Origin of the sequence: Corynebacterium ihumii, from assembly GCF_028609825.1 — a bacterium.
GTDB lineage: Bacteria > Actinomycetota > Actinomycetes > Mycobacteriales > Mycobacteriaceae > Corynebacterium > Corynebacterium afermentans.
In genome coordinates, this window is sequence record NZ_CP063190.1 from 1,352,359 (window position 1) to 1,464,732 (window position 112,374).

Annotated in this window: 107 protein-coding genes and 2 pseudogenes (2 of these 109 cut by a window edge); 28 read left to right on the top strand and 81 right to left on the bottom strand. The window is 65.1% G+C overall.

Translation table 11 applies throughout. The features are described 5' to 3' along the window. The 4 genes from CIHUM_RS06675 to CIHUM_RS06690 all read right to left on the bottom strand — a co-directional run. A protein-coding gene (locus tag CIHUM_RS06675) for a hypothetical protein (protein WP_034998751.1) crosses the window boundary here: on the bottom strand, window positions 1-717 show its 5' portion. Its footprint begins 195 nt before the window's first position; the window shows 717 of its 912 coding nt (coding positions 1-717); the start codon lies at window positions 715-717; its stop codon lies beyond the left edge, outside the window. 128 nt (window positions 718-845) lie between these two features. Continuing rightward, window positions 846-1,655, bottom strand: a complete 810-nt coding sequence (gene dapF, locus CIHUM_RS06680) for a diaminopimelate epimerase (RefSeq protein WP_034998750.1) — start codon at window positions 1,653-1,655, stop codon at window positions 846-848. Beyond that, the gene (miaA, locus tag CIHUM_RS06685; protein WP_051106371.1) at window positions 1,652-2,551 is read right to left on the bottom strand and encodes a tRNA (adenosine(37)-N6)-dimethylallyltransferase MiaA; all 900 of its coding nucleotides are present in this window, start codon (window positions 2,549-2,551) and stop codon (window positions 1,652-1,654) included. Before miaA ends, dapF begins: the two co-directional genes overlap by 4 nt. Further along, a complete protein-coding gene (locus CIHUM_RS06690) occupies window positions 2,548-3,114 on the bottom strand; it encodes a hypothetical protein (RefSeq protein WP_034999283.1) in 567 nt (188 codons plus the stop codon). The genes miaA and CIHUM_RS06690 overlap by 4 nt, the downstream gene beginning before the upstream one ends. 127 nt (window positions 3,115-3,241) lie before the next feature. On the opposite strand from CIHUM_RS06690, the gene CIHUM_RS06695 reads away from it, so the two are divergent. Together CIHUM_RS06695 and CIHUM_RS06700 are read left to right on the top strand one after the other, a co-directional pair. Further along, a complete protein-coding gene (locus tag CIHUM_RS06695) occupies window positions 3,242-4,603 on the top strand; it encodes a DUF349 domain-containing protein (protein ID WP_081634415.1) in 1,362 nt (453 codons plus the stop codon). 13 nt (window positions 4,604-4,616) lie between these two features. After that, window positions 4,617-5,696, top strand: coding sequence for a GNAT family N-acetyltransferase (locus CIHUM_RS06700; RefSeq protein WP_034998745.1), 1,080 nt, complete (start codon window positions 4,617-4,619; stop codon window positions 5,694-5,696). Window positions 5,697-5,764: 68 nt separating this feature from the next. Here the strand turns inward: CIHUM_RS06700 and CIHUM_RS06705 are convergent, their stop codons facing one another. The 7 genes from CIHUM_RS06705 to CIHUM_RS06735 form a co-directional block, all read right to left on the bottom strand. Continuing rightward, on the bottom strand, window positions 5,765-6,379 hold the full coding sequence (locus CIHUM_RS06705) for an Rv2732c family membrane protein (protein WP_034998743.1): 615 nt from the start codon (window positions 6,377-6,379) through the stop codon (window positions 5,765-5,767). 17 nt (window positions 6,380-6,396) lie between these two features. Further along, the gene (gene miaB, locus CIHUM_RS06710) at window positions 6,397-7,923 is read right to left on the bottom strand and encodes a tRNA (N6-isopentenyl adenosine(37)-C2)-methylthiotransferase MiaB (protein WP_074431996.1); all 1,527 of its coding nucleotides are present in this window, start codon (window positions 7,921-7,923) and stop codon (window positions 6,397-6,399) included. A gap of 24 nt (window positions 7,924-7,947) precedes the next feature. Continuing rightward, window positions 7,948-9,096 (bottom strand): aminotransferase class I/II-fold pyridoxal phosphate-dependent enzyme, encoded by a 1,149-nt coding sequence (locus tag CIHUM_RS06715; RefSeq protein ID WP_034998740.1) that lies wholly within the window; start codon window positions 9,094-9,096, stop codon window positions 7,948-7,950. Then, a complete protein-coding gene (locus CIHUM_RS06720; RefSeq protein WP_034998739.1) occupies window positions 9,093-9,809 on the bottom strand; it encodes a 6-carboxyhexanoate--CoA ligase in 717 nt (238 codons plus the stop codon). The genes CIHUM_RS06715 and CIHUM_RS06720 overlap by 4 nt, the downstream gene beginning before the upstream one ends. Before the next feature lie 47 nt (window positions 9,810-9,856). Next, entirely contained in the window at window positions 9,857-10,438 is a 582-nt protein-coding gene (gene recX, locus CIHUM_RS06725; protein WP_034998737.1) for a recombination regulator RecX, read from the bottom strand. Further along, window positions 10,439-11,566, bottom strand: coding sequence for a recombinase RecA (recA, locus tag CIHUM_RS06730; RefSeq protein ID WP_034998736.1), 1,128 nt, complete (start codon window positions 11,564-11,566; stop codon window positions 10,439-10,441). Window positions 11,567-11,800: 234 nt separating this feature from the next. After that, window positions 11,801-12,016: a DUF3046 domain-containing protein gene (locus tag CIHUM_RS06735; RefSeq protein WP_034999282.1), complete on the bottom strand. Its 216-nt coding sequence runs from the start codon at window positions 12,014-12,016 to the stop codon at window positions 11,801-11,803. A gap of 43 nt (window positions 12,017-12,059) precedes the next feature. On the opposite strand from CIHUM_RS06735, the gene CIHUM_RS06740 reads away from it, so the two are divergent. Genes CIHUM_RS06740 through CIHUM_RS06750 form a run of 3 tightly spaced genes read left to right on the top strand, consistent with a single transcriptional unit; the run spans window position 12,060 to window position 13,923 of the window. Continuing rightward, window positions 12,060-12,626, top strand: coding sequence for a biotin transporter BioY (locus tag CIHUM_RS06740; RefSeq protein WP_034998734.1), 567 nt, complete (start codon window positions 12,060-12,062; stop codon window positions 12,624-12,626). A gap of 5 nt (window positions 12,627-12,631) precedes the next feature. Further along, window positions 12,632-13,321, top strand: coding sequence for an energy-coupling factor ABC transporter ATP-binding protein (locus CIHUM_RS06745; RefSeq protein WP_034998733.1), 690 nt, complete (start codon window positions 12,632-12,634; stop codon window positions 13,319-13,321). Continuing rightward, window positions 13,318-13,923, top strand: a complete 606-nt coding sequence (locus CIHUM_RS06750; protein ID WP_187370382.1) for an energy-coupling factor transporter transmembrane component T family protein — start codon at window positions 13,318-13,320, stop codon at window positions 13,921-13,923. The genes CIHUM_RS06745 and CIHUM_RS06750 overlap by 4 nt, the downstream gene beginning before the upstream one ends. Window positions 13,924-14,137: 214 nt before the next feature. Here the strand turns inward: CIHUM_RS06750 and CIHUM_RS06755 are convergent, their stop codons facing one another. From CIHUM_RS06755 to pgsA, 4 genes are all read right to left on the bottom strand, one after another. After that, window positions 14,138-15,013: a PspA/IM30 family protein gene (locus tag CIHUM_RS06755; protein ID WP_034998731.1), complete on the bottom strand. Its 876-nt coding sequence runs from the start codon at window positions 15,011-15,013 to the stop codon at window positions 14,138-14,140. A gap of 71 nt (window positions 15,014-15,084) precedes the next feature. After that, complete coding sequence (locus CIHUM_RS06760) at window positions 15,085-15,447, bottom strand: helix-turn-helix domain-containing protein (RefSeq protein WP_034998729.1); 363 nt, start codon at window positions 15,445-15,447, stop codon at window positions 15,085-15,087. A gap of 23 nt (window positions 15,448-15,470) precedes the next feature. Then, a complete protein-coding gene (locus CIHUM_RS06765; protein WP_273680167.1) occupies window positions 15,471-16,010 on the bottom strand; it encodes a CinA family protein in 540 nt (179 codons plus the stop codon). Then, window positions 16,007-16,546 carry a CDP-diacylglycerol--glycerol-3-phosphate 3-phosphatidyltransferase gene (gene pgsA, locus CIHUM_RS06770; protein ID WP_081634444.1) on the bottom strand — a complete coding sequence of 180 codons (540 nt, stop codon included), beginning with the start codon at window positions 16,544-16,546 and terminating at the stop codon, window positions 16,007-16,009. Before pgsA ends, CIHUM_RS06765 begins: the two co-directional genes overlap by 4 nt. Before the next feature lie 49 nt (window positions 16,547-16,595). On the opposite strand from pgsA, the gene CIHUM_RS06775 reads away from it, so the two are divergent. After that, window positions 16,596-16,880, top strand: a complete 285-nt coding sequence (locus tag CIHUM_RS06775) for a YciI family protein (RefSeq protein WP_034998722.1) — start codon at window positions 16,596-16,598, stop codon at window positions 16,878-16,880. Between the two features lie 3 nt (window positions 16,881-16,883). Here CIHUM_RS06775 and CIHUM_RS06780 read toward each other — a convergent pair whose 3' ends face one another. From CIHUM_RS06780 to dapB, 9 genes are all read right to left on the bottom strand, one after another. Continuing rightward, window positions 16,884-18,059: a TerC family protein gene (locus tag CIHUM_RS06780; protein WP_034998721.1), complete on the bottom strand. Its 1,176-nt coding sequence runs from the start codon at window positions 18,057-18,059 to the stop codon at window positions 16,884-16,886. A gap of 416 nt (window positions 18,060-18,475) precedes the next feature. Next, on the bottom strand, window positions 18,476-21,658 hold the full coding sequence (locus CIHUM_RS06785) for a DNA translocase FtsK (protein ID WP_034998719.1): 3,183 nt from the start codon (window positions 21,656-21,658) through the stop codon (window positions 18,476-18,478). A 67-nt stretch (window positions 21,659-21,725) separates the two neighbouring features. Next, on the bottom strand, window positions 21,726-22,352 hold the full coding sequence (locus CIHUM_RS06790) for a TIGR03085 family metal-binding protein (protein WP_034998717.1): 627 nt from the start codon (window positions 22,350-22,352) through the stop codon (window positions 21,726-21,728). Window positions 22,353-22,362: 10 nt separating this feature from the next. Beyond that, window positions 22,363-22,812, bottom strand: a complete 450-nt coding sequence (locus CIHUM_RS06795; protein ID WP_034998715.1) for a hypothetical protein — start codon at window positions 22,810-22,812, stop codon at window positions 22,363-22,365. A gap of 77 nt (window positions 22,813-22,889) precedes the next feature. Then, a complete protein-coding gene (locus tag CIHUM_RS06800) occupies window positions 22,890-23,342 on the bottom strand; it encodes a hypothetical protein (protein ID WP_034998713.1) in 453 nt (150 codons plus the stop codon). Between the two features lie 85 nt (window positions 23,343-23,427). Beyond that, a complete protein-coding gene (locus CIHUM_RS06805; RefSeq protein WP_034998712.1) occupies window positions 23,428-25,566 on the bottom strand; it encodes a ribonuclease J in 2,139 nt (712 codons plus the stop codon). Window positions 25,567-25,568: 2 nt separating this feature from the next. Continuing rightward, a complete protein-coding gene (dapA, locus tag CIHUM_RS06810) occupies window positions 25,569-26,477 on the bottom strand; it encodes a 4-hydroxy-tetrahydrodipicolinate synthase (protein ID WP_034998710.1) in 909 nt (302 codons plus the stop codon). Between the two features lie 36 nt (window positions 26,478-26,513). After that, window positions 26,514-27,146, bottom strand: coding sequence for an FAD-dependent thymidylate synthase (locus tag CIHUM_RS06815; RefSeq protein ID WP_051106368.1), 633 nt, complete (start codon window positions 27,144-27,146; stop codon window positions 26,514-26,516). Continuing rightward, window positions 27,147-27,890, bottom strand: coding sequence for a 4-hydroxy-tetrahydrodipicolinate reductase (gene dapB / locus CIHUM_RS06820; protein ID WP_034998709.1), 744 nt, complete (start codon window positions 27,888-27,890; stop codon window positions 27,147-27,149). Window positions 27,891-27,945: 55 nt separating this feature from the next. Between dapB and CIHUM_RS06825 the strand changes: the two genes are divergently transcribed. After that, entirely contained in the window at window positions 27,946-28,644 is a 699-nt protein-coding gene (locus CIHUM_RS06825) for an AMIN-like domain-containing (lipo)protein (RefSeq protein ID WP_148363843.1), read from the top strand. Between the two features lie 9 nt (window positions 28,645-28,653). Continuing rightward, window positions 28,654-28,914: a hypothetical protein gene (locus CIHUM_RS06830; RefSeq protein WP_034998707.1), complete on the top strand. Its 261-nt coding sequence runs from the start codon at window positions 28,654-28,656 to the stop codon at window positions 28,912-28,914. Here CIHUM_RS06830 and CIHUM_RS06835 read toward each other — a convergent pair. Beyond that, on the bottom strand, window positions 28,911-29,174 hold the full coding sequence (locus CIHUM_RS06835; protein ID WP_051106366.1) for a hypothetical protein: 264 nt from the start codon (window positions 29,172-29,174) through the stop codon (window positions 28,911-28,913). The two genes, CIHUM_RS06830 and CIHUM_RS06835, sit on opposite strands and share 4 nt — an antisense overlap. 288 nt (window positions 29,175-29,462) lie before the next feature. Here CIHUM_RS06835 and CIHUM_RS06840 point away from each other — a divergent pair, with 288 nt between their 5' ends. Then, complete coding sequence (locus CIHUM_RS06840) at window positions 29,463-31,046, top strand: succinic semialdehyde dehydrogenase (RefSeq protein ID WP_034999274.1); 1,584 nt, start codon at window positions 29,463-29,465, stop codon at window positions 31,044-31,046. 74 nt (window positions 31,047-31,120) lie between these two features. Here the strand turns inward: CIHUM_RS06840 and CIHUM_RS06845 are convergent, their stop codons facing one another. The 4 genes from CIHUM_RS06845 to CIHUM_RS06860 all read right to left on the bottom strand — a co-directional run bounded on the left by CIHUM_RS06845 (window position 31,121) and on the right by CIHUM_RS06860 (window position 36,074). Then, window positions 31,121-33,409, bottom strand: a complete 2,289-nt coding sequence (locus tag CIHUM_RS06845; protein WP_034998706.1) for a polyribonucleotide nucleotidyltransferase — start codon at window positions 33,407-33,409, stop codon at window positions 31,121-31,123. A 364-nt stretch (window positions 33,410-33,773) separates the two neighbouring features. Beyond that, window positions 33,774-34,043: a 30S ribosomal protein S15 gene (rpsO, locus tag CIHUM_RS06850; protein WP_034998704.1), complete on the bottom strand. Its 270-nt coding sequence runs from the start codon at window positions 34,041-34,043 to the stop codon at window positions 33,774-33,776. Between the two features lie 103 nt (window positions 34,044-34,146). Then, on the bottom strand, window positions 34,147-35,109 hold the full coding sequence (locus CIHUM_RS06855; protein ID WP_034998702.1) for a nucleoside hydrolase: 963 nt from the start codon (window positions 35,107-35,109) through the stop codon (window positions 34,147-34,149). Then, a complete protein-coding gene (locus CIHUM_RS06860; RefSeq protein WP_034998701.1) occupies window positions 35,106-36,074 on the bottom strand; it encodes a bifunctional riboflavin kinase/FAD synthetase in 969 nt (322 codons plus the stop codon). The genes CIHUM_RS06855 and CIHUM_RS06860 overlap by 4 nt, the downstream gene beginning before the upstream one ends. Before the next feature lie 31 nt (window positions 36,075-36,105). On the opposite strand from CIHUM_RS06860, the gene truB reads away from it, so the two are divergent. Then, entirely contained in the window at window positions 36,106-36,999 is an 894-nt protein-coding gene (gene truB, locus CIHUM_RS06865) for a tRNA pseudouridine(55) synthase TruB (protein WP_034998699.1), read from the top strand. Window positions 37,000-37,160: 161 nt separating this feature from the next. Here truB and CIHUM_RS06870 read toward each other — a convergent pair whose 3' ends face one another. The 6 genes from CIHUM_RS06870 to infB form a co-directional block, all read right to left on the bottom strand. Beyond that, window positions 37,161-37,823: a 4'-phosphopantetheinyl transferase family protein gene (locus CIHUM_RS06870; protein ID WP_034998698.1), complete on the bottom strand. Its 663-nt coding sequence runs from the start codon at window positions 37,821-37,823 to the stop codon at window positions 37,161-37,163. Continuing rightward, window positions 37,823-38,623 (bottom strand): metallophosphoesterase family protein, encoded by an 801-nt coding sequence (locus tag CIHUM_RS06875; RefSeq protein ID WP_034998697.1) that lies wholly within the window; start codon window positions 38,621-38,623, stop codon window positions 37,823-37,825. Before CIHUM_RS06875 ends, CIHUM_RS06870 begins: the two co-directional genes overlap by 1 nt. Further along, window positions 38,620-39,957: an MATE family efflux transporter gene (locus CIHUM_RS06880; protein ID WP_081634413.1), complete on the bottom strand. Its 1,338-nt coding sequence runs from the start codon at window positions 39,955-39,957 to the stop codon at window positions 38,620-38,622. The genes CIHUM_RS06875 and CIHUM_RS06880 overlap by 4 nt, the downstream gene beginning before the upstream one ends. Then, complete coding sequence (locus CIHUM_RS06885; RefSeq protein WP_034998694.1) at window positions 39,950-40,951, bottom strand: DHH family phosphoesterase; 1,002 nt, start codon at window positions 40,949-40,951, stop codon at window positions 39,950-39,952. The genes CIHUM_RS06880 and CIHUM_RS06885 overlap by 8 nt, the downstream gene beginning before the upstream one ends. Then, entirely contained in the window at window positions 40,944-41,384 is a 441-nt protein-coding gene (gene rbfA, locus CIHUM_RS06890; protein ID WP_034998692.1) for a 30S ribosome-binding factor RbfA, read from the bottom strand. The genes CIHUM_RS06885 and rbfA overlap by 8 nt, the downstream gene beginning before the upstream one ends. A gap of 117 nt (window positions 41,385-41,501) precedes the next feature. Then, a complete protein-coding gene (gene infB, locus CIHUM_RS06895; RefSeq protein WP_350308266.1) occupies window positions 41,502-43,580 on the bottom strand; it encodes a translation initiation factor IF-2 in 2,079 nt (692 codons plus the stop codon). A gap of 48 nt (window positions 43,581-43,628) precedes the next feature. Here infB and CIHUM_RS11045 point away from each other — a divergent pair. After that, a pseudogene (locus CIHUM_RS11045) lies at window positions 43,629-43,946 on the top strand (hypothetical protein); the annotation flags it as partial. A gap of 276 nt (window positions 43,947-44,222) precedes the next feature. On the opposite strand, the pseudogene CIHUM_RS11050 reads toward CIHUM_RS11045, so the two are convergent. The 4 genes and pseudogenes from CIHUM_RS11050 to rimP form a co-directional block, all read right to left on the bottom strand. Beyond that, window positions 44,223-44,363: pseudogene (locus tag CIHUM_RS11050) on the bottom strand (translation initiation factor IF-2 N-terminal domain-containing protein); the annotation flags it as partial. A gap of 105 nt (window positions 44,364-44,468) precedes the next feature. Next, window positions 44,469-44,801: a YlxR family protein gene (locus tag CIHUM_RS06900; RefSeq protein WP_034998687.1), complete on the bottom strand. Its 333-nt coding sequence runs from the start codon at window positions 44,799-44,801 to the stop codon at window positions 44,469-44,471. 142 nt (window positions 44,802-44,943) lie between these two features. Continuing rightward, on the bottom strand, window positions 44,944-45,963 hold the full coding sequence (gene nusA, locus CIHUM_RS06905; protein WP_034998685.1) for a transcription termination factor NusA: 1,020 nt from the start codon (window positions 45,961-45,963) through the stop codon (window positions 44,944-44,946). Continuing rightward, window positions 45,960-46,511: a ribosome maturation factor RimP gene (gene rimP / locus CIHUM_RS06910; protein WP_034999272.1), complete on the bottom strand. Its 552-nt coding sequence runs from the start codon at window positions 46,509-46,511 to the stop codon at window positions 45,960-45,962. The genes nusA and rimP overlap by 4 nt, the downstream gene beginning before the upstream one ends. A 31-nt stretch (window positions 46,512-46,542) precedes the next feature. Between rimP and CIHUM_RS06915 the strand changes: the two genes are divergently transcribed. Further along, window positions 46,543-47,358, top strand: a complete 816-nt coding sequence (locus CIHUM_RS06915) for a hypothetical protein (protein ID WP_243427142.1) — start codon at window positions 46,543-46,545, stop codon at window positions 47,356-47,358. Between the two features lie 21 nt (window positions 47,359-47,379). On the opposite strand, the gene CIHUM_RS06920 is transcribed toward CIHUM_RS06915, so the two are convergent. After that, the gene (locus CIHUM_RS06920; RefSeq protein WP_034999268.1) at window positions 47,380-49,167 is read right to left on the bottom strand and encodes a proline--tRNA ligase; all 1,788 of its coding nucleotides are present in this window, start codon (window positions 49,165-49,167) and stop codon (window positions 47,380-47,382) included. Window positions 49,168-49,198: 31 nt separating this feature from the next. Here CIHUM_RS06920 and CIHUM_RS06925 point away from each other — a divergent pair, with 31 nt between their 5' ends. Further along, complete coding sequence (locus CIHUM_RS06925) at window positions 49,199-49,885, top strand: YaaA family protein (protein WP_034998684.1); 687 nt, start codon at window positions 49,199-49,201, stop codon at window positions 49,883-49,885. 10 nt (window positions 49,886-49,895) lie between these two features. Further along, on the top strand, window positions 49,896-50,621 hold the full coding sequence (locus CIHUM_RS06930; RefSeq protein ID WP_034998682.1) for a DUF1648 domain-containing protein: 726 nt from the start codon (window positions 49,896-49,898) through the stop codon (window positions 50,619-50,621). 94 nt (window positions 50,622-50,715) lie between these two features. Here the strand turns inward: CIHUM_RS06930 and CIHUM_RS06935 are convergent, their stop codons facing one another. Then, a complete protein-coding gene (locus CIHUM_RS06935; RefSeq protein ID WP_051106365.1) occupies window positions 50,716-51,516 on the bottom strand; it encodes a hypothetical protein in 801 nt (266 codons plus the stop codon). Window positions 51,517-51,872: 356 nt separating this feature from the next. Here CIHUM_RS06935 and CIHUM_RS06940 point away from each other — a divergent pair, with 356 nt between their 5' ends. Next, window positions 51,873-52,592, top strand: a complete 720-nt coding sequence (locus CIHUM_RS06940; protein WP_101494245.1) for an NAD-dependent deacylase — start codon at window positions 51,873-51,875, stop codon at window positions 52,590-52,592. Here CIHUM_RS06940 and CIHUM_RS06945 read toward each other — a convergent pair. Next, window positions 52,589-53,530, bottom strand: a complete 942-nt coding sequence (locus tag CIHUM_RS06945) for a class I SAM-dependent methyltransferase (protein ID WP_051106364.1) — start codon at window positions 53,528-53,530, stop codon at window positions 52,589-52,591. The two genes, CIHUM_RS06940 and CIHUM_RS06945, sit on opposite strands and share 4 nt — an antisense overlap. A gap of 115 nt (window positions 53,531-53,645) precedes the next feature. After that, window positions 53,646-54,386 carry a uroporphyrinogen-III C-methyltransferase gene (gene cobA / locus CIHUM_RS06950; RefSeq protein WP_051106363.1) on the bottom strand — a complete coding sequence of 247 codons (741 nt, stop codon included), beginning with the start codon at window positions 54,384-54,386 and terminating at the stop codon, window positions 53,646-53,648. A 24-nt stretch (window positions 54,387-54,410) separates the two neighbouring features. On the opposite strand from cobA, the gene CIHUM_RS06955 reads away from it, so the two are divergent. Beyond that, window positions 54,411-55,616 carry a protein adenylyltransferase SelO family protein gene (locus tag CIHUM_RS06955; RefSeq protein ID WP_051106362.1) on the top strand — a complete coding sequence of 402 codons (1,206 nt, stop codon included), beginning with the start codon at window positions 54,411-54,413 and terminating at the stop codon, window positions 55,614-55,616. A 6-nt stretch (window positions 55,617-55,622) separates the two neighbouring features. On the opposite strand, the gene mqo is transcribed toward CIHUM_RS06955, so the two are convergent. Continuing rightward, window positions 55,623-57,134 (bottom strand): malate dehydrogenase (quinone), encoded by a 1,512-nt coding sequence (mqo, locus tag CIHUM_RS06960; RefSeq protein WP_034998678.1) that lies wholly within the window; start codon window positions 57,132-57,134, stop codon window positions 55,623-55,625. A gap of 131 nt (window positions 57,135-57,265) precedes the next feature. On the opposite strand from mqo, the gene CIHUM_RS06965 reads away from it, so the two are divergent. From CIHUM_RS06965 to CIHUM_RS06980, 4 genes are all read left to right on the top strand, one after another. Further along, a complete protein-coding gene (locus CIHUM_RS06965) occupies window positions 57,266-58,273 on the top strand; it encodes an alpha/beta hydrolase (protein ID WP_034999259.1) in 1,008 nt (335 codons plus the stop codon). A 41-nt stretch (window positions 58,274-58,314) separates the two neighbouring features. After that, the gene (gene mtr, locus CIHUM_RS06970) at window positions 58,315-59,742 is read left to right on the top strand and encodes a mycothione reductase (RefSeq protein WP_051106361.1); all 1,428 of its coding nucleotides are present in this window, start codon (window positions 58,315-58,317) and stop codon (window positions 59,740-59,742) included. Window positions 59,743-60,063: 321 nt separating this feature from the next. Further along, window positions 60,064-60,474, top strand: coding sequence for a hypothetical protein (locus tag CIHUM_RS06975; RefSeq protein ID WP_034998677.1), 411 nt, complete (start codon window positions 60,064-60,066; stop codon window positions 60,472-60,474). Window positions 60,475-60,527: 53 nt separating this feature from the next. After that, window positions 60,528-60,944, top strand: coding sequence for a hypothetical protein (locus CIHUM_RS06980; protein ID WP_051106360.1), 417 nt, complete (start codon window positions 60,528-60,530; stop codon window positions 60,942-60,944). Between the two features lie 140 nt (window positions 60,945-61,084). Here the strand turns inward: CIHUM_RS06980 and map are convergent, their stop codons facing one another. The 5 genes from map to dxr are packed head-to-tail and all read right to left on the bottom strand — an operon-like array spanning window position 61,085 to window position 67,426. Beyond that, the gene (map, locus tag CIHUM_RS06985) at window positions 61,085-61,984 is read right to left on the bottom strand and encodes a type I methionyl aminopeptidase (protein WP_034999254.1); all 900 of its coding nucleotides are present in this window, start codon (window positions 61,982-61,984) and stop codon (window positions 61,085-61,087) included. 54 nt (window positions 61,985-62,038) lie between these two features. Further along, entirely contained in the window at window positions 62,039-63,853 is a 1,815-nt protein-coding gene (locus CIHUM_RS06990; RefSeq protein WP_034998675.1) for a penicillin-binding transpeptidase domain-containing protein, read from the bottom strand. 1 nt (window position 63,854) lies between these two features. Then, a complete protein-coding gene (ispG, locus tag CIHUM_RS06995; RefSeq protein WP_034998673.1) occupies window positions 63,855-65,018 on the bottom strand; it encodes a flavodoxin-dependent (E)-4-hydroxy-3-methylbut-2-enyl-diphosphate synthase in 1,164 nt (387 codons plus the stop codon). Window positions 65,019-65,038: 20 nt separating this feature from the next. Continuing rightward, window positions 65,039-66,247 (bottom strand): M50 family metallopeptidase, encoded by a 1,209-nt coding sequence (locus CIHUM_RS07000; RefSeq protein WP_034998672.1) that lies wholly within the window; start codon window positions 66,245-66,247, stop codon window positions 65,039-65,041. Window positions 66,248-66,262: 15 nt separating this feature from the next. Continuing rightward, entirely contained in the window at window positions 66,263-67,426 is a 1,164-nt protein-coding gene (gene dxr / locus CIHUM_RS07005; RefSeq protein ID WP_034998670.1) for a 1-deoxy-D-xylulose-5-phosphate reductoisomerase, read from the bottom strand. Between the two features lie 186 nt (window positions 67,427-67,612). Between dxr and CIHUM_RS07010 the strand changes: the two genes are divergently transcribed. Then, window positions 67,613-68,146: a DUF2631 domain-containing protein gene (locus CIHUM_RS07010; protein ID WP_081634412.1), complete on the top strand. Its 534-nt coding sequence runs from the start codon at window positions 67,613-67,615 to the stop codon at window positions 68,144-68,146. A gap of 270 nt (window positions 68,147-68,416) precedes the next feature. Here the strand turns inward: CIHUM_RS07010 and rlmN are convergent, their stop codons facing one another. Genes rlmN through frr form a run of 3 tightly spaced genes read right to left on the bottom strand, consistent with a single transcriptional unit; the run spans window position 68,417 to window position 71,093 of the window. After that, window positions 68,417-69,520: a dual-specificity RNA methyltransferase RlmN gene (gene rlmN, locus CIHUM_RS07015; RefSeq protein WP_034998668.1), complete on the bottom strand. Its 1,104-nt coding sequence runs from the start codon at window positions 69,518-69,520 to the stop codon at window positions 68,417-68,419. Between the two features lie 58 nt (window positions 69,521-69,578). After that, on the bottom strand, window positions 69,579-70,529 hold the full coding sequence (locus CIHUM_RS07020) for a phosphatidate cytidylyltransferase (RefSeq protein ID WP_243427141.1): 951 nt from the start codon (window positions 70,527-70,529) through the stop codon (window positions 69,579-69,581). 6 nt (window positions 70,530-70,535) lie between these two features. Then, entirely contained in the window at window positions 70,536-71,093 is a 558-nt protein-coding gene (gene frr / locus CIHUM_RS07025; RefSeq protein WP_034998666.1) for a ribosome recycling factor, read from the bottom strand. 77 nt (window positions 71,094-71,170) lie between these two features. Between frr and CIHUM_RS07030 the strand changes: the two genes are divergently transcribed. Further along, the gene (locus CIHUM_RS07030) at window positions 71,171-72,253 is read left to right on the top strand and encodes an amidase family protein (RefSeq protein WP_034998664.1); all 1,083 of its coding nucleotides are present in this window, start codon (window positions 71,171-71,173) and stop codon (window positions 72,251-72,253) included. Here the strand turns inward: CIHUM_RS07030 and pyrH are convergent. The 3 genes from pyrH to rpsB form a co-directional block, all read right to left on the bottom strand. Further along, on the bottom strand, window positions 72,250-72,933 hold the full coding sequence (pyrH, locus tag CIHUM_RS07035; RefSeq protein WP_051106416.1) for a UMP kinase: 684 nt from the start codon (window positions 72,931-72,933) through the stop codon (window positions 72,250-72,252). The two genes, CIHUM_RS07030 and pyrH, sit on opposite strands and share 4 nt — an antisense overlap. Before the next feature lie 232 nt (window positions 72,934-73,165). Further along, window positions 73,166-73,984, bottom strand: coding sequence for a translation elongation factor Ts (gene tsf, locus CIHUM_RS07040; protein WP_034998660.1), 819 nt, complete (start codon window positions 73,982-73,984; stop codon window positions 73,166-73,168). Window positions 73,985-74,180: 196 nt separating this feature from the next. Next, window positions 74,181-75,137 carry a 30S ribosomal protein S2 gene (rpsB, locus tag CIHUM_RS07045; RefSeq protein ID WP_034998658.1) on the bottom strand — a complete coding sequence of 319 codons (957 nt, stop codon included), beginning with the start codon at window positions 75,135-75,137 and terminating at the stop codon, window positions 74,181-74,183. A 300-nt stretch (window positions 75,138-75,437) separates the two neighbouring features. Here rpsB and CIHUM_RS07050 point away from each other — a divergent pair, with 300 nt between their 5' ends. Continuing rightward, a complete protein-coding gene (locus CIHUM_RS07050) occupies window positions 75,438-75,977 on the top strand; it encodes a M23 family metallopeptidase (RefSeq protein WP_051106359.1) in 540 nt (179 codons plus the stop codon). Here the strand turns inward: CIHUM_RS07050 and CIHUM_RS07055 are convergent. The 7 genes from CIHUM_RS07055 to lepB all read right to left on the bottom strand — a co-directional run bounded on the left by CIHUM_RS07055 (window position 75,940) and on the right by lepB (window position 82,210). Next, window positions 75,940-76,833 (bottom strand): tyrosine recombinase XerC, encoded by an 894-nt coding sequence (locus tag CIHUM_RS07055; protein ID WP_034998657.1) that lies wholly within the window; start codon window positions 76,831-76,833, stop codon window positions 75,940-75,942. The two genes, CIHUM_RS07050 and CIHUM_RS07055, sit on opposite strands and share 38 nt — an antisense overlap. Window positions 76,834-76,857: 24 nt before the next feature. Next, the gene (locus CIHUM_RS07060; protein ID WP_034998655.1) at window positions 76,858-78,033 is read right to left on the bottom strand and encodes a DNA-processing protein DprA; all 1,176 of its coding nucleotides are present in this window, start codon (window positions 78,031-78,033) and stop codon (window positions 76,858-76,860) included. Continuing rightward, complete coding sequence (locus CIHUM_RS07065; protein WP_034998653.1) at window positions 78,034-79,560, bottom strand: YifB family Mg chelatase-like AAA ATPase; 1,527 nt, start codon at window positions 79,558-79,560, stop codon at window positions 78,034-78,036. Then, window positions 79,547-79,927 carry a YraN family protein gene (locus CIHUM_RS07070; RefSeq protein WP_238635235.1) on the bottom strand — a complete coding sequence of 127 codons (381 nt, stop codon included), beginning with the start codon at window positions 79,925-79,927 and terminating at the stop codon, window positions 79,547-79,549. The genes CIHUM_RS07065 and CIHUM_RS07070 overlap by 14 nt, the downstream gene beginning before the upstream one ends. 486 nt (window positions 79,928-80,413) lie before the next feature. Continuing rightward, on the bottom strand, window positions 80,414-80,719 hold the full coding sequence (locus tag CIHUM_RS07075; RefSeq protein ID WP_034998651.1) for a DUF2469 domain-containing protein: 306 nt from the start codon (window positions 80,717-80,719) through the stop codon (window positions 80,414-80,416). Beyond that, the gene (locus CIHUM_RS07080) at window positions 80,716-81,372 is read right to left on the bottom strand and encodes a ribonuclease HII (RefSeq protein ID WP_034998650.1); all 657 of its coding nucleotides are present in this window, start codon (window positions 81,370-81,372) and stop codon (window positions 80,716-80,718) included. The genes CIHUM_RS07075 and CIHUM_RS07080 overlap by 4 nt, the downstream gene beginning before the upstream one ends. A gap of 4 nt (window positions 81,373-81,376) precedes the next feature. Next, window positions 81,377-82,210 (bottom strand): signal peptidase I, encoded by an 834-nt coding sequence (lepB, locus tag CIHUM_RS07085; RefSeq protein WP_243427140.1) that lies wholly within the window; start codon window positions 82,208-82,210, stop codon window positions 81,377-81,379. A gap of 146 nt (window positions 82,211-82,356) precedes the next feature. On the opposite strand from lepB, the gene CIHUM_RS07090 reads away from it, so the two are divergent. Beyond that, window positions 82,357-84,201 (top strand): AIPR family protein, encoded by a 1,845-nt coding sequence (locus CIHUM_RS07090; protein WP_148363842.1) that lies wholly within the window; start codon window positions 82,357-82,359, stop codon window positions 84,199-84,201. Window positions 84,202-84,369: 168 nt separating this feature from the next. On the opposite strand, the gene rplS is transcribed toward CIHUM_RS07090, so the two are convergent. The 6 genes from rplS to rpsP all read right to left on the bottom strand — a co-directional run bounded on the left by rplS (window position 84,370) and on the right by rpsP (window position 90,967). Further along, a complete protein-coding gene (gene rplS, locus CIHUM_RS07095; protein ID WP_034998646.1) occupies window positions 84,370-84,717 on the bottom strand; it encodes a 50S ribosomal protein L19 in 348 nt (115 codons plus the stop codon). Window positions 84,718-84,831: 114 nt separating this feature from the next. Continuing rightward, entirely contained in the window at window positions 84,832-87,102 is a 2,271-nt protein-coding gene (locus CIHUM_RS07100; protein ID WP_034998645.1) for a Tex family protein, read from the bottom strand. Window positions 87,103-87,138: 36 nt separating this feature from the next. Continuing rightward, entirely contained in the window at window positions 87,139-88,524 is a 1,386-nt protein-coding gene (locus CIHUM_RS07105) for an anaerobic C4-dicarboxylate transporter (protein WP_034998643.1), read from the bottom strand. A 94-nt stretch (window positions 88,525-88,618) separates the two neighbouring features. Further along, window positions 88,619-89,674, bottom strand: coding sequence for a tRNA (guanosine(37)-N1)-methyltransferase TrmD (trmD, locus tag CIHUM_RS07110; protein ID WP_051106414.1), 1,056 nt, complete (start codon window positions 89,672-89,674; stop codon window positions 88,619-88,621). Between the two features lies 1 nt (window position 89,675). Then, entirely contained in the window at window positions 89,676-90,176 is a 501-nt protein-coding gene (gene rimM, locus CIHUM_RS07115; protein WP_034998641.1) for a ribosome maturation factor RimM, read from the bottom strand. A gap of 293 nt (window positions 90,177-90,469) precedes the next feature. Further along, window positions 90,470-90,967 (bottom strand): 30S ribosomal protein S16, encoded by a 498-nt coding sequence (gene rpsP, locus CIHUM_RS07120; protein WP_034998639.1) that lies wholly within the window; start codon window positions 90,965-90,967, stop codon window positions 90,470-90,472. A gap of 383 nt (window positions 90,968-91,350) precedes the next feature. Between rpsP and CIHUM_RS07125 the strand changes: the two genes are divergently transcribed. Then, a complete protein-coding gene (locus CIHUM_RS07125; protein WP_034998638.1) occupies window positions 91,351-93,504 on the top strand; it encodes an acyltransferase family protein in 2,154 nt (717 codons plus the stop codon). A 320-nt stretch (window positions 93,505-93,824) separates the two neighbouring features. Here the strand turns inward: CIHUM_RS07125 and ffh are convergent, their stop codons facing one another. From ffh to smc, 3 genes are all read right to left on the bottom strand, one after another. Next, window positions 93,825-95,456 (bottom strand): signal recognition particle protein, encoded by a 1,632-nt coding sequence (gene ffh / locus CIHUM_RS07130; RefSeq protein ID WP_034999239.1) that lies wholly within the window; start codon window positions 95,454-95,456, stop codon window positions 93,825-93,827. Window positions 95,457-95,577: 121 nt separating this feature from the next. Then, window positions 95,578-97,209 (bottom strand): signal recognition particle-docking protein FtsY, encoded by a 1,632-nt coding sequence (ftsY, locus tag CIHUM_RS07135; protein ID WP_034998636.1) that lies wholly within the window; start codon window positions 97,207-97,209, stop codon window positions 95,578-95,580. Window positions 97,210-97,237: 28 nt separating this feature from the next. Continuing rightward, complete coding sequence (gene smc, locus CIHUM_RS07140; RefSeq protein ID WP_034998635.1) at window positions 97,238-100,693, bottom strand: chromosome segregation protein SMC; 3,456 nt, start codon at window positions 100,691-100,693, stop codon at window positions 97,238-97,240. 116 nt (window positions 100,694-100,809) lie between these two features. On the opposite strand from smc, the gene CIHUM_RS11055 reads away from it, so the two are divergent. After that, window positions 100,810-101,130 carry a helix-turn-helix domain-containing protein gene (locus tag CIHUM_RS11055; protein WP_074431994.1) on the top strand — a complete coding sequence of 107 codons (321 nt, stop codon included), beginning with the start codon at window positions 100,810-100,812 and terminating at the stop codon, window positions 101,128-101,130. A 16-nt stretch (window positions 101,131-101,146) separates the two neighbouring features. On the opposite strand, the gene CIHUM_RS07145 is transcribed toward CIHUM_RS11055, so the two are convergent. From CIHUM_RS07145 to gdhA, 9 genes are read right to left on the bottom strand one after another with little or no spacing between them, the layout of a single operon-like run. Beyond that, window positions 101,147-101,431 carry an acylphosphatase gene (locus tag CIHUM_RS07145; RefSeq protein ID WP_034998633.1) on the bottom strand — a complete coding sequence of 95 codons (285 nt, stop codon included), beginning with the start codon at window positions 101,429-101,431 and terminating at the stop codon, window positions 101,147-101,149. A gap of 20 nt (window positions 101,432-101,451) precedes the next feature. Beyond that, entirely contained in the window at window positions 101,452-103,272 is a 1,821-nt protein-coding gene (locus CIHUM_RS07150) for an alpha/beta hydrolase family protein (protein WP_034998632.1), read from the bottom strand. Window positions 103,273-103,293: 21 nt separating this feature from the next. After that, a complete protein-coding gene (locus CIHUM_RS07155; RefSeq protein WP_034998630.1) occupies window positions 103,294-104,802 on the bottom strand; it encodes an alanine/glycine:cation symporter family protein in 1,509 nt (502 codons plus the stop codon). 54 nt (window positions 104,803-104,856) lie between these two features. Further along, complete coding sequence (locus tag CIHUM_RS07160) at window positions 104,857-105,363, bottom strand: flavin reductase family protein (RefSeq protein ID WP_034998628.1); 507 nt, start codon at window positions 105,361-105,363, stop codon at window positions 104,857-104,859. Between the two features lie 22 nt (window positions 105,364-105,385). After that, complete coding sequence (gene mutM, locus CIHUM_RS07165; protein ID WP_034998627.1) at window positions 105,386-106,207, bottom strand: bifunctional DNA-formamidopyrimidine glycosylase/DNA-(apurinic or apyrimidinic site) lyase; 822 nt, start codon at window positions 106,205-106,207, stop codon at window positions 105,386-105,388. Beyond that, window positions 106,200-106,964: a ribonuclease III gene (gene rnc / locus CIHUM_RS07170; protein ID WP_034998625.1), complete on the bottom strand. Its 765-nt coding sequence runs from the start codon at window positions 106,962-106,964 to the stop codon at window positions 106,200-106,202. Before rnc ends, mutM begins: the two co-directional genes overlap by 8 nt. Next, window positions 106,961-107,497, bottom strand: coding sequence for a YceD family protein (locus CIHUM_RS07175; protein ID WP_034998623.1), 537 nt, complete (start codon window positions 107,495-107,497; stop codon window positions 106,961-106,963). The genes rnc and CIHUM_RS07175 overlap by 4 nt, the downstream gene beginning before the upstream one ends. Window positions 107,498-107,516: 19 nt before the next feature. Beyond that, complete coding sequence (locus CIHUM_RS07180) at window positions 107,517-108,239, bottom strand: DivIVA domain-containing protein (RefSeq protein ID WP_034998622.1); 723 nt, start codon at window positions 108,237-108,239, stop codon at window positions 107,517-107,519. Between the two features lie 26 nt (window positions 108,240-108,265). After that, window positions 108,266-109,612: an NADP-specific glutamate dehydrogenase gene (gdhA, locus tag CIHUM_RS07185; RefSeq protein WP_034998621.1), complete on the bottom strand. Its 1,347-nt coding sequence runs from the start codon at window positions 109,610-109,612 to the stop codon at window positions 108,266-108,268. 100 nt (window positions 109,613-109,712) lie between these two features. Between gdhA and CIHUM_RS07190 the strand changes: the two genes are divergently transcribed. Continuing rightward, window positions 109,713-110,840 (top strand): glycerate kinase family protein, encoded by a 1,128-nt coding sequence (locus CIHUM_RS07190; RefSeq protein ID WP_034998620.1) that lies wholly within the window; start codon window positions 109,713-109,715, stop codon window positions 110,838-110,840. Here CIHUM_RS07190 and CIHUM_RS07195 read toward each other — a convergent pair. Continuing rightward, complete coding sequence (locus CIHUM_RS07195) at window positions 110,810-111,199, bottom strand: hypothetical protein (protein WP_034998619.1); 390 nt, start codon at window positions 111,197-111,199, stop codon at window positions 110,810-110,812. The genes CIHUM_RS07190 and CIHUM_RS07195 overlap by 31 nt on opposite strands. A gap of 31 nt (window positions 111,200-111,230) precedes the next feature. On the opposite strand from CIHUM_RS07195, the gene CIHUM_RS07200 reads away from it, so the two are divergent. Next, window positions 111,231-112,374: the 5' portion of a DUF4921 family protein gene (locus tag CIHUM_RS07200; protein WP_243427139.1), read on the top strand. The gene runs 197 nt beyond the window's last position; 1,144 of the gene's 1,341 nt are visible here — the first part of the coding sequence; it begins with the start codon at window positions 111,231-111,233; its stop codon lies off the right edge, out of view.

Genomic DNA, 112,374 nt, shown 5'->3' on the forward strand with positions numbered 1-112,374 from the left:
CTTCGCGGTCGGGAACTTCACGTCGCGCTTGCCGCCATCTGCACAAGCGGTCTGTGCGCCAGTCATCGCAGCGCCGTACTCCTCCTGCAACGCTGGCAGCGTCTTACCCGTTCGTGTCTTGGCGAAACCATTGCGGAAGTCCGCGATCTTCGATTGCGGAATCCCGAGGTCATCTGCCATGGAGCCAGCAAGATCTCCAGTTTGGTAGCTATCCCGCGAGGCGTACACCTCAGTGATCGAAAAGAACTCGAGCTCCTCTTCGAGACCAGCCGCGGCCGCAGCTTCCGGGAACTCAGAGAGCGATCGAACTTCGATATAGCTGAGGTAGGCGTCGGCAGTTTGCTCATCCTTAAAGCGATCAGCTTCCCTCGACTGAATCTCATAAAAAGCTAGCTGCCTATCCCAAGACGGTTCCTCATCCTTTACAATGGCCTCAGCGAATTCACGCACGACCGGTTCCCGAAAAAGCGCGTCCGCTGGAGATTTAAACTGCGGGTATACGGCTTCTACCGCAGTGGCAGCATCGCGTGCGATTTGCTCAATTTTCAAGTCGCCGATCGCCTGGTCGAAGTAGCGCTGCTCCGCATCGGTGAGACGGACAGAACAGAAACCGAGATCATCCTTCGCTCCGATTTGCGCGGCGTCAGCGACCGGAACGGTGGCGAGGGAAACAGACAGGCCAAGGGCTACAGCCGAGGCGAGAACTTTGCGTTGCATGGGAGACTCCTGTCCGAATGCTGGGAAAAACAACGGCAGTTGAACCATATGCCGACGTGTGACAAAAAGTTCTGGAACCGCGATAAATATTCATCGCGACGCATTATTCCGCGCAATCCCCCGCGAACTTACAGCTCGTCCGCCAGCTCCCCGCGGAACACGATCGTCGACGGGCCGGTCATGGTGGCCTCGCCGTCGTCGAGCACGACCTCGATGGCCCCGCCCGGCACGTTCACGATCACGGAACCGTTCTCAATGCCCGCGTCCGCAAGTGCTGCCTGCGCGGCAGCGACGGTACCGGTGCCGCAGGAGCGAGTCTCGCCCACGCCGCGCTCCCACACGCGCATGTGCACGCTGCCCTGATCAAGCTCGGTGAGTACTTCCACGTTGACACCCTTGGGAAAGAACTCCGGGTCGAACTCAGGGGACACAAACTCCAAGTCCGCAAGGTTCGAGGGAGTCAGCCCCGGGATCACGCACGCCAGGTGCGGGTTGCCCACGTCCACGCCGATGCCCGCGAATTGCTGCTCGCCCATCGCCGCGGTGGACACACCGGTGACCTCAACGCGGCCCATGCCCACGCAGACAATCGCGTCGGCGCAATCGGCAGAGATCACCCGGATGTGCTTGACACCGGCGCGGGTGTCAACGTCGAACTCGGAGACGTCTTCAAGCCCCTCGGCCACCAGCACGTGCGCGAACGCTCTGATGCCGTTGCCGCACATTTCCGCGATGGTGCCGTCGGCGTTGCGGTAATCCATAAACCACATGCCTTCGGCTCCCCCGCGGCGCACCACGCGCAACAACCCGTCGCCGCCGACGCCGGCGCGGCGGTCACAGAGGAACGCAACCTGCTCCGGGGTTACGTCGAGCTGGTCGTCAACGTCGATGAGGACAACGAAGTCGTTTTCGGTGGCGTGCGCTTTAAGAAATTTCACGCCAGCGAGTCTAACGCGGCACCCACAACGTCATCGCCGGCCGCGTCCAGCCACACCGTGCGCGGGTCGCGGTTGAACCAGGAGCGCTGGCGGCGCACGTACCGGCGCGTGCCGGTGATCGTCTGCTCTACTGCCTCGGCTTCGGTGAGCTCGCCGTCCAGCAGCGCCAGCACCTGGGCGTAGCCGATGGCGCGCCCGGCGGTGGAGTCGCGCACGAGGCCGGCGTCCACCAGGCCGCGTGTCTCGTCGATAAGCCCCTGCTCAAACATGAGCTTGGTGCGCAGCTCGATGCGCGGGTTGAGCCACTCGGCGTTGGTGCGCAGCCCCAGGATGCGCGTGCCCCAGCGCGGTGCCGCGTTCTTCGGCGGCTGCGATGCCTGAAACGGTTTGCCGGTCAGCTCGATCACCTCAAGCGCGCGCACCGTGCGTCGCGGGTCTTTGTCCTCGATGATGCGCGCGGCGGCCGGGTCCACTTCGGCCAGCTCCGCGTGCAGCGCGTCCACCCCGATGTCGCTGAGACGGGCTTCATACTTCGCGCGCACGGTGGGGTCGGTGGGTGGGAACGACCAGGCGTCGATAAGCGATTGCACGTACAGCATCGATCCGCCCACCAGCACGGGCACCTTGCCGCGCGCCATGATCTTCTCCACCGTCGCCACCGCAAGCTCCTGGTACTCGGCCACCGAGGCGGTGCGGGTGACCTCCCAGATGTCCAGCAGGTGGTGCGGGATGCCCTCGCGCTCTGCCACGGGCAGCTTTGCGGTGCCGATGTCCATGCCCTTATACAGCTGCATGGAGTCCACGTTGACCACTTCGCCGCCGAACTCGTGCGCCAGCGCGATGCCGAGCGCGGACTTGCCGCTGGCGGTCGGTCCCACTACTGCAATCGGTTTCATACGCTCCACTCCGCTACGTAGCGTCCCACGCCCAAGGTGTCGTCGTGGTCGATCAGCCGGGCCTCTCGCGGCCGGAGGGCTGCAAGTTCATGCCACAACGCAGGTTCGGGCAATTGCTTATCGACGACCTCCGGTTGCCCACCGTCTAGCCACCTACACAGCCGCTGGTGGTACTCCGGCGCGCCGTCCACGAGCGCGAGCGGGGCGCGCGGGGTCAACCCCGCCGGGCCGTCGAGCACCACCACGGTCACCGCGTCCGGGTCGTGGGTGCCGATTACGCCGCGGACCTCGCGCACCTCCGGATCCCCCAACGCGAAACGCGCGACCAGCTCACCCAAGTGATTGCCCGCGCGCACGGTGATTTCGGGCCCGCCCCAGGCAGCAAAGGACCCGGTGTGGGCGGTGCGCCAGCGATCGTCGAGCGAGCAGACGATGTCGATCGCCCTGCCGTCGGCGGTGCCTGCGAGTGCGCGGACGGCCTTGACAAGGCGTTGTGAAGCGTCGTCGCTAGGCGAAAGCGCGAGTGCCGGCGATCCCGGCACGATCCAGAGGTTGGGTCTCACGCGCACAACCCTACCCAGCGCCCCGTTTGCTCCCCGCAGGGCGTGAAGTGCCGGTAATATCGCACGCATTGCGCAAGGCAGCCGCGACGCGCGGCACAGTGCGGCCACACCACAGGCCGCGGAAAGGATGTCCACCATGACCGATTCGAACTCCACTCCGACCCCGGGCACCAAGGCGCCCTCGCCGGCCGCGATGGCGAAGAAGCCAGGGCCGCGCCCGAGAGCAGCGGCAAAGACCGTCACCCCGGCTCCCCTGCCGGCACGCGAGCCGTCGGATCCGTCCAAGTTCGGTCGCGTGGACGAAGACGGCAACGTTTTTCTCACCCGCGGCGGTCAGGAGCGCCAGATCGGCTCCTGGCAGGCGGGCACGCCCGAGGAGGGTCTGGCGCACTACGGCCAGCGCTACGACGACTTGGTCACCGAGGTGGAGCTCATCGAGACCCGACTGCGCGCCCACCCGGAAGACGCGGATTCGCTGCGCAAGTCCGCGGAAGCGCTCAAGGCTTCACTTACGGACGCTGCGGTAATCGGCGACATCGACGCTGTGGAGGCCCGCCTAGACAAGGCAATCGACGCCTCTGACACCGCGCGCGAGAAGGCGAAAGAGCAGAAGGCGCAGCGGCGCGAGCAGGCGATCGCCCGCAAGGAAGCACTCGCCGCTGAAGCCGAGGACTTAGCCGAAAACTCCACCGAGTGGAAGGCCGCGGGCGACCGCATCCGCGAGATTTTGGAGGAGTGGCGCGGCATCCGCGGCATCGACCGCGCAACGGACGACGAGCTGTGGAAGCGCTACTCGCGCGCTCGCGACAGCTTCAACCGTCGCCGCGGCTCCCACTTCGCCGAGCTGGACCGCAACCGCGCCCAAGCCAGGAAAATCAAGGAAGAGCTGGTCGAGCGCGCCGAGGCGCTGAAGGACTCCACCGACTGGGGCCACACCGCCCGCGCATACCGCGATCTGATGACGGAGTGGAAGGCCGCCGGCCGCGCCCCGCGCGAGGTGGACGACAAGCTGTGGGAGCGCTTCCGCGCCGCCCAGGACCACTTCTTCGAGGCCCGCAACGCCATCAACGCCGAACGCGACCGCGAGTTCGAGGCCAACGCCGAAGCGAAGGACGCGCTGATTGCGGAGTACGACTCGCTCATCGACCCCGCGAAGGGCCTCGGCGCGGCGAAGGCGAAGCTACGCGAGCTGCAGGACAAGTGGGACGAAATCGGCTTTGTTCCGCGCGGGCGTGTGCGCGAGTTCGAGGACAAGATCGGCAGCATCGAAAAGCGCGTCTCTGAGGCCGAGGATTCCCGCTGGCGCAAGACCGACCCGGCGCAGCAGGACAAGGTCAACCAGTTCCAGGTCAAAGCCGACGACTTTACCAAGCAGGCCGAGGCCGCCGAGGCCAAGGGCGATGCCACCAAGGCCGCCTCCCTGCGCGAGCAGGCGAAGCAGTGGCAGGAGTTCGCCGACGTCGCCGCCAAGGCCGTCAACGAGGGCTAGTAAGTTAGCGCGAGTGCTCCACCCCCACCTTTTCGTCCCCCGACCAGACCACGGCGACAATGCCGAGGCCGTGGTCGGGGGCTACGCCTTTTCCGCCACCCTGGCCATCCAGGACATCACCGGCCTTGCCACCTCCGGCGTGTCCGCCGCCCACATCGCCAAACGCCTCGAGCCCTCCGCCGAGTCCGAGGCGCTGCTGTTCGGCCTGACTACCTCGCAGCATCTGCGGCCGGTCACCAACCTGGGCTACCCAGAACTATTCGCCGAGGACCTTGACTTCCTCGACGCCTGGTTGTTCGTCTCCCTGCCCCTACTGGAGGACCGCGGGGTGATCGAAGCAAACTTCACGTTCGACTCCGAGCTCGCTCCCCTTCCGGGTGAGCCAGTCCCCGACGCACCGTGGGAAAGCGCACTAAAGCTTCTCGACGACCTGTCGGCCCGCCTTTCCCGCCCCACCCGCCAACTATGGGTGACCCACGCCCTCGACGTGGAGGAGCCGCCGCACGTGCGGGGCTACGGCTACACGCCGGCGTTCCGCGAAGATCAGGGCACGTTTTCCATCTCCGCGATACAGGGCCTGCCTCACGCCGTAGACGCCGAGTTCGCGGTCATCGAAGGACCGGGGTTCTTCTCGCGCCGCAAGGCGGGCGCGGACGAGGTGCAGCAGTTCTCCCACCTGCTCACCGCGGCGTCGCGCGACTACCCGCGCGGCGAGCTGGTCATGGACACCATCGAATGGGACCTCGAGCGCATCCGCGACGCCGGCGCGCGGTTGCAGGACCGCGGCGGCGCGCAGCTGACGGGCCTCGCCTACGTCGACGGCGTGATCGTCGGATTGTGCGAGGTGGTGCGCTTTCTCGCCGACGACACGAAAGTATGCGAGCTGGGCCTGGTCTACGTACTGCCCGAGCACCGCGGCCGCGGCATCGGCTCGGCGCTGCTGCGCGCGTCGCTGACCCGCGCCAAAGAGATCTGGGAGGACCTAGAGACCGTCTACTGCTCCTACCCCGCCGACTCGCCCGCGGCGAACGCCATCATGCGCGGGCTTGACGCTGAGGTGGTTTCTACCACCACCGCGTGGCAGGAAAGTTAGGCAGTGCGCTCACCTGGTAAACGCCGATATCGGCGTTTACAGGGTGACCCGCCCCGGCTTGATATCCGTTAGTCCGACGTCTTGCGGTGACGCTCTGCTGCGCGGGCACGGCGGTCGTCGATAAGCAAAGGGTTTTCCTGCTCCCTCACCGCCGCACGCTGCGCGAGCGCCACCTCGTCCTTGCCCTGCGCCTCGGCGCGCTTCCCCGCGACGGCCGCCTGCTCCTCGTTGCGCGACAGGATCAGCGGGAACACCGTGAACACCACGATCACCACTGCAAGGACCACCAGGTAGTAGCCGGGGCCACGGCTGATGCCGGAGGCGTTGGAGTTGCGCAGCCAGATGCCCAGCACCGAGTAGACCAGGGAGACGGTGGTGACCATCCATGCAGGAACCGCGAGCGCGAAGCGTTGCGTGACCACGGCAAGAGTGGTCAGGATGCCCACGCCGACAAGCGAGATCCACGCGAAGACGTACTCCGTGATCGCGGTCTGGGCATCCTTCGCCGCGTCAGTTGCGGCGAGCACCTGCCACAGCGACGCCCCTCCCACGAACGGAAGCAACAGCGCCACCAGATAGATGGCTACTGCGGCGGCGAGCACCCAGCGCTTCGCCCCCATGTCCACGGTGGATGCGGCGTTCTTCTCCGCGCGGGCAAGGGATTCGGTGTTGGGCTGCGTCATGTCGCCCAACTGTAGCCCTAGCTCCCGCAGCAGGCGGAATCTGCCGGTGCGGCGGCGGGCTGGCCGATCGTCGGCAAGCCGAGGCCCACACCGATGGGCGCGGTGGTAGGCACTTCTCCCCTCGCGGAGTTGTCGCCGGCCTTGGTGCGGCGGTGCTCGTGGATGCCGGAATCCGCGATCAGGTAGTGCGGCTTCGCCTCGGTGATGGTAACGGTGACAATATCGCCCGGGCGGACCTCGCCGTCGATGTTGCCCTCGAGCGCGAAGTGCACCAGGCGCCCGTCGCGAGCGCGGCCGGACATGCGCTGCGTGCGGTCGTTCTTGCGGCCGTCCTCCTGCACCAAAAGCTCCTGGCGCGTACCAACGAGCTTCGCGTTCTCCTCCGTACTGATGCGCTCCTGCAGCGCGTGGAGGCGCTCGAAGCGTTCCTGCACCACAGCCTTGGGGATCTGATCTTCCATCTCCGCCGCCGGGGTGCCGGGGCGCGGCGAGTACTGGAAGGTAAACGCGGAGGTGAAGCGGGCCTTTTCAACCACATCGAGAGTGGCCTGAAAGTCTTCTTCGGTTTCGCCCGGGAAGCCGACGATGATGTCGGTGGTGATCGCCGCGTGCGGCAGCTTCTTGCGCACCTCGTCCAAAATGGCCAGGAACTTCTTGGAGCGGTAGGACCGGCGCATGTCTTTGAGCACCTTGTCGGAGCCGGACTGCAGCGGCATGTGCAGCTGCGGGCACACGTTCGGGGTCTCCGCCATCGCGTCGATGACGTCGGACGTGAACTCCGCCGGGTGCGGGGAGGTGAAACGCACACGTTCCAAACCTTCGATGTCGCCGCAGGCGCGCAGCAGTTTGGAGAATGCGGAGCGGTCGCGCTCCATGTCGTCGTCGACGAAGTTCACGCCGTAGGAGTTGACGTTCTGCCCCAGCAGCGTCACCTCGGACACCCCCTGGTCCACCAATGCCTTGACCTCGGCGAGGATCTCGCCCGGACGGCGGTCCACCTCCTTGCCGCGCAGGCTGGGCACGATGCAGAAGGTGCACGTGTTGTTGCAGCCCACAGAGATAGACACCCAGCCGGCGTACGCGGACTCGCGCTTCGCGGGGAGCACGGACGGGAAGACCTCGAGGGCCTCCACGATCTCCACCTGGGCTTCATCCTCCACACGCGCCCGGTCGAGCAATGCCGGCAGCGCGGAGATGTTGTGGGTGCCAAAAACAGCGTCGACCCACGGCGCCTTTTCAATGACGGTGTCGCGGTCCTTTTGCGCCAGGCACCCGCCGACCGCGATCTGCATACCGGGGTGCTCGGCCTTGACATTCTTCAGCTGTCCGAGCGAGCCGTAGAGGCGCTTATCGGCGTTCTCGCGCACCGCGCAGGTGTTAAAGACCACCAGGTCGGGCTGCTCGCCTGCACCGGCCGCGACGTAGCCCGCGTCTTCGAGCATGCCGGAAAGACGCTCGGAGTCGTGCACGTTCATCTGGCAACCGAACGTACGCACCTCGTAGGTGCGCGGATTGTTGTTTTGGGTGGTGCTCGCCGTAGTCACGGCGAGACAGTCTAACCAGATGGGCTACAACCGCGAAATGACGTCTGCCAGCCCGTCGATCTGCTCGAACGTGTGGGTGGCCATCACCGTCACCCGCAGCATCGCTGCACCCCGTGGGACGGTTGGCCAGCGGATCGCGGGCACGAAGTACCCGGCTTCGCGGAGTGTGGCGGACGCGTTGACTGCTTTGGTCTCGTCGCCGATTGGCACCGGGATAATCGGGCTGGCCCAGTCGCCCATCCCGAGGTGGCCCGCCAACCGACGGATGTTGCGGTGCAGCGCAGGCACCGGACTGTCCTGCCCCTCGAGCACGCCGATAGCCGCAGAAACCGCCGCGCACGTGGCTGGCGTGGACGAAGTGGAATAGACGAAGGTGCGGGCTTTCTGCCGCAGCAACGCCGCGACCGGGGCGGAGGTAGCCACTGCCCCGCCCTCGACTCCGAGTGCCTTGGATGAGGTGGCGACGAGGATGTCCGGATGGTCGTCGATAAGCGAAAAGTGCTCCGTGATGCCGCGGCCTCGAGCTCCTAGTGTGCCGGTGCCGTGCGCGTCGTCAACCATGAGCGCGGCGCCGCGGGCGCGACAGATGGTGAGCAGTTCCGGCACGGGCGCGAGGGTGCCGTCCATGGAAAACAGCCCGTCGGTAACCACAATGGCTTCTCCGGAGTGTTGGCGGAGCAGCTCGTCGACGTGCACGGGATCGCGGTGGCGGTACACGCGCACCGTGGCACCTTGCGCCTTGGCCAGGCGGCAACCGTCGATGATGCTGGCGTGGTTGCGCTCGTCCGACAAGATCAACGTGTCCGGGCCGGCGAGCGCCTGCAGCACACCGGTATTGGCCATGAACCCGGCGGAGAAAAACACGGCGTCGTCGTAGCCGAGGAAACGCGCGAAGTCGCACTCAACCTGGGTGTGCAGTTTCGTGGTGCCTGTGGTCAGGCGCGATCCGCCGGTGCCCGCGCCGAACTGGTTGAGTGCGTCGCAGGCCACTTCAGTCACGGCGGGGTGTTCGGCAAGCCCCAGGTAGTTCGAGGAGCTGAACAGGACGTACTCGCGCCTATCGATGGTGGCTACCGGGGTCTGGCCGGTGTCAAAGAGTGCGGGGGTGCGCTCAAGACCTTGGCTGCGCCAGTCCTCGCTGTGTTGCCTGGCGGCATTGTCGAGCCAGCTCATTCGGCCTCCCCAACCAGCACCGGGGTGTGCTCGAGGTAAGTGATCAGGTCTGCGGGCTCGTCGGTGTCCACGACGAACAGGCGGCCGCCGACCGGCGATCCGTCAGGCTTTATGTTGAGCACCCGCAGGTAGCCCAACTTTTTCGAGGCGACGTAGCCGGTGGTGTAGTCCGGATCGTCTGAGATGCACACCTCGGCCAGCACCGCCGGGTGGTGTGCCACCTTGGAAGCGAGCACGCGCGCATCGGTGACGCGCGTTTTGCCGGAGTGCGCCTCGGGACGCTCCGCTGTGGCGGTGGCGGCATCCATGGAGGTCACCCGCACGCCACGGGCATGATCCGGTTCGAGGCGCGCACCGGTTGGCGCGTGGAACAAAATGGCGCCCCGCATGTCGCGAACGGTGGTGAGCATGTTCCACGCTTCGGCGGCGTGCGGGGTCAGCGGGGCCAGGGCGTTGATGACGATGTCGCGGGCTTCGGCCGTGTCAGCGCAGCGCGCTTCTGCGATTGGCAACGCCGGGATGCGCTCGACCTCGCGGTCGATCGCGGTGACAGTCACGGTGATTGCATCCGGCTGTCCTTTGCCGTGGGTCATCGCGCGATTGCTCATGGCGGCGCACACGTCCGGAACCTCATACTTCTCCACGATGCGCTCGGCGCCGGAGATGTGGGTGCCGTCCGCGCTGGATCGCATCTTCACGCTGAACAATGCCATGCGCACTAGTCTAGGAGACCGCCTTGAACACTGTTCAGTGTTTCGGACTACTCCTCACACTCGGCAATGCGCGCGTCCAGTTCTTCGCGCGCGATGCGCAGCGCCATCCCCTGGTTGAAGCCACGCCGGGCCAACGCACCAACGACGCGGCGCAGGTGTTTGTCGTACTCGGCGCGGTCTGCCGGAGCTGCCTTGACCTTCCGCGTGGACTTTTCCGCCACAGCGCGGGCGGTGTGTTCTTCGTCTTCTTCAGAGATCTGCTGCAGTGCCGCGGCGCGGTCCGCCCCTGAAACGCCCTTGTCACGCAGCTCCATATCCAGCGCTCGGGTGGACTTGCCCCGGCGGGAGGCTCTTTGGCGCACCCACTCGTGAGCGAACTGCGCGTCGTTGAGGAGGCCGGAGCCTGCAAGGTCGTCGAGCACTTCGTCAACAAGCTGCGGCTCAAATTCCGCCCTGATCAGCCGGTCGCGGAGTTCCGTGCGGGAGCGCGCACGCTGATCCAGCAAACCGAGAGCGCGCTTACGAACCGGCGCTAGCGCCTCCTCGTGTTCCCGGTCGAAAAGACCGGTGCCCGGTTCGAAGGCATCGAGCGCCGCCTGGAGCCGGGCAATCTGGTCCGCGTCCGCCAACTACTTCTCCGCAGTTGCCGGCGCGGCAGCATCTTCCTCGTCGTCGAAGTCGATGTTCGGCACCACATCCACCGGCTCGTCCGTCAGCTCATCGGAAGCGTTGGCGTACTTACCCACGCCGAGCGCGCGGAAGATCTTGTCCTCGATCTCGTCGGCCAGATCCGGGTTCTCTTTGAGGAACATGCGGGCCTTTTCCTTGCCCTGGCCCAGCTGGTCGCCTTCGTAGGTGAACCAGGAGCCGGACTTCTTCACAATCCCGTTCTCCACGCCCATGTCGATAATGGAGCTCTCTCGCGAGATGCCCTCGCCGTACATGATGTCGAACTCGGCGATCTTGAACGGCGGGGAGACTTTGTTCTTCACAACCTTCATCTTGGTGCGGTTGCCGATGGAGTCCTGGCCGTCCTTCAGCGTCTGAATGCGGCGGACATCGCAGCGCACGGACGCGTAGAACTTCAGCGCCTTACCGCCAGTGGTGGTCTCCGGCGAGCCGAACATCACGCCGATCTTCTCGCGCAGCTGGTTAATGAAGATGGCGGTGGTGCCGGAGTTGTACAGCGCACCGGTCATCTTGCGCAACGCCTGGGACATGAGGCGAGCCTGCAGGCCGACGTGGCTATCGCCCATCTCGCCCTCAATCTCGGCCTTCGGTGTCAGTGCGGCCACCGAGTCAATCACGATCATGTCAATCGCGCCCGAGCGCACCAGCATGTCCGCGATTTCCAGCGCCTGCTCACCAGTGTCAGGCTGGGACACCAGCAGGTTGTCCGTGTCCACGCCAAGCTTGCGCGCGTAGTCCGGGTCGAGCGCGTGCTCCGCGTCGATAAACGCGGCGATGCCGCCGCCGCGCTGTGCCTCCGCGATCGCGTGCAGCGCCACGGTGGTCTTACCAGAAGACTCCGGCCCGTAGATCTCCACGATTCGTCCGCGCGGCCAACCACCGATGCCGAGCGCGACATCGATGGCGGTGTTGCCGGAAGAGATGGACTGGATCGGCGGGCGGTTCTCATCGCCCAAGCGCATGACAGCGCCCTTGCCGTAGTCCTTCTCAATCATTGCCAGCGCTGCATCGAGCGCATTCTTGCGGTCGTTGCCGGCCGAAGCCGCGGACTTCTTCTTCGTTGCCATGTGGTGTTTCTACCTCCAAGTATTCGGCGGCGCTGGGCGCGTCGCGTGCACAGTTTCTTAGTTAGACGTATCGCTATACCGCTTCGGTTCCATTCAACGCGAAGAAATCTTTCCCAAGCGGAAAACACGGCACACTGTAGAACGCGACGGCGACACGCCAGAGAATACACGCAAACGTGTTCGAAATTCAAAGACACGCCGGGGTGGCGGAGCCGTCGATAAGCAACTGCCCTTCTACGTCCCCGGACGATCGACCCCGAGGCGGCGCTTCTCCGGGACATCGAACGCGTCGCAAAGTCCCCGCCACGCGTCGCGCGGATCCACGCCGGCGTCGATGAGCTGCGCAGACGTCTGCTCAAACCCGGGCAACACCTGGGTCTGGATGATCCACTGCGCACGCTCCGAGCCGAACTCGTCCTGCACAAGCTGGTGAAACTCCGTCAAACGCATGCGCCCGACAGTACACGCCACCCACCCCGGTACACTCCCGCGCATGAAGAAAAACTCTACGGCACAGGATATCGCGCTCATTGCGGTCTTCGCCGCCATCGTCATTGTACTGGGCTTCGTGTCCATTCCCGTCGGCGCTGCCGGCGTGCCTATTGTGCTGCAGAACGCCGCCGTGATCCTCGCCGGGCTGGTGCTCGGGTGGCGCCGCGGCCTCTCCTCCGCCGCAATCTTCCTGCTGGTCGGCCTGGCGCTGCCGGTGCTCGCAGGCGGCCGTACGGTCATATCCGCACTCGGTGGTCCGACCGTGGGCTACCTGGTCGGCTACCTTGTCTCCGCAGCCGTCGCCGGCGCGATCGCCTACACTGCGCCGGCACGCTCGAACAAGGCGGCGAACATCGGCATCCTCGTTGTCGCCGGCTACGTAGGCCTGTTTTTCCAGTACCTCTGCGGCGTGTTCGGCCTGATGTGGCGCGCGCAGATGTCCTTCGGCGCAGCGTGGGCGGCGCAGGTGCCGTTCTTGCTGCCTGATGCCGGCAAGGTCGCCCTCATGATCGCTATCGCGTTCGCGGTGCACCAGGCGTTCCCGGATCTGCGCGGGGCCCGCAAGTAAACGCCATGCCGCTTATCGAGTTCCGCGGCGCCGCTGTCGCTTACGACGGCGAGCAGGTCCTCGCACCGCTGACCGTGAGTCTGTCGGAGCAGCGCATCGGCATCATCGGCTCCAATGGTTCCGGCAAATCCACCACCGTGCGCCTGATCAACGGCCTGATCGAACCGACTTCGGGGCAGGTGCTTTACGACGGGCTCACGCCCGACAAACACGGCAGAGACATCCGCAAGCGCGTTGGTTTTGTCTTCTCCGACGCCGAATCCCAGATTGTCATGCCGCGCGTTTCCGACGACGTTGCTTTTTCCCTGCGCCGCTTCAAGCTGCCGCGCGAGGAGGTAAAGCGCCGCGTGGCAGACGCGCTCGAACGCTTCGATCTTGCCGATCGCGCCGAGAACTCCCCGCACACTCTCTCCGGCGGCGAGAAGCAGATGCTCGCGCTCGCGTCCGTGCTGGTGATCGAGCCGGACACGATCATCGCCGACGAGCCCACCACCCTGTTAGACCTGCGCAACCGCCGCCGCATCATGCGCGAGTTGATGTCGCTGGACCAGCAGCTGATCGTGGTCACGCACGACCTAGAGATGCTGCGCGGCTTCGACCGCGTGCTCGTCATCGACGATGGCGCGTTGGCCTTCGACGGCGCGCCCGATGATGCGATTGCGTTCTATACCGACCTGATGGATGCGAAGCCGTGATCCGCGAACTCCCCTTAGGCGTCTACATCCCCGGCGACACGTGGCTGCACCGCCTAGGCGCGGCGCTGAAGTTCGTGCTGCTCGTCGTTTTCATAATCGCTGTCACTGTCCTACCCACCCAGCCGTGGCACTCTTTCGCCGCACTCGTGTTTGTGCTCGTGCTCTACGTGTGGGCGCGCATCCCCGCGCGCGTGGCGTGGCGCCAGCTCGTGCCGCTGCTGCCCGTGCTGCTGTTTCTGGGCGTGTTCATGGTGTGGCAAAACGGCGTGCGATCCGCACTTACGCTGCTTATCGGATTGCTCGCCACCATCGCCGCGGCGAACCTGCTCACCCTGACCACACCGGTGGAAGAGCTTTTGGCGGCACTGGACCGAGCGTTGGCCCCGTTCGGACGTACGGGTGAATTGATCTCCCTCACCATCGCGCTGACAATCCGGTTAATCCCGCTCACCCTCGCCACCGCGAACGAGGTCCTCGCGGCGCGCAAAGCCCGCGGCGTCGGCTTCTCCTTCAGCGCTTTTGGCATCCCGCTGGTCATCCGCTCCGTGCGCCGCGCCAAGATGATGGGCGAAGCACTCATGGCCCGCGGAGCCGTGGACTAGCTACACTGCCCCCTCCCCTTATCCCAAATCCAGCTACTAAGACCCAGCTATTCGGCCCTGAGGGGCGAATAGCTGGATCCTGATAGCTGGAAACGCCTGGAAGAAGCCGTGGAAGGTTGCGCTCGCACTCTGCTATAGAACGGCGCTCCGCCCGGCCCCTCCTACGAGGAACCGGGCGGTCTGCGTTTAGCGGGCGTGTGCGGTGTTACTCCGTTTACTCCCCGCGCAGCTCGCGCATGCGCTGCGCGACAGCGTCATCGGAGACATCGCCGCCGACCGGGTTCGAAGCACCAGAAGAACCAGCACCACCCTGAGCGGCACCACCCTGAGCAGCCTTACCCTGCTCGATGGCCTGCTTCTTGCCGGAGGTCAGCTCCCCTGCCATCTCGGCGCGCAGCTGCTCCAGGCGGCCGTGGCCTGCCATCTGGATGCCGGCCTGCTCAACCTCAGCCATGCGGCCCTCGATGGAGTTCTGCGCGAGCTCGGCGGCGCCCAGGGCGTTGGCGTAGCGGCGCTCGATCTTGTCACGCACCTGGTCCAAGTTCGGGCCGGAGGAGGTGATGGAGTTCATGGACTGCATGGTCTCCGAGACCTTCTCCTGCATCTTCGCCTGCTCCAGCTGGGACAGCAGCTTGGAGCGCTCCGCCACCTGCTGCTGCAGGTGCGCCGCGTTGCGCTCGACGGCCTGCTTCGCCTGGGCCGCCTGCTGCAGCGCCTGGTCGTGCAGCTGCTTGGTGTCCTCAACGCCGGACTCGGCGGTCACCAGCTGGGCTGCGAATGCCTCGGCAGCATTCTCGTACTCCTGCGCCTTCTGGGCGTTTCCCTCGCCGCGTGCCTTGTCGGCGAGCTGGAGCGCCTGGCGAGCGTTCGCCTGCAGCTTCTCAACGTCCTCCAGGCGACGGTTGAGCTGCATCTCCAGCTGGCGCTGGTTGCCAATCACGGCAGCCGCCTGCTGGGACAGTGCCTGGTGCTGACGCTGAGCGTCGTTAATGGCCTGCTCGATCTGGATCTTCGGGTCTGCGTTTTCTTCGATCTTGTTGTCGAAGAGCGCCATCAGGTAGTTCCAGAACTTGGTAAAGGGATTCGCCATGGCTCAAGCACCGTGACCTTTCTGTCAGTAGATTGCGTTAATCGCCAACCACTGTAGTCGCGGATTGCCAGCTACGCTTCCGCAGCAGCCGGCGTGGTGCGCTCCAGCTCTTCGGCGAAAGAGTGCAGCGACATGTTCGCCACAGCTTCCAGCAGAACCTCGGAGACCGTGGTGCCCAACGCCTCGCACAACGAGGCCAGCAGCTCCGAGGAAACTTCCTTGCGGCCGCGCTCCAACTCAGAGATGTAGCCGGAAGACACACGCGCTTCCTTCGCCAGCGCACGCAGCGTCACGCCCTTGTCGGCGCGGAATGCGCGCAGCGACATGCCGAGCGCCTCACGGAACAGCGGCTCGCGTGACGAAGCAGGGGCAACCTCGGCCGGGGCAAGCGGCAGGTTTACCGGGGTATCGTAGAGCAAAGTAGTAGTGGTCATCAATTACTCCAACGACTCGCCGTTTAGTTTTGTTCCCGCACGCACTTCAGCGCTCCAACCAGCGCGGCTTCCACCGCCAGGCGGCGGACCTCGTTGCGCTGCCCGGACAGCACACGCACGGGCACCGCAGCTCCTGGCATGAGCGCATACTGGCCGACAGACGGTTCGAGTAGCTCAGCCGCCTGTGACGAGGCAGTCCACTTCGGCCCCGCCAAACCAATCCACACGGTGCGGGGCGGCACACCGTCCTGGGCGTCGGGGCCCGCAACACCGGTCAGCGCCACCGCCCAGTCGGACCCGCACACGCGCCGCGCCCCGCGCGCCATCTCGCGCGCAACAGCGGCAGAGACCACACCCTCGCGCTCGATCAGCTCCTCCGGCACATCCGCAAGCGCCGTCTTCAGCTCCGGCGAGTACGTCACCAGGCCCCCGACCAACACATCCGAGGCACCCGGCACATCAGCCAACGTCGCAGAGACCAGACCGGCAGTCAGCGACTCGCAAAAGGCGATGGTTTGGTGGCGGGCGCGGAGCTCGTCGATAAGCAATTGCGCAGTAGTCACTTGTTCACCTTTCCTGCGTCGACCAGATACTGCACGCCCGTGACCACGGTGACCGCGACCGCCAACAACATCACCACGAACGTCGGAGTGTCCATCCACGCGGGCAGCGGGCACAAGTACAACCCAACGGCGAGGGTTTGAAGCGCCGTCTTGAGCTTGCCGCCCTTCGACGCGGGCACCACCTTGCCGCGGCGCAGCATCACCATGCGCCACACGGTAATGCCCAGCTCACGGGCCACAATGACCACCGTCACCCACACCGGCAGCGTGCTGGCGATATTCAGGGTGACCAGCGCGGTGATCATCAGCGCCTTGTCCGCGATCGGGTCGGCAATTTTGCCGAAGTCCGTGACCAGCCCGCGGGCGCGCGCGATGTCGCCGTCGAGCTTGTCCGTGATCATGAGCGCAACGAACAACCCGAACGCCCACCACCAGCGCTCAGACAGCACCAGCCAGGCAAAAACGGGAATGAACAGGATCCTCAGCGAGGTCAAAATGTTCGGGAGGTTCCAATTCGACTGCTTGTCGGGTTGCATCACAACGTCCACCATACCCATGCGGCGCCACGCTCCTAGACTGCCCTTCATGAAGTATTTCGCAGCCACGTACATCTACGGCGAGCAAAAGCTTGTCGACGACACACGCCCCGCCCACCGCGAATTCATCTCCTCCCAGCTGTCGCTGGGCCGAATCGTCGGCTCCGGGCCGCTCGCGGGCGCCGAGCAGGCCCTGATCATCCTGCAGCTGCCGGACACCGCCACCGAGGAGGACGCGGCGACCATCCTGGACGGCGACCCCTACAACGTCGCCGGGGCCTTGGCCGCCCGCGAGATCCGGGAGTGGAACCCGGTAATGAATATCTTCAGCTAGGGGTTAGCCCTTGCGGCCGCCGCGGGCGACGTCGAGGTGCCCCGTGTCGCGCGAGCCGGTGGCGGTGTGGTCGCCCTTGCCGGAGGTGGCAGGGTCGTCGATCCACTCCACGTGGTGGCCTTCGCGGTCCACCTTGCGACGGTTGCCGTGATCGTCGTAATCGATGTGGTACTTGCCCTCCTCCGGATCCCGGCGACCGGCTTTCACCTCCGCGCGGTCCTTCATCAGCGACGCAATTGCGGTGACCGCAAGCGTGCCCACGATGACGAGCAGCGAGGCAACGGTGCCGACCTCCGGCACGTTCAAGCCCTCGCCGCCGTTGATGAACGGCAGGTTGTTCTCGTGCAGCGCGTGTAGCAGCAGCTTCACGCCGATGAAACCGAGGATGATGGCCAGGCCGTACGGCAGGTAGACCAGCTTGTCCAGCAGGCCGTTGAGCAGGAAGTACAGCTGACGCAGGCCAAGCAGCGCGAACGCGTTGGCGGTGAACACCAGGAAGGATTCCTGCGTGATACCGAAAATCGCGGGAATGGAGTCGAAGGCGAACATCACGTCGATGAAACCGATGGACAGCAGCGCCACGAACAGCGGGGTGACGGCCTTCTTGCCGGCTTCCGTGGCGGACACCAGACGGTCCGAGTGGTACGACTTGGTCACCGGAATGACCTTGCGCAGCGTCTTGACCACGAACATGTCGTTCGGGTCCGGGTCTTCCTGGTCGGTGACTTCGTCGTAGACCAGCTTGATGGCGGTGTAGATGAGGAAAGCGGCGAAGATGTAGAACACCCACGCCCAGGCCGAGATGATCACAGCGCCAAGCAGAATGAATACGAGGCGGAACACCAGTGCCATGACAATGCCGATGAGCAGCACCTTCTGTTGGTACGCCCGAGGGATCTTGAACGAGCCCATGATTAGCGCGAACACGAAGAGGTTGTCGACACTCAGCGACAGCTCCGTGATGTAGCCGGTGAAGAACTGCAGCGCGTGCTCGGAGTCCCACAGCCACCAGACGAGCCCTCCGAATACGCAGGCCATGGACATGTAGAACAGCGCCCAGCCGCCCGACTCCTTCATCGTCGGCTCGTGCGGGGTGCGCACGTGCGAGACGAAGTCGAAGACGAAAAATCCCAGGATCACCGCCGAGGTGATCAACCAAATGTACAAGGGCACATGCATAAGTAAGCCTCCGGTCAGCGTCACAAAATAGACCGGAGGTCTCCCCCACCGCCGTGGGCGGTCCGGACCGGGGCCATCACTTTACGACGGCACCGTGCTGACGATCCTGGACACTTCCGGGGTACTCCCCTCCAAGCGCGTTACACACTACACCACCCGGCCTACACAACGCGGCGCGGTGTGCCGACCCGCCGGTCTGCGCCGCTCCCGCGCCTCTCCGTGCCGCCCGCGCCTTTCGCGCAAATGCTTACCCCAGGATGCTTACCGCCCGAGGATGCTTACTTCTAAACGCTTACTTGTCGAGATGTCCAGTGCTTCGGCAGGTGCACCACTCGATGGGTAAGCATCCTCGGGTAAGCATCTAGACCCGGTAAGCATCCTCGGGTAAGCATCTAGGGCGGTTATATGTCCGCAGCCTAGAACGCACCCCCGGTCGGGTTGTACGTTGCAGTGACAGTCCGGGTGTCGGCGTCGCCACCAGCAGCAGCACCGGAGCCGTCGCCAGCTTGCGAAGCGTCAGAATCGTCGTCACCGGCGCCGTCTTCAAGCTCGACGCCCTTCGGTGCTTCGGCGGGGTCTGCACCCTTGATCATCCAGATGATGGTCTCCAACTCCTCGGGCTTAACCAGCACGTCTCGGGCCTTGGAGCCTTCGGACGGTCCGACCACGCCGCGAGATTCCATCAGATCCATCAGGCGGCCGGCCTTGGCGAAGCCTATGCGCAGCTTGCGCTGCAGCATTGAGGTGGAACCGAGCTGGGAGGTGACCACGAGCTCGACGGCCTCGAGCAGGTCGTCCATGTCCTTGCCGATGTCGTCATCGATGACCTTGGCTTCGGCCTGCTTATCTTCGGTGACGCCCTCGACGTAGTCGGGTTCGTCCTGCTGCGCCTTCGCAGCCTCGACGACCGCCTGGATCTCCTCGTCGGAGACGAACGCGCCCTGGAGGCGCTGCGGCTTGCCGGCGCCTTGCGGGATGAACAGGCCGTCGCCCATGCCGATGAGCTTCTCGGCGCCGCCCTGGTCCAGAATGACGCGGGAGTCCGTCAGCGACGACGTCGCGAAGGCAAGCCGCGACGGCACGTTTGTCTTGATCAGGCCGGTGACCACGTCCACGGACGGCCGCTGGGTCGCCAGCACCAGGTGGATGCCAGCCGCACGCGCCTTTTGGGTGATGCGCACGATGGATTCCTCGATCTCCTTCGGCGCCGTCATCATAAGGTCGGCCAGCTCGTCCACGACACATACGATGAACGGGTACGGGCGCATTTCACGCTCGGATCCAGGAGGGGCGGTCAGTTCGCCGGATCGGACCTTGCGGTTGAAGTCCTTGATGTGGCGCACGCGCGCGGACTTCATGTCCATGTAGCGCTGCTCCATCTCCTCCACCAGCCACTGCAGGGCCGCGGAAGCCTTCTTCGGCTGGGTGATGATCGGCGTGATCAGGTGAGGGATGCCCTCGTAGGGGGTCAGCTCCACCATCTTCGGGTCCACCAGGATCAGGCGGACTTCCTCCGGTGTGGCTCGCGTCAGAAGCGAGATCAGCATGGAGTTCACAAACGCAGACTTACCGGAACCGGTGGAACCGGCCACCAGAAGGTGTGGCATCTTCTGGATCGAGGAGGCGATGAAGTCGCCCTCGATATCCTTGCCCAGTCCGATGAGCATCGGGTCGTCCTGCGAAGAGACCTTCGGCGAGTCCAGCACGTTGCGCAGCCGCACCATTTCGCGGTCTGCATTGGGCACTTCGATACCCACGGCGGATTTGCCGGGGATCGGGGTGAGCAGGCGCACGTTGTCGGTGGCCACGGCGTAGGCGAGGTTGGATTGCAGGTTGGTGATCTTGGAGACCTTCACACCGGGCCCCAGCTCTACCTCGTAACGGGTCACTGTCGGTCCGCGGGAGAAGCCGGTGACCTGGGCGTTGACCTTGAATTCCTCGAAGACATCAGTGATCGCCTCGATCATGCGGTCGTTGGCCTCGGTGCGCGACTTCGGCGCGTTGCCTGCGAGCAGCAGTTCGGTCGACGGCAGGTTGTAGTCTCCCTGCGAGATCTTGCGTACCTGTTTCGGCGCGGCCTTTTCTGCTTCGGATTTCGGGGTGGTTGCGGGGATCTTGGAGGCGTCGATGCCGCTGCGCGCCGCGATCGCCTTGGCCATCTGCTCGCGCGAGCTGGCTACGGCGTCGGGGGCAGTTGCTTCTCGACGGTCACTCTCCGGAACTTCCCGCTGCAGCACCTTTGTCTCGTTGACTGTTCCGTTGTCGCGCTGTGCTGGCTTCGCCGCAGCCGGTTGTGGTGCGGCCGACTTGGCCGATGCGGGTTTGGGGGCTGGTGCCGGAGCTTCCGCCGGGCGCGGGACCACGGCGGTCTCCGCAGTGTCGGCGGGCTCGGCCGCGGGCTGGTCAAAGCTGTCGTGGTCTTCGACCTCGTCGGCGAAGTCGAAGAGATCCAGCTCGTCATCGCCGTCGGCCGGGTAGCTCTCCATCGGGGTCGGGCGGCGCAGTGACGGGCGCCGAGCCGGGCGGTCCGGGCGGTCCGGGCGTGCAGCGTCGGCTGTGCGGCCACGCCCACGTCGAGAAGCTGCACGCGTCGCTGCCCCACCAGAGCCGCGATCACGGGTGGCGCGGCGCTCGCGGCCTTCCGCGATGTCGTCCAAGTCGTCGGCGACGTGGCTGTACGGATCCAAGTCGTCGTCGGGCGTGTCCGTGTTGGACAGCATCCGAGTGACCAGGTCCTTGATGTAGTCGTACGCCTCGCGCACGGTGATTCCGGTGGTCTTCAGCGCACCGTAGACAATCACCAGGCCAAGCAGCGGGATTGCGACGAAAGAGGAGAATCCGGCTGCGAGCACCCCGCCGGTGAAGGCGCCAAATGCGCCGCCGGCGAGCTTGCGCTCCTCCCACGCCGCAGGATTGCCGGAGAAGACGTGGATCAGGCCGAGCATGCCAATAGCGATGATGGAAAGGCCCAGCGTGACACGTGTGCGCACTGCGTCGGAGGTCCGCACGTTGAGCATCAGTGCGATAGCGATGCCGACGAGGATCACCGGCAGGATCAGCGCACCCGCGCCGATGAGCCAGTGCGTGCCGGTGGAGATGACTTCTCCCACTGGGCCGGCCACGTCGAACCAGACCGAACCGCCGATGACTGCGGCGAGCCCAATGAGAAGCAAACCCCACGCGTCGGCGTGGGTCTCAAACGTGCTGTGGCCGCCGAAGCGGCTTTCCCGCCACGGTTCGCGGTCTCGGCGATCGCCGTTCGCGGAGCTTTCGGTGCGCTCCTCTGGCATGTCCAGATCGTCCTCCCATTCCTCGTCCCAATCATCACGGCTGCGCCTGGGTCTGCGGGTGGCGGTGTCCTCGAAGTCGGACTCGTGCTTGTCGCGGCGGAAGAACGAGCCGACGCCACGGGCAGCTGCACCCAGCGAATGGCCGACGACTTTATACGCGGATCCCACGCGTTCGTCGGCGGTTTCTGCGGCCACGTTCGACGATGTCGGCGGGTGCGTCATGGACACCGGACCGCCATAGCGTGTGCCGCCTTCTGGGCGGCGCGTTGAAGACCGCGACGAGCGCGGCGCGGTGTTTTTGACAGACATGGGTGTAACTCTAACGCCTTAAGTCACATTTACACCTCACGCCACACCCGCGACGCGCAGTCAAGGGTCACATCTTGATATCGAAACCCTCGAACGCCTCTACGGCACCAGTCAGTTCCACCTTGGCGGCGTCGCGCCCGGACGCCCACAGCAAGAGCTCGCCGGGATCGCCCGACACGCGCAGCACGTTGTCTCCGCGCTCGGCAACCCCGGCCTTGTCGCCGATGGTCGCAGGCGGCATCGTCGGCGGAGTCAAGATCACAGGCACCGGCGCATTACGAAGCGTCAGCTTGCCAAAGCGCTTTGCCAGCGCAAACAGCTCCTCGTTGATGACTTGGGAGAACTCGCGAGGCTCAACCACTCCCCCACCCCGGCGCACGTCTTCGTGGTGAATGAAGTGCTCGGAGGTGTTCATTGCGGAGTTCAGCGGCTTGAGCCACACGGGCGGGCCAGCAGCCCACTCGCGCACGACATCTTCGTACGGGCGAGCTTTCTGCTTATCCGTCTCCTTCTCGGTGATGCCGGACAGCGCATCCACGAAGATTCCCGGGGCTGCCGCCGGCTTGAACTCCCGGATGAGCAGGTGCACTGCGAGGTCCCGGGTGGTCCAGCCTTCATTCAGCGTCGGCGCACCGGGGCCGACCTGAAGCAGCAATTTGGCGAGGCGTTCACGTTCCTTCTGCGCAAAAGACATGCACTCAAGCCTAGCTGGAAAGGTTCACTCCGGTGCCGCTGGAGAGCTGCAGTTCCAGGTTGTTGTAGCTCCTGATTAGCGGTGCGAACTGTTCGACCTTCGGGTCGAAGGTGATTGCCTCTCCGCCACGGCCCCATCCGAGCTTTGTCGCCTGCTTGCCGTCCTTGTAGCACTCATTTCGTCCGCCCTTGGCATTCATGTGGCACATGACAGAGTCGCCCTCGAAGGCGCCCATCACGCGCACTCCCTGCACCTTGATGTTGCGGAAGTTCGGGTCACCGAAACGGATCACGTCGTAGAGTTTCCACGCGGATGCGTAGCCAGGCTCGTACGGCACCTCGGTGCCGGGCGGCAGGGGCCGGCCGCCGGTCCAGTCAACGTCGTTCTGTGCGTGAGCGGTTGGTGCGAGTGTCACCGTGGCGGCAAGCAGTGCCGCGGCGGTTTTCGTTGCGATCTTCATGGGCCACATTGTGCACACCTGTCACAAAGGTTACTAGGGCGTGTTGCACGGTTGTTATGAAACCGTACGGTTTCCGGCTACATCTGGGAGGACCCTGACAGCAGGTTCGACAGCCCCAGCCTTACCTGGACCCCAAGCAAAAAGCGGATCACCGGGGCGAAGAAGTTGACCAGCGGATCCACAGTCACGACCTTGCCGTACGGTGCATAGACCAGCTCAGTCGCCTCCCCGCCGTCGACGTAGCAGCCCCACATACCGGCCTTCGCGTTTTCCAGGCACAGGATCGAATCCTGGTTGTACTGCCCAATCACGCGAACGCCGAGCACGTCCTGGTTGCGGAAGTTGGGGTCACCCCACTTCACCACATCGTAGCTGCGCCACTGGGTGGCGTAACCGGGATCGAACGGTACCTGTGTCCCCGGCGGCACCGGGTGTCCCCCGGTCCAGCTGGTCTCATCGGCGGCGGCTACTGGTGCAAGGAGGGATGCGGACAGAACGACGGCTGCGGTGGTGCGGTTGAGGTATCTCATACTTGTTGTATCGGAATACCCTGAAGACGCGTTAGCCCCCTCGGCTACCACGGGGTGGGCCGAAGGGGCGTCGTAAAGCAAATGCTTAGCGGGACTCGCGGGTGGACGCGATCTCGTCCTCGCTGGCGATGTGGTTGTCCGACGACATCGGCACCACAGTCGGCAGAATCACAGGCTGCCGCTTGTAGTTCTGCTCGATTGCGCGAGAGACCTTGCGGCGGATCTGCTGCACCATACGGAACGGATCGTTTTCGCCCTCGGCGGCCAGATCGCCCATGACGGCTTCAACGCCCTCGACGACTTTCTTGTTGAAGTCGCGGTCGTCGTCGCTGTAGCCCGTGGTGGACACCTGCGGCGCCTCCAGCAGGCGGCCGGTGCTGTCGTCGATCACGCAAGTGATGGACACAACGCCGCCGGACGCCAGCGAGGTGCGGTCCGCCAACACGTCCGGGTCCACGTCGCCCATGGTGGTGCCGTCAACGTAGAGCTGGCCCACCTGGTACTGGCCGGCAACCTTAATGTTGCCTTTGTGCATGTCCACTACCACGCCGTTCTGGGCGAGCGCCGTGTTGTTCGGCTTGACGCCAGTGGAGATCGCCAGCTCCTTGTTGGCGCGCATGTGCCGCCACTCGCCGTGCACCGGCATCGCGTTGCGCGGACGCGCCGCGTTGTAGAGCGCGAGCAGCTCGCCGGCATAGCCGTGGCCGGACGCGTGGACGTGCGCCTCGGCGTTGGTGATCACGTTCGCGCCGATCTGCGCGAGGTTGTTGATCACCGCGAACACTGCTTCCTCGTTGCCCGGAATGAGCGAGGACGACAGGATGATCGTGTCGCCGTCGTGGATGGTGATCTGGCGGTGCTCACGGCGGGACATGCGCGACAGCGCAGCCATCGGCTCACCCTGGGTGCCGGTAGTGATCAGCACCGTCTTGTGCGGCGCCATCTTCGCGGCTTCCTCGATCGGGATGATCGTGCCCTTCGGAGCCTTGAGCAGGTTCATCTTTTCCGCGATCTCCATGTTGCGCAGCATGGAACGGCCGTTGAAGGCGACCTTGCGGTTGTTGGACACAGCGGCATTGATAGCCATCTGCACGCGCGCCACGTTGGAGGCGAACGACGCGATGACCACACGCTGGCGGGCATTGGACACCAAGCGTGTCAGCGTCTCCTCAATACCGGCCTCCGAGGCGGAGATGCCCGGAACGGTGGCGTTGGTGGAATCGCACATGAACAGGTCGATGCCCTCGTCACCGAGGCGGGCAAGCGCCGGGATGTCCGTCGGCTTGCCGTCGTATGGCGTCTGGTCCACCTTCACGTCGCCGGTCATCACAACGTGGCCCGCACCAGTTTTGATGGACACGCCCAAGCACTCCGGGATCGAGTGGTTGACGTGCCAGAAGCGCAGACGGAACGGGCCGACGGTGACCTCGGAATCCGTGTTCACGTCGTTGAGCTTCGGACGCTGGCGGTGCTCCTGCGTCTTCGCCTTGATCAGCGCGTTAGTGAACTTGGACGAGTAGATCGGAATATCACTGCGCAGCTTGAGCAGCCACGGGATAGCACCAATGTGGTCCTCGTGACCGTGCGTGACCACGAGTGCGTCGATCTTGTCCAGCTTGTTTTCAATCGGGCCGAAGTCCGGCAGCACCAAGTCCACGCCCGGCTCGTCCGAATTGGGGAACAGCACGCCGCAGTCCACGATGAGCAGGCGGCCGTTGTACTCGAAGACCGTCATATTGCGGCCGATTTCGGAAATGCCGCCGAGCGCGTAGATGCGAAGCGTGTCCTTCGCTGGCTTCGACGGTGCGGGCAGGCGCTTGGTCAGATCGGCGCCCTGCATCGACTTCATCGGGTTGCGGCGGCCGCCGCCCTGGCCCCCGCCGTTGCCGCCACGGCCACGACGACGACGGTTGCGGTTGCTGCCACCGCCGTTGCCGTTGCCCTTATTGTTGTCGCGGTCTTCGCCACCACGGCCACCGCGGGCGTTGCCGCCACGGTTGTTGTTGCCGCCGTTGCCGTTATTGCCGTTGCCGCCATCGCGGCCGCCACGGCCGTTGCCGCCGTTATTGCCGTTGTTTCCACCGTCGCGTTCAGCTGGCGCGTCGTTGCCGCTGCCGTTTACAGGAGCGTCGCTCGGTGCTTGGAATACCGGCTGCTGTTCGGTTGCCTCCGGCGGCCCAGCCTTACGCGTCACCTTGCGTGCGCGGTTGCGGGGTTCATTCATGTTTATAGGACTCCAGCCTGTGTCATTTCTTCGCGGAGCCGCTCGACCTGCTCATCCGTCGCCGCAGCGACCGGCAGGCGCGGGTCTCCTACTTCGATGCCCTGCAGTCGCAGAGCTGCCTTTGCAAATGTCACGCCGCCCAGCGCGCCCTGTTGGCGCGCGAGCACGTTGAGTGTGTTGGCGTTGATTTCCCGTGCGCGGGCGAGATCGCCATTCTCGTATGTAGTCACTAGTTCACGCAGTGCCTTCGGTGCGGCATGCCCCACCACAGAGATCATTCCGGTCGCGCCGACGGCGAGCCACGGCAGGTTAAGGGGATCATCGCCCGAGTACCAGGCCAGCCCGGTCTCCTGGATCAGCGTGGACGCTTCAAGGAAGTCGCCCTTTGCGTCCTTCACCGCTTGGATCGTGTCCACTTCCGCAAGCTTGCGGATGGTGCCGGAATCGATCGGAATGCCGGAGCGGCCGGGGATGTCGTACAGGCAGACAGGAAGATCGGTCGCTTCCGCAACTGCACGGAAGTGCGCCTCCACCCCTGCCTGGGATGGCTTGGAGTAGTACGGCGTGACAACCAGCAGGCCGTCAGCGCCGGCCTCAGCGGCCGATTTCGCCATTGCCGCCGCATGGCGGGTGTCGTTGGACCCCGCACCTGCGATGATGTGGGCTTTGTTCCCTACCTCTTCGCGCACTGCCTTGAGCAGCGCGACCTTCTCTTCGTCGGTGGTTGTCGGGGATTCGCCCGTTGTGCCTGCGAGCACTAGTGCGTCGATTCCTTGTTCTACCAAGTGGGCAGCGAGATCGCGGCCTGCCACAACGTCTAGTTCGCCGTCGGAATCAAACGGCGTGACCATTGCTACGCAGACGGAGCCGAAGATGTCGGCTCCCAGATCAGCTTTGAGAGATGTGCCCATGGCCCAGTAGGATACCTGCCTCGCGGGAGCAATTGTTTATCGACGTTCCCCTTCGGCCAAATCGCCGAAAAGCAGCGGCGCCTCGCGCTGCATGACCTCGAGCACCGCAAGGGCGAGCTGCCGGATCTCTTCGTGCTGGAACCTGCCATTGTGCGCGGCGATGAATTCGCGCCATGCCCGGTAGGTGCCGGTGGCGACCAACTCAGTCGCGGCGGCGGCAGGCACAAGCGCGTCGGCTGCCTCGCGCGAGCGCTTGCGCCTTAAGAGCGCGTTTGGCTCGCCAGCCATCGCCTCCTCCAACGCGTGCAACAGCTCGCCGCGGACAAACTCCGCTTCCTCCACGGCAGCCTCAAACAGCCGTGTCAGCTCCTCGTCGGCGGCAATCGCGGCCGGTATCACCGCGCCGTTTGCCGCGCGCTCGCTGACCGCCAGGCCGTGCCCCCGGACCGCGGCGGCCGCGTCGCGCGAGATACCCCGGATATGCAAGGTGGCGCTGGCGTGTTCCAGCATGTGCGCGCGAGAATCGGCGAGGTCGTCGGCGTGGCGGCGAAGGAGGGCGGCCGGAGGTTCGTCGCTAAGCAAGGCGTAGGCAACCACACCCTCCCCTTGGGTGACGCCCTCTGCCACTGGGACCCGCAGTGCGGTGGCTGCGATGAGTTCAACCTGCATTTACAGCCCGAGGTAGGCGTCGAGGCCGATGGTCAGGCCCGGACGGTTCGCCACCTCGCGCACGCCGGTGAGCACGCCGGGGACGAAAGACTCGCGGCCGTAGGAGTCCTGGCGAATTGTCAGGGACTGCTCGGTGGTGCCGAAGATGACCTCTTCGTGCGCGACCATGCCCTTCATGCGCACCGCATGCACCGGAACGCCATCGACGCTCGCGCCTCGCGAGCCGTCGAGCGCCTGCTCGGTGGCATCCGGCATCTCAGTCAGGCCAGCTTCTTTACGCGCATCCGCGATCCCCTGAGCGGTCTTGACCGCCGTGCCGCTAGGCGCGTCGAGTTTGTACGGGTGATGGAGCTCCACTACCTCCGCCGACTCGAAGAACGGCGCTGCCTGGCGGGCAAACGCCATAGTCAGCACCGCGGAGATGGCGAAGTTCGGGGCGATGAGCACTCCGACGCCCTCGTTTGCCGCGCACCAGTCGCGCACCTTCTGGTAGCGCTCATCGTCGAAGCCGGTGGTGCCCACCACGCAGTGGATGCCGTTATTGATGCAGAACTCCAGGTTGTCCATCACCGCGTTCGGGGTGGTGAAGTCGACGATGACGTCCACGCCTTCATCCACCAGCACCTGCAGCGAATCGCCAGCACTCACCTTGGCGGCGAGCTGCAGGTCACCAGCCTTTTCCACACCGGCAACAACGGCGGAGCCGACCTTGCCGGTCGCTCCGAGCACTCCAACTTTGATCATGGGTGTCCTTTCTGTTTGTCTCCGGTGGCCATGGTAGCCCCGCTAGGGTGGGGCTATGACACTCCACAGCCGCAAGTTCAGCCCCACCCGCAACCGAGCTCTTTGTGCAGCGCTCGCAGTGACCGCTCTGACCGTTGCGGGCTGCGGAGCCGAGACGGGAGACACGGAGCCGTCTGTAGAGCCCGCGACCAGATCAGTGACGACCTCCGCCGCGAGCTCCACTGCACCGGCGTCCACTTCCGCGGCCGCAGACAACACGACAGAGGCGGACACCAAGGACGTCTCCGCAGCGGCGGCCCCGGCAGGCGCACAGTCCGCCACCCCGTTCACCCTGGAAGACACCCACCTGCAGAACCCTGGCCACCCCGAGCTTCAGATCGAAGACGTCCGGGCCGGCTCCCACGAAGGCGTCGACCGCGTCGTGGTGGAGCTATCCGGCACCGGCACACCGAACGTGTTGGCCGGCTACACCGCCGAACCGCGCCAGCAGGCCTCCGGACTTCCACTTGTGCCCGCCGGCAACGCGTACTTCGAGCTGATTATCCAGGGCGTGCCGTGGTCGATGGGCCTAAGCGATGCCGATTTGGCCAAGGCCGACCCCGCCGGAGTGGCGGCTGGCGGCATCCAGGAGATCGCCGACGGCGGAATCTTCGAAGCGGACGCCCAGTACATCGTGGGCCTTAACGCCCAGCATCCGTACAACCTGTACCTGTTGGAGAACCCGACCCGCGTGGTCGTGGACTTTCAGAAGTAGGAGGCAACAGTGAGTCTGATTTCCTGGCTCGGACTCGGTTTCGTGGCGTTTCTTGCCATCGGCGGCATCGTGGCCCTGGGCAACACGTCCAAGGAAATCCACGAAAGCGACATGGACGAGGACTCCAAGCGCCGGTGGGGTTTCCTCATGGGGTTTTCTCCCCTGGCCGGGCTGTACGCCTACAAGAGGCGGAATGAACTGTTCGGCCACGGCGAGCGGCCAGCGGATGAGCACAGCGACAATCCGGAGCGCAACCGCGGCTCCCGCTAGTTTCTAATTGCGGTCAGTGTGAACGACGGTGCGCGGAACTGCTGACTATGCAGACTCACAAGCTTTAGGGTTGCGTTGTTGAGCGCTACATTGTCCATGACCATGTCCGGCACAGCCACATTTGGCACCGGGCGCGCGTCCGGGATGCCGAGCTGCTGGAGGACAGCGCCGAGATCGCCATTTAAATCCACCGTGACGAGCACCGTCGGCACCCCGGCTACCACGGGCGTTGCGGTGATGCCCGCTACCTCGATACGCACAGGGCCTCGGGAGAGTCGTGTTGCAACTGGACCTGTTGTCAGGTTCCCAAGCCCCGGAAGCCCCGGCAGGTCCAAAGAGAGGTTTCGCGCAACAAGCTGTTCTCCAGTGAGGATGAGTGTGCACGTTGCCCTTCAGCTCCACGTGCTCCCCGCGCGGCAGTCTTTTTCACATTAATGCGCCCCATGGATTCACCTTTCCTGCACGGGAACTCGCGGGGCCGTCAAAGCGGAACTCCACTGATAATCCGCCAAACCCTACCACGGCGAATGCAGCCTAAGCTCGTCTCCATGCTCCCCAAACGGCTCAATGAAGCAGCACTGCCAACACCCTTCGTAGAGGAACTGCTCGCACTCACCACCAACCACACCACCGGTTCGCTCGCCTCCGGAGACTCCACCGTGGTCCGCTCCCCCTTCGTTGAGGACGCCCTCGGCGCTGTCGGCAGCGGCACAGAGGCGGATGTGGACGAAGCGTTCCGGATCGCCCGCTCTGCGCAAAAGGACTGGGCCGCGAAACCCGTGGCGGACCGCGTGAAGGTCATGGAGCAATTCCACAAGAGTGTTGTTAAACGCCAGGACCTGCTGGCGGATCTGGTGCAGCTGGAGACAGGAAAAGACCGCACCGCGGCGTTTGATGAGGTGCTGGACGTGCTCAACAACGCCCGCTACTACGCCAACAACGCAGCCGGTTTTCTGTCCACCAAGCGACGCGCCGGCGCATTTCCGGTGATCACCTCTACCAAGGAGCAGCGCTTCCCCAAGGGCGTGGTGGGCCAGATCAGCCCGTGGAACTACCCGCTCGCGCTTGGGGTCTCCGACGCTATCCCCGCACTGTTGGCTGGTAACGCCGTGGTGGCGAAGCCGGATTCCACCACCCCGTTTTCTGCCATCATCGCCAAGAAGTTACTCACAAACGCGGGCCTTCCGCACGACGTGTTCCAAATTGTCACCGGTTCCGGAAAGGTTGTCGGCCAGGCGATTGCCCAACAGTGCGACTATCTCATGTTCACCGGCTCCACCGCCACCGGCAAGTTGCTTGGCAAGGTTGTCGGCGAACGCCTCGTCGGATACTCCGCGGAGCTGGGCGGCAAGAACCCGATGATCATCGCACCGGACGCCGACATCGAAGCCCACATCGACACCATCGCCACCGCCTGTTTTTCCAACTCAGGCCAGCTGTGTGTCTCCATCGAGCGCATCTACGTGCCTGACGAGGTCTTCGACCGCTTCATCGGCGCGTTCAGCGAGGCCACCAAACGCATCAAACTGGGTTCAGGCCTGAATTGGAACTACCAGATGGGCTCGCTGATCAACCAGAACCAGTTGGACACCGTGCAACGGTTCGTCGATGACGCCGTGGCAAAGGGCGCGACCGTCGTCTCCGGCGGCAAGCCCCGCCCGGACCTTGGGCTGTTCTTCTTCGAGCCGACGGTGCTCACAGATGTCAGCGAGGACGCCGACCTGCTCACCCAAGAGGTCTTCGGCCCGGTCGTCTACGTCCAGCGCGTGGCGGACACCGAGGAGGCGATCCGCCTGGCCAACAGCACCAACTACGGCCTCAATGCCTCTGTCTTCGGCGCCCCGGATACAGCGTGGGAGATCGCCGAGCAGGTTCACGCAGGCGGCGTGACCATCAACGACGGCTACGCGGCGACCTGGGCATCCGTGTCCACCCCGCTCGGCGGCGTGAAGGAATCGGGCGTGGCCCGCCGCCACGGCCCCGAAGGGCTGACCAAGTACACCGAGGTCAAAAACATCTCCCAGCAGCGGATCATGCCCATGCGCGGCCCCAAACAGATGCCGCGCAGGTACTACGGCGAGCTCATGACTACTGCGCTCGATCTGGGCAAGAAGTTGCGGTTCTTGCCGTGACGTGAAGCGTCGACAAGCAAGAAAGCGGGCGCCCTCACCTCGAGAGCGCCCGCTTTTCGACGATTACCTGACGGTTACTCGCCGTCCTCGACCGGAACCAACGAGATCTTGCCGCGGTTGTCGATGTCGCGGATCTCCACCTCGACCTTGTCGCCGACGTTGATGACGTCCTCGACGTTTTCCACGCGGGTGTTGCCACCCAGGTTGGAGATGTGGATCAGGCCGTCAGTGCCCGGCATGATGGACACGAACGCGCCAAACGCCACGGTCTTGACCACGGTGCCGAGGTAGCGCTCGCCCACCTTCGGCATCTGCGGGTTGGCAATGGCGTTGATCTTCTCGATCGCGGCGTCCGCTGCCTCGCCGGATGCGGCGGAGACGAACACGGTGCCGTCGTCCTCGATGGAGATCTCGGCGCCGGTGTCCTCGGTGATCTGGTTGATGGTCTTGCCCTTCGGGCCGATGACCTCGCCGATCTTGGCCACGGGGACCTTCACGGTGGTGATCTTCGGAGCGAGCGAGTTCATCTCGTCCGGGCCCTCGATGACCTCTGCCATGGTGTCCAGGATGGCGTCGCGCGCGTCGCGGGCCTGGTTCAGGGCGTCTGCCAGCACCTTCGACGGGATGCCGTCGAGCTTGGTGTCCAGCTGCAACGCGGTGATGAACTCGCGGGTGCCGGCAACCTTGAAGTCCATGTCGCCGAACGCGTCCTCCGCACCGAGGATGTCGGTCAGCGCGACGTACTCGGTTTCACCGTTGACCTCGCCGGAGACCAGGCCCATGGCGATGCCGGCCACCGGGGCGGCCAGCGGCACACCCGCGTTGTACAGCGACAGCGTGGAGGCGCACACCGAGCCCATGGAGGTCGAGCCGTTGGAGCCCAGCGCTTCGGAGACCTGGCGGATGGTGTACGGGAAGTCCTCCCGCGACGGGATCACCGGCAACAGCGCGCGCTCCGCGAGTGCACCGTGGCCGATCTCGCGGCGCTTCGGGGAGCCGACGCGGCCGGTCTCGCCGGTGGAGTACGGCGGGAAGTTGTAGTGGTGGATGTAGCGCTTGGAATCCTCCGGGTGCAAAGAATCCAGGTGCTGCTCCATCTTCAGCATGTCCAGGGTGGTCACGCCCAGGATCTGGGTCTCTCCGCGCTCGAACAGGGCGGAGCCGTGGGCGCGCGGGATGAGCTCGACCTCGACCTCGAGGTCGCGGATGTCGGTCACGCCGCGGCCGTCGATGCGGAAGCCCTCGGCGAGGATCTTCTCGCGCACGATCTGCTTCATCAACGCGTTGTAGGCCGCGCGGATTTCCTTCGACGCCGCCGCGTACTCCTCGCGGTCATCATCGTCGATGTCGAAGTCCTCGAGGAGACTGTCCTCGATGTCTTCCATGTACTCGTTGGTGGCCTCGTCGCGCTCGGCCTTGCCCTTGATAGTCAGCAGCTTGGCCAGCTTCTTGGATGCCTTCTTCTCCACGGCGTTGAAGACCTTGTCGGAGTACGCCGGGAAGAGCGGAAACTCCTTGGTCTCCTTGGCCATCTCGTCGGCCAGGCCGCGCTGGGCGCGGCACAGCGTCTCAACGAACGGCTTGGCGGCCTCGATGCCCTCGGCGACGGTGGACTCGGTTGGTGCCGGGTAGCCAGCCTCGATCTGCTTGACCACGTTCACGCCGGCGCCAGCCTCCACCATCATGATGGCGACGTCTTCTTCGGTCTTGCGGCCGCGCTTGCGCTCGACCATCCGGCCAGCCACAACCATCTCGAACAGGCAGCGCTCGTGCTGCTCGTGGTTCGGGAAGGCCACCCACTGGCCCTCCGGGTGCTTGTCGTCTGCCAGCAGCGCCATGCGCACGCCGCCGACCGGGCCGGAAACCGGCAGGCCGGACAGCTGGGTCGCGGCGGATGCGCCGTTGATAGCAACAACGTCGTAGTACTCCTCCGGGTGCTGCGACATCACGGTGATGACAACCTGCACCTCGTTGCGCAGACCCTTGACGAAGGTTGGGCGCAGCGGGCGGTCAATGAGACGGCAAGCCAAGATCGCCTGCGTGGAGGGGCGGCCCTCGCGGCGGAAGAAGGATCCCGGGATCTTGCCCGCAGCGTACATGCGCTCTTCCACGTCCACGGTCAGCGGGAAGAAGTCGAAGCCCTCGCGCGGCTGGTTGGATGCGGTGGTGGTGGCCAGCATCATCGTCTCGTCGTCGAGGTAGGTGGTCACGGAGCCGTCCGCTTGACGTGCCAGCTGCCCCGTTTCAAAACGAATGGTGCGCGAGCCGAAGTCGCCGTTGTCCAGGGTGGCTACTGCCTCGGTGATGCCGAACTCCTCGTCCACGTGGACGTCGTACGAGTTCTTTGGCGTGAATTTACTCAAAAGGATCCCTCTCCTTGAAGGTTCGTGGCGATCATCGGTGCCGCCTTGTCGTGTTTCTCATGCAACGGCCAATGATGATAACAAAAAATCGGCGCTGATCACGCCGAACCACCCCGGCGGCCCCGTGCGGATTTGTTCACGGCGCCGCAGCGGAGCAGTGAATTTGTTGCCGCTTAGTTGCCGAATTGTTCACTCTGCCCAGGTTGGGTGTTCGACTAGTGCGGGATCATTCATCGCGCCGTGAACAAATCTGCGCATGGCCGCCAACGAGGACCCAGCCCAGCTCACCCCAGCGCAACCCAGTTCAACGCCGCACGAAAAAACGCCCCACCACGTTGGGTGAGGCGTGCTTCCAGGCGCGTGATTAACGACGCAGGCCCAGGCGACCGATCAGGTCACGGTAGCGCTCGACGTTGTTCTCGCGCAGGTACTTCAGCAGACCGCGACGACGGCCGACGAGCAGCAGCAGGCCACGACGGGAGTGGTGGTCGTGCTGGTGGTCCTTGAGGTGCTCGGTCAGGTTGTTGATGCGCTCGGTGAGCAGCGCAACCTGTGCCTCCGGAGAGCCGGTGTCGGTCTCGTGCAGGCCGTAGTTCTTGAGGATCTCGCTCTTCTTCTCAGTGGACAGTGCCATGAGGTACTCCTTGGTTGTTTCAGTTCGCGTTCTACGGAAAAAGTCTTTGCTGCGCCGTGACTGCCGCGAACCACAGTCGAGTGGCGCAAGACCTCGCAAGAGGTTACACGACCGGGGTTGCCTGAGCCAAAACGCTCAACCGGTGCATGAACTCCAGCAAAAAGCCCGTCGTGTCTACTCGCACGGCCACTGCGGCGTGCTTGTCTGGGTCGTTGAGCCGGGCCTCGTCGCCGATGGTACGCCCGCGCGTTTCGCCTTCCGTGTCCACCTTCATGTTGACGCCCAGCGTGTCCACCAGGCCCGGGTTGATCGCCGCCGCTACCGCCAGCGGGTCGTGCAGACCGCAACCGCCCAGGTGCGGCGAGGTGGTTTTGTATGCGTCGATGTAGTAGTTCGTGATGTCCGCCAAGAACGCGCCACCGGCTGTGCCCAGCTCGGCCCACTTCGTGGTCTCCGCAGTAGTCAGCAGCGTTTGGAGGGTCACGTCCAAGCCGATCATGGTGACGTTGCGCAGGCTGCGGAACATCAGGTCGGTCGCCTCCGGGTCCTGGTGGATGTTCGCCTCCGACCACGCCGTGACGTTGCCCGGCACGGTCAGCGCACCGCCCATCATCACAATCTGCGCGCCGTCGCGGAACACGTTTGACGCCTCGATCGCGGCGGCGATTGTGGTGGACGGGCCGGTGGGCACGATCACCAGTTCGTCGCCGTACTTGTGCACCGAATCAACCAAAAAATCCACCGCGGAAGTCTGCTCAACCTGGCGGGCGGCATCCGGGATCTCAACCTCGCCAATGCCGTTTTGGCCGTGGATGAACGCGGAGATCTCCTGGACTTCAAACGAGTCCTTGGCGCGCGCGTGGCCCGGGCCTTCGAACACTGGCACGTCCGTGCGGCCGAACAGCTCCAGAATTGCCAGGGTGTTGCGGACAGATTGCTCCACCACGACGTTACCGTAGGTGCAGGTCACGCCGATAAGTTCGACTTCCGGCGAGGCGAGCGCGTACGCGAGAGCCAGGGCATCGTCGATGCCGGTGTCCAAATCCAGGATCAGCTTGGGGGTCATGCCACGAGAATATCGCGGGTGCGGGAAACGTCGCGGGACATGTGTTCCAAAAGCTCGTCCACGGAGTTGAACTTGAGCATGTCGCGGACTTTTTCCACGAATTCCACGCGCGCCATGCGCCCGTACAGGTCCGCGTCGCGGTCCAGCACGAAGGACTCCACGCTGCGTCGCGCGTCGCCGAACGTGGGGTTGGTGCCCACGGAAATCGCCGCCGGGTAGCGCACGCCGGGTTCCATGTCGCCGTCGATTTCGCCGTCGTCGATGATGGTCAGCCAGCCGGCGTACACGCCGTCCGCGGGCACTGCGGAGGTGTCTGAGGCGTACTGGTTCGCCGTGGGGTAGCCCAGCTCCCTGCCACCGCGGCCCGCGCCACGCTCAATCGGGGCGATGACGGAAAACGGCCGGCCCATGAAGTCTGTGGCCAGGGCGACGTCGCCGCCGGAAAGATGGTCGCGGATGGCAGTGGAACAAATCCGCACTTCGCCCTCGCCCAGCAGTTTGACGATGGTCACGTCCACGCCCGCCCGCTCCCCGAGCTGCGCCATGTCGGTGGCGGTGCCGGCGGCGTCGCGTCCGAAGGTGAAGTTCTCCCCCACCAGCACGTGCTTCGCGCCCAGGGTGGAAACCAACACGTCGTCCATGTACTCCGCAGGCGTCAGGCCGGCCAGTTCTTCACGGAAATCGATGACCACAAGCTCGTCCACGCCCAGGTCGGCGATGTGGCGGGCGCGCTCGTCGAGAGGCATCAGCGCCCGAGGCGCGCGCTCCGGAGCGAAAATGGTCACGGGGTGCGGGTCGAAGGTCATCACAACGCACGGCACGCCGAGTTCGCGAGCGGTGTCCACCGCTTTGGAAATGAGCAGCTGGTGGCCCCGGTGCACTCCGTCGAACACACCGATAGTGACTACCGTGCCGGTTTCCGCGAAGGAATCCGGCACACTCGAAAGCCCGCGCAGAATATCCACGGGGACTTAGGGTACGGCATAATCGCGAGACATGAACGATCCCCTCGCCACTTCCGGAATCGTCGTCGTGGACAAGCCCGCTGGCATGACCAGCCACGACGTTGTCGCACGCCTGCGCCGCTTCTTCGGCACCCGCAAAGTCGGCCACGCAGGCACGCTCGACCCCATGGCAACCGGTGTCCTGGTGGCGGGCATCGAGCGCGGCACGAAGCTTCTGGCCCACCTCGTGGCCGAGGACAAGGTGTACGAAACCACCATCCGCCTGGGCGCGTCGACGACAACGGATGATGCCGAAGGCGCAACCGTCGATACGCATGATGCTTCCGGGGTCACAGATGAGGCGATCCGCGCTGAGGTGGCAAAGCTGACCGGCACGATCATGCAGGTGCCGTCGAAGGTGTCCGCGATCAAGATCGACGGGCGGCGCGCGCATGAGCTCGTGCGCGCCGGCGAGGAGGTGGACATCCCCGCGCGCGAGGTGACCATCCACGCCTTCGACCTCGGCGAGATCCGCCGCGACGGCGAGTTCGTGGACGTCGACGCGCGCGTGCACTGCTCTTCCGGCACCTACATCCGCTCGCTCGGGCGCGACCTGGGTGCTGCTTTAGGTGTCGGGGGGCATTTGATTGCCTTACGACGCGCCCGTGTCGGCGTTTTCTCCCTCACCGATGCACGCACCCTGGAGCAGCTCGAGAACTCCGCCGAGCTGTCGCTGAGCCTGGACGACGCCTTGATTCGCGTGTGGCCGGTCCTCCACGTGACAGCAGACGAATACGACGCCCTGGCCATGGGCAAGTGGCTGAAGCCGCGCGGGCTCAAGGGCGTCCACGCGGCGGTGGGTCCGGATGGGCGCGCGGTGGCGCTTGTGAAGGAGAAGGGCAAGCGCCTCGCCACAGTGTTCGTCGCACGCCCCTCGACGCTGTAGGAGCCCGCCCTGCCCCGTCTTGCCCGCCCCGCCCTGCCCGGCCCTCGATACACAAACCCTGGGATCGAGAGCCTGGGTTCGCGCAAAAATCGGCGGATCCCTGGGTCTAGATCCCAGGGTTTGCGCGAGGAGATGTCAGCCCTCGATCCTGCGCACGGGTGCTACCGCACGTAGGTGGCGGTGACCACGTAGTTGCAGCGCTCGATCCAGCGGCCCTCGAACAACGGCACTGGGGCGGGCCGCGCCAACAGCTGGGAGGTGAAGGACCCGTCGGTGCGCAGCTCGATTTCGGCCTCGTCGAAGTCCAGCCAGCGCCGGGTCATCGGGTACCAGCACTTGTAGGTGGCTTCCTTGGCGCAAAACAGCAGCCGATCCGCCCAGGTGTAGCCGTCGGCCTGCAGTCTTTGCACCATCGCTATCTCGGTTTCGCTGGCAATGGAGCGCAGCACCCCGTCCGGAAGCGGCTCTGCCGGCTCCGCGTCCATGCCCATGGAGTGCACGTGGCGGGTGGAGGCAGCCACGGCTGCGCGGAGCCCGTCGGTATGCGTGAGAGAGCCAGTGAACCCCTCGGGCCACAGCGGCATGCCCCTTTCCCCTCGCAGGATGGCCCCGGCAGATTCCACGCCGAGTTCACGCAGCGCCTGGTGCGCGCACCAGCGGGCGTCGCCGAACTCGCCTTTGCGCACGTCCACGGCGGCGCTGACCTCATTACGCTCGTCGGGGTGCAGGTCCTCGTAGCGGGTCAGGTCGACGGTGTCGGTCGAGTCGTCGGCGAGGTAAAATACGCATCGTGCTTCGGGAGGGAACAGCGCAACGTCTTGCATCACTGCTCAACCTCCATGACCGGGTACGGGAACGGCTGCGCAGACGGGTGCTGCTCCCATTCGCGCGGATAGCCGAGAGACGCTTCGATGTGCTCTATTCCGTCGACAGTTGTCACCCCCGGCATGTGCAAGTGACCGTACACGACGGCCTTCGCGTTGTAGCGCTGGGCCCAGGTTCGCGTGTGCCGGGTGCCGCACCACAGGGCGATGTCGGACCACTGCATGCGCTGTACCGGCTCCTGCACCAGCGGCCAGTGGTTGATCAGGATCGTGGGGCCGTTGATACGGGAGAGCCGCTTGGTGGTGTACGCCAGCCGGTCCCAGCACCAGGCGCGGATGTCCACGAAGGGGGCAATGGCGACCTCGTCGGTCATCACCACGTTGTTCTCGTGCGCGGCGGCAAGCGCCTCTTCCACGGTGAGGTCGCGGGCGCGGAACGAGTAGTCGTAGAGGGTGAACAGCGGGCAGATGGTCACCCCGCCGAAAACCGGGTAGCGGTCCTCGGGGGTGATCACGCCGATTGCCCGCATGGCCTGCACGAGCATCGTGTATTTCTCACGGCCCCGGTGCCTGTCCGCTGAGCGGCAGAACAGCTCGTGGTTGCCCGGCACCCACACCACGGTGTCGAAGCGTTTAGCCAAATTTTCCATCACTTGGATGATCAGCTCTGGCCGCTCGGCGACGTCGCCCGCCACGATGAGCCAGTCCGACGGGTCGGCCGGCTGGATTGCGTCGATCTTCGGGCCGTTGCGCTTCACCGCCGCGTGTAGGTCGCTGACGGCCCAGAGCGTGGTGGTCATTCCTCTTTCTTACCATCTACGCCAGACACGGCCCACCGCATTGAGCGGAACCTCCACACCACGCCAACCAATCGCGTGGCTACCTGAGCGAGTTGCCCGACCCAGATGCCGGTGAGGCCCCAGCCAAACACCCCGGCGGCCAGGATGATCGGCAGCGCCACCGCCAGCAGCGAAAACAGTGTGAGGTTGCGTAAGAACGCGGCGTCGGCGGCACCAAGCAGCACGCCGTCGAGGGCGAAGACAGCCCCGCCGACCAGGATCATTCCGATAAGCAGCAACCAGGGCACCCGCAGCGTATGAACGACCACCGGGTCCGCCGTAAAGATACTCTGGATCGGCACAGCGAATAGCGCGAACACGGCGGACAGCGCCACCGCGAAGATCATGGAGTACTTCAGCGCCTGCAGCCCCACGGCCCGGGCCTGCTGCGCGCCTCCGCGCCCCAGCGCGGAGCCGGTGAGCGTTTGCGCCGCGATCGCCAACGAGTCCAACACGAGGGTGAGGAAGTTCCACAGCTGCAGCATCAGCTGGTGCGCCGCCAGCGCCACCACTCCGATCCGGCCCGCGACCGCCGCGGCAGCCAAAAGCGAGACCTGGAACGACAGCGAGCGCAAGATCAGGTCCCGGCCCAACACGAGCTGGCGTTTGATCACGCTCCAGCGCGGTGCCCAGCTTCCGCCGTACCTGGCGTTTTCGCGCGCCAGCACCACCACGAACAGCACGGCGGTAATCCCCATGCCGATCACGTTGGCAATTGCGGAACCGACCAGGCCGAAACGCCCCACCAGAATCGGCAGCAGGATCGCTCCCGGGATCAGCCCGCATAGCGTCAGGTAGAACGGCAGCTTCGTGTTTTGCACGCCGCGCATCCAGCCGTTGCCGGCCATGATCGCAAGCGTTAACGGCACGGCGAAAACCGCCACGCGCATCCACTGGGCGGCCCGCACGCTCGTCTCATAGTCGTTGGCTAGCGCCTGGGCGAGGGGTTGCGCGAACAGCCCAACGATAATCGCCAGCAGCGTGCCGACGCCCAGCGCCACCCACGTGGCCTGCACCCCCTCCGCCACCGCTTTGTCGCGTTTGCCGGCGCCGAAAAAGCGCGAGCTGCGCGCCGTGGTGCCGTAGGACAAAAACGTCAGCTGGGTGGTCACCGTGGACTGGATCGCCGCGCCCGCCGCAAGCGCGGCCAGCTGTGCGGTGCCGAGCCTGCCCACCACTGCAGTATCGAGCAGCAAGTAGAGCGGGTTGGCGGCCAAGACGCCGAGCGCTGGCAGGGCGAGCATTAGGATCTCGCGGCCCATCGAACGTTGCTTTGCTGGTTGCCAGTTAGTCATCAGTTGCTTGCGGCTCCGGGAACGCGTCGAGAAGCTTGCGGATTACCTCGTTGCGGCTGCCGCTGGCGGAATATCCGGCGGCTGCCCAGTGGCCGCCGCCGCCCAGCTGCTTCGCCACGGCGGAGACATCCACCACAACCGAGCGCAGCGACATCGCCCATTGTTTCTTCGACTGCTCCTTGAGCACCACACCGACATCCGTGCCTTCCAGCGAACGGGAGTAATCGATAATCGACTCAACCGCTGTCTGGCTCATGCGCGAGTGGATGCCCACCGGGATCGTCAGCACGGCCACGGACAGGCCCTTCGTGGGCACGATATGGGTGTTCGCCAGCACCTCGCCCATCAGCTGCAAATCCACGGGCCCCATCGTGTCCATCAGGTCGAGCGCGATCTGGCGGGTGTTCAGTCCGTACTCCATGAGCTCAGCGGCGAAGGTGTGCATGCGCGGTGTGCCCCAGCGGAAGCTTCCCGTATCCGTGACCAAACCGGCGTAGAGGCCGTAGGCAATGTCCGGGTCCAGCTCGACGTCGAGGCGGCCCAGCAGCTCGCGGACCATCACCGTGGTGGATTCGCTCTCCACAATCAGGTTCATTCCGCCGAAGCCGGGGTTGGTGTTGTGGTGGTCGATCACGATGACCCGGGAGGGATCTTCCACGATCGCCGGCATGAGCGAGCCGGTGCGGTCCGCGGACGCGCAGTCCACGGTGACCACGAGGCCGTCGTCAGGCAGCGGCGCGCCGTACTGGATACGGTCCACACCTGGGATGGTGCGCATGTTCGCCGAGTGCGGAAGCGGCTGGCCAATATAGACCTCCACGTCCTTGCCCAGTTTCTCCAGGCCGAACGCCAGCGCGCAGGCGGAGCCGATCGCGTCCGCGTCCGGCTTGATGTGCGCAACCACCGATATCTTCTCTGCTGCGCGCACACGGGAGGCGGCGGCCTCGAACTGCGCCGCCGCCTCCGGGAGGTATACCGGTGCCTGCTTAGACATCGTCACCTGTGCGCTTGTAGGGGTCGCTGTCGCCCGCCGGCTTCGCGTTCGCGCGCAGCTTTGCCAGTTCCTCGTCGCGGGCGCGGGCCCGGTTGAGCAGCTCCTCCATGTGGGCGGAGGACTCCGGGACGGTGTCGCGCTCGAAGGAAATGGTCGGAGTGAAACGCACACTGAGTTGATCGCCCACGATCTTGCGGATCTGGCCGCGGGCGCGGTGCAGCGCCACGGCGGCCTGGTCGTAATCCGGATCGTCGTCGATGTTGCGGCCACGCACCGTGTAGTAAATGGTTGCGTCGTGCAGGTCGCCGGTGACGCGGGTGTCGGTGACGGTGACCAGTTCCAAGCGTGGATCTTTCACTTCCCGCTCGATGGCGGATGCGACGATCGTTTGAATCTGCTTTGCCAGGCGCTGTGCGCGAGGGTTGTCAGCCATGCTCAACTCCTTTGTCCGAAACTTTCAATAGTGTAACCCCCGCCCTGCGCAGGTTCGCGCGGAGCGGGGGTTGGCGTCGATAAGCAATTGCTTTACGACGGGGACGGCGCTGCAGTGCTAGTCGCGCGGCACCTCGACCATCTCGTAGGTCTGGATGATGTCGCCCGTCTGAATATCCGGGTAGGACAGCACCATGCCGCACTCGTAGCCCTTGGCAACCTCGTTGGCGTCGTCCTTCTCGCGGCGCAGCGACTCGATGGTCGCGTCCGGGGTGATGACGTTGCCGTCGCGGACCAGGCGCAGCTTCGCGCCGCGCTTGACCTTGCCTTCGGTGACCATGCAGCCGGCGATGAGGCCGACAGCGGATGCCTTGAAGATCTGGCGGATCTCCGCCTCGCCCAGATCGCGCTCCTCGTAGATCGGCTTGAGCATGCCCTTGAGCGCGCTCTCGACGTCCTCGATGGCCTGGTAGATCACCGAGTAGTAGCGGATCTCCACGCCTTCGGCGTTGGCCTCCTCGGTGGCCTTGCCGTCGGCGCGGACGTTGAAGCCGATGATGATCGCGTCCGACGCCGCCGCGAGGGTGACGTTGGTCTGGGTCACAGCACCGACACCGCGGTCGATGATGTTGACCTGCACCTCGTCGTCGACCTCGATCTTGAGCAGCGCCTCCTCCAGGGCTTCCACCGAACCGGCGTTGTCGCCCTTGAGGATGAGGTTGAGCTGGCTGCGCTCCTTGAGCGCCTGATCCAGATTCTCCAGGGACACGCGCTTCTTACGACGAGCCTGCATCGCCGCGCGCTGACGAGCATCACGCTGCGCAGCAATCTGGCGGGCAACGCGGTCGTCGTCGACCACGAGCAGGTTGTCGCCCGGGCCGGGGACACCGCTGAGGCCCTGGACTTGGACCGGGCGGGACGGGCCCGCCTCTTCCACGTCGTTGCCCCACTCGTCGACCATGCGGCGCACGCGGCCGAAGTTGCCGCCGACGACGATGGAGTCGCCGACACGCAGGGTGCCGCGCTGCACGATGACGGTGGAAACCGGGCCGCGGCCGCGGTCCAGGTAGGACTCGATGGCCACGCCCTGGGCGTCCATGTCCGGGTTCGCCGTCAGCTCGAGCGCCGCGTCCGCGGTCAGCAGCACAGCCTCGAGCAAATCGTCTATGCCGGTGCCCTGCTTCGCCGAGATGTCGATGAACATCGTGTCGCCGCCGTACTCTTCCGGCACCAGGCCGTACTCGGTGAGCTGACCGCGGATCTTGTCCGGCTGAGCCTCCGGCCTATCCACCTTGTTCACCGCCACCACGATCGGCAGCTCCGCCGCCTTGGCGTGGTTGATCGCCTCGACGGTCTGCGGCATCACGCCGTCGTCCGCCGCCACAACCAGGATGGCCAAGTCGGTGGACTTGGCGCCGCGGGCACGCATGGCAGTAAACGCCTCGTGGCCCGGAGTATCCAGGAACGTGATCTTTCGCGGCCGGTCCTCGAGGGTGACCTCGGTCTGGTACGCGCCGATGCCCTGCGTAATGCCGCCGGCCTCGCCGCGACCCACGTTTGCCTTGCGGATCGAGTCCAGAAGGCGGGTCTTACCGTGGTCGACGTGGCCCATGACGGAAACCACTGGCGGGCGGTGCTCAAGTGCCTCTTCGCCGCCTTCGTCCTCGCCGAACTGCAGGTCGAAGGACTCGAGCAGCTCGCGGTCCTCGTCCTCAGGCGAGACGATCTGCACCTCATAGTTGATCTCGGCGCCGAGCAGCTGCAGCGTGTCCTCGGACACGGACTGCGTTGCCGTCACCATTTCACCGAGGTTGAACAGCGCCTGAACCAGCGACGACGCCTCGGTGTTGATCTTCTCCGCCAGGTCAGACAGGGTCGCGCCTTGGCGCAGGCGGACGGTCTTGCCGCCGCCGTCGGGGAGACGAACGCCACCGATGACGTTCGGCTTGTGCATCTCCTCGTATTCAGCCCTCTTCTGACCCTTGGACTTACGACGCTTGCCGGGCGCACCACCCGGACGTCCGAATGCACCGGCGGTGCCGCCGCGGCGACCACCGCGACCGCGGAATCCGCCGCCCGGACCACCGAAACGGGGACCACCCGGTCCACCGCCACGACCACGGCCACCGCCACGGCCTCGACCGCCCGGGGCGGCCGCCTTCGACGGCATCTGTGTCGGGGACGGACCTGCAGGCATATCCGCCGGGGACGGGCGTGAGCCGCCGCCTTGGCGTGCGCCACCGCCTTGGCGTGCGCCACCGGGGCGCGGGCCACCCTGACCCGGACCGGAACGGCCGCCACCCGAACGTCCACCACCCGGACGCGGCGGACGCTGTCCGCCACCGGTGTTGGAAGAGAACGGGTTGTTGGCCACACGCGGACGGCCCGGCTTCGGCACCGGACGCGGCATAGCGCCCGGCGTCGGAGCGCCGCCCTTGGCACCCGGCTTGGCAGCCGGCTTCGGTGCGGCCGGCTTGGGTGCGCCCGGCTTCGGCGCGCCAGGCTTTGCGCCCGGCTTCGGGGCACCCGGCTTCGGGGCACCCGGCTTCGGGGCACCTGGCTTCGGCGCGCCCGGCTTCGCTGCTGCGGGCTTCGGGGCACCCGGCTTCGGCGCGGACTCGCCACCTGCGGGCTTCGCGCCCGGCTTGGGGGCACCCGGGGCAGGCTTGTCGCCCGCCGGCTTCGACTGTGCGCCAGGCTTCGGGGTGGCAGGCTTCGGCGCCGTTGCCTTCGCACGGTTCTGGCCCGGCTTCTTCAGCGGCGGCTTCTTCGGCCCAGCCTCGCTCTTCTTCTCGTCGGCAGCGTCGTTGCCGCCGGTCTGCTTGGCGTAGTGCGCCTTCATTTTCTTCACGACGGGCGGCTCGATCGTCGACGACGCCGTCTTCACAAACTCACCCTGCTCCTTGAGCGTGGCAAGCAGTTCCTTACTTGTTACGCCGAGCTGTTTTGCCAACTCATGAACGCGTAGCTTTCCGGACACGTATCTCCTCTTCGTTGTTGCTAGGAGCAGTGCCCTTCCGGCTACCTGCCCCTAGACGTGGTCAGTGACATTCATCGCTGATGCTGCTTCATCGTTGCGTACTCATCAGTGTTCAGTCTTTCCTTTTTCGTCTGGGTCGTTTACCTCGTCGCAATTGCTTTGCGACGACGCAAGGTACGTACGTACATGACCTAGGTCCACCGCAGTGGACAGACGGAGCGCCCGCCCGAAGACACGGCGTTGTTCCGCCAGCTCGACCGCATCCAACGAGGGCGTGATCCACGCTCCCCGGCCAGGAAGTTTCCTGGCCGGGTCCGCAAGCACACGCCCCGGCACGTCAGGGTCGGCGACAACCCGCAGCAGCTGGGTATCCGGCTGCGCGGTGCGGGTGGCGATGCAGGTTCGGGTGCGGATCGGCTGCTTGCGCGCAACACCCATCCGCGTCCCTTCCTTTCACGCCATCGTCGTCGCCGCACCTGATCGTGCGGACACAAAAGCCGTATAACACTGTACGCCAAAACCCGCTGGATCTATATTTCCAGCGGGTTTCCTGGTTACAGCGGTGTAATTTCTCTGCGAACTACTCTGCCGCGTCTGCGTCGGAACGGATGTCGATCTTCCAGCCCGTCAGACGCGCAGCAAGGCGGGCGTTCTGCCCTTCCTTGCCGATGGCCAGCGACAGCTGGTAATCCGGCACGGTCACCCGGGCCGCCTGCGCCTCAAGGTCCAGCACCTCAACGGAAACCACCTTCGACGGGGCCAGGGAGTTGCCGACGTACTTGGCGGGGTCCTCGTCCCAGTCGATGATGTCGATCTTCTCACCGCCGAGCTCGGACATGATGTTGGTGACGCGAGCACCGCGCGGGCCAATGCAGGCACCCTTGGCGTTGACTCCCTTGACGGTGGCGCGCACCGCCACCTTGGACCGGTGGCCCGCCTCGCGGGCAATGCCGATGATCTCTACGGAGCCGTCCGCAACCTCCGGCACCTCGAGTGCGAACAGGCCGCGCACCAGCTCCGGGTGCGTGCGCGACAGGTTCACCTGCACGCGCTTGTCGCCCTTGTTCACGCCCACGACGTAGGCCTTGATGCGGTCGCCGTGCTTGAGATTTTCGCCCGGGATTTTCTCCGCCGGCAGCAGGATGCCGTCCTGCGGGTCTGCCTCGGTGCCCAGCTGGACAATGTTTAGGCCGCGGGCCTCCGCCTGCGCGTCGCGCTGGACGACGCCGGAGACCACTTGCCCCTCAAACCCGGAGTACTCGTCGTAGACACGGCCGGCCTCCGCCTGACGGAGACGCCCCTTGATGGCGTCGCGCACGGCCACGGAGCCGATGCGGGAAAAGTTCACCGGAGTGTCGTCGTACTCGGAGACGACCTCGCCCTCGGCGTTCAGCTCACTGACGATGACGGCCACATCGCCGGTCTCGGTGTCGATGTCGACGCGCGCCTTGGAGCTGTCGTCCCCCTTGACACCTGCATCCCCCTCCTTGAACTCGCGGTAGGAAAACAGCAGCGCATTTGCGATAGTCGCCAGCAAATCCTCCATGGCGATGCCCTGCTGTTCCTCGATCGCCTTCAGCGCGTTCAAGTCGATATTCACTTGTGTTCCTTTCCTTCCGCCGCAGCGGCCTCAAGCTCTTCAAACGCCCGATCCGCCAGCTCTGACTCGGTCGCCGGCGGGGCATTGAACTCAATTTCTACCACTGCTCCCGACAATTCAGAAACCGGCGAAATACGAACCTCCTCCCCCTTTTTCGTCGCGCGCACCAACGCCACCAGAGTCTCGTTCGCGTCGAGCGGTCCCACGCGCCACTGCTCCCCGCCCACCTTGACCTTGCGGCCGCGGTTGCGGCGGAAGTGCCGCGCCTCGGTTAACGGCAGGTCCACGCCCGGGGTGGTCAACTCCAGGGTGTAGCCGGCGCCGAAGCTGACTTCACCGCGTTCCTCGGCGTCGTCGAAAAGCGTAGAGAGCTCCTTCGACACCTCCTCGAGGTCGTCGAGCGTCGGATGCTCGTCCGAGTCCAGGGCGATGACCACCTGCGACTTCTTGCCCGCCTTGACCGTGCGGATCTTCTCAATGTCCATGCCGTAGGTGCGCGCAACCGGTTCAACCATGCGCTCGATTGCCTCGTTCGTGGGAAAAGCCATGCCGACCAACCTAGCGTGTAACGTGCAGCGCGTGAAGAAACTCCTCCTGCTGCCCGCCGCTGCGCTTTTGCTCACCAGCTGCACCGTGATGGACGTTGTGGGTCCGCGCGCGAACGGCGAGATCATGGCGCTGGCGAAGCATGCCTCCGCCGACTGGGTTTTCGGAGACCCCTCTCGGGAGCAGTGGCGCGAGATGCGCAAGAAGCAGAGCGAGGAGCTGAAAGGGGAAGCGCGCAGGCTGTGCGGCGTGGACGCTACCGGCAACACCCCCACCTCCTGCGACGTGAGCTACGGCGACACGGACCTGCCCGCCACGGGTAACGCGGACGCGCTGCTCGAGCACACCGTCGCCGCCGCCGACAAGGTGCCGGCGGAGTCCGCGGACCTCATCGTCGCCCAGGCTATCGACGCACTAACGCTTTCCCCCGTCGACCTCGAGCCTGTCACCGAAACCCTCTCGGATGCCGCGGACACGGAAGCGGCGCGCGACCTGCTCGCCCGCGAAAACGCCATGTACTACGGCCTCGGTGTTGCACTCGCCTACGCCGATTCCGGTCTGCGCGAGCGCGTCGGCGAGCTGCGCGAGGCATCCCACGAGCGCACCGCGGCGCTCGCCCGCGTGCTGGGCCCTGTCGAAGGCGCGGCCGACGAGGCCCTCGTCCCGGCCGCCGGCTACGACTTTGCCGAGGGTTACGCCGAGCCTGCGAACGCAGAAGAGGCCGCCCAGCTGGTGAGCACCATGCAGGGCGACCTGGTCAAACAGTGGCGCTACACCGCCGCACACGCGGAGTCAGCTACCTGGCGCGAGGACGCCATCAGGCTGGCCGCCCACGCGCAGCGGACTTAGGGCACGAGCAACAACCCCGGACTACCCCAGACGTTCCGCCACGAGCTCCTGGACCTTGGCCACGATTTGGTCGGCTGGGACCTCGAGCGTCTCGCCGCCGCGGATGCGCAGCTCCACGATGCCGTCGGCGAACGCGCGACCGAGGATGACAATGAACGGCATGCCCAAAAGCTCGGCGTCTTTGAATTTCACGCCCGGGGAGACCTTCGGGCGGTCGTCGAAAAGCACCTCGAGGCCCGCCTCGGACAGCTCGGCGGCGATGCGGTCGCCCGCCTCGAGTGCTGCGGCATCTTTGTTCGCCACCGCCACGTGCACCTGGAACGGGGCGATCTCCACGGGCCAGACCAGGCCCTTGTCGTCGTGACGCTGCTCCGCGATCACCGCGAGCATGCGGGAGATGCCGATGCCGTAGGAGCCCATGGTGGGCACGGCGCGCTTGCCGTTTTCGTCCAGGATCTGCACGTCCATGGCTTCGGTGTACTTGCGGCCGAGCTGGAAGATGTGGCCCAGCTCGATGCCGCGGGCGAGCTCCACGGTGCCGTTGCCGGACGGCGACGGGTCGCCCGCCTTGATCTCGGCGGCCTCGACGTAGCCGTCGACGGTGAAGTCGCGGCCCGCGACCAGGCCCACCACGTGTTTACCCGGTGCGTCCGCGCCGGTGATCCAGCTGGTGCCGTCGACCACGCGCGGGTCCGCCAGCACGCGCACACCGTTGGCCTGCAGCGCGCGCGGGCCGACGTAGCCCTTGACCAAGAAGTCGTGCTTGGCAAAGTCCTCGTCGCTGGCCAGCTCAAACGTGGCCGGCTCCAGCGATGCCTCCAGGCGCTTCTCGTCCAGCTCGCGGTCGCCCGGGATGAGCACGCCGACGAGCTGTTCGCCGACCGGCTCGCCGTCTTCATCCAGCGCGCGCGGGTCGTTGACCTTCACCATCATGCATTTGAGGGTGTCGCAGGCTTCGGCGGAGTGGCCGTCGATAAGCACCCCCTGCCCCTTCGCCCACTCCACGAGCGCCGCAATCGTCTCGGAGGACGGGGTGTCGTGCTCGACCGCCTCCGGCAGGCCGTCGTACGCGCGCGGCTCCGGTGCGACGGTGGTAACGGCCTCCACGTTGGCCGCGTAATCGCCCGCGGTGGAAACGACGAAGGTGTCCTCGCCGTTGTCGGAGTACGCCAAAAACTCCTCGGACGCGGAGCCGCCCATCGCACCGGAGGTGGCCTTGCAGATCTCGTAGCGCAGCCCCACGCGGTCGAAGATGCGCTGGTAGGCGGCGCGGTGGTTGGCGTAGGACTGGTCCAGACCTTCGTCGGACATGTCGAAGGAGTAGCTGTCCTTCATCACAAACTCGCGTCCGCGCAGGATGCCGGCGCGGGGACGCGCCTCGTCGCGGTACTTCGTCTGAATCTGGTACAGCGTGACCGGGAATTCCTTGTAGGAGGAGTACAGGTCCTTCACCGCGGTGGTGAACATCTCCTCGTGCGTGGGCCCGAGCAGCATGTCCGCGCCCTTGCGGTCTTTCAGGCGGAACAGATCGTCGCCGTATTCGGCCCAGCGGTTGGTGGCCTCGTACGGCTCGCGCGGGAGCAGCGCCGGGAAGAGCAGCTCCTGGCCGCCCATGGCGTCCATCTCCTCGCGGACCACGCCCTCGATCTTGCGCAGCGCGCGCAGGCCCAGCGGCAGCCAGGAGTACACGCCGGGGGCGGCGCGACGCACATAGCCTGCTCGCACCAGCAGCTTGTGGCTGGGCACTTCGGCATCGGCGGGGTCTTCGCGCAGCGTGCGCAGGAACAGCGTGGACAGGCGTGTAATCATGGTTTGGCAGTTTACCGCTAGGGTTTTGCGCATGCTGATCGTCCTCCCGCCTTCTGAAACCAAAGCCCCCGGCGGCACCGACGCTGAGATGCAGCTGTCGTTCCCGTCGCTCGATCCGGTGCGCACTTTGCTTCTCGACGCTCTCTCGGCCACCGACGTCGACACCATGATGCGCGAGCTGAAAATCCCCGCCGGCAAGCGCGCGGAAGCCGAGGAGAACCTCGCGTTGCGCTCCGCGCCGGTGATGCCGGCGATCCAGCGCTACACCGGGGTGCTCTACGACGCCCTCGATGCTGCTTCGCTCTCCACGGACGCGCTGTCGCGCCTGGCCGTGGGCTCCGCGCTGTTCGGTGTGGTGCGGGCGGGCGATCTGATCCCCCGCTACCGGGTTTCCGGCGGCTCCAAGCTCGGCGGGAAGACGATGAAGGCGTGGTGGGGCTCTGCCGTGACGAAGGTGTTGGCCGAGGAAGACTTCGTGGTGGACATGCGCTCCGGCGCCTACCAGCAGCTCGGTCCGGTGCCGGGAGCGCTGACCGTGCGGGTGGAGCAGGCCGCGACCGGCAAGGTGGTCAGCCACTTTAACAAGCAGTACAAAGGCGAGCTGGCCCGCGCGCTGACGCCTCACTACGCCACGCGCGCCGAAGACGTCGCCGATATCGCTTCCGCCGCCGGGTTCGACGTTGCTCTTGACGGCACCCAGCTCACCATGCGTGTGTAGATTGAGTTTTATGCCTGCCCACTACCGCCGCTACGGCCTGGCCGCGCTCATCTACGCCACCGGGTTCGCGTACGTGCTGCTGCGCTGGGACGCCATCCCCGACCCGGTGCCGGTGCACGTCGGCCCCACCGGCGAGGCGGACGGCTTCGCGCCGAAGACGCTGCTCAGCACGACCCTGCCGATGATCATCGGCATCGCGGTAACGCTGATGATGCCGCTGTTTCTGCCGCCGAGATCGCTTGCCCGGAACACCGTCGACGTCCCCGCCGAGGACGCGTTGCCGTATTCGGAGACGGCGGCCCGGCGCGTCGAAAAGCTTTGCGACGCCTCCGCAGACGTGGTGTCGAAAATCATCCTCTCGCTGGCGGCGTTGCTCACGGTGACGAACATCGGCATGGTGGTGCCGGATGTGGCCATCCCGTTCTGGCTGGGGATCGCGCTGTTGATCGGCTTCACCGTCTACGTGGTGGTTGTTGCGCTGCGCATGACGAACGCGAAGGACGGCATTGAACCGGACGCAGACGAGCAGGCCCGCAACGAGCGGTTGCGCTACCAGGGCGGCATGGGCACCTACTCGGCGCCGAACGACCCGATGCTCGCCGCCGTGCTGCCGTCGAACCCGGGCAAGATCGCGGTGAACACCGCTCACGCGCCGGGCAAGCAGTATCTGCGCCGGGTAGTCGTTGGCGTGGTGGTGATCGTGGCAGTACCCATGGCCATTGGGGTGGCGATGTAGCGGACGTGCGCGTCCCGCGGGAACTTTATCGATTTATCGGTTTATTGGCCGCGTGCGTTTTATCGGTTTATCGGTTTCGGTATGCTGACCAGCGTTAACTCGCCGCCTTCTCCACCATCTCCGCTAACGCGAGAAGCCGGCGCACATCGGTCACAAACTCATCTTCTCTGAACAGCAAATCGACCGGAGACGGGCGAAGTAGCTTGACGCCTGCCTTCAGCAGGTTCTTTTCACGGCGACGTTCTTTCCGCAGCGTCTCGTCGGTTGGTTTGAACGTCACTCCGTCGTATTTGTAGTCGCCGTCTATCTCCGTGACGAACATCCCGCGGCGAAGATCCACCTCATAGCCGACGAACATGCCGTTGACGATCCAGTGCTCTGCCACCCGCTCGATCAGAATCGCTCTTCCGTAGGACTCGAACGGCGAGCGCGAGTTGTGCACCGCGAACTTCACTACTTTCCGCAGCGTGTCAATCCCTCGCACCCTGCCCAGCTTCTCCATCTCGGCCTCGACCATGTCCCTGTCCGCGTGGAACTTCAGTATCCAGTCCATGGCGACGAGCCCTTCCCTGAAGCCATGTCGCAGCGCGATTTCGAACGCCGTCGTCAGTTCATCCGTGGCACGCAGCGTGTCGAAGTGCCGGATTGTCGCTGACCGTCTCCTTGCCCGGTGATAGACCGTGTTCGCCGGCTGCTGTTTCTTCGGCGGCGCTTTACCGTTTGGCAGGATGAGTTCCACTGGCTCGTTCGGGTCGGTCGTCACCACCCACATATCCAACGCTCGTGCTGCTGATCGCCCAGCCAGAGCCGCTTTCCTGGCAGCTTTTCCTGCAGCGATGGCCTGGATCCATCGCTTCTCAAAGAACGCGAGCTCATCAAAGTCGGCTCTCAGCATGCAGTGCTTCGATGACAGAATCACTGCACCTGTATTGTTCGTATACCGACGGCGTAGCTTACGCACTATTTCTGCTTGTCTCCCCCGATCCATGCCGCGATCCTGACAGAGGTTCAAGCGAAAAGGAAGAGCGTTTGCTCTTCTGTGGACAACTCACCGGCGGAGTTATCCACAGCTGACGTTCTTGGGAACCTATTCCGCCAAATGCCGATATCGGCATTTACCCTCCTGACCCGACCACGACCAGGGCTTTTGACACCGCATCAACGCTAAACGCCGATATCGGCATTTAGGGCAGCCCCGCCCGCCACTACCGCCCCGCGGGTACGGTCACACCTATGACTGCCTCTTCCACCATGGACACCGCCCGCACCCTCCTCACCGACGCCTCGCACATCGAGGTCTTCACCGGCGCCGGCATGAGCGCGGATAGCGGCATCGCCACCTACCGCGACGCCCAGACCGGCCTGTGGGAGAACGTGGACCCGCAGGACATGGCGTCCATCGACGCGTGGCACAACGACCCGGACACCATGTTCGCCTGGTACCTCTGGCGCGCGCACCTAGCGCAGCAGGCGGAGCCGAACGCGGGCCACGTTGCCGTCGCTAAGTCGCCGAAGACGACGGTGACCACCCAAAACATCGACAACCTCCACGAGCGCGCAGGCAGCAAGGAGGTCGTCCACCTGCATGGCTCGCTGTTCGACTTTCGCTGCTCGCTTTGCGACGAGAACTTCTCCCAGCCCATCGACCTCCCCAAACAGCCCGTGGCGGCGATTACTCCCCCGGCCTGCCCGGGCTGCGGTGGCTCCGTGCGTCCAGGCGTGGTTTGGTTCGGCGAGGCGCTGCCGGAAGCCGAGTGGAAGGAAGCGGAGCGCCGCATGCGCACCGCGGACGCGCTGGTGATCGTGGGCACGTCCGGAGTGGTCTACCCCGCGGCCGGCCTGCCGCTGATGGCGCACGCCCGCGAAATCCCCATCATCGAGGTCACCCCGATGCGCACGGACCTGTCCCACCTGGCCGACGTGGTCATCGAGGACACCGCCGCCAACGCCCTGCCTGCCCTTTTGGGCTAGCGCGTAGCCCGGAGCACCGTGAAGGTTGTATCCCGCGCGACCTGCTCCACGGACGCGAATCTGCGCTCCACCTCGCCGCGGTAACGCAGGTGGGAGTTGTGCACCACATACAGCGCACCGCCTGGTGCCAGTAGGCGCACGGAGGCCTCGAGGAGGTGCTGCACGAGAGTGGCATCGACGGTGGTGCCGTCGTGGAACGGCGGGTTCAACGCGATCGTGTCGAAGGACGCATCCGGCAAGCGCGAGCCTGCGTCGTCCCACGTCGCCTCCAGCCCAATGGCGCGGGCGGAAAGCACCGCGTCTGCATCCGCGTCCGTGGCCACGCCGCCCAAGCCCCGGGTGACGGAGCCGTTGCCGCAGCCCAGATCGAGCAGGCGGCCGGGCTCGGCGGGCAGGCAGGAGCGAAGCAGCTCTCCGCCCCGGTCCGGCTTCGCGCCGGAAAAGACGCCGCCGACGGCGACCAGGCCGTCGCCAAGCAATGGCGCATAGGCCACCTCCCGCGGCCCGGAGGCGACGAGGCAACGGAACTTGCCGCGGCCCAATGAGGCCGCAACGTCGGTGAATGATTCGCCCAGCACCGTGTTCATGCTGCGTGCGAGGTGCTTGTTGTTCGCGCCGAGTGCGACCCGCACGTCGTCGAAACCCGCGCCCGCGATGGAGCGTGCCAGGTAGTCGAGCCGAGCGAGCGACTTGGGCATCTCCCCGACCGCGACCGCGGAACCGGTTGCGCCGGCCAAGAACTCGTCCAGCCGCACATCACCGGCGATCTCGACGCCCATTGCCGACGCCTCTTGGCTTCGCGCGTAATCGGTGTCCAGGAACAGCACCGGCGCGCCCGTCGCCACCGCGGCGCGGGTGAGATCCAGCGTCGGGTCGTGGCAGATGAGCACCGCTTGCCGGTCCCCCTCCCCCAGACCCTGGGAGCCAGATCCTGTCATCGGCCGATTTTTGCCAGCTCCCAGGGTTTGGCTCCCAGGGTATGCAGAAGCGGCGGGCCCGACAAACGCGCCATCCCCGAACGCCGTGTCCCCGAACGCGACGTCCCAGATCAAGCTATCCAGCGTGCGCAAGGCCTGCTACCTCCCCCACCACGTACACGGCCGGCGCCGCGACGCTCTCGGCCTCCATCACGTCGGCCAAGCTTGACGCGGTGGCGAAGTACACCCGCTGCGCGTCCGTCTCGCCCTCCTGGATAACGGCGGCGGGCGTCGCACCATCCAAACCGGCCTCTACCAGCGCCGCCGTGATGGCGCGCACGTTGCGCACGCCCATCACCACCACGATCGTGCCGCCGACGCGAGCAAGCGCACCCCAGTCCACCAGCGACTTCTCGTGTCCCGGCGGCAGGTGCCCGGATACCACCGTGAACGCGTGGGTGACTCCGCGCTGGGTCACCGGCACATCGGCGGCCGCAGGCACCGACACCGCCGAGGTCACGCCCGGCACCACCGAGCACTCCAACCTGGCGGCAGCGCACGCCTGCAGCTCTTCGAAGCCGCGTCCGAATACGTACGGGTCGCCGCCTTTGAGCCGCACGACGTGCTTGCCGGCGCGCCCATAGGCAACCAGCATCTCGTTGATGCGCTCCTGCGCGACCTGCCTCGCGTACGGCAGCTTGGCTACGTCCACGACTTCCTTGCCGGTTAGGTCCAAAAAGCTCTCCAGCTCAGCGGCGGGGCCGAGGTGGTCTGCGAGGATGACGTCGGCAGCCTCGAGTGCGCGCAATCCGCGGATAGTCAGCAGATCCCACGCGCCTGGGCCGCCGCCTACGAGTGTGATGTGGCCGGTAGTCATAGCCAATCAGTTTAGGGTGGAGCCATGAATCACCCCCAGCTCGCCCACACGCTCGCAGACACCCTGCCGGAGCTCGCGCACGCAGAGCCCGGCACGCAGTTTGAGAACCCGCAGCTTGTCGCGCTCAACGAGCCGCTTGCGAAGGAGCTCGGGCTCGATGTCGCGTGGCTCAAATCTGCCGACGGCCTGCAGTTTCTCTCCGGCGGATCCGGCGGCCACGCCATGGCGTACGCGGCGCATCAGTTCGGTCAATTCGTGCCATTGCTTGGCGACGGCCGCGCCCTGCTACTCGGCGACACCGCCGGCCATGAGATCCAGCTCAAAGGCTCCGGCTTGACCGCGTTTTCGCGCCCCGGCACGGACGGGGTGGGCGCGATCGGGCCGATGCTGCGTGAGCACCTCGTCTCCACGTTCATGCATGCGGTCGGCGTGCCCACCACCCGCTCGCTTGCGGTGCTGTCCACCGGCGGCACCGTGATCCGCCAAAACGGCGCGGTTCCGGGCGGCATCGTGGTGCGCGTGGCCAAGAGCCACCTGCGCGTGGGCACGGTGCAGTACGCGACGACACAGTCGGAGGAGCTAACGCGGAAGGTCGTCACCGCCGCGGGCTTTGACACCGCCGAGGAGATGCTGCGCACCGTCACCCGCCGCCAGTTCGATCTGGTGGCGCACTGGATGCGCCTGGGCTTCGTCCACGGGGTAATGAACACCGACAATGTGGCGCTGTCGGGCGAGACCATCGACTACGGGCCGTGCGCGTTCACCGAGCGTTTCGACGGTACCGCGAGCTTCTCATCCATCGACAGGCAGGGGCGCTACGCGTTTGGCAACCAGCCAAACATCATCGCCTGGAACATGGCGCGGCTGACGGAGGCGCTCTATCCGCTGCTCGGCGCGGAGAAGGTCGACGCCTACGTCAAAACTGTCCAGCCGGCCTGGGACGAGGCGTGGGCGAAGTGGATCGGAGGCGACCACGACGGGCTCAACGCGGCCGCCGACATCACCACCTACAACCGCGAGCACGGCATCAACGGTGAGCCCGGCCCCATCTTCATCCCCCGAAACCAGATGCTGCAGGAGGCTATCGACGCCGCCGAGCTCCGCGGCGACTACACCGCGTACAACGAGCTGCTCGCCGCGGTGAGTGACCCGTACAACGAAAAGGCCGGACCCGAATGGATGGCCCGGCCTGAGGGGCAGCTGCCCTACGTCACCTTCTGCGGGACGTAAACGCTGCTACAGGGTGTTTTCGCCCGTGTCCAGTCCCAGCGTCTTCTGCGTCCACGCCCACTGCTCGTCGTAGGCGTTCTTATCGTGCTTGAGCGACTTGCCGTAGGTGGGGAACATCTCGTGGAGCTTGTCGGACCAGTCGATCATGTGCTCGCCGAAGCAGCGCTCCAGCAGCTCGATCATGGCGGCCGGGGTGATGGACGCACCCGGGGAGGCGCCGAGCACGCCGGCGATGGTGCCGTTCTGGTCGTTCACCAGGGCGGTGCCGAACTCCAGGGTGCCGAAGCGCGGGGCGGCGGCCGGCTTGATCACCTGCACGCGCTGGCCAGCGACCACGACCTCCCAGTCCTTGCCGTCAGCTGCCGGGTAGTACTCGTGCAGCATGTCCACCTTGCCGTCGAAGTCGCGGAAGACCTCCTGCACCAGGTACTTCACCAGCGCAAGGTTGGTCGCGCCCACGCCGAGGTAGGACGGGATGTTGTCCAGGCGGATGGACTTGAACAGGTCCAGGTAGGAGCCTTCCTTGAGGAACTTCGGGCTCCAGCCGCCGTAGGGGCCGAACAGGAGGGACTCCTTGCCGTCGACCACGCGCAGGTCCAGGTGCGGCACGGACATCGGCGGGGCGCCGACCTTGGCCTTGCCGTAAACCTTGGCCTTATGCTGCTGCACCAGTTCCTGGTTGTCGGTCTTGAGCCACATGCCGGAGATCGGGAAGCCCGCGTAGCCGTGCACCTCGGGCACGCCTGCCTTGCGCAGCAGGTCCAGGGCGTAGCCACCAGCGCCGACGAAGACGAAGCGGGCGCGCACGACCTGCTTGTCGCCGGTGTGGACGTTTTTGACCGTGACCTTCCAGAAGTTGCCTTCACGCTTGATGTTGGTCACTTCGCGGCCGTAGCGGATCTCGGTGCCGTTACGCTTCGCGGCGTCGAGGAACTGCCCGGTCAGGGAACCGTAGTTGATGTCGGTGCCCGCGTTGGTCCAGGAGATGGCCACCGGCTCAGCGTCGAAGTCGCGGCCCTGGGACATCAGGGGTAGCTTCTCCGCGAAGGTTTCGCGGTCATCCGCGAACTGCATGTTGGGGAACATGTGGTTTGCGGAGAGCTTGTCGTAGCGCTTGCGCAGGTAGTTGATCTGGTCTTCGCCCTGTGCGAAGGACACGTGCGGCACGGGGTTGATGAATGCGCGCGGATCCGTCAGCACGCCGTTTTCCACCTGGTAGGACCAGAACTGGCGCGACAGCTGGAACTTCTCGTTGATGTTCATCGCCTTGGAGACATCGATGCGTCCCTTTTTCTCGGGCGTGTAGTTCAGCTCGCACAGTGCGGAGTGGCCAGTACCGGCGTTGTTGAACGGGTAGGAGGACTCCTCGGCAGGACCGTCGAGCCGCTCGAAGATCATCTGGGACCAATCAGGCTCCAGCTCGTGCAGCATCGAGCACAGTGTCGCGCTCATGATGCCGGCGCCGACGTGCAGGATGTCCACCTCGTCCGCGTACTTCTTACCACCGTTGTCAGACATGCGTAGTCATCCTTTGATGTTTATCGACTTTTGGGAGTGGTGACCATATTACGTCCCCTTCATGCCCAAGGTGCAAAGGCTTGTCGACGACCAAAGGTCCGAACCGTTCGCAGAAAAGTATCATCGGCCGCATGAGTGACACCGCGCATCAGCTTGATTGGCAACCCGACCCGCTCGGCGACGGATTCGAGCAGGCCGTCCTCCCCCAGGGCAAGGACCCGGATAGCAGGACTCGCGTGGATGCGGTGCTGGTGCGGGACGTGCGCGCGTCGCAAAGCAAAAGCCCCCAAAAGCCCGCGGTGCTGTGGGTGCACGGCATGTCCGACTACTTTTTCCAGACTCACGTCGCCGACGAGTTCGCGCGGCACGGGTACCCGTTTTACGCGCTGGACCTGCGGCGCTGCGGGCGCGCGCTAAGAAAGGATCAGCGCGCGCACTTCACCCTTGCCATGAGCCGGTATTTCCCCGAGCTCACGCAGGCGTTAGAGATCCTCGCCGCGGAGCACGGTTCGGTGGTGGTGCTGGCGCACTCCACAGGCGGATTAATCGTGCCGCTGTGGGCGGATCACCTGCGCCGCGACAAACCTGCGGAGCATAAGAGGCTTGCCGGCATCGTTTTGAACAGCCCGTGGTTGGACATGCAGTTCCCGAAGTGGCAGGTGGCCGCGCTCAAGCCACTGCTCAACTTCTTCGGCACGATGTTCCCGTCGCTGCCGCTGCTGCAGCGCGGGGAGGGCACCTACGGCAAGTCCATCCACAAGGACTTCCACGGTGAGTGGGAGTTCAATACGCAGTGGAAGCCGATTGACGGGCACCGCAAGTACTTGGGCTGGATCCGCGCGGTGATCAAGGGGCAGGAAAAGATCCACGCCGGGGACGTTGACACTGGCGTGCCGACGCTGACGCTGCGCTCTTCGCATTCCTATCTCGGCGAGGAGTACTCCCCCGCTGCCGACACTGCTGACACGGTGCTGGATGTCGACCAGATTCAGCGTTGGGCGCCAACCCTTTCAGACACCGCGGACGTGCAGGTCATCGATGGTGCCCGGCACGACGTGTTCCTGTCCGAGCGCCACGCCCGCGAGGCCGCATTCAAGGCCGTATTCGGGTGGCTCGACGGCCAGGGTTTCGCCCAGTAACGTCGATACGCGAAATACACATATATATAGAGGAGAAGACCATGCCCGCTCACGGAAGCGATTTGCAGGACGCCACACGCTACGACCTGATCATTGTGGGGACGGGTTCAGGCAACTCCATTCTCACTCCCGACTTCGATGACAAAAACGTCGCGATTGTGGAGAAAGGCGCGTTCGGGGGCACATGCCTCAACGTCGGCTGCATCCCCACCAAGATGTACGTACTTGCCGCGGAGCAGGCGTACGCGGCGCGCGAGGCCGGAAAGCTCGGCATTGATCTGGAGTACAAGGGCGCGGACTGGACCGGCATTGTGGAGCGCGTCTTTGACAACCGCATCGACCTGATCGCCAAGGGTGGTGAGGACTACCGCCGCAACGGCTGCCCCAACGCCACGGTCTACGACGTGGAAGCGCGCTTCGTCGGCCCCAAGACGCTATTGACCGGCCGCGGTGGGACCGAAGAGCTCATCACCGCCGACACGGTCATCCTCGCCGCCGGCGCCCGCCCGTTCATTCCGGAATGGGCACACGATGTCACCTTCCACACCAACGAGGACATCATGCGCCTTGAGCGCCAGCCGAAGTCGCTGACCATCGTCGGCGGCGGGTTCATCGCCATGGAGTTCGCGCACGTTTTTGATGCCCTAGGTACCGAGGTGACCATCATCAGCCGCTCACAATTGCTGCGACAGTTGGACCAGGACCTCGCGGAGCCGTTCAACACACTCGCCGACGAGCGCTACACCGTCCACATGGGCCGCACGGTCACCTCCGCTTCCGAGGACAGCGACGGCGTCACTCTCACGCTCGACGACGGCACCACGGTCACCTCCGAATCCCTCCTGATCGCCACGGGCCGCATCCCCAACAGCGACACCCTCGACGTCGCCGCTGCCGGGATCGAAACGCACGAAGACGGACGCGTCGCTGTCGACGAGTTCGGCCGCACCACCGCGAACGGCGTGTGGGCGCTCGGCGACCTGTCGTCGCCGTACCAGCTCAAGCACGTGGCCAACGCGGAGCAGCGTGCAGTGACCCACAACGTGCTTCGTGCCTGGGCGGGCGAAGATGACTCAGCAATGGTGCCGATGCCGCACGATCACGTCCCGTCGGCGATCTTCACCCATCCACAGATCGCCACAGTTGGCATGACCGAACAGCAGGCCGAGGAAGCCGGCTTCGACGTCACGGTGAAAGTGCAGAACTACGGCGACGTGGCCTACGGCTGGGGCTTGGAGGACTCCACCGGCGTAGTGAAACTGGTGGCGGACCGTAAAAGCTGCCAGCTTTTGGGCGCGCATTACATGGGCCCGCAAGCCTCCACTCTGATCCAACAAATGATCACCGTGCTCGCATACGGGCTGGATCTGCGGGACTTTCCTCGGTCTCAATACTGGATCCACCCATCCCTGGCAGAGGTGACCGAAAACGCGATCCTCGGCCTCGACCTGACGTTCAAAGAAGTCTAAACCTCTACTTCACCCCCTCTTTCGGGGGACGGCGTTAAAAGGCATGACCTTTTCTACACAAGTGCCGAAAAGAGCACGTGAGAGATATTTGGTTTAGCCCAATTTTTTCAGCGAACGCCAAGCTTTCCAACCTTTGGTTGAACTTTTGAAAATTTTTCAGCGCCAACTTGCATACCCCTGGAAGTGTTCGGCTATTGTCGGTGCAGACACCGGGACCGAGCCCACCGGGCTTGCTATCGGTCCTAGGAGCTCAATGCCCCTGGGATTCTTTGAATTCCACCCGGACGTCGTGCAAGAACTATCAGAGAAGGATTTCGTTTCATGCGTAATTTCCGTAAGGCAGCCCTCGCCGGCGCAACCGCCGTCGCTGTGGCATTCGGCTCCACCGCAGTCGCAACCGCCGAGACCGCAGGTACCGACGCACCGGAGGCTCCGGCCTACACCGCACCGGTCCGCGAGGTCGAGGACAAGGACGGCAAGGACGGCGTTGAGCCGGCTTCCTCCCACAAGATCACCAACTCCGAGTGGCTCGAGTTCCGCGACGAGGACGGCAACCTGCGCGGCACCGACGGCGAGGAGATCTTCGGCAGCAAGAAGGACAACTTCGGTGAGCAGCCGCGTTACGCCAAGCTCGGCTACGGCGCAACCATCTTCACCGCTGTCTCCGCACTCGTCGGCCTCATCGTTGGCCCGCTGTACAACTTCTTCGTTCACGGCGAATTCAACTTCTAAGACCGCGGACTTCCGCAAACCAATTCCACTCACATTTCGAAAGAAGGAAAACGATGCGTAACTTCCGCACCGCTGCAGTTGCTTCCGCAACCGCTCTGACCGTCCTCGCTGGCGGCACCGCAATCGCGTCCGCTGAGGATGCTCAGAACGAGACCACCTCCAACGACAAGGCTGTTGTCTTCGTTGGCAAGCAGGAGGGCGACAAGGACTTCGGTGAGGTCGTCAGCGACGGCACCGAGGGCCTCTTCGGTGGCAAGGGTTCTTCCCAGTACTTCGATGACAAGGACGAGCCGTTCTACCCGACCGACGCTTTCGGCAACAAGACCAACAAGGAAGACGTTCCGCAGTGGGCTCGCTACTGGATCGACGGCTCCATCGTCGCTGCCATCGGCGCCCTGGTTGGCCTGGTCATCGCTGGCCTGAACTTCTCCTTCTACAACGGCTGGCTGCAGCACCCGCTCTCCCGCTAAGCAGTAGCGCTTGAGCTAGAAGGCTGAAACCCCGTCGCTTATCGCGACGGGGTTTTGTTCTGCCTAAGGTCGGGCCTGCACATAACAGGCGGGCCCGCACAGAATTGCTCCGTACAGACCCGCCTTGACTGCTGCAGGAGCTACTCTCCCAGCATGTGCTGCCCGGCGGCGACGTCGGAGTCCGGGATGGTGAGGATCTCGTTGCCGTCCTCGGTGATCACGATGGTGTGCTCGAACTGGGCGGTGTATTCACCGTCGATGTTCTGCACAGTCCAGCCGTCGTCCCACACGCGGTACGGCAGCTCGCCCAGGTTGATCATGGGCTCGATGGTGAGCGTCATGCCCGGCTCGAGGATGTCCGTGTAGGCGTCGGAATCGTAGTGCAGCACCACCAGCCCGTTGTGGAAGGTGGTGCCCACTCCGTGGCCGGTGAAGTCCGTGACCACGTTGTAGCCGAAGCGCTTGGCGTAGGACTCGATCACGCGGCCGATCACGTTGATCTGGCGGCCGGGCTTTGCCGCCTTGATGCCACGCATCGTCGCTTGGTAGGTCCTATCCACCAAGTCCTTGTGCTCCTGCGCCACCTCGCCGGCGAAGAACGTGGCGTTGGTGTCGCCGTGCACGCCGTTCTTGTAGGCGGTGACGTCGATGTTTACGATGTCGCCTTCCTGGATCACCGTGGTGTCCGGGATGCCGTGGCAGACAATTTCGTTCAGCGAGATGCAGCAGGACTTCGGGTAACCGCGGTAGCCCAACGTCGACGGGTATGCACCGTGTTCCACCAAGTAGTCGTGGACGATACCGTCGATCTCGTCGGTGGTCTTGCCCGGGGCCACAGCGGCGCCGGCAAGCGCCAGAGCGTTCGCCGCGATCTTCGATGCCTCACGCATCGCCTCGATCGTCTCAGCGGTCTGGATCACCGGCTCGCCGACGTTTTCCTGGACTTCGTCCTTCCATGCGTATTCGGGGCGCTCAATGGTCTTTGGCACCTTGCGCTCTGGGGTGGGTTTTCCTGGGGTGAGTAGGCCTCGGTTATTCATGTCCCCAATGGTAGACCTGCGGTCAAACATGGCCCGAGCATCCCTCCGGGAGACTTACTCGGCGGGAGCGTCCAGGTTCAGCAGCATCCGGTCCGACAGTGCCACAGCGGCCTCAGAACCGCCGCCGAGCACCACCAGGGTGGCAAAGGCAATGTCGTCGTCGGCCCGGTAGCCGGTGAACCACGAATGGGAGCCGCCGTTGATCTCGGCCTCGCCGGTCTTGCCGCGGATATCGCCGCTCGCGGTGAACGCGCTCGCCGTGCCGCCAGGGCCGGTGACCGCAGCCATCATCTGACGCAGCTCCTCGGCCGCCTGCGGGTCCATTGGCGGGGCCTCTCCGCTCAGCTTCGTCTCCTCGCCCTCCACCAGGTACGGCACAGGCAACGATCCACGCGCAGCAGCGGCAGACACCAGCGCCATGCCGAACGGGCTGGCCAAATCCAGGCCCTGGCCGTAGCCGGCCTCGGTGCGGTCCAGCGGCTCTTCGCCCTCCGGGATGGAGCCGGTGATGGTCTCCACACCGGGGATCTCCATGTCCACGCCCAGGCCAAACTGCTTGCCAACGTCCTGCAATTCGCCGGGCGCCAGTTTCGTGGAGATGTCCGCGAACGTGGTGTTGCACGAGCGCGCGAACGCGGTCTCCAACGGCACGGTGCCCATTCCGAAGCCCGCGTAGTTGGTTACGGTGCGCCCGTAGAGGTTCATGGTGCCGGGGCATGGCACCGGCGAAGCCGGAATAAGCCCCTGCTTTGTCAGCCCGGCAAAGGCGGTAAGGATCTTAAACGTCGAGCCCGGCGGGTACTGGCCCATCGTGGCCAAGTTGCCGCCGGCGTCCGCGGCCGGTGTCTGCGCAATAGCCAGGATTCCGCCCGTGGACGGCCGGATGGCCACGATCATGGCCTGCTGGCCGGCTACCGGCTCCAAGGCCATCTCCGCGGCGCGCTGGATGCGGTGATCCAGGCTGATGTGCAACGCGGGAGCCGGAGCGGCGTCTTGGCGCTTAATCTCCTCGTAGGAGGCGCCGTTTTCGTTGACCACGTCGACGCTCCAGCCGGTATCGCCCTGCAGGTCGTCGCGCACCAGCTCGCCCACGCGCGCCATGATGTCGGGCGCAAACTCCGGCTGCGCATTGACCATCGCGGCCTCCTCGTTGAGCCGCACGCCGGGCTCACCGGCCAGTGCCGCCTCGAACGCGTCGCGCGCGGGCGCAGGCACCACCGCAACGGAGTAAGTGCCAGAGGCGTCCTGCAGCTCCTTGGCTACATCCTCCGCGTCACGCAGGGGCGCACCGCGATCCACCTCGTGGGCCTGCGCCAGCGCCGCGCTGATACCGGCTGCCGCCGCCCCGGCGCTGTGCATTTCCTCCGTGTCCACCAGCACGCGGTAGGCGGTGCCGGGCGTGAGCAGCTCCACCCCGTCGGAGGAGACCACGCTCGCCTGCGACGGCGCCACCGCGCGCAACTCCAAATGCTGGTTCGCGCCCAGCCGCGGGTGCAGCACGGACGGCTGCCAGCGCACGTTCCATTCGTTGCCGCTCTGCGTCAGCGTCATCTGCGCTTGGTACGTCAGATCCCGCTCGCGGGGCAGGTCCCAGCGCAGCTCGTAGGTGGCTGTGGCCAGGTTGTCGTCCTGGTGGACGTCGATAAGCGATGCGCTCAGGCTTTCCGCCTGCAGCCCGCCCCACGTGTCGTTTAGGGAGGTTTCAGCGGCGGAGGCGTCGTCGATAAGCGACGAGTTCACCTCGCGCTTCTCCAGCGCGCTGAGAAAATCGGAGGCGGCGGGTTCGGCGTCGTTGGGGCGCGGGGTGCAACTGCTTATCGACGCCGCCAGCGCCACCACCGCAACCCCCGCGACACGGCGGCGCAGCATATTAGCGGGTGACCTTGACCTCGGCCTTAGCGCCCTCGACCTCCTCGAGGCCCTCCTCTTCGGCGATGCGCTGCGCGTAATCAATGAGCGTTTCCACGATCTTGGACTCCGGCACGGTCTCCACGACCTCGCCCTTGACAAAGATCTGGCCCTTGCCGTTGCCCGACGCCACACCGAGGTCGGCGTCGCGCGCCTCGCCCGGGCCGTTGACAACGCAGCCCATCACGGCAACGCGCAGCGGGAACTCCATGCCGTCCAGGCCAGCGGTGACCTCCTCGGCGAGTTTGTACACATCCACCTGGGCGCGGCCACAGGACGGGCAAGAGACGATCTCCAGCTTGCGCGGGCGCAGGTTCATCGCCTGCAGGATCTGATCGCCGACCTTGATCTCCTCCACCGGATCAGCGGACAGGGACACGCGGATGGTGTCGCCGATGCCCTGCGAGAGCAGCGCGCCGAAGGCCACGGAGGACTTGATCGTGCCCATGAATTTCGGGCCTGCCTCGGTCACGCCGAGGTGCAGCGGGTAATCGGTCTTCTCCGCCAGCTGGCGGTACGCCTCCACCATGAGCACCGGGTCGGAGTGCTTGACGGAAATGGCAATGTCGCCGTAGCCGTACTCCTCGAACAGACCGGCCTCGTAGATTGCGGACTCCACCAGCGCTTCTGGGGTGGCCTTGCCGTACTTCTCCAGCAGGCGCTTGTCCAGGGAGCCGCCGTTGACGCCGATTCGGATCGGGATACCCGCGTCACCCGCAGCCTTGGCCACCTCCTTAACGCGGCCGTCGAACTCCTTGATGTTGCCCGGGTTCACGCGCACTGCCGCGCAGCCGGCGTCGATGGCCGCGAAGATGTACTTCGGCTGGAAGTGGATGTCCGCGATCACCGGGATCGGCGACTTCGCAGCAATGGCCGGCAGGGCTTCCGCGTCCACGGTCTTCGGGCAAGCCACTCGCACGATGTCGCAGCCCGCGGTGGTCAGCTGCGCGATCTGCTGAAGCGTGGCGTTGATGTCGTGCGTCTTCGTCGTGGTCATGGACTGCACAGAAATCGGGTGATCCGAACCGACGCCGACATCGCCCACCATCAGCTGACGGGTTGTGCGGCGCGGAGCCAAAGTCGGTGCCGGGCCTTCGGGCATGCCTAATCCGATGGGGGTGTTCATGGTGGCTAACTCTAGCACCGTCAGCCAAAAATTCGGACGGGGTTGACCACGTCCGCGGCCATGACCAACACACCGACGCCGAGCAGCAGCGCAGCCATGACGTACGTCAAGGGCATGAGCTTTTCATAATTCGCGGGAGCGCCTGGGCCGAGGCCCCGGAGGCGTCGTAAAGCATCGCGAATCTTTTCGTACAGCACCACCGCAATGTGCCCGCCGTCCAGCGGCGGCAACGGCACGAGATTGAACAGCGCGAGGAAGAAGTTCAGGCTGGCCAGCATCATCCAGAACGCGGACCACATATCCTGCTCCACCAGCTCACCGCCGGTGCGCGAGGCACCGATGACACTGACCGGGCCCTCGATGTCGCGCTCCGCGCCGAAGATGGAGGCCACAACACCCGGGATCTTCGCCGGGAACGACGCGATGCCGTCCACCGTCGCGCGCAGCATTTGGCCGGTGAACCGGAAGGTCGCAGGCACCGCTTCTGCCGGGCCGTACTGCTTCACCGCGTCCGTGGGGGGCGCTGAGACGATGCCCACCGCCCCCTGGGTGACGCGCTCCCCAGTGGCCGGGTCGATGCGCTCAACCTCGGCGACAGGCACGTCGAGGGTGACGGTTTCTCCGCCGCGCAGCACCTCGAGGCGCACGGTTTCGCCAGGCTGCTTAGCGACGGCATCCCGCAACTGCCCGAATTGCTCAATCTCCTGCCCGTCAAGCGCCACCAGCGTGTCGCCGACCTGGACACCGGCCTCGCCCGCCGGGCCCGCACCGGAGCACTCCCCCAGCGTGTCAGCGTCCACCTGGTCGGCAACGCACACCGTCTTGCCCACTCGCGGGGTGAAGTCCGCGTCCGGATTCGGGATGCCGGAAAGCACCGCCACAAAGTAGGTGATGACAACGCCGATGAGCAGGTTCATCACAATGCCGCCGGCAAGCACCGCGATGCGCTGCCACGCCGGCTTGTTCACCATCGCGTGCGGCTCCTCCTCTGGCGTGAGGGGATCCATCGCGGTCATGCCCGCGATGTCGCAGAACCCGCCGAACGGCAGCGCGGCAAGGCCGTACTCAGTGTGGCCCTTCGTGGTCGACCACACCGTCGGGCCAAATCCAATGAAGTAGCGACGCACGCGCATGCCGAACGCGCGGGCGGTGAACATGTGCCCGGCCTCATGCAGCGCAATGGACGCAGCGATCGCCAGCGCGAACGCCAAAATGCCTAGCGCACCCACAGAACCCCTAGTGCGCTACTTGTGCGCGAAGCGCTCGACAACGGCCTCCGCACGCTCGCGGGCGCGGCTTTCGGTGCGCAGGACCGCGTTGACGTCCGCCGGTGCCTCCGCGAAATCATCCGCGCTTTCGAGGACCTCGGCGATGGTGTCCACAATGTGCGGGAACTTGATGCGGCCTGCCACGAACGCGTCGACGGCAACCTCGTTGGCTGCGTTGTAGATCGCCGGGTACGGCTCGCCCTTCTCAGCCGCTTGGCGTGCCAGCTTCACCGCCGGGAACGCTTCCTCATCCAACGGCTCGAAGGTCCACTCGAAGGATTGCGAGAAGTCCAGGGCAGGCTGCGCGTCCGGGATGCGGTTCGGCCAGTTCAACGCGTGGGAGATTGGCAGCATCATCGACGGCGGGGACGCCTGGGCGATCGTGGCGCCGTCAGCAAAGGTCACCATGGAGTGGACGATGGACTGCGGGTGGACCGTGACGTCGATGTTGTCCGGCTCGACGTCGAACAGCAGCGATGCCTCAATCAGCTCCAGGCCCTTGTTCACCATCGTCGCGGAGTTCAGCGAATTCATCGAGCCCATAGACCACGTCGGGTGGGCGACGGCCTGCTCGTAGGTGACGTCCATCAGCTCCTCGCGGGAATTGCCGCGGAATGGGCCACCGGAGGCGGTGAGCACGAAGCGGGCCACCTCCCCGCGGTCGCCGGAGCGCAGCGCCTGGGCCATCGCGGAGTGCTCCGAATCCACCGGGATAATCTGTCCGGGTTTTGCCGCCTCCAGCACGAAGCGGCCGCCAGCGACGAGCGACTCCTTGTTGGCCAGCGCTAGCGTCGCGCCGGACTTCAGCGCAGCGAGGGTCGCCGGCAGACCTGCAGAACCGACGAGCGCGTTGAGCACCAGGTCCGCCTCCTGCGACTCCACCAGAGCCGCAGCGCAGGCATCGCCGGTAATAACGAAGCCGCCGAGCGCCTTTGAAACCTTCTTGGCTCCTTCTAGATCACGCACGGCAACCTGGTCAGCGCTGAGGCCGAACTCGCGGGCTTGCTCAATAGCCCGGTCCGGGTTGGTTCCACCGGTGGCGATGCCGACCACGTTGAATTGATCTCTATGTTCGCGAATGACATCGATCGCCTGAGAACCGATAGAACCAGTCGAGCCCAAGATGATTACATTCTTCACACGTCTATTGTGACATGAATCAGCACATTGTGGCACCGTGCGGGCATAATCCCGTGGACTGTGGTGCGAAAGTTTGAACACATTGGGGGTGAGAAGTCCCCTTTGGTCAACCCAGTGTGCGATGATAGGCGCTGAAAGTTTTACCAATCTTGGCAACCGCTAACCAGGCTTTGAAGGAGCATTCCAGTGGCCCACGCGAAGGACAACGCACCCCAGGTGTACAACGGTGTTTCTGAGGCGGACGTTCCGTCTGCCCGTTTCGGCTGGAGCGCGTTCACGGACCGCACCATCCAGCTCGCCGGTTGGATCTCCGTTTTGTTCCTCATCGCCTACAACTTTGGCAACCACCAGGGCCATGTTGAGACCATCTGGCTCATCTCCCTGGCGGTGCTGCTGGCGCTCGGCCTGATCCTGCACGCTACCAAGCCGAAGCTGAGCCAGGTGCGCACCGTTACCTCCCACAACAAGCCGGTGGGCCACCAGGAGCCGGACTGGATCTACGACCAGGCCACCCTCTCCGGTGACGTATACGAGAACCTGTCCGACTCGCAGCTGCGCGCCCTGAACATCGAGCCGGGCCGCGTTGCCCACCTGCGCCCGGCACACGGCCAGGAGCGTGTGGTCGAGCGCACCGCCGCCCGCCCGGTCGACGCGCCGCACCAGCGCGAGGACGTCGAGGTCATCACCGTCGAGTCCCGCGGCAAGCACGAGCGCATCTAAGCTTCTCGACGCCACCGTCACCGCCAGCCCCACCGCTGGCGGTTTTTTGTGCCGTGAGTGCCCGCCCTGCACCCCACTCGCCACCTCCCCATTCCGCCTTGGCTCGAATCCGCAAACCCAGAGCAAGAGACCCCTAGTATGGCCCTATTTTGGGCATACTAGGGGTCCTGTACTGGGGGTCTGTACGCGGAGGCGTGCTCGGAAGGGTTGCGGCGTGGGCTGTAGCGCCGCAGGTAAACGCGAAAAGTGAGCTCGGCAGAAGCTAAGCGGCTAGCTGGCGTCCTCGTCGGCGGCGAGCTGGCCGCAGGCGGCGGCGATTTCCTGGCCCTTGGTGTCGCGAACGGTGCACGGCACGCCCTGGGCCGCTACCCGGCGGACGAACTCGTCCTGGCGGGCCTTCGGCGAGGCGTCCCACTTCGAGCCCGGGGTCGGGTTGAGCGGGATCACGTTGACGTGCACGCGCGAACCGAGCGCCGAGTGCAGCTTCTTGCCCAGCAGGTCCGCCCGCCAGTCGTGGTCGTTCATGTCGCGGATGAGCGCGTACTCGATGGACACGCGGCGGCCGGTCTCGTCCGCGTAGTAGCGGGCGGCGTCCAGCACTTCGGACAATGCGAAGCGGTTGTTGACGGGGACGAGTTCGTCGCGGAGCTCGTCGTCAGGCGTATGCAGGCTCACCGCCAGGGTGCAGGACAGCCCCTCGTCCGCGAGCATGCGGATCTGCGGGGCCAGCCCCACCGTGGAGACGGTGACGTTGCGCTGGGAAATGCCGAAGCCATCCGGGGACGGCTGGGTGATCTGGCGCACCGCCTCCACAACGCGCTTGTAGTTGGCCAGCGGCTCCCCCATGCCCATGAACACGATGTTGGACAAGCGCGAGCCCTCCGCGGCCATCATCGCGGCGGCGGCGCGCACCTGGTCCACGATCTCCGCCACGGACAGGTTGCGGTCCAGCCCGCCCTGGCCGGTGGCGCAGAAGGGGCAGGCCATGCCGCAGCCGGCCTGCGAGGAGATGCAAAGGGTTGCGCGGCCCGGGTAACGCATGAGGACGGACTCCAGCAGGGTGCCGTCGTGAAGCCGCCACAGCGTCTTCGTCGTGTCGCCTTCATCAGTCTCCACCGTGCGCACCGGAGAGAGCAGCGTAGGAAACAGCGCGTCCTTGACGGTCTGGCGCTGTGCCTCCGGCAGGTCCGTCATGGTTAGCGGGTCGGCCTCGAACTTGCCGTAGTAGTGGCGCGCGATCTGGTCGGCGCGGAACTTGGGCAGGCCGAGTTCCTTGAGCGCGTCGATGCGCTCGTCTTTGCTCAAGTCCGCGAAGTGCTTCGGCGGCATGCCGCGCTTCGGCGCGAGCAGCTGGATCTGGGGGAAATCGCTCATAGTGCGCCCCATCTTGGCACGTCGCGCGGCGAATTTCGAATCTGGCGCGGGCGGAAACCTACTGGTTCATCAACGTGATGGTGGTCAGCAGGATGTAGGTCGCCGCCGCGGCGGGCAGCATGCCGTCGAGCCGGTCCATGATGCCGCCGTGGCCCGGCAGCAGGTTGGACATGTCCTTGATGCCCAGCTCGCGCTTGAACTGGCTTTCCACCAAATCGCCCATGGTCCCGCAGATGACCAGGGCGATGCCGAGCACGATGCCCATCCACCACGGGCCGTGGATGAGAAAGTGCACCACCAGCACACCGGTGATGATGCCGGCGGTCATGGATCCGGCGAAGCCCTCCCAGGACTTGTTGGGGCTCACGGCCGGGGCCATCGGGTGGGAGCCGAACATCACTCCTGTGGCGTAGCCGCCGACGTCGTTGGCCACCACGCACAGCATGAACGCCACGATGTAGGCGGAGCCGTCCACCCCGGCCTCGGTAATCCGGGAGATCATGGCGGCGAATGTGCCGAACAGCGGGATCCACGCGAGCACGAAGATCGCCACTGCGGTGTCGCGCAGGTAGTTCTCGGGCTGGTGGTGCCTGCCCTGGTGGAACATGCCCCAGAACATCACCACCAGCACGGTGAAGGCGAATCCGGAGACCAGACCTGTGGTGCCGTAAGGCGCGGACAGCCAGAGCATGGCCTGGCCGAGGATGATCATCAGCGTGCGCGGCTGGACATAGCCGGCCTCTCTCAGACGCGTCATCACCTCCCACATGGCCAGCGCCACGGCGGCGGCAACCAGCGGGTACCAGGCGACGGGCCCGATCCACACCGCCGCGATCACCAACGCGCCGAGCACGACGCCCGTGGCGATCGCCGCGGGCAGGTCGCGCCCCGCCTTGTTCTTCCGCTTCGGGGCGCGGCTGGGCCAGCGGCTCGGGGTGGCCTCGGGTGCCTCCGGGGCATCGCTCACGGCCGCACCCATCTCGGTGGTTTCCGTCTGCGCCTTCGACACGTCGGCTTAGACCTCCAGCAGCTCGTTTTCCTTGCGCTGCACGATTTCGTCGATCTGACCGACGTAGTCCTGAGTGGTTTTGTCCAGCGACTTCTCAGCGGTGATGACCTCGTCCTCGCCCGCGTCGCCGTCCTTCTGGATCTTCTTCAGCGCTTCCATGCCCTGGCGGCGCACGTTGCGGATGGCGATCTTGCCGTCCTCGCCCTTCTGCTTGGCCTGCTTGACCAGCTCCTTGCGGCGCTCCTCTGTGAGCTGCGGGACGGACACGCGGATGACCTGGCCGTCGTCCGTCGGGTTCACGCCGAGGTCGGAGTTGCGGATGGCGGTTTCGATCTCGCCCATGGTGGACATGTCGTACGGCTTGATCAAAAGCATGCGCGGCTCCGGCACAGAGATGGTGGCCATCTGGTTGATCGGGGTGGGCGCACCGTAGAAGTCGGCCATCACGCCGTTGAACATGGCCGGGTTCGCGCGGCCGGTGCGGATGGTGGCCAGCTCGTTTCGGGTGTGTTCAACGGAGGCGGTCATGCGCTCTTCGGCGTCCAGCAAAACGTCATCAATCATGGTTTCTACCCCTATCGTTTCTCGGGTTTGCGTCCCCCTTAACTTACCAGCGCCAGCCGCGTGCCTAGACTGTCGCCATGCCGCACCCAGCCTTCACGTTCGTTGCGCCGCCCGGCGCCGCGCTCGCCGGCCCGCTCGGCGGGCGGCTTTCCGGCTGGAGCATTCCGATCAAAGACGGCACCGATGTCGCCGCCATGCCCACCACGCACGGCAACCCCGCACGCGCCTACACCGCGCAAGCGACAGACCCGTTCGCGCAGATGCTTATCGACGCCGGAGCGCGCGTCAGCGCCAAAACCCTCACCTCCGAGCTCGGCGCCACCTGCTACGCGGAACGCCCCGGTGTGCCCGTGCTGGAATCCCCCGCCTTCCCTGGCTGCACGCCCGGCGGTTCGTCCGCGGGCGCTGCGGTCGTGGTCGCGGACGAGACGGTGCGTGCGGCCCACGGGACCGACGCCGGCGGCTCGATCCGTGTGCCGGCCGCGGCCTGCGGGGTGGTGGGGTTAAAGCTCGCCAGCCACGACCTGTCCGCCCACGGGTTGTTCACCCGCAACGTCGGCGACCTGTTCACGGTGACGGGATGGGCGCCGCCAGCCCGGCGACGGCTGCGCATCGGCGTGCTCACCCGGGGCGTGTTCGCGGACCCTGAGGTGGCGGAGGGGCGCGGAGCTGACGTCGAGAAGCTTGCTGCAGCCCTCGGACGCGCCCACGATGTGGTGGAGATTTCCCCCTACGCCGAATCGCGCGAGACGTACGCGCACTTCAGCACCACCATCAAGCGCGCGTTCAAGGATGTGGATCCGCTGGACAGCGGCTACATCGCATGGCTGAAAGATCAGGCGCACCGCCTACGCCCACAACACGTCGCCGCAGCGAAAGCGCACGCGCGCGGGTTGCCCGCGTTGCTCGCGGCGCAGTGGGGCGTGGATGCGGTGCTCTCCCCCACGATCGCTTTCGATCCGCCCCCGCTCGGCTACTTCCCCTCGCTCAGCCCGGAGGAGAGCTTCCACGCGCAAACCGAATGGTCGCCGTGGTGTTCGGTATTTAACATGCTGCGCACCCCCGCGATCGCGCTCGCGGGGGTGCATTTGGGCAGCCTGAAGCTCAGCGGCCCGGAGTTGCTCGGCCTTGCAGCACAGGCCGAGCTGTTGCGCGCTTAGGCCACCAGCGTGCCCACCTGCTCGCCGGAGACGGCGCGGGCGATGTTGCCCTCCTGCAGCAGGTTGAACACCAAGATGGGCATGTTGTTGTCCATGCAGAGGCTGAACGCGGTGGCGTCAGCGACCTTCAGGCCGCTTTCGATGACCTCGCGCGGGGAGATTTCGGAGTACAGCTTCGCGTCCGGGTTCTCGCGCGGATCGGAGTCGTACACGCCGTCAACGCCCTTGGCCATCAGCAGCACCTCGCAGCCGATCTCCAGCGCGCGCTGGGCGGCGGTGGTGTCGGTGGAGAAGTACGGCATACCCATGCCGGCGCCGAAGATGACCACGCGGCCCTTCTCCAGGTGGCGGGCAGCGCGCAGCGGCAGGTACGGCTCGGCGATCTGCGCCATGTTGATGGACGTTTGCACGCGGCAGTCCACGCCCATCTGCTGCAGGAAGTCCTGCAGCGCCAGGCAATTCATCACCGTGCCCAGCATGCCCATGTAGTCGGAGCGCGCGCGGTCCATGCCGCGCTGCTGCAGCTCGGCGCCGCGGAAGAAGTTGCCGCCGCCGATGACCACGGCGACCTCGGTGCCTGCGCGTGCCACGTCAGCGATCTGGCGCGCGACAGACTCGACCACGTCCGGGTCGATGCCGACTTTGCCTCCGCCGAACATTTCACCGCCCAACTTCAGCATCACTCGCTTGAAACCTGTGCGGCTGGGATTGAGGTCAGTCACCGAAATTCGCTCCTTCTGCGCGGCGGGTTGTTCAGATGTTCGCGAACGATTCTAGACGCGCTTTCGCGCGGGCACCGAAACGTGCGCTCCGGGCTGTGTGCGTGACGACGAAGCCCCGCAGACGCCACCGGCCCAACTGGGCGGAAGCGTCTGCGGGGCTTGGCCGTGAAGCGAAGCTTAAGCCTCGAACTTAAGCCTGGCCGACCTCGAAGCGGGCGAAGTCCAGAACCTCGATGCCGCTCTCCTCGGCGAACTGCTTGACGGTCTTCTTGGAGTCAGCCAGGGACGGCTGATCCAGCAGGACAACGTCCTTGAAGAAGCCGCCCATGCGACCCTCGACGATCTTGGCGATGGCAGCTTCCGGCTTGCCCTCGTTGCGGGTGATCTCCTCCTGAACCGCGCGCTCCTTCTCAACGACATCGGCCGGGACGGACTCCTGGTTGAGGTAGCGGGCCTTCATCGCTGCGATCTGCAGAGCGACCTGGTGTGCGGCCTCAGCGTTGTCGCCGGTGTAGGACACGAGGACGCCAACTGCCGGCGGCAGGTCTGCAGCCTTCTGGTGCAGGTACTTAGCCGTCTGCTCGCCCTCGATGGTGGCGGCGCGGCGCAGCTCGAGCTTCTCGCCGATCTTGGCGGAGAGGCGCTCCAGGACGTCGTGCGCGGTCTCGCCGTTCACGTCTGCGTTTGCCAGCTCCTCCTGGGAGTTCGCCTTCGCTGCTGCTGCGGCGTCAGCGATCTGTGCGGCGATGTCCTTGAACTCCTGGTTCTTGGCCACGAAGTCGGTCTCGGAGTTGATCTCGACGATGGTGTTGCCGGAGATGGCGACCAGGCCCTCGAGGGCGTTGCGCTCTGCGCGCTTGCCCACATCCTTGGCGCCCTTGATACGGAGGTTTTCGACGGCCTTATCGAAGTCGCCGCCGGTCTCCTCGAGTGCCTTCTTGCAGTCGAGCATGCCGGAACCGGTGGTCTCGCGGAGCTTCTTGACGTCAGCAGCAGTGTAGTTCGCCATAGTGGGCGATCCTCCTCGTGAATGTGTTGCTAAAAGTGTTCAAACCGTTTCAAGCGTAGCCGACAGTACTCGCTGTGGCACGGCTTGGAGCGGGGGCGCACGCAAAACACCCCGCGCCCGCACTGTCCCCGGGCGTGATGCCGGCGGGCGTGAGCGGAACGCGGGGTGCGCGTGCAGGTGGCGTGAGCCGAAAAGCTTACGCCTGGGTTGCAGACTCGTCGCCGGACTCGTTCGTCTTGGCCTCAGCCTGCTCAGCCTGCTCAGCCGCGCGAACAGCGTGCGGCTGCTCAACCTCGGCGACCTCCTGCGGAGCCGCGGACTCAGCTGCGACGGCAGCCTTCGCTGCGTCAGCTGCGGAAACTTCCTCGGAAGAAGCAGCCTGAGCAGCTGCCTCAGCAGTCTCAGCTTGACGTTTCGCGTCGTTGTCGCCGGCTGCGTCGCGTGCGGAAGCGAGCTGGCGCTCCTCGCGCTGCTGCTTACCGGCGATGACAGCCTCGCCCACGATGTGGGTGAGCAGCTTCACGGCGCCGATAGCGTCGTCGTTGCCCGGGATCGGGAAGTTGACAACGTCCGGGTCGCAGTTGGTGTCCAGGATGGCAACCACCGGGATGCGCAGCTTCTGCGCCTCGTTGACGGCGATGTGCTCCTTGTTGGTGTCCACGATCCACAGCGCGGACGGCGCCTTGGTCATGTCGGCGATGCCGCCCAGCACACGCTCGAGCTTGATGCGTTCGCGGGTGAGCATGAGGACTTCCTTCTTGCCGCGGCCTGCGTAGCCGTCCTCGGCTGCGTCCATGGCCTGCAGTTCCTTCATGCGGCCGATGCGCTTGGACACGGTCTGGAAGTTGGTGAGCATGCCGCCCAGCCAGCGGTGCGTCACGTACGGCATGCCGACGCGCTGCGCCTCTTCCTGGATCGGCTCCTGTGCCTGCTTCTTGGTGCCGACGAACAGGATGGTGCCGCCGTGTGCGACGGTCTCCTTAACAAACTCGTATGCCTCATCGATGTAGGTCAGCGTCTGCTGCAGGTCGATGATGTAGATGCCGTTACGGTCGGTGAAGATGAAGCGGCGCATCTTCGGGTTCCAGCGACGCGTCTGGTGGCCGAAGTGCACACCGGCGTCGAGGAGTTCACGCATGGTTACAACTGCCATGGTTTTGTCTCCTTCGGAGAAAGTAGTTCGGTTAATTGCTTGTCTCACGTGCGGGTTTTTATCCCGCACCCTGGCACCGTGCTCGCCCTGCACCCTGTGAGAGGGACCGTCGCTGAGCAGGCATTATCCGGCGCGCGTAGTCAGCCCATAAAAGCTGCCCGTGCAACACTACCCGCCCGCGCCCACAAAACCTAATCTCAACTGCGTCTTTTGTGGATAGCCTCGCGGCGGGCGGCGGGTTATCCACAGATTTTCGCAACCAGGCTAGTTTTCTTGCCCCCTGCGTGCTCGTATTCACGCATGCGCTTCTCGACGATCCTCCGGTCCGCCACCGCCCTTATCCTCGCCGCCGCCATCAGCGCCGCCCCGGCCGCCGCCTGGGTGGACCCGGCAGCCGGCACCCCGTACCCGGCCGCGGTGTCGCGACCTGCTGACATCCCGGAACAGAATTGGAAACCCGGCCACCGCGGCGTGGACTTACCCCTGCGCCTCGGCGCTGACGTGCTGGCCGCAGGCGACGGCGTTGTCGCCTTCGTGGGCGTGGTAGCCGGCACCCCGGTGATCTCCGTCGATCACGCAGGCGGGATCCGCACCACGTATCAGCCGGTGCGCTCCCCGCTTGCCGTCGGCGACAAAGTGCGCGAAGGCGAGCCGATTGGCACCCTCGCGCACGCCCCGGCGGGGTTTTCTGGATCCCACGACGGTTTGCACTGGGGTGCGCTGGTGGGCAAGGACTCCTACATCGACCCGCTCACGCTGTTGGAAGCGCCGCGGATCCGGCTCAAACCCTTAGACGGCGCCACTACGCGCGCGGGTGCGCCTGGTCGTAGACGCGCTTGAGCCGCTGCGCGGAGACGTGGGTGTAGATCTGCGTGGTTTGCAGGCTGGTGTGGCCGAGCATCTCCTGCACCACGCGCAGATCCGCCCCACCTTCGAGCATGTGGGTGGCAGTGGTGTGACGCAGCGTGTGCGGGCTGACGTGTTCCACCCCGGCGCGCTGCCCGGCGCGCTCGACTATGCGGCGCACCTGGCGCTGGTCGATGCGCCCGCCGCGGGAGCCGACGAACATCGCCTGCGTGTCACCCGCGAGTTCTGCGCGGCCGAACTCGAGCCACTCGGACACGGCGGCCGCGGCTTCGTCGCCGAACGGCACGACGCGCTGCTTGTTGCCCTTGCCGGTGACTTGAGCGAGACCGCGGGCAAGGTCCACGTCGCCGAGGTTTAACCCCGTCAGCTCCCCGACGCGGATGCCGGTGGCGTAGAGCAGCTCGAGCATGGCGCGGTCGCGCAGGTACTCGGCGGGGTGGGCGTCGTCGGCCGTGCCCGCCTCGACGAGGTCGCCTGCACGCTCCCCCTTGACCACTGTGGGCAGCGGACGGTTGACCTTGGGTGCCTTGAGCCGCGCCGCGGCGTCGGTGCTGATGTCGCCCCGGCGGTAGGCCCAGGTGGAAAAGGCGCGGGCGGCGGCGGTGCGGCGTGCCAGCGTGGCCCGGCTTCTGCCAGCACTCATCGCGTCAGCGAGCCAGCGCCTCAGCGCGTCGAGGGTGAACGCGTCGAAGGTATCCACGTAGCCCGCGAGCCCTCTAAGGTCCGCGACGTAACCCTTGACCGTGTTCGGGGAGCGGCCGAGGACAAGTTCGGCGTATTCGACGAAGTCCTCCACCGCCGCCTGCACTTGCCCCAACTGTTCACTCATGTCACGGCAGTGTACTCGCTTCCCTTAGTCGGACTGTTCCACCCGCGACCACACCCGCTTGTCGCGCTCCACCAGCCCGCGCTTGGACAGGTCCATCAGGATGTGCACCGTCAGCGCGATGGACAGCCCCGCGTCCGCGGCCACCGCCTCGGCTTCTCTGCCGGTGCGGCCGGCGGGCGGCAGGGCGTCGTAGATGCGCAGCTCGTTGCGGGAGAGCTGCTGGGTCACGCTCGGCGGGTACTGCATCTCCATCTGCTCCTCGGCGCTGTATTCGCCGACCGCGGAGAGCTGCTCGTGGATCTGCCCGGCGTTGAGCACCATTTCGGCCTCGTTGTTCTGGATGGCCAGGTTTGCGCCGAGGGATTGGGCGTCTGTGACCGGCCCGGGCACCGCCATGGCCGTGCGGTTGAACGCGTTGACCCACTTCAGGGTATTCAGCGCCCCGGAACGAAACGGCGCTTCCACCAGCACGGTGCCCAGTGTCAGGGCGGCCACGAGACGGTTTCTGGTGAGGAAGCGGTGCCTGTCCGGCGTGACAGCGGGCGGATATTCCGTCATCAACGCGCCACCTGTGGCCACCACCCGCTCGAAAAGTGCCTTGTTCGAACGCGGGTAGTGCTCGCCAGGCCCGCAGGCCGCCACCACCACAGTCGGGGTGTTGACGTCCATGGCGGTCGTGTGCGCGACCGTGTCGATGCCCAGCGCGCCGCCGGAGACAACCGTGTAGTTGTGCCCGCCCAGCCCGGCAACAAGATCCTTGCTGGCCATGTGCCCGTACTTGGTGGCGTGGCGCGTGCCCACCACACCGACGGACTGGGCGAACAGCCCTGCCAGGTTGGTGTTGCCCGCCACCCACAGCGCGTGCGGCGCAATGCCGTCCGGCTGGTGGCTGGTCTTCCCCGCCGCTCCTGTCTGCTGGCGACCGAACGAGCACTGAATCGCCTCCGCCGGCCACTGCGGCGACTCCGGGGTAAGCAGCGTGTAGCCAAGGTCCGCGGCGAACTCAAGGTCCTCAGCCGGGCGGTCCCACGTGAAGCGGTTCTCGGTCTGCGAAAGCAGCCCGCCGATCCAGGTGGCGCGGGTGCGCACGCCCTCGGCGATCTCGTCCGCGCTCTTGCCCACACGCAAAAGCGCCTGGATATGGTGCGACGGCCCCTCCACCACGCGTGAGAGGTAGGCCCAGGATTCCAACGAAGACATCTACGCCACCTCCTCGCGCTGCAGCTGATGCTCGCGCATCTCCACGGCACGGCAAGCGTGGTGGATGTCCGGCTGATCCATCTCTTCCAAGTCCGCCAGCGTCCAGGCCAGCTTTAAGCATTTGTCCACCCCGCGCTGCGTGATCTTGCCTTGGATCAGCTCTGCCTGCAGCATCGCCATCGCCGCCTCCTTGGCGGGAAAATGCCTGCGAATCAGGGTCGCGGGCACACGCCCGTTGACGTCCTCGTTGCAGCCCGCTTTCGCCCACCGGACCGCGGCGCGTTCGCGAGCGGCTGCCACACGCTCCGCGATGCTTATCGACGGCTCCGCGTCGCTCGGGCTGAGCACCGCCGCGTCGCCAGAGGTGGTCACGAACACGTCCAGCCGGTCCTTCAACGGGCCGGAGACGTTGCTTAAGTGGCGCGCCCGCTGCGGGGACTTGCACGAGCACTGCCCTTTCACCCGCTGGCACGCGCACGGGTTCGCGGCCAGCACCAGCTGGAAATCCGCCGGGTAGACCACTTCCTTTCTCGCCCGTGTCAGCCGCACTTCGAGTTTTTCCAGCGGGATGCGCAGCGCGTCGAGCACCGCTGCCGGGATCTCCGAGGCCTCGTCCAGAAACAGCACCCCGCGGTGCGCCTGGCTGACCACACCGGGGGTTGGCGTGCCGCCTCCCCCGCCGATTAACGCCGCCCGGGTCAGCGACGGGTGCGGGGCGATAAACGGGCGCGTTGCCACTACCCCGCCGCCAGAGACCCCGGCCGCGGAATGGATGGCAGTGACCTCGACCATCTCCTGCACGTCCATCGGCGGCAGGATCGACGGGAGGCGCTCCGCCAGCATGGACTTGCCCGATCCCGGCGGGCCGATCATCATCACGTGGTGCCCGCCGGCCGCAGCCACCTCGAGCGCCTCGCGCTCCTCGGACATCCCCGCAAGGTCCTGGAAATCCGGCACCGCACGCTGCGGCGCGGCCGCTTCCGGCGCTGTGGCGCACTCCAACTCTGCCTCGCCGGTGATCCACTGCCACACCTGCGCAAGCGAATCCGCCACCAGCACCTCCCGGCGGCCCAGCAGCGCCGCCTCCGCGGCGTTGGCTCTCGGCACGACGACAGTTCGGATTGGGTCTGCCGCGTCGAATGCTGCGATGAGCATCGGCAGCACGCCTTCGGCCCGTCGCAAAGTCCCGTCCAGCGCCAGCTCCCCGCAGAACATAGTGGATACGAGCGTGCGCTCCACGCGGGGGTCCAGGCTGCCCAGCACCGCAAGCGCAATGGGCAGATCGAAGTGCGAGCCAGCCTTGGGCAGGTGCGCGGGCGAAAGCGACACCATGATCTTCGTGCGCGGCCACGGCAGCGCCGAATTCGAAATCGCGGTGCGGATCCGCTCGCGCGACTCTTTCACCGCCGCATCCCCCAGACCCACCATGTGCATGCCGGGCAAACCGGCGCCGACGTTGGCCTCCACCGTGACCAGGCGGGCGGCGACGCCTTCCACGGTCGCGCTCATCGTGCTAGCAAGCGCCATCTTCCACCCCCGGGAACCGGCGCAGGATGTAGTCCTCGCCGTCGAAGACCACCTCGACCACGTCGAAGCGGATCGGGCGGTACTGGCCCTGCGCATGCTTGTCCAGCCACTGCGCCGCGCACCGGCGCATGGTGTTGAGCTTCTTCGTGGTCACCGCCTCCGCTGCACCAAAGGCGGTGCCGCGGCGGGATTTCACCTCCACGAAAACGACGGTGCCGTCCTCGTCCTCAACGACAGCGTCAATCTCACCGGCGCGCATCCGTTGCCGGTGCCCCAAGAGGGTGTAGCCCTCGTCCTCGTACCACCTGATCGCGGCGTGTTCTCCCGCCCTGCCCAGCTCCCACTGGTCCTGATAGTTCACCTGCACGGTGCCTCCCCGTTTCATAGAGTTGCCAAAAATGTTGGTCCTCTATCAGACGCAGAAGGCCCCGCCGCGGTTCCATGGCGCGGGCAGTTTTGTAAAACTCGGCCGGCACCGATGATTGCCAGTCACCCACTATGCAGCTGCATAGCGGCGAGACGTCGGCCGTCGTAAAAGTTGACACAAAGCGTTGCCGAAATCGACCGTCAGCGACCTGCGGAGATGTCGGGCGATCGTCAGATCTTGCGAGAGTCGGAAGGTGGCCGGCGCTTACGGACTCCACATTGCGGACAGCCCAGCCGCCACCAATGGTTGGTCGGCACCCACTATGCAGCTGCATAGCGGTGGGTGGTGGTCCCTCGTAAAAGTTTATATTCTGCCGAAAACGGCCCTCAGCCACCCACGCTTACCCTCGCCTAAACCGGAAACTGTTCACAACCACCTGACGCAAAGCGCGACCCGCCGAGTTTTACAAACGGATCGCCGCGAGCACTATTCCGGGAAGGTCAGGTCGGGCTTGTCCAGCTCTTCGATATTGACGTCCTTGTAGGTGATTACACGCACGTAGCGGACAAAGCGCACTGCGCGGTACATGTCCCACACCCACGCGTCCGACATCAGCACCTCGTAGTAGACGTCGCCACCGTCGGTGTGCGGGATGAGTTTGACGCCGTTGGCCAGGTAAAACCGGCGCTCAGTTTCCACCACGTAGGAGAACTGGCTGGCCACGTCCCGGTACTCGCGGTAGAGGGAAAGCTCGACGTCAGCCTCGTAGTTGTCAAGATCCTCGGCGCTCATGCGTGCCCCTTCTTGCTGGACTGCCAATAGAAGTCGTCAGCGTCCCTGACGTTCGCATAACTATAACGGTGCTCAGGGCTCGCACCGTGGCGGCGCACCGCGTCCATGTGCACCTTTGTCGAATACCCCTTGTGGCCCTCCAAACCGTACTGGGGAAACGCTTGGGCCATCTCGCACACCAGCCGGTCCCGGCTCACCTTCGCCAGCACGCTGGCCGCGGCGATGCAGCGGGCCGTGTAGTCGCCTCCCACCACCGGCAGTTGGGGTGAAGGAAGTCCGGGGATACGGAAGGCGTCGATAAGCACGTAGCCCGGTGTAACCGAAAGCCCCGCGATGGCGCGGCGCGCGCCGTCAATGTTGGCGCGCTGGACCCCGTGGCGGTCAATCTCAGCCGCGGAGATGTGCACCACCGAGTACGCCACCGCGGCGTTTTTCACCGCGTCGAAGAGCACGTCGCGCTTGCGGGCGGTGAGCTTCTTGGAATCCGTCAGCTCCTCCAACGCCGGCTGCGGTGCTGTCGGCAGCACGCACGCCGCGATGGTGATGGGACCGAAACACGCCCCGCGGCCGGCTTCGTCCACCCCCGCCACCGGGCCGAAGCCCGCCTTGTCTAAAGCGACCTCGTAGGTGCGCAGCTGCTTTAAGCGCCGCACGAGCCTACTGCTGGATGTCCGGGTCGCTCACGCCCTGCATGCGATTGATCGGGAACACCACAGCCTCGACCTTGCCGCGAATGTTTTCTTCCGGGATGGTGCCCTGGAACTGGTCGCCGATGTGCGCGCGCGAGTCCAGGGAGTTGGTGCGGTTATCGCCCATCATGAAGTAGTTGCCCTCCGGCACCGTCACAGGGCCGAAGAAGGGCCCGCCGCACGCGTCGGAACCCGTGGATTCATCCACCGGGTAGAAGTTCGGCTGCAGGGTGTAGGACTGGTCGACCGGCTGGCCGTCCACCATGATCGCCGGGTCCCCCGCCTGGCAGGACACCGTCTGGCCACCGGTGGCAATGATGCGCTTGACCAGGGTGTTCTCGTCCTTCGGCACCAGCCCCACCCAGGAGCCGACCTCCTGCATCCCGCGGATAACCGGGTTGGAGGAACGGTTGGAGTCGAAGCCCGTGTTCCAGGAATCGGTGCCAGCGAAGACGATCACGTCGCCCGGCTCCGGGTCGGAGAAGTAGTAGCTGACCTTCTCCACGAAGATGCGGTCGCCGGAGCCGGATTCGCCGTGCAGCGTGGGCTCCATGGAGGCGGACGGGATGACGTAGAGGCGGCCGATAAACGTCTGGATCACAAACATGATCAGCAGCGTCATCACCACCACGACCGGAATTTCCACGTACCAGGGAAGCTCCTTTTTCTCCTCTGGCTCGTCCGCGGCCGGCTGCTGCGCAACCGGGGCTGCGTCACGGCGCGGCTCGGCGGCGTAGGGGTTGTGGGGCTGTGCAGGCTGGGAAGCGGAAGGCTCGCCTGCGGGTCCGTTCACGTTGGTCACTCGGGATACGTTAGCACCGCGACTAGCCATTGGGCCCTAAAGCTACGGTCATGAGTTGGTCAATCGGGATTGAATCGATGATCACCGTTGAAGCCGATGGGTAGAATAAGTAAAGGCTGAGAATCGAACAGAAAAGGAGACCTCAAGTGCATATCCTTACCCGAAACCGCATGCATTCCTGGGCTAAAGAAAATGGCATTACCCAGGAAAATGGTTTTCCATCCAAAGACGAAGACTTGTTTGAGTATTACTCCGCATTCGTCTACATGAACGAGTTCCTCCAGGGGGACCTAAAGCATCTGTCAGAAATCACGATTAACAGCCAAGAATTCGGTCTTGATTCCGCCGGGGTGTTCGTGAACGGCAAATTTGTAGGCGACCCTGACGATCTATCAGAAACGCTCAATGAGGGGCACTTCAATCGAGTCCATGTGATTTTCATTCAGGCCAAAACTGCTACCGGATATGACCAGTCCATGATCGCAAGATTTATCAATCAAGTGAAAACTATCGCAGAGGCCGCGACTGAGATCGAAACAACAAAATTCAAAGGTGACCTGTTGAAGATCGCTCGACTCATCAATGCTGTGATAGAAAACATTGGTCGATTCGAGACACCACAGATCCCATGTTCCCTTTACTACGTGACAACATCGAGTCATAACGGTACGCAGCAATCATTTAAGGATCCCCAGGTAATCGATGCGTTGAAGGGGCTCGAGAACCTAGGCATCTTCCAGACCATCAAACCGCCAGAAGAAGATGCTGAACGCCTTGGTACCGAAATAATCGACTTCAAAGCGGATGGACATAAAGAACTGTGGATGAAGTACCGCATGTCAACCGCCCCGCAAGAAGTCCAGTTCAAGTGGGACCGTCGTCAAACCATCCCCGCGAATAACGACTTGGAATCTGCATCCATCGGTGTAGTCACAGCACAAGAATTACTTAAGATTCTAAGTATCGATGGGGAACTCAGATCCAACATCTTCGATGAGAACGTCCGTCTGTATCAAGGGCACGATAATCCAGTTAACCAAGAAATTGCTAAAACCCTGAACAGCGATAGGCGAGGTCAGTTCCCTTATCTCAACAACGGGGTCACTCTGATCACCGGGAGCATGTCAACTGTGAGTGACCTCGTCACGCTCATTGACTACCAAGTAGTTAATGGTGGTCAAACCAGCCACGAAGTTTTCCATTGGGCCTCTTCATTACCCGAAGATGAAGGTTCTACCGCGCTTTCGACCACATGGGTTCCGCTTAAAGTGATTCAATCCCCTGACCGATCGACTTTACGTGACGTGACGTTGGCTACCAACAACCAGACCCAGGTTACCGATTTTGAAAAGCGATCCAACTCGCCTAAATCTTCTGAAGTCGAAGAATACTTCTCCCAATCTGGACCAGGGGGGCTGCGCTACAAAAGACAGTCAGGTGTGTCGAAAATGGACACCGTGCAGGCGAAAGTCACTGAAACTGCAGAACTCACCCGTAGTGTTGCTGCAGCCGCTTTTGGACAATCTTCAATAGCTACCAGATCAAAGAAAGAGGTTGAAGAAAAGTTTGGCGATTACATCTGGGATGACGGTCACCCAGAGGGTATGTATTACTTTGCCGCATTTTTATCTTACCGCATCGATGCCTTCTTCAATCGCAATCGAAACAACGAATTCTCGCGAGTTTCGATCGCGCGCTTTCACATCGCAATGTTGGCCTCAGTAATGCTTGCGCCCAATTTGGAGTCAATCTTCCGAAAGCAACCTGGGAAAGTATCTTCAAAGGAATTGTCTAAGATTGTTTTCTTCAAAGATCCAGCTGCTAACAAGGATCTCGAGAAAATCGTAGATGAGCACATTGAAAAAGCCGCAACAATTGTCCTTAAGTTTTACGAGAGTCGTGTCGCCGATGGAAGCTCGCTCCTGAAGGACCATGTGCGCGGAAACACCGTGCAAACCGATTTACTCGACTTCCAACTAGCGAACCGATAATTTTCCCACCTCGGCAACACGCGGTGCATCCGACGTACCATGCACCCGAACGCTGTGTTTCGTGAATTTGAGGTCTTTGACCACAGTAGACATGGCTCAATCCGCGCCGTCGACAAGCAAAGTGCCCCGCCCGAGCGAACTCGGACGGGGCACTGTGGCGCGCTGAAACTAGCGACGCTCCTTGATGCGGGCAGCCTTGCCGCGCAGGTTGCGCATGTAGTACAGCTTGGCGCGGCGGACGTCGCCCTTACGCACAACCTCGATCTTCTCCAGGTTCGGGGAGTGCACCGGGAAGGTACGCTCAACCGCGATACCGAAGGAGACCTTGCGCACGGTGAAGGTCTCGCGGATGCCGTCGCCCTGGCGGCGGACCACAAAGCCAGTGAAGACCTGCGTACGGGTCACAGAACCCTCGATAACCTTGACGTGGACGTCGAGGGTGTCGCCCGGGCGGAAGTCCGGGATGTCGTCGCGCAGCTGGCCTGCGTCGACAAGATCAATGATGCCGTTGCTCATGAAAGCAATCCTTTACGTGTTCGGACAGAGGACCCTGGCGGCACTTCCCCATCCGGGGCGCTCGGCCGGTTCATGTCGATTACAAGAACCTGCAGCATCTTACATATGTGCCGGTCACTTCCCAAATCCGGCCCGCTTCAGCGCATCGGCCATGGAGCCAGATGCTTCTCGACGTCCCTCCGGTTTACCCCGCTTCCGGCTGCGCTGCTTGCGCGGTTTCTTCTGCGCCGGCTGGCCCGGCTCGTCGTCAAGCCGCAAGCTCAGGCCGATGCGGTTGCGTGCGACGTCGACGTCCATGACCTTGACTTTCACTACCTCGCCGGAGCGCACCACCTCGTGCGGGTCCGAGACGAACTTGTGGCTCATAGCGGAGACATGGACCAGGCCGTCCTGGTGCACGCCCACGTCCACGAACGCGCCGAAAGCGGCGACGTTGGTCACCGTGCCCTCCAGGACCATGCCCGGTTTGAGGTCCTTGACCTCGTTGACGCCTTCCTTGAACTCGGCGGTCTTAAACTCCGGGCGCGGGTCGCGCCCAGGCTTGTCTAGCTCGGCGAGGATGTCGGTAACGGTGGGCACGCCGAACTGCTCGTCAGCAAAATCAGCCGGCGCGAGATTGGTCAGCACGGCGGTATTGCCGATGAGCTGCTCGGTGCTCAGGCCCGTGGCCTGGGCGACGCGCTCGACCACCGGATATGCCTCCGGGTGCACCGCGGAGCCGTCCAGCGGGTTGGCCCCACCCTGGATGCGCAGGAAACCGGCAGCCTGCTCGAACGCCTTCGGGCCCAGGCGCGTCACTTTGCCCAGCTCCTTGCGGGTGGTGAACCGGCCGTTTTCGTCGCGGTAGGCCACGATGTTCTTCGCCAAAGTACCCGACAGTCCGGCAACGCGCTCGAGCAGCGGCGCCGACGCGGTGTTCACGTCCACGCCGACGGAGTTCACCGCGTCCTCCACCACCGCGTTCAGTGTCTGCGCGAGCGCGGTTTGGTTCACGTCGTGCTGGTACTGGCCCACGCCGATGGACTTCGGGTCCACCTTGACCAGCTCCGCCAGCGGGTCCTGCAGGCGTCGCGCGATGGACACAGCGGAGCGCAGGGAGACGTCCATGTCCGGGAACTCCTCCGCCGCGATCTGGCTGGCCGAGTACACCGACGCACCGGACTCGGACACCACCACCGGGGTGGGGCGCTTCCCGCCCGCCTGCGCGATCAGGTCCGCCACCTCGCCAGCGAGTTTCTCGGACTCGCGCGACGCCGTGCCGTTGCCCACGGCGATGAGCTCCACGCCGTGCTGCGCGGCCAGCGACGCCAGCTCAGTGCGCGAGGCGTCCCAGCGGTTCTGCGGCTGGTGCGGGTAGACGATCGTGGTGGCGAGTACCTTGCCGGTCTCGTCCACCACGGCGCACTTCACGCCGTTACGGTAGCCCGGATCCAGCGCCAGCGTTGCGCGCTGGCCGGCGGGCGCGGCGAGCAGCACGTCGCGCAGGTTGGTCTTGAACACTTCCAGCGCGCCCTCCTCCGCCTTCTCTTTCAAGCGCATGCGGGTGTCCAGGTTCGCGGAGACCTGCAGCTTGGTGCGCCAACCCCAGCGCACCGCCTTTGCCAGCCACTCGGAGTCTTTCACCGGCAGGTCGAAGCGCTCGGCGATCATGCCTTCGTACACGGCCTCCTCGCCCGGGTCCATGTTGATGGTGAGCACGCCCTCGGCTTCGCCGCGCAGCAGCGCCAGGATCCGGTGGCTAGGTAGCTTCTCAAACGGCTCGGAGAACTCGAAGTAGTCCGCGAACTTCGCGCCCTCGGTCTCCTTGCCCTCCACCACGGCGGAGCGCATGGTGCCCTGGCTATACACGCGGTCGCGCACCTCGCCGACTAAGTCCGCATCCGTGGCGAAGCGGTCCACCAGGATGGCGCGGGCGCCCTCGAGCGCGGACTTCGCATCCGGGAAACCCTCCGACAGGTAGGCCGCTGCAAGGGTTTCGGGGGTGGCCGAAGGGTCGTCGATAAGCTGCTGCTCCAACGCCTCAAGCCCAGCCTCGCGCGCGATGTCCGCCTTGGTCTTGCGGCGCTTCTTGTACGGCAGGTACAGGTCCTCCACGCGCGCTTTCGTGTCCGCGCTAAGGATCGCCTGCTTCAGCTCGTCGGTAAGTTTGCCCTGCTCGTCGATGTTTTCCAGCACCGCCGTTTTGCGCTCGGCGAGTTCGAGCAGGTAGGTGTTGCGCTCCTCGATGTGGCGCAGCTGCGCGTCGTCGAGGCCGCCCGTGGCCTCCTTGCGGTAGCGGGCGATGAACGGGACGGTGTTGCCCTCGGCGAGCAGTTTCAGCGCCTGCTCGACCTGGTTGTCCCGCACATTGATTTCGTTCGCGATGGTGACTGCGGTTGATGTCATTCGGGCGAGTCTAGTCGCGGGCGTTTCGCGCCACCCTTACAGCAACACCTGCGCCAGAAGCGAGCCCACCACGCACGAGGTGAACACCGAGATCGCGCCCGGGATGAGGAACGAGTGGTTGATCACGAACTTGCCAATGCGCGTGGTGCCGGTGCGGTCGAAGCCGATGCAGGCCAAGTCGGACGGGTAGGTGGGCAGAATCCAGTAGCCGTACGCGGCACCGTAGAAGCCGACGATGATCTTCGGGTCAATGCCCAGCGCCAGGCCGATCGGGGCAATCGCGACCAGCGCCGCGGCCTGCGAGTTGACCAGCTTCGACACGATGAGCAGCACGATCGCGTACGCCCACGGCGCGGCCTCCACGACGGAGCCCAGGCTTGCCTCGAGCTGGTCGATGTGCGCGGAGAAGAACGTGTCCGCCATCCAGGCCACGCCGAAGACGGAGAACACCGCCGTCATGCCGGCCTTAAACACCGGAGTCGAGGCGATTTTCTTGTGATCCACCTTGCAAAACAGCAGGATGATCGCGCCGGCAAACAGCATGACCATCTGGATGGCCAAGTTCATCGACAGTGGCTTGACTCCGCCGTCGCCGTCATCGAACGCGGGGCGCAGGCCCTCGAACGCGCCGAGCACCACCACGAATGCGATGGCGCCGAGGAAGATCCACACGGCGTTGCGGGCGGAGCTAGGAAAGACCTCGTCCAGCAGCGAGTGGCTGGACTTGTTGATGGATTCCGCAAACGCCGGGTCCTGCATGCGCTCCTGGAACGCTGGGTCCTTGTCCAGGTCCTTGCCGCGGCGCAGCGACCACAGCGCGGCCAGGACAACGCCGGACAGCGACGCCGGAATGGCGACCATGAGGATCTGCGGGATGGAGTACACCTTGTCAATCACCCCGGCGTTTTCTGCCAGGATCGACGCGAGCGAGACCGTGGCCACCGACACCGGCGAGGCGGTGATGCCCATCTGCGCGGACGTGGATGCCACCGCCATGGGGCGCTCCGGGCGGATGCCCTTTTTCACCGCGATGTCCTCGATGATGGGGAACATGGTGTAGACCACGTGGCCGGTGCCGCACAGCACGGTGAGGAACCAGGTGGTCAGCGGTGCGAGGATGGTGATTCGCTCCGGGTGGGCGCGCAGCAGCTTCTCCGCCTGCTGCATCATCACCTCCAACCCGCGCGATTGCTGCAGCGTGGCCGCACACCCGATCACGGCGATGATGGTGAGCATCACGCCGACGGGCGGTTCGCCCGGCTCGAGGCCGAAGACGAACACCATGAGCATCAAACCGATGCCGGAGATCAGGCCGAGGCCGAGCCCGCCGTAGCGGGTGCCCAGCAGCAGGGCGCCGAGAATGATCAGGATTTGCAGGACGATGGCGACCCCGGATGTTGGGTCAAGCACTGACGCGAGCATGGGTGTCCTTTCTTACGCGTGTAACGCACCCAAGTGTATTGCCCGATTGGTCAGACCTTTAAATTTCATAGGGTGATATTGCCCACCAGATAAGCTAAACCTCTACAGTCCCGCCGGACTGATAAGCCCCAGTTGGCAGCGCCTTTTCCACCGCACGCGTCGCCTCATCGAGCGCGAGAGCGGTGCGCCCGGCGACGGTGAGCGTATCCCCCTCCAAGGTGATCTCGGGGTCGCGGTAGCCAGCCTTCTTCAAGGCCCTGCGCAATTGCTTGACGACGATCCGCGTCGCCCCGTCCACCCACACCGTCGTAAGCACGTCGCGTGCGTCCAACATGAACCGGTCGTCCTCGCTCAGATGAGTCTGCTCCAGCAGCTCAGGGCGGACCTCGCGCGTGCGCTTCAAGGACTGCTCCCTGCGCCAGGCCTCCACCTTGGCGTGGTCGCCGGAGGTGAGCACCGCCGGCGCCTCAAGCCCGCGCCACACGCGCGGCTTGGTGTAGCTCGGGCCCTCGAGCAGACCGTCGGAGAAGCTGTCGTCCTCGTGGCTTTCGGTGTTGCCCAGCACGCCCGGGATCAGACGCGTGACCGCTTCCGCAATGACCAGGACGGCAACCTCGCCGCCAATGAGCACATAGTCTCCGATGGAGACCTCGCGCACGCGGTAGCGCTTCTTCGCATCCTCGAAGACGCGCTGGTCGATGCCCTCGTAGCGCCCGCAGGCGAACACGATGTGCTCCTCGCGCGACCACGCCTGCGCGTCCTGCTGGGTGAAGGGCTTGCCCGCCGGGGTGGGCACGAGCAACAGCGGCTTGCTGCTGTCCTCGCCGCCTTCGTATGGACGGGGCGCGACCTCGTGGACGTCGTCGTGGCGCAGCTTGTCGTTGCGGTGCGCGGCGGCGGTGCCGAGGGATGTTCCGGGGCGGCCCTTGGCGACGTCGTCAAGCGCAGGCCCCCACACCTCCGGCTTCATCACCATGCCCGGTCCCCCGCCCAGCGGCGGGGCGTCCACGGATTTGTGGTTGCCGGTGGCCCAGTCGCGCAGGTCGTGTACGCCCACCGACAGGATCCCTTGCTCGATCGCCTTGCCCAGCAGCGCCTGGCGCAGCGGGTCGAGATACTCGGGAAAGATGGTGACGACGTCGAGGCGCAGCTTAGACATCAAGCAAGCCCTCGGGCGGGGTGATGGTGAGGTAGCCCGCCTCCGTGTCGAGCTCCGGGACAAAGTCCATCACGAACGGGACCATGACCTCCTTGCCCCGGTAATCGATCTCCAGGATCTTCCGGTTCGGCGCGTCCATCACACCGGTGACCTCGCCGACCTCTTCGCCCTCGTGCCGCACCTTCAAGCCAATAAGCTCGTGGTTGTAGTACCCCTCCGAGTCTTCTTCACGCTCGAGAGGCTCGGCGAAGAACTTCATGCCGCGCAAGCTGTCGGCGGCAGTGCGGTCCGGTACCTCCTCGAAGCTGACCAGCAGGCGCTTCTGGTGCTGGCGCACCGTCTTGACGGTCAACTCCCGCTCCTTGCCCGCCTGGCGGCCGGTGAGCACAGCGCCGACGACGATGTGCTCCTCCGACTCGTCCGCCAGCAACTCGACGGCAACCTCACCTTTCACGCCGTGGGACTTGACCACACGGCCGATCTGCAGCTCCATGGGTGATTACGGTAGCAGGCCGCCGGTTCGCCGAACGTTCCTGGCTGCGCCACATCCCCCTGCGCCGCCTCCCTCTCCGCCACCTCCGCAGACCCTGGGAGGCTCATCCTGCGAATGGCCAATTTTTGCGCGAACCCAGGCTCTGGATCCCAGGGTATGCGTGCGGCCAGTCCGTCAAGCGGCTGGCTGGTGCGGGGCAAGGCGGGGTGGAACTCACCGAACCCCACCAACACGAAACCCCCGCTGCGCACGCGGTGTGTGCAACGGGGGGTTCGTCGAGAAGCGAAGAGTGCTTAGTTCTCCTCAGCTTCAGCGTCCTCGGAAGCCTCGGACTCAGCCTCAGCGGCCTCAGCCTCGGCAGCAGCGGCGGCCTCAGCGGCTTCCTTCGCTTCAGCCTCTTCCTTGGCCTTCTTGCGCTTCTCGGTGATGGCCTCAGCGGTCGGGCCGTTCTTGGCCTCCTCCAGAGCCTGGTTGAACAGGTCGAGCTTGGACGGCTTCTCCTCGGCCACCTTCAGGGTGCCCTCAGCGCCGTCGAGGCCCTTGTGCTTCTGCCAGTCGCCGGTCACCTTCAACAGTGCCATCACCGGCTCGGTCGGCTGCGCGCCGACACCCAGCCAGTACTGAGCGCGCTCGGAATCGATGCGGATGAGCGACGGCTCTTCCTTCGGGTGGTAGATGCCGATGTTCTCGATGACGGCACCGTCGCGACGGGTGCGGGCGTCAGCGATGACGACGCGGTACTGCGCGTTGCGGATCTTGCCAACGCGCTGCAGCTTGATCTTTACAGCCATGGTGTACTTCCTTGTAGGTCACTGGGCAGTGCAGACACTCGCCACTTATCGACGAGCCGGTTCAACCCTTCTTATTTACCCTGCGCGTGCCCGGCCGGGCGACCTGCCTCGTTTAGTGCGAGGTACAAGACGGATCCGGCGCGTACGCAGTTATGGACTTGTCGTGCCTGGCGCGCATACACGCCGGACAGCCCGTGATACTTTACGCGCGCTTTCCCCAGGTTCCAAAACACGCGTCCGGTTTTAGCCTTCAACATCCGCGCGAGTCTGGTTCGGTCCCGCGCGTTGGGGGCGGTATTGTCCTTAACCGCTTGTGACGATACTCGGCGACGATAGACGGCACAGCGCAGCAAGGCACACGGCAAGACGAGTTGGAGAAACGGTTGAGTACGACGGCAGGGCACCCACCACAGCCGACGAAAGGCTCCACCGCATACCGCGTCGACCTGGACGGGCTGCGCGGGTTCGCCATCGCGCTCGTGGTGCTCTTCCACGTGTTTGTCGGCCGCGTCTCCGGCGGAGTGGATGTTTTCCTGCTGCTATCCGGCTACTTCTTCCTCGGCGGGCAGCTGCGCTACGCGCTGCGCCCCAACCCGAACTTGAACCCGTGGTGGCCGTTGTGGCGCACCATCCGCAGGTTGGTGCCAGCGCTCGCGCTGGTGGTGGTCGTGGTCGTCGGCCTTGTTATGGCGTTCACCCCGGAGCTGATGGGCGTGGAGCTTTCCCGCCAGGTCACCGCGTCGATGCTGTACTTCCAAAACTGGGAGCTGATGGCGCAGAACGCCGATTACGCCGCAGCCAGCCAAGAGACCTCTCCCCTGCAGCACCTGTGGTCCATGTCGGTGCAGGGACAGTTCTATGTCTTCGGCATTCTTCTGGGCTGGATCATCGCCGTGGCCGTGACCAAGCTGCGGGCGAAGCCTGAACACGCCCGCCGCGCTGCCATTGCGCTGCTTGCGGTGATCACCGTGGCGTCGTTCGCCTGGGCCTCCCGCTTCGGGCTGGAAGGCACCGGCGAGAACTACTACTCCACGTTCTCCCGCGCGTGGGAGCTCTCCCTCGGCGCGCTGCTCGCATTCGTGCCGGCGCATCGGTTCCTGCCGCAGGCGACCGCGTGGTTGACCGCACTCTTGGGCGTAGCACTCATTGCCGTCACGGGCGTTATCGTGCCCACCTCGCTGGCCTTCCCCGGGCCCGTCGCCCTGATCCCGCTCACCGGCGCGGCGTTGGTGATTCTCTCCGGCAACGCCAACGGCGTGTCCAAGGTGCTCGCCTCCGCCCCAATGACCTGGCTGGGCAGCGTGGCCTACTCGCTGTACCTGTGGCACTGGCCGCTGCTGATCATCGTCACTGTCATCGGCGGCTACAAAACCCCGCCGGCCTGGCTGGGCGGACTGGTCATCCTGGTGTCGCTGTGTTTGGCCCACGTCACCCACACGCTCGTGGAGGACCCGCTGCGCCAGCACCGCCCGCGCCCGCGCGGCGACGACGACCCGGTGGCGGCCGCGAGGGCGTCGCTACGCACACTGCCCGGCGTCGCGCGTGCGGTGGGCGGCGTGCTGGCCGCAGCGCTGTTTACTGTCGCGCTGGCCGTGCAGCCGTACTGGGACAAGCGAGTGGACAGCGCAGAAGAAGCGCTCGACCCGGTCAACTACCCCGGTGCCCGCGCCGTCCAGGGCGCGCAGGTGCCGGACGTGAAACCGCAGCCGGACCCGAGCCTCATCGCCGGCGTTTTCCCGCCCATCGGTCTCGACGACTGCATGATTTTCCTCCCAGAAGCCCCCGACGCCATGCCCGGCCCAGACTGCACCTACGGCGACCTGGAGGCGGAGACCACGATCGTGCTCGCTGGCGGCTCCCACATCGAGCCGTTCATCGTCCCGCTGGACAAACTGGGCAAGGAACACCACTTCAAGGTCGCCACCTTCGTGCGCCAAGAGTGCCCGCTGGTGGTCGGCGGACCGCTGGACCCCGCCAACGACATCGTCTCCCCGGAGTGCGCCGAATGGGGCGAAAACGCGATGCAGGAGATCATCAGCCTGCAGCCCGACCTGCTCGTTTCCACCTCCACCCGCCCCGCAGGCCACGCCGGCGACGGACGCGTCTCCGCCGACTACGTGCCCGACGCCTACGCCAACCTCTGGCAGCGGCTTGCCGAGCTAGGCATCCCGTTCGTCGGCCTGCGCGACAACCCGTGGATGTTCACCCCCACCGGCGAGCCCATGGACCCGAACCTCTGCGTCGTCGCGGGCCACTCCGAACACGCCTGCTCCATGGCCGCGGACATGGTCTACGCCCCCAAGGACCCGGCGGCGTATTTCCTCGACGGCGCCTACGCCCAGTGGGAAATCGACACCGCCGGCTGGTACTGCGTTGACGGCCTTTGCCCGCCGCAGATCGGCAACGTGTACATCTACCGCGACCAGAACCACATCTCCAACGCCTACGCCGAGTCCCTGGCACCGGTGTTGTGGGAGCGCCTCGCGCCGATCTTCGAGGAGCTTTCGCTTCTCGACGCCCCTCCGGCCGCCCCGTAGCCCCCCGTTGGCGGCTCCGTAGGCTGCCCCCGCTCGGCCCACCCACCGGCCGCCGCTTCCCCCGCCTGCTGACCGCCCCATTCCGTGGAACCAGCTAGTAGGAGCTCGATATTCGCCACTTTTCGCCGGGTAGCTGGGCCCTACTAGCTGGATCCGCGCCGAAGACCTTGCCGGAATGCCTCCCCGGCCCGCCCTACAGAACCAGAGCGAGAAACCCCTAGTACGGCCGAAAACTGGCCATACTAGGGGTCCTCCGCTCGGGGTCTGCGGGGAGAGTGCCGCCGGTTGGCCCGCCTAAACAGACCGCACCACGCCGCCGACTAGAAGAACTTGCCCTTCTGCATGCGCTTCATCGCCTCGTTGAAGTCGAGGTTGTTCAGGTCCATGCCCTGCATACCCGCCGGCAGCTGCTCCTGGAGCTTCTCCAGCTCCTTCGGATCCGGCATACCACCGGGCATCCCCGGCATGCCGCCGCCCATACCCGGCATACCCGGCATCTTGGGCATGCCGCCTCCGCGCTTCGGTGGCTTACGCTTGCCGTTTTTACCCTTGCGGCCCTTCGGCTTCTTCTTCGTGGCGGAGCGGCCGCCGCCCATGCCAGGCATGCCCGGCATGCCGAACTGGCTGGCCATCTGCCCCATCATCTTCTTGGCCTCGAAGAAGCGATCGACAAGCTGATTGACGTCGGAGACTTTGACGCCGGAACCGTTGGCGATGCGCTTGCGTCGAGAAGCATTGAGGATCTTCGGATCCTGGCGCTCCTCCGGTGTCATGCCGCGGATGATGGCCTGGATGCGGTCGAGCTGCTTCTCGTCGACCATGTCGGCCATCTGGTTCATCTGCTTGCCGCCCGGCATCATCTTCAGCAGGTTGCCAATCGGCCCCATGCGGCGGATCATCAGCAGCTGGTCCAGGAAGTCCTCCAGGGTCAGCTCGCCGGAGGTGAGCTTGTTGGCGGCGGCTTCGGCGTCCTGCTCGTTGTAGGTCGCCTCGGCCTGCTCGATAAGCGAGAGCAAATCGCCCATGCCGAGTATTCGGCTGGACATGCGCTCCGGGTGGAAGACGTCGAAGTCCTCGAGCTTCTCGCCGGTGGAGGCGTACAGGATCGGCTTGCCGGTGACTTCGCGGATGGACAGGGCTGCACCGCCGCGGGCGTCGCCGTCCAGCTTGGTCAGCACCACGCCGGTGAAGTCCACGCCCTGTGCGAACGCCTCGGCGGTCTTCACCGCGTCCTGGCCGATCATCGCGTCGATGACGAAGAGGACCTCGTCGGGGTTAACGGCGTCGCGGATGTTGCGCGCCTGGGTCATCAGCGTCTCGTCGATGCCGAGGCGGCCGGCGGTATCGATGATGACCACATCATTCTTCTGGTGCTTGGCGTGCTCGATGCCCTGCTGCGCCACCGCGACGGGGTCGCCGTGGGAAGTGCCCATCTCGTGCTCGTAGGAATCCAGGGAGGTGCCCGGGTCCGGGGCGAAGGTGGGCACGCCGGCGCGCTCGCCGACGATCTGCAGCTGCTGCACCGCGCCCGGGCGCTGCAGGTCGCAGGCCACCAGCATCGGTGTGTGGCCCTGCTTGGCCAGGTGCTTGGCCAGCTTGCCGGCCAGCGTGGTCTTACCGGCACCCTGCAGACCGGCCAGCATGATCACGGTCGGCGGGTTCTTCGCCATGTTGAGCCGACGCGTTTCGCCGCCGAGGATGTTGGTCAGCTCCTCGTCGACGATCTTGATCACCTGCTGCGCAGGGTTCAGCGCCGCGGACACATCTGCGCCTAGCGCACGCTCCTTGACGCGCTTGATAAACGCACGCACGACTGTGAGCGAGACGTCCGCCTCAAGCAGGGCGAGACGGATCTCGCGCGCGGTGGCGTTGATGTCTGCCTCGGTGAGCTTGCCCTTGCCGCGCAGGCCGCCGAGGGCTGATTGGAGGCGGTCGGACAGTGACTCGAACACGGTGTGCACGCTCCCTTGTGCTGCTAGCGGAAAATAATCCCCACAAGACTAGCGCGCGCCCCGGGCGATGGGCACATCGCTGTGTCATCGCCGGGGCGCGTGCGCGTCGATAGGCAAATGCTTAGCCGAGCAACGCGTCGACGAAGCTTTCCACCTCAAACGGCGCAAGATCGTCTGCGCCCTCGCCGAGGCCGACGAGCTTGACGGGCACACCGAGCTCCTCTTGCACCTGGAAGACGATGCCGCCCTTGGCGGTGCCGTCGAGTTTGGTCAGCACCACGCCGGTGATGTCCACGACCTCGCGGAACACGCGCGCCTGCATGATGCCGTTTTGGCCGACGGTGGCATCCAGCACCAGCAGGACCTCGTCGACGTTGCTCTTCTTTTCCACCACGCGCTTGACCTTGCCCAGCTGGTCCATCAGGCCGGTTGAGGTGTGCAGGCGGCCAGCGGTGTCCACGAGCACGACGTCCGTGCCCTCGGCGACACCGGTGGCCACCGCGTCGAAAGCGACGGATGCCGGGTCCGCGCCCTCCTTGCTGCGCACGGTGGAGGCGCCGACGCGCTTGCCCCAGGTCTCCAACTGGTCGGCCGCGGCCGCGCGGAAGGTATCCGCCGCGCCGAGCACCACGGAGTGGCCCATGGACACCAGCACGCGAGCGAGCTTGCCGGTGGTGGTGGTCTTGCCGGTGCCGTTGACGCCGACAACCAGGATCACGGCGGGTTTGCCGTCGTTCGGCATGGCCTTAATCGAGCGGTCCATCTCAGGGCGCGCGGCCTCGATGAGCGTCTCTCGCAGCATCGCGCGGGCCTGATCCTCGGTCTCCACGCCGCGCTCGGCGATCTTCTCGCGCAGCGAGTCGGTGACCTTCATGGTCAGCTCAGCGCCGAGGTCCGCCATGATCAGTGTGTCCTCGATTTCCTCCCAGGCGTCCTCGTCGAGGTCGCCAGCGGTGAGGATGCCCAAAAGGCCCTGCCCGATCGCGTTCTGGGAGCGCGACAGGCGCCCACGCAGCTTGCCCATGCGGCCGGCGGCCGGCGCGATGTCGTCCAGCGGCTCCTCGGTCGGCGCCTCAACCACCACGGCGTCATCGGAGACCTCCGCGCCCTCCTGGCGCGCCTCGCCCACGCTCTCCTGCGCCGCTGCCGCAGCCGCCGCGGCCTCCTCGGCCTCAGCAGTCTGCTTATCGACGGGCTCCGCTTGGACCTCGTCAACCCGCTCCACGGGCTCAGCGGGTTCAACGGGCTGCTCCGGCTCTACTGGCTCGACCGGTTCGACCGGCTGCTCCGGCTCGACCGGTTCGACCGGCTGCTCCTCGGTGACTGGCTCCTCTACCGCCGGCTCTTCTACCGCCGGTTCCGCCGGAGTCTGCTCAACGGCTTCGGTGGGCACCTGCGGTTCGTCGTCACGCGAAATTGCGCGTTCGACAACGGTCTCTTCTTCTTCCTGCTTCGGCGGAACAAAGGCCGCGGCCGCTTCCTGCTTCGGCGCAGGCTTCTCGCGGCGGACCGGCTCCGACTGCTTCGGCTGCGCGTCCGCTTGTGCAAAGTTGAAGCCGCCCTTGGCCTGGTAGTTGCCCGACTTCTCCTGCTGGGTCAGCTCCTTGGGCTCTTCGACCTTGTCAAAGGAGATGGTCTTCGATTCCCTGCGCTTCTTCCCGGCGACAATAACGCCGATGAGGATCAGCGCAATGACGATGACTGCGAGGACAATCCAAAACGCAGTGCTGTTGACTAAAGCATTGAGATCCATGCGCTCTAGTGTGCCAGCACCGCCGACATCACGCGGGCGCGGCCCCGGCGGGCTGCATACGCTGCGAAAGCACGCGGGTGACACCGTCACCGCGCATGGTCACGCCGTACAGTACGTTCGCGACGTCCATGGTGGGCTTCTGGTGGGTGATCACGATGAGCTGGGAATCCTGCCGCAGCTCCTGGAGCAGGGCGATGAGGCGGCGGAGGTTGACGTCGTCAAGTGCCGCCTCGACCTCGTCGAGCACGTAGAACGGGCTGGGGCGCGCACGGAAGATGGCCACCAGGAAAGCGAGCGCGGTCAGGGACTTTTCACCTCCGGAAAGCAAGGACAGGCGCTTGACTCGCTTGCCCGGCGGGCGGGCCTCGATCTCGATGCCAGTGGTGAGCATGTCGTCCGGCTCGGTGAGCACGAGGCGCGCCTCGCCGCCCGGGAACAGGGTCTGGAACACACGCGGAAACTCCGCCTCGACGTCCGCCCAGGCGTCGGTGAACAGCTGCAGGATCTGCGCGTCCACATCCTCGATCACGCCGGTGAGGTCCTTGCGGGCCTGGATCACGTCGTCGAGCTGCGTGCTCAAAAACGTGTAGCGCTCCTCCAATGCCTTGAACTCCTCCAGCGCCAGCGGGTTGACCTTGCCCAGGGCGCGCAGGTCCTTCTCCGCCTGTTTGAGACGCTTCTGCTCGGCGTCGCGGTCGAAGTCCTCGCCCGGGGTGTAGTCCGCGAGCAGGTCGGACACCGCGATGCCCAACGACGCGGTGATGTTGGACTCCGCCTCGTCTATGCGCACCTGCGCCTGCGAGCGCGCGATGTCGGACTGGTGCGCGTTGTCCGTCAGCCGCGCGAGTTGCTGGCGGGTGGCGCCCACCTGTTGACGCGCCTGCTGCACCTTGCCCTGCAGGGAGTTGAGCTGCGCGTTCAGCTCGTCGCGCTGGGCGGTGGCGCGGGCGAGCGCGTCTTCGATGCGGGCTGCCAAGTCGCGCGCATGCTTCTCGACGGCACCGGCCAGCTCCCCTTCCGCCCTCCGGCGAGCCATCGCCGCTTCATGGCGGGCCTTCGCCTGCCGCTCCTGCTCCGCCTGCCGGCGAAGCGCGTCGCCCTTGCCAGCCTCGGCTTCCGCACGCTGCTGCGCGGTGCGGGAGGCGAGCGTTGCCTCCATCTCCAACGACTTGGCGTGGTTGAGTGCGTTTCTGGCCTGGTCGCGCTGCTCCGTCGACGGCTCCTCCGGAGACTCGGCGACGTCCGTGTCCACGCGGGTGAGGCGGTCGCGCGTCTCCTCCAACTCGCTGCGGCGCTGGGCCAAGCGCGCGTCCGCCTCGTTCGCACGCGCCGCGGCGCGCTCGTGCTCGGACTTGTTCGCCTCGGCCTGTTTGACCAGGCGCGCGAGGTCGCGGCGCCAGGATTCCACTTCGGTGTCGTGCTCGCGCAGCGCCGCCTTGGCGGACGCAGCGCTCACGCGGGCCTCGTCTGCGGCGACGGTCGCGCCTTCCAGGGTGCCCGCGAGCTCCTCGAGCAGCTGTTGTGCTCCGGCCAACTCGGACTTCGCTGCCTCGATGCGGGCGGAGACCTCCACCGTGGAGGTCTGCCCCGTGCCGGCGGCGACCCAGCCTTCGCCCACGAGCACGCCTGCAGGCGTGACAGCCCGCAGGCGTGGATCCTGCTCTACCACGCTGCGCGCGGCGGCGAGATCGTCCGCCACCACCACGTCCGCGAGCAAGCGCGTGACCGGGCCGGTCACGGAGAGGTCAAGTGTGATGTGGTCGAGCAGCCAGTCCACCTCGCCGTCGGTGTCCAGGCGCCACGACGAACCGCCGCGCGCGTCCACCACCACGGTCCGCGCGGCCGACTCCAGCGCGCCGACCGCGTCGTCGGAGACTTCACCCGCCAGTGCCTCGGCGTGCTCGCCGAGCGCGGCGGCAAGCGCGCGGTCCAGCCCAGGCTCCACGGTGACTAAGCCCGCAAGTGCCGTAAACCCGGAGAGCACGTCTTCTGCCGATCGCTTCGGCGCCTGCTCCGCCAGCGTGTCAATGCGCGACTGCAGCGTGGCCACCGCACGCTCGTGCTCGCGCTGCTTCGCCCGCAGCTGGTCTAGGCGCTTGTCTGCGGCGTCGGACTCGGTGTGGGCACGGGCGAATGCGTCGTCGAGAGGCGAACGCTCCGCTGCAAAGCCCGCGATGCGCTCCTCGACGGACGCGACCTCCGCATCGGCTGCTCGCGCGCGTTGTTTCGTCTCCGCGAGCGTTTCCTCGAAGCGGCGCACCTCATCTTCGGCCGCCTCGACGGCCGCTGCCTGGGACTCCTCCTGCGCGATCAGGCGCACGACACCCTCGCGACGGTCCGCGATCGCGCGCACCTGCGCCATGTGCTCGCGCTCGGCTGCGTCGAAGGCCTCCTGCCGCTCGGCAACTTCCTCGCGGATGGTCTCGAGCTTCTCCGCGGCCTCCTCGGCGGCTTCGAGAGCCTCGGCGTAGCGCTCGTCCGCAAGCTGCGCCCGCGCCTCCAGGTCCTCCGGATCCTGGCCCGCATAGGGCTCGAACGAATCGGAACTGCGGGCGCGTTCCGACGCGATGCGCTGAGTCGCGCTCACCCGCTCAGCCAGCGTGGACAGCGCAAACCACAGCTGCTGCGCCTCCTGGGCCTGCGGCTGCAGCTCCTGCTGACGCGCCTCCACAGCCTCCTGCTCCTCCACCGCGGTCTCCAACGCCGCGGTGACGGTCTCCACCTGCTCCGCCAGCATCTCGGCGGCGCGCTCGGCGTCTGCGTACTTCTCGCGCAGCCGCACCACCTGGTCTCCGGCGAGCTTGAGTTTCGCGTCGCGCAACTCCGCCTGCACCGCCGCGCCCCGCTTGGCGGCCTCCGCCTGGCGGGCCAGGGGTTTGAGCTGCTTGCCCAGCTCGCCGGTGAGGTCGGTCAGGCGATCCAGGTTCGCCTGCATGCCGGAAAGCTTGCGCTGCGCCTTCTCCTTGCGGCGCCGGTGCTTGAGCACACCCGCGGCCTCCTCGATGAACGCGCGGCGCTCCTCGGGTCGCGAGTCCAGGATCTCGGAGAGCTTGCCCTGGCCGACGATGATGTGCATCTCGCGGCCGATGCCGGAATCGGACAGCAGCTCCTGGATGTCCATCAGGCGCGCCTTGGAGCCGTTGATCTCGTACTCCGAGGCACCGTCGCGGAACATGCGGCGGGTAATGGCCACATCTGTGTAGTCGATGGGCAGGCGCTTGTCCGTGTTGTCGAAGGTGAGGGTGACCTCCGCGCGCCCCAACGGTTTGCGAGCGCCCGCGCCAGCGAAGATGACGTCTTCCATCTTCCCGCCGCGCAGGTTTTTCGCCCCTTGCTCGCCCATCACCCACGCGAGCGCATCCACCACATTCGATTTGCCAGAGCCGTTCGGCCCCACCACGGCGCAGATGCCAGGCTCGAATTTCATCGTCGTCGCCGACGCGAAAGACTTGAATCCTTTGAGCGTCAGCGATTTCAGGTGCATTGGGGCAGTGTAACCCAGCGTGCGCGACGCCAGGCAAGGGAACAAGGAAAGCCCAGTGGACGTGGTCCAAGACTCCCGTAATATCTGCTATAACCGATATTAGAGGGGATGCTGCAATGAGCTACGCGGATAACAATTCCAAAGAAATAGATTTTGGGAGCCACTTGAAGGACCCCGGATTCGCGGGAGCTTTTGAGGATGCCTCCGCCCGGTCCACTCTCGTAGAAACACTGCGTCAGCTCAGGAAAGCGTCCGGCCAGACCCAACGTCAAGTTGCGGACGCCATGGGCACCACTCAGTCTGCGATTTCAGATCTGGAACGGGGTGAATCAGACCCGCAACTGTCGACCGTGCAGCGCTATGCGCGAGCAGTCGGGGCGAAGATCCGATTCACCGTGGATTCACCTGACTACGCTACGTCCCCGGACTCCCCCTAGTCGTCAAACAGTGAGCTCATCGCTCCTCAAACCCTTCCGCGCCCTTCGGCTCCCCGAACTGCGCCTGGACGTGCTCCACATTCCCCGGGCGCTTCGCCGTCGAAGGCTGCTCTTCAAGAAGGGCTTTGAGCTTCCCGACGTCACCTTCGGTCCCCTCCGCAACCACCTCTACCCTGCCATCAGCGAGGTTCTTCGCGTAGCCGGCCAAGCCCAGCTCGAGGGCGCGGGAGCGGGTCCACCAGCGAAACCCCACCCCCTGGACGTTGCCGCGGACATGGGCGGTCATGCGTGTTGTTGTCATGCCACCCAAGCGTAGCGGGGTTAGCGTACCTTCGGACTAAGTCTTTTCTCTTCCGCGTAGCGAATCGCTTTCCGCACCGTGGCGAGCTTCCGATCTGTGTCCTTGAGTCCCGGCGCATTTTTGTCGCTGAACCGTTCAAGCTTTGACCGTTGACGAATAAGGTCACGCTCCAGTTCAGTCCACACGTGCCACACTGATTCATCACACGGCATTCTCCATGTGTCTCGCAGAATCAGCCGGGACAACTGAATGTGGATTACTCCCTCGAATTCCTCGGCGGTGCTCCCTGCGGTCATCATTCCCACTGCAATAGTCCCCGACCCAGCAGACACAAGTGCTCCTGCGGTGAGAAGGCCTCCCACCATGCCACCGGGGCCGAAGGATGCCAATGCACTTGTAACGGCCGCAGCCCCAGCCAGTCCTGGTGCAGCTGGCAGTAAAAGTCCTCCTGAGGCAACTACAGCAAGCGCACCAGCTCCCAGCAATCCCCACTTCATAAGCCGCGTTTTACCAGCCAACGCCTTGGAAGCTTCTTCAAGTGCGTCGAACGCGTCCTCCCCCTGCTGCGGAGTCAGCGCCATCTCCGCCGCTAGCTGCCTCATAGCCGAGATACGCACTGATTCTTTAACCTCCACCTCATATGGAGAGAGAGGATTTTGAAGGGCAAGTGTGATGAGATCCTTCGCCGCTTGGTCGCGGTCCGGGAACAAGTGCACCACCGGAGTGCTGAGGTTATCGGGGTCACAAACCTCATTCGTCTGCAGGACAGAAAGACCGCCAGGTATGGCACGTCGTTCCATTGTGCGTTTAGCAATGAGGTCGTTAATCACCTGAAACTGCGTATCAGAGAGCGCTCCACCGAATCGCTCTTTTGTGTCACCCTTCAGGTTTTCCCGGATCAGGTGCGACAAACGTAGACCCGCAAGAACTAGCTTTTCCTCGTGGTCCATCTGAACATCCACGCCTGTTTCAATCACCGCGAGCTCAGCCGATTGCGCTCCGAATAGAGCATATCCAACTGCTTTACCTACGAGCTCTTCTTCCAGATACTCATGTGCAGAGTGTGCAAAGTACGGATTAACTGGTGTGGACACACGGAGATCCAGCAACCACGGCACAACTGACGAAGCTCCGCGCAGAGCAGCAACGGGATCCCAGTGACTCCAGAAGTTAATCCACCATGCGAGATTGGACGGCGGTTCTTTGAGGTTGGTCTCAAGCTTGCTCAAATCAAAGTTGCCCTGCGCTAGAGGGCTCCCGATAGTGACCATGCCTGCAATTTTGAGGTTGTGCGGTATGCGGGGCAGCAAGTCAGCCGCGATCACGCTGCCCAGGCTGTGTCCGATAAGCACAATTGACCCATCGGCCGGCAACTGCCGGATAACCCGGTTAAGCACATCGCGCCGAACTTTGTCATCGTTCATGTAGTTGCTGGCTTCTCGGAACTTATTGAACCTGAAGGCCGCTGCTGCAGCCATCTCCGCAGCGGTTGCTAGGGGTTTGGGTCCGAGAGCATCTGTGTCGGCGAGGCGACGCTCCATCGCAGCCATGCGCGAATCGAACTCGGATCTTTTCTGGCGACGCTCCGAGGACGACTGTTTCGTCTGCGTAATCGGGGGAATCGGGGCGTCGATTTTGTCTGGGTCGCCGTTGAGTTTCTGAAGGAGATCAGCGTAGGAGGGCTCGACGATACTGACGTCTTCCAACCCCGGGTACCCCGCAGCGTGAAGCCCTCGGGCAAGCCCTTCCTTCCATTTTGCAGAGGAAGGCGCCTCTGGCCCCTTGCTGTTCACGCCGTGCAGATAGACCAGCGTGGGAGTAGTTTTCTCAGGCCGATTCATGGTACCTGAGTTTACAACTGACTAACGCCCGTCGTAGCTCTCGCTGATGGTGATGCGGTCCTCTTCGCTGCGGCGGGTCACCGGGTCGGAGCCGTCCCAGTACTCCACGTTCTTCAGCTCCGGCAGCATCTCGCGGTGGAACACTGGGTCGATGCCCTTGCGGCGCTGGTCGTTGAAGTTCTTCAGCAGCTTCAGCGCCACACCGCCGAGCGGGACGATGGCGACGATGTTGAAGATGGCCAGCAGGCCGGCCATGGTGTCGCCGAGCGCCCACACCAGCGGGACGGAGCCGAATGCGCCGAAGATGACGAACCCGATGACGACGAGGCGGAACACCGTCATGGCGGTCTTCGAGTCGGTGAGGTACTCCAGGTTGGCCTGCGCGAGGTAGTAGTTGCCGATCACGGAGGAAAACGCCAGGAAGAACAGGATGAACGTGATGGCGTGCGCGCCCCAAGCGCCGACGGAGTCAGCCAGCGCGGACTGGGTCAGCGACGCGCCCTGGATGTCGTCGCGGCCGTAGGTCACGGCCGGGCCGAGCAGCACCACGAACGCGGTGATGGAGCAGACCAGCAGGGTGTCGAAGTACACGCCGAGGGTCTGCACGAGGCCCTGCTTGACGGGGTGGGACACCGTGGCGGTGGCGGCTGCGTTCGGAGCGGAGCCCATACCGGCCTCGTTGGAGAACAGGCCGCGGCGCATGCCCTGCATGAACGCGACACCGATGCCGGCGCCGACGACCTGCTCAAGGCCCAGGGCGTGGCCGACGATCATCCCGATCATGCCGGGAATCTCGCGCCAGTTGATCACCAGCACGGCCAGGCCGATGAGGATGTAGGCGCCGGCCATAAACGGCACGATGACCTGGGTCCAGGAGGCGATGCGGGTCACGCCGCCGAAGATGACCAGTGCGGTCAGCACAGCAATCACGCCGGCGACAACACCCTTGAGCGCTACGGAGTCGGTGCCCAGGGAACCGCCGACTGCCTCGACGATGGAGTTGGTCTGGATCGCGTTGTAGACAAAGCCGTAGGTGACGGCCAAAAACGCGGAGAAGATCACGGCCAGCGGCTTCCAGCCCAGGCCGCGCGTCATGTAGTAGGCCGGCCCGCCGTGGTAGTTGCCCTCGGCGTCCTTGGTCTTCCACAGCTGCGCCAGGGTGGACTCCACGAACGCGGTCGCGCCGCCGAGCAGCGCGAGCATCCACATCCAGAACACCGAGCCCGGCCCGCCGATGGAGATTGCCAGCGCAACGCCGGCGATGTTGCCGGTGCCCACGCGCGAGGCAGCGGAGATGGTGAAGGCCTTGAAGGCGGACAGGCCGCCGAACTCCTCGTCGAGGTCGCGCCCCTCGCGGTCCTTGCCCTTCGGCGTCTCGGCGACCGCCTTGAGCATGTCCGGGAACAGGCGGATTTGAACGAACAGGGTGCGTACGCCGAAGTAGACGCCGGCGAGGATGAGGAACACTGGGACGACGTTCCAGATCGCGCCGTTAAGGGTGTCCTCGACGAATGAGGTAGCGGTTTCCATGGCGGGCAGTGTATCGCCAGGTTGCCCACATCACACAACGACGGGTTGGTTAAGCTACCCCTCCACCGCCGGGGTGCACACCTCGCCGGGCTGAATCGCGCCGTGGGTGCCAAACTCGCGCTGCCAGTACAGCAGCGGGCAGTTGGTGTTGACGTCGGTGGCGGCGACGTCGACAAGCACAAGTACGTGGTCGCCCGCAGCAATCATCTGCGCCACACGCCCGGCTACCCACGTGTGGTTGCCGCCCAGCTGCGGCGCGCCGTCGGCCATCTGCCACTCCACCCCCGCGAAGCGGTCCACGCCTTTGGACGCGAAGCGCCGCGCCAGCACGTTCTGCTCGGTGGAGAGCACATTAATGCCTATCGACGCCCCTTCGGCCAACAACGCCAACAGCGACGACCTTTGATCCAGCGAGACCAGCACCATCGGCGGATCCAGCGAGAGCGACATGAAGGCGCTGACGGTGGTGCCGTGCGGGTCCGTCGCAGAACCGGTGGTCACGATCGCCACCGCCGCAGCCAGCTGGCTCATTGCGTCTTTGAATGCTGACTGATCAACCATGTCGCACCACCGTACTCGCGCGCTACAACACCTGGCATGCCGGGCAGAAGTAGCTGGAGCGGCCGCCGACCGCAACGCGCTCGATCGGGGTGCCGCAGCGGGCGCAGGGTTTGCCCGCCTGCCCGTAGGCGTTGAGTGAGCGGGAGAAATACCCGGACGCGCCGTTGACGTTGACGTACAGCGCATCGAAGCTTGTGCCGCCCTGCTCCAGCGAGCGGGCCATCACTTCGCGCGAGGCATCCAGCACCGCCTCCGCGTCGCGCTGACGCATGGTCTTCGCGCTGCGCCAGGGCTTCAGGCGCGCGGCCCACATCGCCTCGTCGGCGTAGATGGATCCGATGCCGCTGACCACCTCCTGGTTCAGGAGCACATTTTTCAACGGCGATTTCCTCCGCCGCATTGCCCGGGCGGTCTCCCGGACGTCGAAGTCGGGCTCGAACGGGTCGGGGGCGATGTGGAGAGCGGGGTGCGGGATGCCGTGCACAAGCTGTGTGTACTGCCAGAACCCGAAAGTGCGCTGGTCCACAAAATCCAGCTCCACCTCCCCCACGTCCGCGCGGATGCGCAGGTGCGGCGAGGTGACGGTGCCATGCTTTGCCACGAGCATCTGCCCGCTCATGCGCAAGTGCACGAGCAGCGCCGCGCCGTCGCTGAGCGTGAACCACATGTATTTGCCGCGCCGGCCAGTGCCAGTAATCGTGAGCCCCGGCAGCGTGGCCTCCAAGTCCACGGTGTTGCCGCGCGCGGCGCGGGGGTGCAGCACCTCTACCCGCTGAAACGTGCGGCCGACTACGTGCTGGTCCAGCCCGCGGCGCACCACCTCGACTTCGGGCAGCTCAGGCATTGCCGCGAACGGCCTCCGCAGCGTGGTCGCGCAGGTACAGCACCGCTTGGTGGGCCGCCTCCTGCTCCGCCAGCTTCTTGTTCGGCCCGGTGCCGGTGCCGCGGGCAACGCCGCCCACCATCGCCTGCGCCGTAAACGTCTGATTGTGCTCGGGGCCTTCTGCCTCGGAGACGTACTCCGCCACCGGCAGCTTCAGCTCCGCCAGGCGCACCTGCAGGTCCGTCTTCCAGTCGTGGTGCTTCTTGTTCACGGTGGCGGTGCGGAGCTTTTCGTCGAAAAGCTTGAGTATCACATCGCGCGCCGGCTCGAAGCCGTGTTGCAGGTAGATCGCGCCGAAGATCGCCTCGGTGGTGTCCGCGAGGATCGACTCCTTCTCGCGGCCGCCGGTGAGCTCTTCGCCTTTGCCGATGAGCACGTGCGCACCCAGGTCGATGTCCCGGGCGATGTCGGCCAGGCCGTAGCGCGAGACGATCGCCGCGCGCATCGGCGATAGGTCAGACTCCGGGCGCGAGGGGTACAGCTCGAACAGCTTGGTTGCCACGGACAGGCCCAGCACGGCGTCGCCGACGAACTCCAAGCGCTCGTTGTTGGGCAGGTGGCCGTGCTCGTTGGCAAACGAGCGGTGGGTCAGCGCGAGCTTCAAGCTCTCGCGCTCGATGTCCACGCCGAGGTGTGCGATGAGCGGGGCGTGGTCGACGGCGTCGAACGCCTGCTCCCACAGCTCGTCCGCGTTGCCCTTCTTCTTCGAGCGGCTCACAGGAACTTCTCCAGGCCGGCCCAGCGTGGGTCGACCAGGTTATTTTCCTCGCCCTCGACCGCGTCCGGGGCCGGCACGTCCGTGTCGCCCTCGCACTCCGGCTCGCAGGTGGGGTTGAACGGCCAGTTCATGCCGGCCTCGTCCACGAACGCCTGCTCTAAGTCCACGGTGCCGTCGACAACCTTGCGGATCTCGTCGCCGGAGCCCTGGTCTTCATCTTCCTCGCTGTCGCCGGTGATGAAGTCGTCGGAGGCGGAAAACACCTCGGAGATGCGTAGCGTCTCGGTCGGGGTGAGCTCCTTCAGGCAGCGCACGCACTGGCCCTCCAGCTGCGCGGTGGCGGTGGCATCCACCATCACTCCGGAGCCCAGCGGGACCAGGGTCGCCTCGATTTCAACCTCGCGACCTTCGGGGATCGCGATCATTTCCGGGCCGATGCGCGACGGGGACGGGCCCGTCTGCGTCACTGTCTCTGGTGTGCCGTCGCCGCCAAGGACGTCGCTGACGTCGAATACGAAAGGGTTGGTAGACATAACGGCAACAGACTACCCGTTAGAACTCGTCGCGGCGGCCGCGAGCCGCCGCACCTGCGGCACCGGCACCGCGGCGCAGTGCGGAACGGTCGGAGGAGACGGTCTGTAGCACGCCCCGCAGCCCGTCTTCGAACTCTGCGAGCTTGGAGTCGACGTAGTCGTCGCACTCGGAGCGCAGGCGGTTGGACTCGGCGGTTGCCTCGTCCACCAGACGGTGCGCCTCCTCGTCGGCGCGGCGCATGACCTCGGACTCGGAGATCAGGCGCTTCTGCTCCGCCAGGCCCTTGTCCACGGTGCGCTGGTACTCGACGTTGCCGGAATCGACAATGTTGTCGGCCTCGCGCTGGGCGTTGGTGACGGTCATCTCGGCCACGTTCTGCGCCTGGGTGACCATCATGTTGGATTCTTCTTCCGCGTCGGTGACCAGGTTGGTCGCGCGCGCCTGCGCGTCGGAGAGCATCGACTCGGACTCGGAGTGCGCGTCGGAGACAATGCGGCGGGCATCCTCCTCGGCGTCGCCGACGAGCATGTCGGCGCGGTCCTGCGCCCCGCGCAGGATCTCGTCCTGCTTGTCCAGCACGTCCTGCGCATCGTCCAAGTCGACGGGCAGGGCGTTTCGGAGGTCGTCGAGAAGCCCGAGCATCTCGTTGCGGGGAACCATGCAATTAGAGGTCATAGGCACGCCGTAGGCCTGCTCCAGGGTTTGAACTAGCTCATCCAGGGCTTCAAAAACGCGGTACATGGTGCCTAAGCGTACCCGCTAGAGCGCTAAATCACGCCCTGAGCAAGCATCGCGTCGGCCACCTTTTTAAAACCGGCGATATTTGCGCCGATGACGTAGTCGCCAGCGCGGTCGTATTCCTCGGCGGTGCCCTTGGCCACCTTGAAGATGTTGGACATGATCTTTTGCAGGCGGTCGTCCGTGTAACCGAAGGACCAGGAGTCGCGCGAGGCGTTCTGCTGCATCTCCAAAGCGGAGGTGGCTACACCGCCGGCGTTAGCGGCCTTACCTGGGCCGAAGCAGACGCCGCGCTCACGAAAGACCTCGATCGCCTCGGCGGTAGACGGCATGTTCGCTCCCTCGGCGACGTAGCGCACACCATTGTCGACCAGGGTGCGCGCGTGGTCGCCACCCAGCTCGTTTTGCGTCGCGCACGGCAGCGCCACATCGGCCTCGAGGTCCCAGATGGAGCCGTCGGCGTGGAAGGTCGCGCCGGTGGTTTCCTCCGCGTACTCGGACACGCGCCCACGGCGCTTCTCCTTGATGTCCTGGACAAGCTCGATATCCACGCCATTGGGGGTCTCCACCCAGCCGGAGGAATCGGAGAAGCCGACAACGGTCGCGCCGAGTTCCTGCGCCTTCTGCATGGCGTAGATGGCAACATTGCCGGAGCCGGAGACGATCACCTTTGCGCCGTCGATAGATTCGTTGTTCGCCTTCATCATCTCGTTGGTGAAGTACACGCAGCCGTAGCCGGTGGCCTCCTTACGCACCAGTGAGCCGCCCCAGGTCAGCCCCTTGCCGGTGAGCACACCCGATTCGTGCTGGTCCACCAGGCGGCGGTACTGGCCAAACAGGTAGCCGATCTCACGGCCGCCCACGCCGATGTCGCCGGCGGGCACGTCGCGGTACTCGCCAATGTGGCGCCACAGCTCAGTCATGAAGGACTGGCAAAAGCGCATGATCTCCCCGTCGGAGCGGCCCTTCGGGTCGAAGTCGGAGCCGCCCTTGCCGCCACCGATGGGCAAGCCGGTCAGGGAATTTTTGAAGATCTGCTCAAAGCCGAGGAACTTGATAATGCCCAGGTTCACGCTCGGGTGGAAGCGCAAGCCCCCCTTGTAAGGGCCGAGCGCGGAGTTGAACTGGACGCGGAAGCCGCGGTTGACGCGCACATTGTTGTCGTCGTCCAGCCAGGGCACGCGGAAGATGATCTGGCGCTCTGGCTCGCAGAGGCGCTCGATCAGCCCGTAATCCGCGTAGTGCGGGTCTTTGCCCAGCACGATCTTCAGCGAATCCAGCACATCGGCCACTGCCTGGTGGAACTCCGGTTCGCCCGCGTTGCGCTCCAGCAGCTTCTGGTAGTAGCCGGCAACTTCTTGATCAATCGCGCTCATTGGGCGTGGCCTCCGATATCTATAGCTATGCAGAATTGCGTACCGGACAAACTTTACAACACCGTTAGGCCGCTCGTCGCCGGCAGCTAGAATCTCCCCCATGGTTTCTCCGCTCGACGCAGTTCCCTCGCCCAAAATCGTTGTCGCTCCGGATTCGTTCAAGTCCACCGCAACAGCCGCCGAGGCCGCAGAATGGCTCGCTGAAGGCGTGCGCTCCGTCATCCGCGACGCGCACATCGTGCTCACCCCCATGGCGGACGGCGGCGAGGGCACCTCGTCGCTGTTTGAGGGCGAGCGCATTTGCTTGCCGACGACTACCGCAGCCGGCCGCCTCACCGAAGCGGAGTACACCTTCCACGCCCCGAGCAAAACCGCTTACATCGACGTCGCCGCCGCCTCGGGCCTGCCCGCGGTGGATGAGCCGGTGCCGCTGACCGGCGACACCTACGGCACCGGCGTGCTCATCGCGGACGCGCAGACCCGCGGCGCTGAGCGCATCGTGCTGGGCCTCGGGGGCACCGCAACGATCGACGGCGGCACCGGCATCCTCGTCGCCCTCGGCGTCAACCCCCTGGACCAGGCCGGCTACCAGCTCAAGCCCGGCGGCGGCGCGTTAGAGCAGCTGGCTCACTTCGACACCGCGAAGGTCAACGTCCCCGCCGGCGCCGTGGAGTGGGTCCTGCTCACGGACACCACCGCACCGGCCACCGGACCGCAGGGCGCAGCGCACGTGTTCGGCCCGCAGAAGGGCGCAACTAGAGACAACGTCGAGGTGCTCGACCGGGGTCTGGCGCGTCTGTGCGAGGTCGCGGACGTGGACCCGGCAACCCCAGGCTTGGGCGCAGCGGGAGGCGTGGGCATCGGCATCACGTGGCTGTCCACCATGCTCCACGGGGACTCATCCCACGTGCACATCCTGCCCGGCGCGCGCGTGGTGGCGGACTCCAACGGGCTCGCGGAGCAGGTCGCAGACGCCGCGCTTGCAATCACCGGCGAGGGCCGCTTCGACGGGCAGACCGGCACCGGCAAGGTCGCCTCCGTCGTTGGCGAACTGGCCCGCGAGGCCGACTCTGTGTTTGCCGTGGCCGCAGGCCGTTTCGACGAGCAGCCGGACGAAGGCACCATTGCGGTGACGCTGTCGGAGACTGACAGCGTGCGCGAGCAGCTCACCCAGGCCGGCGCGGAGATCGCCGTGGCCTACCTGAACACCTCCACGGTCCAGGGGTAGATCGACGGGGCCTCGAAGCGGTCCTGGTCCTCCAGCATCACCGGGTCGCGCGGCAGGTCCACCTTCGGTGTGAGGATGCGCGACAGGCCCATGGCGAGGCGGTTGAGGCTGTCCGCACCCTCGGGCGTGATGCTGTAGCGAAACACTTCTGCTTCCGCGGGGTCTTCGCCCCGGTCCCGCTCGTAGGTTTCAGCCAGCTGCGCGCGCACGGAGTCGTCGATAAGCACCTGCTCCATGTCCACCGTTGCCGCGGTGAGCTTCCCCCGGTGCACGAGGATGTCGAGTGCACGCTGGAAGACCTCTTTGACCTCGCCGGCGACGGTGGGTGGGACGAGGACGTCGAATTGGATCACAGACATGTGCTCAAGGCTAACCGGTATGGTTGCGTGCATGTCTAACCCCGCCATGAACCCAGCGCACTCGTACCACGTGGCGCTGCGGACCATGGCGGACGGGACTTTAAAGCAGGTCAATCCGTTCTCCGGCACGGAGGTGTGGACGGTTCCAGGCCGCGGCAACAGGCCCCTCACCGCCACAGGCGCCCCACCTGAGCCCTTGGGTCCCGGCGCGCACACGGACACCTGCAATTTCTGCGAAGCGCGCAAACTGCGCACCCCGCCGGAGAAGTCGCGGCTGGTCGCCGACGGCGAGGGGTTTGCCATCCTGCGCGACGCCATGCCCGACGAGTTAGACAACACAGTCGCGGAGTTTCGGCGGGTGCCCAACCTGTTCGAGATCGTCTCCTACGACTACTGGCAGAAAAACTACGGCTACGAAATGCCCGTGGCGCGCCGCAGCCACATGGAGCGCTACCTGGCGGATCCCGCCGGGCGCGAGCATGTGCTGGAGATCGTGCGGACGCGGCTGGCCGCGGCCGGCCAGGACCCCGACAAGCCGGAAGACGAGCTGCTTGAGCTGGCCCCGGCCTACTTCGGCGGCGGCCACGACGTGATCATCGGCCGGCGCCACTTTGCCGATGGTGCAACGCGCACCGACCAGCTCGCCGGCTCCGGGTCGCTGCCCCCGGAGGAGCACTCCCGCTTCATCGCGTTCACCGTGGATTCGCTGCGCGACCTGGTGGAGCAGCACACCTACGCCCGCTACGTGGTGGTGTTCCAAAACTGGCTCTCGCCCGCCGGCGCCTCGTTCGAGCACCTGCACAAGCAGCTGGTGGCCATCGACGAGCGCGGCGTCAACGCCGAGACCGAAACGGCGAAGCTGCGCCAGAATTTGAACCTGTACAACGACTGGGGTGTCAACCACGCGTTTTACCAAAACCTGGTCATCGCGGAGAACGACCACGCCATCCTCACCGCCGGCGTGGGCCACCGCTACCCCACCATGACGGTGTACTCGAAGTCCCGCGCCAGCGAGCCGTGGGAGCACACGGACGAGGAGGTCCGCGCGGTCTCCGACCTGCTGCACGCAGCGCACGCCGCCACCGGCGGGCAGGTAGCCACAAACGAGGAGTGGCACTACCGCCCAGTGGACCTGGACGTGCCCATGCCGTGGCGTATCAACGTGAAATGGCGCA

Excerpts from the sequence above, each read along its gene's own strand:
- miaA (WP_051106371.1), bottom strand. The coding sequence starts at position 2,551 with ATGAAACCGATTGCAGTAGTGGGACCGACCGCCAGCGGCAAGTCCGCG.
- CIHUM_RS06695 (WP_081634415.1), top strand. The coding sequence starts at position 3,242 with ATGTCCACCATGACCGATTCGAACTCCACTCCGACCCCGGGCACCAAG.
- CIHUM_RS06705 (WP_034998743.1), bottom strand. The coding sequence starts at position 6,379 with ATGACGCAGCCCAACACCGAATCCCTTGCCCGCGCGGAGAAGAACGCC.
- CIHUM_RS06715 (WP_034998740.1), bottom strand. The coding sequence starts at position 9,096 with ATGAGCTGGCTCGACAATGCCGCCAGGCAACACAGCGAGGACTGGCGC.
- CIHUM_RS06720 (WP_034998739.1), bottom strand. The coding sequence starts at position 9,809 with ATGGCATTGTTCAGCGTGAAGATGCGATCCAGCGCGGACGGCACCCAC.
- recA (WP_034998736.1), bottom strand. The coding sequence starts at position 11,566 with ATGGCAACGAAGAAGAAGTCCGCGGCTTCGGCCGGCAACGACCGCAAG.
- CIHUM_RS06735 (WP_034999282.1), bottom strand. The coding sequence starts at position 12,016 with ATGCGTTTGACGGAGTTTCACCAGCTTGTGCAGGACGAGTTCGGCTCG.
- CIHUM_RS06740 (WP_034998734.1), top strand. The coding sequence starts at position 12,060 with ATGAAGAAAAACTCTACGGCACAGGATATCGCGCTCATTGCGGTCTTC.
- CIHUM_RS06745 (WP_034998733.1), top strand. The coding sequence starts at position 12,632 with ATGCCGCTTATCGAGTTCCGCGGCGCCGCTGTCGCTTACGACGGCGAG.
- CIHUM_RS06755 (WP_034998731.1), bottom strand. The coding sequence starts at position 15,013 with ATGGCGAATCCCTTTACCAAGTTCTGGAACTACCTGATGGCGCTCTTC.
- CIHUM_RS06760 (WP_034998729.1), bottom strand. The coding sequence starts at position 15,447 with ATGACCACTACTACTTTGCTCTACGATACCCCGGTAAACCTGCCGCTT.
- pgsA (WP_081634444.1), bottom strand. The coding sequence starts at position 16,546 with ATGCAACCCGACAAGCAGTCGAATTGGAACCTCCCGAACATTTTGACC.
- CIHUM_RS06775 (WP_034998722.1), top strand. The coding sequence starts at position 16,596 with ATGAAGTATTTCGCAGCCACGTACATCTACGGCGAGCAAAAGCTTGTC.
- CIHUM_RS06780 (WP_034998721.1), bottom strand. The coding sequence starts at position 18,059 with ATGCATGTGCCCTTGTACATTTGGTTGATCACCTCGGCGGTGATCCTG.
- CIHUM_RS06785 (WP_034998719.1), bottom strand. The coding sequence starts at position 21,658 with ATGTCTGTCAAAAACACCGCGCCGCGCTCGTCGCGGTCTTCAACGCGC.
- CIHUM_RS06790 (WP_034998717.1), bottom strand. The coding sequence starts at position 22,352 with ATGTCTTTTGCGCAGAAGGAACGTGAACGCCTCGCCAAATTGCTGCTT.
- CIHUM_RS06795 (WP_034998715.1), bottom strand. The coding sequence starts at position 22,812 with ATGAAGATCGCAACGAAAACCGCCGCGGCACTGCTTGCCGCCACGGTG.
- CIHUM_RS06800 (WP_034998713.1), bottom strand. The coding sequence starts at position 23,342 with ATGAGATACCTCAACCGCACCACCGCAGCCGTCGTTCTGTCCGCATCC.
- CIHUM_RS06805 (WP_034998712.1), bottom strand. The coding sequence starts at position 25,566 with ATGAATGAACCCCGCAACCGCGCACGCAAGGTGACGCGTAAGGCTGGG.
- dapA (WP_034998710.1), bottom strand. The coding sequence starts at position 26,477 with ATGGGCACATCTCTCAAAGCTGATCTGGGAGCCGACATCTTCGGCTCC.
- CIHUM_RS06815 (WP_051106368.1), bottom strand. The coding sequence starts at position 27,146 with ATGCAGGTTGAACTCATCGCAGCCACCGCACTGCGGGTCCCAGTGGCA.
- dapB (WP_034998709.1), bottom strand. The coding sequence starts at position 27,890 with ATGATCAAAGTTGGAGTGCTCGGAGCGACCGGCAAGGTCGGCTCCGCC.
- CIHUM_RS06825 (WP_148363843.1), top strand. The coding sequence starts at position 27,946 with ATGACACTCCACAGCCGCAAGTTCAGCCCCACCCGCAACCGAGCTCTT.
- CIHUM_RS06840 (WP_034999274.1), top strand. The coding sequence starts at position 29,463 with ATGCTCCCCAAACGGCTCAATGAAGCAGCACTGCCAACACCCTTCGTA.
- rpsO (WP_034998704.1), bottom strand. The coding sequence starts at position 34,043 with ATGGCACTGTCCACTGAGAAGAAGAGCGAGATCCTCAAGAACTACGGC.
- CIHUM_RS06855 (WP_034998702.1), bottom strand. The coding sequence starts at position 35,109 with ATGACCCCCAAGCTGATCCTGGATTTGGACACCGGCATCGACGATGCC.
- truB (WP_034998699.1), top strand. The coding sequence starts at position 36,106 with ATGAACGATCCCCTCGCCACTTCCGGAATCGTCGTCGTGGACAAGCCC.
- CIHUM_RS06870 (WP_034998698.1), bottom strand. The coding sequence starts at position 37,823 with ATGCAAGACGTTGCGCTGTTCCCTCCCGAAGCACGATGCGTATTTTAC.
- CIHUM_RS06875 (WP_034998697.1), bottom strand. The coding sequence starts at position 38,623 with ATGACCACCACGCTCTGGGCCGTCAGCGACCTACACGCGGCGGTGAAG.
- CIHUM_RS06880 (WP_081634413.1), bottom strand. The coding sequence starts at position 39,957 with ATGACTAACTGGCAACCAGCAAAGCAACGTTCGATGGGCCGCGAGATC.
- CIHUM_RS06885 (WP_034998694.1), bottom strand. The coding sequence starts at position 40,951 with ATGTCTAAGCAGGCACCGGTATACCTCCCGGAGGCGGCGGCGCAGTTC.
- rbfA (WP_034998692.1), bottom strand. The coding sequence starts at position 41,384 with ATGGCTGACAACCCTCGCGCACAGCGCCTGGCAAAGCAGATTCAAACG.
- infB (WP_350308266.1), bottom strand. The coding sequence starts at position 43,580 with ATGCCTGCAGGTCCGTCCCCGACACAGATGCCGTCGAAGGCGGCCGCC.
- CIHUM_RS06900 (WP_034998687.1), bottom strand. The coding sequence starts at position 44,801 with ATGGGTGTTGCGCGCAAGCAGCCGATCCGCACCCGAACCTGCATCGCC.
- rimP (WP_034999272.1), bottom strand. The coding sequence starts at position 46,511 with ATGGCTTTTCCCACGAACGAGGCAATCGAGCGCATGGTTGAACCGGTT.
- CIHUM_RS06920 (WP_034999268.1), bottom strand. The coding sequence starts at position 49,167 with ATGATTACACGCCTGTCCACGCTGTTCCTGCGCACGCTGCGCGAAGAC.
- CIHUM_RS06925 (WP_034998684.1), top strand. The coding sequence starts at position 49,199 with ATGCTGATCGTCCTCCCGCCTTCTGAAACCAAAGCCCCCGGCGGCACC.
- CIHUM_RS06930 (WP_034998682.1), top strand. The coding sequence starts at position 49,896 with ATGCCTGCCCACTACCGCCGCTACGGCCTGGCCGCGCTCATCTACGCC.
- CIHUM_RS06935 (WP_051106365.1), bottom strand. The coding sequence starts at position 51,516 with ATGCTGAGAGCCGACTTTGATGAGCTCGCGTTCTTTGAGAAGCGATGG.
- CIHUM_RS06940 (WP_101494245.1), top strand. The coding sequence starts at position 51,873 with ATGGACACCGCCCGCACCCTCCTCACCGACGCCTCGCACATCGAGGTC.
- CIHUM_RS06945 (WP_051106364.1), bottom strand. The coding sequence starts at position 53,530 with ATGACAGGATCTGGCTCCCAGGGTCTGGGGGAGGGGGACCGGCAAGCG.
- cobA (WP_051106363.1), bottom strand. The coding sequence starts at position 54,386 with ATGACTACCGGCCACATCACACTCGTAGGCGGCGGCCCAGGCGCGTGG.
- CIHUM_RS06955 (WP_051106362.1), top strand. The coding sequence starts at position 54,411 with ATGAATCACCCCCAGCTCGCCCACACGCTCGCAGACACCCTGCCGGAG.
- mqo (WP_034998678.1), bottom strand. The coding sequence starts at position 57,134 with ATGTCTGACAACGGTGGTAAGAAGTACGCGGACGAGGTGGACATCCTG.
- CIHUM_RS06965 (WP_034999259.1), top strand. The coding sequence starts at position 57,266 with ATGAGTGACACCGCGCATCAGCTTGATTGGCAACCCGACCCGCTCGGC.
- mtr (WP_051106361.1), top strand. The coding sequence starts at position 58,315 with ATGCCCGCTCACGGAAGCGATTTGCAGGACGCCACACGCTACGACCTG.
- CIHUM_RS06975 (WP_034998677.1), top strand. The coding sequence starts at position 60,064 with ATGCGTAATTTCCGTAAGGCAGCCCTCGCCGGCGCAACCGCCGTCGCT.
- CIHUM_RS06980 (WP_051106360.1), top strand. The coding sequence starts at position 60,528 with ATGCGTAACTTCCGCACCGCTGCAGTTGCTTCCGCAACCGCTCTGACC.
- map (WP_034999254.1), bottom strand. The coding sequence starts at position 61,984 with ATGAATAACCGAGGCCTACTCACCCCAGGAAAACCCACCCCAGAGCGC.
- CIHUM_RS06990 (WP_034998675.1), bottom strand. The coding sequence starts at position 63,853 with ATGCTGCGCCGCCGTGTCGCGGGGGTTGCGGTGGTGGCGCTGGCGGCG.
- ispG (WP_034998673.1), bottom strand. The coding sequence starts at position 65,018 with ATGAACACCCCCATCGGATTAGGCATGCCCGAAGGCCCGGCACCGACT.
- rlmN (WP_034998668.1), bottom strand. The coding sequence starts at position 69,520 with ATGAGCGATTTCCCCCAGATCCAGCTGCTCGCGCCGAAGCGCGGCATG.
- frr (WP_034998666.1), bottom strand. The coding sequence starts at position 71,093 with ATGATTGATGACGTTTTGCTGGACGCCGAAGAGCGCATGACCGCCTCC.
- CIHUM_RS07030 (WP_034998664.1), top strand. The coding sequence starts at position 71,171 with ATGCCGCACCCAGCCTTCACGTTCGTTGCGCCGCCCGGCGCCGCGCTC.
- pyrH (WP_051106416.1), bottom strand. The coding sequence starts at position 72,933 with ATGCTGAAGTTGGGCGGTGAAATGTTCGGCGGAGGCAAAGTCGGCATC.
- tsf (WP_034998660.1), bottom strand. The coding sequence starts at position 73,984 with ATGGCGAACTACACTGCTGCTGACGTCAAGAAGCTCCGCGAGACCACC.
- rpsB (WP_034998658.1), bottom strand. The coding sequence starts at position 75,137 with ATGGCAGTTGTAACCATGCGTGAACTCCTCGACGCCGGTGTGCACTTC.
- CIHUM_RS07050 (WP_051106359.1), top strand. The coding sequence starts at position 75,438 with ATGCGCTTCTCGACGATCCTCCGGTCCGCCACCGCCCTTATCCTCGCC.
- CIHUM_RS07055 (WP_034998657.1), bottom strand. The coding sequence starts at position 76,833 with ATGAGTGAACAGTTGGGGCAAGTGCAGGCGGCGGTGGAGGACTTCGTC.
- CIHUM_RS07060 (WP_034998655.1), bottom strand. The coding sequence starts at position 78,033 with ATGTCTTCGTTGGAATCCTGGGCCTACCTCTCACGCGTGGTGGAGGGG.
- CIHUM_RS07065 (WP_034998653.1), bottom strand. The coding sequence starts at position 79,560 with ATGGCGCTTGCTAGCACGATGAGCGCGACCGTGGAAGGCGTCGCCGCC.
- CIHUM_RS07075 (WP_034998651.1), bottom strand. The coding sequence starts at position 80,719 with ATGAGCGCCGAGGATCTTGACAACTACGAGGCTGACGTCGAGCTTTCC.
- rplS (WP_034998646.1), bottom strand. The coding sequence starts at position 84,717 with ATGAGCAACGGCATCATTGATCTTGTCGACGCAGGCCAGCTGCGCGAC.
- CIHUM_RS07100 (WP_034998645.1), bottom strand. The coding sequence starts at position 87,102 with ATGACATCAACCGCAGTCACCATCGCGAACGAAATCAATGTGCGGGAC.
- CIHUM_RS07105 (WP_034998643.1), bottom strand. The coding sequence starts at position 88,524 with ATGCTCGCGTCAGTGCTTGACCCAACATCCGGGGTCGCCATCGTCCTG.
- rimM (WP_034998641.1), bottom strand. The coding sequence starts at position 90,176 with ATGGAGCTGCAGATCGGCCGTGTGGTCAAGTCCCACGGCGTGAAAGGT.
- rpsP (WP_034998639.1), bottom strand. The coding sequence starts at position 90,967 with ATGGCTGTAAAGATCAAGCTGCAGCGCGTTGGCAAGATCCGCAACGCG.
- ftsY (WP_034998636.1), bottom strand. The coding sequence starts at position 97,209 with ATGGATCTCAATGCTTTAGTCAACAGCACTGCGTTTTGGATTGTCCTC.
- smc (WP_034998635.1), bottom strand. The coding sequence starts at position 100,693 with ATGCACCTGAAATCGCTGACGCTCAAAGGATTCAAGTCTTTCGCGTCG.
- CIHUM_RS11055 (WP_074431994.1), top strand. The coding sequence starts at position 100,810 with ATGAGCTACGCGGATAACAATTCCAAAGAAATAGATTTTGGGAGCCAC.
- CIHUM_RS07145 (WP_034998633.1), bottom strand. The coding sequence starts at position 101,431 with ATGACAACAACACGCATGACCGCCCATGTCCGCGGCAACGTCCAGGGG.
- CIHUM_RS07150 (WP_034998632.1), bottom strand. The coding sequence starts at position 103,272 with ATGAATCGGCCTGAGAAAACTACTCCCACGCTGGTCTATCTGCACGGC.
- CIHUM_RS07155 (WP_034998630.1), bottom strand. The coding sequence starts at position 104,802 with ATGGAAACCGCTACCTCATTCGTCGAGGACACCCTTAACGGCGCGATC.
- CIHUM_RS07160 (WP_034998628.1), bottom strand. The coding sequence starts at position 105,363 with ATGGTTGATCAGTCAGCATTCAAAGACGCAATGAGCCAGCTGGCTGCG.
- mutM (WP_034998627.1), bottom strand. The coding sequence starts at position 106,207 with ATGCCTGAGCTGCCCGAAGTCGAGGTGGTGCGCCGCGGGCTGGACCAG.
- CIHUM_RS07175 (WP_034998623.1), bottom strand. The coding sequence starts at position 107,497 with ATGTCTACCAACCCTTTCGTATTCGACGTCAGCGACGTCCTTGGCGGC.
- CIHUM_RS07180 (WP_034998622.1), bottom strand. The coding sequence starts at position 108,239 with ATGTACCGCGTTTTTGAAGCCCTGGATGAGCTAGTTCAAACCCTGGAG.
- gdhA (WP_034998621.1), bottom strand. The coding sequence starts at position 109,612 with ATGAGCGCGATTGATCAAGAAGTTGCCGGCTACTACCAGAAGCTGCTG.
- CIHUM_RS07190 (WP_034998620.1), top strand. The coding sequence starts at position 109,713 with ATGGTTTCTCCGCTCGACGCAGTTCCCTCGCCCAAAATCGTTGTCGCT.
- CIHUM_RS07195 (WP_034998619.1), bottom strand. The coding sequence starts at position 111,199 with ATGTCTGTGATCCAATTCGACGTCCTCGTCCCACCCACCGTCGCCGGC.